The organism is Streptomyces sp. HP-A2021, assembly GCF_022807935.1.
Lineage (GTDB): Bacteria > Actinomycetota > Actinomycetes > Streptomycetales > Streptomycetaceae > Streptomyces > Streptomyces afghaniensis.
In genome coordinates, this window is record NZ_CP094344.1 from 4553119 (window position 1) to 4668461 (window position 115343).

A 115343-nucleotide genomic window follows, 5' to 3' on the forward strand; every position below is an offset into this window, starting at 1 on the left:
GCGTCGTCATAGGGATCGATCCGCACGCGCCCGGCATCGATCTCGGCCCGGATGTCCTTGTCTGAGAGAAGCACGCCCCGAGGATACGCAAGGCGCGCGGAGCGACCACAACCGGACGTCTCCGCGCGCCTGCCTGCGTACTTCTGGCGGTCCGTGCCGCTACCGCTTCTGAGCCGCTACTACCGCTTCTCGTAGCTCACGGGCACCACGCTCCGCAGCCGCGCACATCGCGGACAGCGAAGCAGCCGGCCGGGGCCGAGCCGGTCGGCCTGCTGCATCGGGAACGAAGCGGTGGTGAACACGTGCCCATCCGCACAACGGACGACGGTGCGCTCCATCAAGTCCAAGAGTCCCTTCCCCAAGAGCCGCGTCGGGCTGCTGCTTGCCTGACGACAAAAGCCACGGTACGGGATCAAAAGGAGGGCCCTCCAGGCGGCACTCCGGTCCCGCCCGGACCCTCGCCCACGCCCCCACCGTACGCCCCAACTCCGGCCACCCGCAGCCGCATCCCGCCCCTGAAACGCCCTCAGGCTCCGCGGCATGAACACCGGGAGCCTGACATGAGGTAAAGTGGCGACCGTTCGGACACCGACTCGGTCGGCGTCTTACGCGGGTGTAGTTTAATGGTAGAACATCAGCTTCCCAAGCTGAGAGCGCGAGTTCGATTCTCGTCACCCGCTCCACGAAGAAGGCCCAGGTCAGAGACCTGGGCCGTTTTGCTGTCCGCTGTAATCACCGGCCGCGTGCCAGAACGCTTCTCGGCGGCCTTCCGGGCAGCCTCCTCGCGGGCCTTCCGGACCGTGCCGTCGAGGCCGGCGGCGACCTCTTCCTGCCTCTCCTCGTCGGAGTGCTGATAGATCAGCGCGGCCTTCTCAGACGACTGCCCGGCGCGCACCATCGTGTCCTTCAGGGTGGCACCGGAACGGGTGGAGAGGGTGTGCCCAGTGTGCCGCAGGTCGTAGAACCGGAAGCCCTCCGGCATGCCGACGACCTCCCGAGCTTTCCGCCACTTACGCCCGAAGGTGCTGCGCCGGAAGGGAGCCCCCTTCTCACCGACAAAGAGCAGCCCGTCCGGACCCGGCTCGGCGTACGACTCCAGGTGCCAGCGGAGTTCCCGGCGAAGGAAGGCGGGAAGAATCACAGTCCTGGTTCCCGCTTCGGACTTGGTGTCGCCCTGGACGCGGCGCCCGTTCATCCGCTCCGGCTCGGCGAGGCGGCTGCCTGCCTCGAATGCATCCAGCCCATGAGGGCTGGTGGCTTCGTGCTCTCCAGGCGGTAGGACGACGGCCAGCGGGCCTGCCGGTCACTGTGAAGGTGCCCCGGTGGGCGTGTCTGGTGGAGCTGGGCCGACCAACCGGACCAGCGCATGGAGACCCTTCCGACACCAGAGCTGTTCTTTGACATCCACCTCTGACATCAACGAGCCCGGACGTCCGCAGACCTTGACGGCTGACGGTGTAACCCTCGCCAGCCCTCGTCGTCGGACAGCGCAGCGTCACGCGGGCCGAGATCGAACTCCTACTGCGGTACTCACGTACCAGCGCGCCCTCCCGGGTGTACGGACACTGGTGCAGCAAGCGCCACCACCAACTGGTGCGACACCTAAGCCAAATGAAGCAGACAAGACTTTCCAGATGAAGGTTGAGACTAAACAGCAGCTGTCAGGGTGCTACATCGCCCCGGGAGTATTCCCTGTATTTTTGCAGGTAATCACACGGAGTGTGGAAGTAGTACAAATCCGGTTTCTGTGAGGCTCTATTCAGGGCCACGCCTTCGTCATCTGTGCCTCCATGCCATATCGTTGCGTCAGCGATAGAGGGGACCGCCATCGGTTCGGGCTGATTATGCATCTGAACTTTGAGCACGACTTGAATGCTGTTAAATTTCGGGCGCGGCCGAGGGGTGCCGCCGACCCATCTGCGGACACGGAAGGAACGCCGCAATAGAAAATTCAAGAAGCGCCGCCTCTCGTATTTCCGCTTCACCCAACGCAGATTCTTCGGGTCGGTGCTCCATCGAGCCGCTGCATATGTTGCAAACGTACGGCCGCCGGCAATGATGTAGACATAGTTAGCGCAATTTAGGGGGTCCAGTGTTCGGATAATGAATGCAGAGTCCTCCTCGCTCGACTCCGGGGGGCTGATGATTCGGTCACGCCGCTTATTTTTAAGCCCCTTGTAGTCATGCTCGACATCTTCGTGGTCGTATGCGTGCAAGGGGGGAGCAAGTGCGGCAAGAAGGCAGCGTGAGGTCACATTACCCTTTCCGCCACCAATGAGGACAACGGTGCGACCCCATGCTCTTACTGTGCTTTGCGGGTCTGAATAGAATACATTGACAAGCCCACGGAAATTGCGCTTCAGTAGCGACGTTACTTCAGCCATTGTGAGGGTGTCGCCTGTTGGGATATAAGCGGTACCTTCGGCGGGATCATAATTATGGACGCTTGCGGATATCAGAACCTCTTTATTCTCAGGTGGGAGTTGCCAGAACCAGCGAACAGGCCTCCTGAGCCGAAGACGCTGGAAGGATGCCCCCAGCCAGAAGCCGATAGGCGTCCAGATAGCCGCCGCGATAACGCCAGCTAATACACTTACGGAAAAAGTATCCATTGTTTGCCCATGGTCTTGGATCGAAGCACGAGCGTCTCCATCAACTCTTGCACCATCGGTGGTGGACGGCCACCTGTGCGGTGATGGTGCCGCTGTCTACTGCCGGGATGTTCAATGCTGAGACCGGCGAGCTCCTCAGGCTCGGGCCATGCGGCACTGGCAAGCGAGGAGGTGTCGGAACTGACGCCGGCCGAGTGGCTCTCGCCGTGCCGGGCATGGCCCATTAGCACTCATCAACTACCGCCGCTGCCTGGTGCACCCGTGGTTCTGCGAACATGAACAACCACCGCACGAGGACCCCGGCGTGGTGCGCGTCCGCGCCTACGACCTGCGCTCTAACGCCCAAGAAGCCCTTTTCCGAGTGCAGATGCTCACCGATGATGAGGCCTTGAGCCAGGCGGCAGAAGCTGTACTTGCGGACGTCACAGCGCTGCCCAAGACGGATAGCAGGACCGAGCTCGACCAGCGCAGGGTAAAGACCTGCGACGACATCAGCCGACTGGTCAGAGCGTCCAAACGCCATCTCTGAGACGCCTTCCACGCGTCTGCACGTACGCCCATCAGGCCGTGCGCCGGGCAGGCCGCACCACAAGCGCACCAGATCGAGCGGGGAACAGTGGGGAACCACGGTGGAAACAGCCCGGCCTGACAAGGCCGCGACCTATCCGTTCGCCCAGGTCAGCACCCCAACCGCCCGCAAATGATCGCAGCTTCCGCTTCAAGTACCGCATGGCGAGGAGTTCCTGGATACCCATTCTCGATCCGCAAACTAGGTGCAGCGAAATCAATTCGCGTCAATCGGCAATTGTCACTGCACCACTCCGAGGAATGGATCGATAAACGGCGAAGGGGATAAGCGAGAAGCCTGGATGCTGCGGAAGGTCAATAAATCCCAAGCGGCCCAGGTTTCGCATCTGAGCGTTCATGGTCTCCGCAAACTCCGCTCTGTTTATACTTCCGTCCGCATTGTAGAAATCCATGTCAGGTAGAGAGGTTTCCTCAGTGCCGTAGCTGCCAATGCTGCCGACTACTGTCCACTCCTGCTGCTCCGTCCCGTATCGGGCGAATAGGATATCTGCTTCACTGTCCAAGTACTGGCGCCCTTCTTGGAGTCGCGAGTTTATAAGGACGCCTTTCGTTGGAGTAAGGTTCACGTGAAGGCCAGGCGCAAAGACGCCCTTGGAAATGCGCACGAAAGCTCTCAGCATTCTCCCGTCAGCACCTCCAATGTCAGGGAAGTCGGGGATTGAGTCTTCCAACGCGGCTGGCCCGTCTGCCGGTTTCTGCTTAGGTGTATGCCTCTGCTGGCCCCCCTGCTTCCCTTTGCTTTGACTGGCTTGTTTGACAACCGGTAGATGACCCATGTCGTTCAAGCCAACCATCACAGATCCAAAGGCCGAGAATGCCGAAGTCGCATAGCGAGTATCGAACAGAGAGCCCATGGCTGTAACTCTGACCAGGGACCCTACAGGCAGTCTTCCTTTCAGTTCACCGGAACTCCACTGCTCTGGGTCGCAGACTTCTTCTGATATATCTCGAAGCAGTGACTCTGACTCTAGAGCCTGTTCGAGCATCGGAAACAACGCATCGCCTAGAGACTTATTCGTATACGTCTCACTTCCAGATCCTTGAAAATATTGCCCAGCGACCCGTGGGCCGACAGTGGTCCTTTTTTCTTTGCGCTCGGTCTCCCGTGATTCTTCCGCGACCCCTCCATCGATTTGGGCTAGCATTGCCCTGACTTTATCAGTATCTACGTACAGGAACTCGCGGAGTATCACTTGCACCCCTCCTCTTAGACTGGGCCACATCGTAAGAGACAGGTGAGTCTGCAATGGTGCGTATCGCGAGTATTGGCACCAGGTGCGTGGTGTATGGCACCGAGTGCCAGAACCGCGCCCGCCGCCACGGCTTGCTCTGGGCCATAGCAATGCAGCGTGGCTAAGGTCAGGGGTACGGCGAGGCATACGCGCGCCTGGTCGGGCGACGCACCCGCGGTCGTGGCTGACTGGCGTCGGCTGAGGTTCGTGCCACTACCGTGCCAGATGGCAGGGGTCAGCCACCGTCAACGCGGGTGCCTAGCGGGCTCGACCACGGCCGACAGCTCCACCACTAAAGGTGCAGGTCACCGGCAGTACACCCCCGCCTCTCTCCTACAGTGGTTGTCCAGCGTGATCACCACGTCCACACTCGCTGGAACTCCTCGGCCGGGATGGCCTCCAGCGAATCCTCTTCAGGGTCGAACGCTTGGTCCGTCAGGCCACCGTGCTCGTCCTCCAGGTGCTCCCAGCTGTACCGGTGGAGTCGGCCGGCCGAAGTCAGTTCGGCTTGCTTGATGACGATCAACTCGCCGCAGTCGGGTACGGCTTCGATGTACCACAGACCGCCCTCCTCGTCGGCATGGGGGAAGTGGTACCGCAGGGTGCCGTTCTCATCGAGCGCTTGGAAGTACGCCACGGTCTCTGCTCTGGTGCACTCCAGGCCAACCACGCGACCATCGTGCCAGCGAGCGAGCGCGGGTCGCTCCGTTCTGACATCCACAAGTGACATCAACGGCACCGGATGCCAGTACTCCTCAATGCTCCGGCACGGCTAGCGTGGCCGGGCAGTACCTCAGCAGAACCAGGAAGCGATCGAACTCCAGCCGTCGAGATGCCCCGTCGGATCCTCGCCCGGCTGCAGAAATACCAGCGCCACGATTTGCGTGACCTTCGGTGCCGTCGCTGACGGCTCAACTTGACGTGTGCTCAATGATCAGGTTGTGGCACTGCCGTGCCCGGCCAGCCACCCTGGCTCCCACAACAGAGAGCTCAGCCAAATAGCTCAGTATCTCCGTGAGGTTGCCCGGCCCCGGTTGTGTAGCGAGCAAATTCTCTGTTGCTTCCGGCACACGGTTTCCCGGTTCGACGAGCAGGGCTCGAAAAAGGTCCAAGGTCTCTGCACTAGCCCCGTCCGGCGGGCTGATAGGGGACCCGAGCAGTTGACTCCACCGTTCGGCACACCCTTCGAGCCCTCCCTCCACGGTGTCGAACATGAGCTTCTCGAACCTGCAGGAGAGGTCTTCGGGATCTACTTCCACTGCCCGCTCCAGGTCTACTCGCGCCTGCTCGTAATGACCTGCTTGTCGGTGTGCCCTGCCGCGGATGCTAAGTGCCCAGGCGAGTGTGGGGTCGATTTCGAGCGCGGCGGTGAGGTCGGCGATGGCCTGGTCATACCGACCGGCCTGCTGGTGTGTTTCACCGCGGGTGCCGAGGGCCCAGGCATAGGTGGGCTTGATTTCGAGCGCGGCGGTGAGGTCGGCGATGGCCTGGTCATACCGGCCGGCCTGCCGGTATGTCTCACCGCGGGTGCCGAGGGCCCAGGCATAGGTGGGGTCGATTTCGAGCGCGGCGGTGAGGTCGGCGATGGCCTGGTCATACCGACCGGCCTGCTGGTGTGTTTCACCGCGGGTGCCGAGGGCCCAGGCATAGGTGGGCTTGATTTCGAGCGCGGCGGTGAGGTCGGCGATGGCCTGGTCATACCGACCGGCCTGCCGGTATGTCTCACCGCGGGTGCCGAGGGCCCAGGCATAGGTGGGGTCGATTTCGAGCGCGGCGGTGAGGTCGGCGATGGCCTGGTCATACCGACCGGCCTGCTGGTGTGTTTCACCGCGGATTCCGAGTACCCAGGGGAGCGTGGGGTCGATTTCGAGTGCGGCGGTGAAGTCGGCAATGGCCCGGTCATACTGCCCTGCTTGTCGGTGAGCCTCTCCGCGGATGCCAAGTGCCCAGGTGTCGGTGGGGTCGATTTCGAGTGCGGCGGTGAGGTCGGCGATGGCCTGGTCATACCGATCCCCTTGTAGATGTGCTTTGCCGCGGGAGGCGAGGGCCCAGGCGAGTGTGGGGTCGATTTCAAGTGCGGCGGTGAGGTCGGCGATGGCCTGGTCCTGCCGGTCCCCTGGAAGGTGTGCTTGGCCGCGGGAGGCGAGGGCCCAGGCGAGTGTGGGGTCGATTTCAAGTGCGGCGGTGAAATCGGCGATGGCCTGGTCGGAGTTATCGAGCCAGCGATGGGTCTCCCCGCGACGAGCCCAGGCATGAGCGTTACGGGTGTTGTGCGCGATGGCGCGGTCCAACTCGGTGAGCGCCTCTCCCTCCCGGTCACAGAGGTAGAGACGGCTGCCACGGTAGGTGTGAGCCCAGCTCCTGATCTCAGCGCTCAGCTGGCTGTGGGAGAGCAGGACGCCAAGGCATGTGAGTACAGGTTCGTCACCGCCGAGAGCATCCCGGAGCCGCCTTGACCAGGTGAGCAGGGCTGCGTCGGTGGTGTCCTGTGCGGCTTGTTCTAGTGCCTCGATCCATTGCCGCAGCACAGCGGTGTCCTGGCCCGCAGCATGCACCACCTGTTCGAGGGCGGGCGTCAGCTGTGTACCCGGGTGGGCACACAGACGGTGGTACGTCTCATCAAGGCAGTATCGGCGCCATATAGGGTCTGTCCATTGTTTCGCCTCGGGGAGCCGTTCCTCGAGCGCGGCACGCCAGGCGGCATGCGTGTCAGCGAGCCGTAGATGTGCCGAAGCCCAGCCTTGAGGGGAGTGGGTGCGCTCCTGACGGACCATGCTGGCGCGGACCACTGCATGGTAGTGCTTGAATCCGCCGCGGCCGCTGACGAACGGCTGCCCGCACAGCCAGTCCCACACCCCCTCTGCCCTAGGCCCGGCAGCGGCAGCGACGATGTCCTCGTTCAGTTGCAGCGGCAGCGCACACGCCCGCACCGCCTCGCGTTGCTCAGGATCCGTGATCCACTGTACGAAGCGCTCGACGGCCACGTCCGCGAGGTCCCCGCCCGCGTCCACTGCCTCAACTGTGTGGGGGCGGGCCAGAGCAAGGAGCTCCACAAGCAGAGGCAGCCCCATCGACAGCTGCAGGACCGCTTCCACCACACTCGGATCGGTCACACCGCGCGCGGTGAGCAGCGAGCGCGTCTCGGATTCGGTGAAGACCTCCAACGGCACGTCCGCGACCTGCGCCCGCAGCGGTGCCCACTGCCGCTCCGCGAGTTCATCCCGACCGGCCAGCACCACCATGACGTTCGCTGGCACTGGCCCGAATTCTTCCTCCAGCAAACTCAGCAGCCACACGTCGAGGTACCGGGCTGTTTGTTCCCATGTGTCAAAGAACAGCACCACCCATTTGTGGCGACGGCACAACCGCTCCAGCTCGGCGACGAAAGCCCTGCTCATACCCGCCTCATCGCCTCGGGTTCCCCGCCGGCGGGCACGAGCCTGGGATGCCGACCGGAGCCGGTCCAACCCCCGGGCCGCGGCATCCGGACTCGCCATCGCCGTCACCACACCGGCCCCCGGAATGAGCGACGCCGCTCCCAAAGCGGCCTGCGTCACCACCCGGCTCGACACCGATACCTCGCCCTCCACGGGCATTGGCTCCTCCTGCGACGCCTGACCCCGTTGGAACTGCTCGACTGCCTTGTCGAAGTCCTTACACGGGCCGGCCTGCTCCGCCAACTGCCTGGCCAGCTCGACCAAGGCCTGCTGTACCCCGTGGACGTCGTTCTCGTCCACCAAGGCCGTCACCGCATCCGCACGCCGCGCCGCCTCCTGCCATTGCCGCAGCAGAGTGGACTTCCCCACCCCACCCACACCACGCACATGGACCAGGAATTCCGCCGGGTCCTCCTCAGACTGCGGGTCCTTCGATAGGTTCTCCGCGAACAGCGCCAACTGCGCCCGCCGACCCACGAACCGTGCCTTTGCCCGCTGCCGGATCAGCGCACCCCTCGACAGACCTCGATTACCCGACCCTGGCATCTCCGCACCCCGTCACTTCGCTCACCACGTCCCTGAGACTGGCACGACACCCACCCGAAGCAGTGGCGTCAGCTGCAGGTCATAAGTGTCCGATCCGGTTCCTTCGTTTGTCAGCCAAAGCCACGCCCGCGCCGGCACGGAAGTTGGGGCGCAGGCGGGACGGATGCGCGCTCGTCTGACCCTCCAGAGGTCACACGCACCTGGCCCCGGCGTCCCTGTACACGCCTCGCCTGCCCTGGAGCCGGTCGCCAACGACTTCCCCGGCCGTCACGCAGTGGCCAGCTGCAGTACCTCAGCACCCCGGCGACTGTGTACTGATCCGACGCCTGTTCGCACTGATCCAGAGCACCGCACGAACGGCCTTCTGGTACATGCTCCTTACCGCGAGACGGGAAACGATTGCATGGCGCGGCTCCGGCTCAGTCGGACCTCGCCTATGCAATGTTCTAGGGCAGTAGACCGGCCAGCTTGCAGCCGCCATCGGGGGACTGGTGCTGGTCAGGGCCGAAAGTGCGCCGCCACGTCGTCAAGCATGTCCAGATAGTCGCCCGCTCCGACCACTCCCCCAGACGCCTTCGAGCCGTGCAGTGCTGCCGTCAGGGTGATGCCGCGACACGCGGCTGGCTGCCTAGGTTCTCCATTCCTGAAATGCCAACGGTTGCCGTGAGCAGAGGCGTTGCGGAAGTGCCGGACGAACTCAAGCAGTGGGTTGGTCCTGTCGCGTAGCCCGGCACGCTCGATCGCATCACCGAGGCGTGTAGCACCGTGCATTGCCGCAAAGTTCAGCAGGTCCTCCCCCAGCCCGGCACCAGGAGTCGAACTGGCCATGGCGAAGGTGTCCGTCAGGCGCTCCGCAGAGTGGGGTGTGCCGTCGTTGCGGTACACGACCAGCGGCGAGTTAACCGTCTGCTCGTACAGGTCGCGGTAGATGGCCATAAGCGGCTGCCGGGGGTCAGCAAGCGGCAGTATGGCTAGGTTGAGACCGCAGAACCCAATCTTGAGTTCGTCAGCCACCTGCGCGATGCGTTCCGCCTCCAAGCCCATAGCTCGGCATGCTAGGGCTCACTACCCGAACCACGCCTCCCATTTGTGAAGCACCGAAAGCTAAACTTGGTATGCGGATAACTTGATGTCCAGCCCTTCGGTCTGAGCTTGTTCCGCTCCACGTGGACTTGTCCTCATAGCGAGCCTCACTGGGCCGTGACGACCGACAGCCCGATCGCGGTGTGGTCGCCGACCCACAGCCCCGCCACATTCCGCTCGCCCTCGGTATCACACCAGGCCCAAGCCCGGTCCCCACAGACGCGCTGAGCCGACGTGGCTGACATCAACGACGGCATAGGTGTGTACGCCAGGGCGGCCGCTCATGGTCGTCCCATCCTGGGGGTACCACGGGCTTTCTGGCCGCTGATCGGACTCCTGAAGCGGTGCTCAACCAGCCGTGGACTATCCGTGGACTCGTTCGCCCTGAACTGCCGCGGTGAGGGTCGTGACCTGCCGCGTTGCCCAGGTCCGAAGCGGCCTCCGGAGCCGTTGCTGTGTTGGTGACGCAGAGTTCAACGCAGGGACCGCCGCTCGTCTACGTGACGTGCCGGCACACCTAGGAACACGTCGGGCGTCGCAGGGCCGTAAAGGATGTTGAACGTCTCCAGTCGATAGGACCATGCTCCGTCACAGCGGCCGACGAACCGGTAGTTGATCTGCCATTGCAGCCATTGGCCAGGAGCCAGACGAACGGCGGGCGGGCGCCGATTGCGTCGTGGCATGGCAAACATGCTCACCCCTGGAGGATCCACGCGCAGCAGCCCATCGACCTCGCGGAGGATCATCCCGGGTGCCGACAGATCCTGCACCTGTGTACGAGGCTCGAAGGAATCGGATTCCCGCATGGCGACCTCGTGGAGGCCAGCAGTCATGCCCGGAGGCAGCAAGAAGGCCGTGGGGGCGGCGTTTCTGCGAGCAGCTTCAGAGCCGCCGCGCGACTTCTTCGTCCACGACGTGCACACCCGCTGAACGACAACATCCATGGCCCCCATCATCGGGCGTGACGCCGCACTGCGGCCACAGAGTTACGTGTCGTGCCACAACCGTGCCAGATACTGCGGGGAACCACGGGGAACAGCGGTCACCCACCCAGAGACAGCCTCAGGTCATGACGCCGCTCAGCAGCAGGTCAGCGGGGACTGTCGACCCCGTAGAACCCAAGCTTCCCAAGCTGAGAGCGCGAGTTCGATTCTCGTCACCCGCTCCATGAAGAAGGCCCAGGTCAGAGACCCGGGCCTTTTGCTGTCCGTGGTGGTCAGCGGTCGCGTGCCAGATTCGTGCCCCCGCTCCGAGGACTGGCCGGCGCGGGCCATGAGGTTCTGAGCTTGGCGCCGGTGTCGGCGGCGAGGGTGTTGCCGGTGTGCCGGGCGGGCATAGTGACAGGCCCCCTAAGGGCTGCGGCCGTAGTACTGGCGGAGGAGAAGCTGGACCGTGCGGCGCGCGCGACGTGGATCAACGAGCCGCGCCTCGCAGGATGAAAACCGGCCGACTGAACGAGCATGCCGGTGGCGATGAGGGGTTTGCGGCCGATCCGGTCGGCGAGGTGGCCGGTGGGGCCTGTCCGGTGCCTCCACGAGATCGGGTAGAGGCCCTGTGGAAGGGAACCAGCGTCAGCACCTTGGCCGAGAGATACGGGGCCAGGTCGCGTTCCGCGAAGTAGCGCCGATCCGCGTCTGGCGGGTTGTGCTCAGGCGGGCCGGGTGGGGGCCCGTAGTTCGATCTTGTATCCGCCCTGTGGGGAAGGCTCGGCGGTGAGGGTGCCGTTGAGCAGTTCGGCGCGTTCTCTCAGGCCGATCAGACCGTGCCGGGCGCTGGGCAGGGCGACGGACGGGCGGGTGGGGGCGGTGTTGGTGACGGTGACGCCGAAGTGCTGCGCGTCGCGCCACAGGCGTACCTCGGCGCGGGCGCCGGGTGCGTGCTTGCGTACGTTCGTGAGGGCTTCTTGGACCGTGCGGTAAATGGTGCGTTGGGCGGTGGTGCTGATGCCGGGCGGGAGTTCGCCGGTCAGGGTGGTCTCGATGCCGCTGTTGGCGATCAGCTGCTGGAGGTCGGCGAGGGTGGGCTGGGGGGTGAGTTCGGTGTCCTTGCCGCCGGAGGCGCGCAGCAGGGTGACCATGTGGCGGAGTTCGTCGAGGGTGTTCACGCTCAGGGTGCGGATGGTGCGGGCGGCGTCGCGGGCGTCGGGGTCCTTGGCGGCGACCTGCAGGGCTCCGGCCTGTACGGCGATGAGGCTGACCTGGTGGGAGACGACGTCGTGCATCTCGCGGGCCAGTTGGGCGCGTTCGCGGGCGAGGACGGTCTGGGCGTACAGGGCGCGTTCGTGTTCGCGGGCCACTTCGACCTCGACGAGCTGGCGGGCCACGTCGTGTCTGGCCTGCACGAGCTGGCCGAACAGGATCGGGGCGAAGGCCGTGGCCAGCGTGTAGACGAACTGGATGAGCGTCCAGGTGCGGTCGCCGGGAAACGTGTCGCCGGAAAACGTGTCGGACAGGGGCCAGGCGAGGGTGCTCGCCGCCGCGTTCAGCAGGGCGCAGCCGGCCAGCAGGCGGCGGTTGCGGGTGCGCGTGGCCAGCGTGTACAGGGCGGCGATCGGCGCGACCGCCACGTCCATGAACAGGGTCATGGGCAGGGTCAACAGGAAGACGGTCAGTGGAAAGCGCCTGCGCAGGAGCAGTCCGGCGCAGCCGAGGGCGGCGCAGGCCCATATGAACGGTGTCGCCTCGCCGTAGAGGTTGATCCAGGCGTCGAGGGCGGCCAGCACGACGAGGCCCGCGTCGACGGCCCAGGGCGGCACCCGCCGCCACCGTTCCTGAGCCGTGCTCATCATCCGTTGCCCCGTGCCGTGCCGGCGCCGTCGTCGCTGAGCAGTCCGGCCCGCTCCGCGAGGAGCGCCGCCTGGACGCGGCTGGAGACCCGGAGCTTGGTCAGGATCGAGCTGACGTGGTCCTTGACGGTGCCCGCGCTCAGATGGATGCGGGTGCCGATGTCGGCGTTGGACAGTCCTTCCGCGATCAGGACGAGGACGTCACGTTCGCGGTCGGTGAGCAGGTTCACGCGCGCCACGTCCTCCGCGACCTGGGGCGTGTCCGCCCCAGGATGGCCGCGCAGCAGAGCCCGCGAGGCTTTCGGGGACATCACCACGCCACCGGCGGCCAGGGTGCGTACGAGGTGGGCGAGTTGTTCGGGCTCGGTGTCCTTGAGCAGGAAGCCCGCGGCTCCCGAGCGCAGCGCGGTCAGGATGTACTCGTCGGTGTCGAAGGTGGTCAGCATGGCCACCGTCGGCGGCTCGGGCAGCGTCCGGATCTCCCTCAGGACGGTCAGGCCGTCCACATCCGGCATGCGGATGTCGAGGAGCACGACGTCCGGGTGCTCGCGCCGGATCACGTCGGCGGCCTGCGCTCCTTCCGCGGTCGCCACGACCTGGATGCCGTCGGAGGCGTTCAGGATCAGCTCGAACCCGGACCGCACCAGCGCCTCGTCGTCCACCACCACTACCCGGATCACCGGCGTTCCGCCTCACACTCGTCTGCTCTGTCCACCGCTGCCGTCGACACTACGTCCGGCACGGCGCGCGGCGGTGCGGCTGCTGTGGACACCCGCCACCCGGCAGGCCGGTTCCAGCCGGTCGGGGGGAGCGCTCCAACCCGTCGGCGGGCGGGTGGGTGAGGCTCGGCGGATGGTGTCCGTGGTTGTCGTCCGGTGGGATCGGTCCGTGGGCCCGCCCGAGTCTGCGGGCCGCAGTCGATTTCCGTACCGTCAGAGGACCACCCAGCCATGCCCCGCCTGTACCCGCGTCAGCCTGTCCGTGCTCTGCGCCGCTGTGCGGCGCGGCCCCATGTGCTGTTCGGGGGCGTGTACGGGGCGGTAGTGGCCAGCTCCATGGTGGCCGCCCTGACGGAGCAGGGTGAGACGGCGCCCGCCGACCGGTTCAGCAGCGCCCAGTGGCTCCTGGTCACGGCCGTCGCATCGGCCCTGGCGCACGGTTACGCACATCTGATCGCCCTGCGCGGCGACCGGACCCATCACGGTGTGCGCGCCGGGGTGCGGCTGTTGCTGTCCGAGTGGCCCTTGGTGGTGGCGACGGTGCCGACGCTGGTCCTGCTGCTCGGTGCGGCCTGGGGGTGGTGGCCCTCGGCGGGCGTCGAGTACGTGGTCTTCGCCGTGAACGTGGTGCTGCTGTTCGCCTGGGGCCTGCTCGCGGCCCGGGCCGCCGGTCGCACGTGGGGCTCCGCCTTGCGGATCGGCATGGTGGACGCGTTGCTCGGGCTTGTGGTCGTGGTGGCCAACGCCCTCATCAAGTAGGGCAGTTGGCAGTGGCCGTCCGGGGCCCGCCGAACGGCCGACGCGGCGCTGTTCCGCCGGTCGGCGGGGCAGACCCGGCCGGTCGGCGGGGGTGCTACCGAAGCCTGCCGGATGGTCCGTCTCCTGACGGCACCGAAGGATTTTCCGTATGACACAGATACAGCCGCCCCAGGAGACACCGGCTCCGCAGGAGAGCGCGCCTCCACGGTCCCGAACCTCGCCCGACTCCGCCGGGCAGACCCCCGGCGGTCCCTCGACGGGACGCCTGGTCGGGGTGGACCTGGCCCGCGCGCTGGCGGTGTTCGGCATGTACGTCGTGCACATCGGCCCGCCGCTGTCGGCCACACACGGCGTCGGCAGCTGGGTCCGGTACATCGCGGACGGCCACTCGTCGGTCCTGTTCGCCACCCTCGCCGGGTTCTCGCTGATGCTGATCGCGGGCCGCTTCGAGCCGAAGACCGGCCTGGCGGGCCGGCAGGCGAAGGCCCGGATCGCGATCCGCGCCGTGATCCTCCTGGCGCTGGGCACCGTGATGGCGATGGAGTACGGGGGCGTGATCATCCTCGGCTTCTACGGCGTCTACTTCCTCCTCGCCCTGCCCCTGGTGCGACTGAGCGCGAGGACCCTCGCGATGATCGCGGCGGGGCTCGCGCTCGTCATGCCGCAGCTGGCGTTCGTCCTGACCACGCGGCTGAGCGAATCCGTCCAGCAGAGCATCAACGCCTACGACCCGCTCCGCCACCTCAGCGAGGTGGGAGTGCTCGATCTGCTGCTCACCGGTTTCTACCCGGCGCTCACGTGGATGTCGTTCGTGATCGCCGGCATGGCGCTGGGTCGCATGGACCTGTCGGCGGCCGCCGTCCAGCGGCGCCTGGCGGCGATCGGCGCCGGCCTCGTCGTGGGGGCTTACGGCTTGTCCCTGCTGCTGGCGGGCAAGAACGCGTTGAGGAGCACGGCGGAGGACGGGGCGTCGTCCAGTGGCTCCGGGTCGGCGTCCATGGGCAGTGGGTCGATGAAGCCCCAGCTGTCGTTCTCGGATCTGTTGGCCGCCGGGCCGCACAGCGGCACCACGTTCGACATCATCGGCAGCGTGGGCGTCGCGATCCTCGTGATCGTGGGCGCGACGGTGGTGATGGACCGCCTGCCGCGTCTGCGCCGCCTGGCGAAGCCGGTCATCGCCGTGGGCACCATGTCCCTGACCGCCTACGTCGGCCACTTCGTCGCGCAGTCCGTGCTGTCCACGCCCGCCGGGACAGGGACCCAGCAGTCCTGGGTGCCGCTGCTCATGTACGTCCTCGGGGCGATCGTGTTCGCCACCGTCTGGTCCCGCTTCTTCCGCCGCGGCCCTCTGGAGCACCTGCTCAACACCGCCACCAAGCCCGCCAAGTACGTCCGGTGAGGTCCGGCCGGGGTGGCTCGGCTTCCTGCCCCATCCCGGCCTGAACGGTCTGCCGAAGCCCGCAGGGGGATCGCCCTTGCGGGCTTCGGCTGTTGTTCTTGGCCGACTGATGTCGGGGACATGCGTGGGCAGGGTGCCGGCGCGGCCCGGGGGCGATCGTCAGTACTGGCAGGCGCGCAGGGAGTGTTGATCAGGACGTGGCGTACGTGTGCGTCGGCTCGCGCCTGGCGCACGGGCACCGAGCGAACGATCCCCGCACCACTCGGCGCCGCAGGCAGTCTCCGAGGTGCTGCCGTCGAGGGAGCTGCCGGAGAAGACGGTGTGATCCACGTGGGGAGGCAGCCGGGACAGGCAGGCGAAGAGCGACTCGGTGTCCCCTTCGCCCGAGGGTGTACTCCACCCTGGGGCCGGCGATGTGCTCGACGGGCTCGTCCGGGTCGCGGGGCTGTCGGCGAGCAGAACGTCGAGGAACCGGCCGTGGCGGTACAGCACGGCGTATCCGGCAGATGTCCGACGCCACCATCCCGCCACCCGGTACGGCCGGCGGCACCGGCGAGCCCATGGTCAGGCCCGTCTCAGTCGCGGGGGCGTCCCGCCGAGGTCAGCAGCTGTGTCGCCGCGAGCTGCGCGTACAGCTCGTCCTCGGCCACCAGCTCCTCATGAGTGCCGACCGCGCGGACCGTGCCCGCGTCCATGACGACGATGCGGTCGGCGTCCGTGACGGTCGACAGGCGGTGGGCCACCACCAGCACGGTCGTCTCGCGTGCCGTCTCGGCGATGGCGTCCCTCAGTGCCAGCTCGTTGACGGCGTCGAGCTGCGAGGTCGCCTCGTCCAGGAGCAGCAGCCGGGGCCTGCGCAGCAGCGCGCGGGCGATCGCGACGCGCTGACGCTCGCCGCCGGACAGTTTCGTGCCACGGTGCCCGACCGGGGTGTCCAGGCCGTGCGGGAGACGCTCGACGAGGGCGTCGAGCCTGGTCCGGGCGAGGACCTCGCGTATCTCGTCGTCGGTCGCGCCGGGCGCGGCGAAGACCAGGTTCTCCCGCAGCGTGCCGGCCAGCACCGGCGCGTCCTGCTCGACGTACCCGATGACGGACCGCAGCTCGGACAGCGGCCACTTGGTCACGTCCTTGCCGTCGACCAGGACCCGGCCGCCGGTCGCTTCGTAGAACCGCTCGACGAGCGCGAAGACCGTCGACTTGCCCGCGCCCGAGGGGCCGACGAACGCCGTCATCCCGCCGCCCGGCACCTCGAAGTCCACCCGCTGGTGGATGTCCGGCAGCCGGGGCCCGTACCGGAAGGACACCTCCTCGAAGCGAACCGACGCCGGACGCGGCCGCACCGCCTTGGTCACCGCGGGCTGCACCGACCGGTGCCGGTCCTGCGGCTCCGTCGCCAGGCCGTCCACCTGCGCGATCCGGGCGATCGCGGCCGCGCCCTCCTGGTAGTGGGACGCTGCCTCGACCAGCTGGTACACCGGCTCCATCAGGTAGAAGAGGTACAGCAGGAACGCGATCAGCGTGGACACGGGCATGTCCCCGGACGCCACCCGCGCCCCGCCGACGGCGAGCACCGCGAGGAACGCGAGCTCGACGGCGAGGTTGTCGGCCGAACCCAGCACGGCCTCCCACTTCGCGCTGCGCACGCCGTGGCGCCACGCCCTGCGTGCCGTCGCCTCGACGCGAGCGGTCTCCCGCTCCTCGGCGCCGGACGCCTTCACCGTACGGAACGCACCGAAGACCCGCTCCAGGCCCGTGGACATCTCCCCGACAGCCGCCTGCGCACGCTCGGCGGCCTGCCCGATCTTCGGCATCACCAGCACGGCACCCACACCGACGACCGCGACCACGCCGAGCGTGACGCCCAGCAGGACGGCATCGAGGAACGCCATCACCACGACCGCCGCGACCAGTGTCACCGCCCCCGTCGCCGCGGAGACCACCGCCTGGGTGCTGACCGCCCGCAACAGCGTGGTGTCGGAGGTCACCCGCGACATCAGATCGCCCGGCTGCATCCGGTCCACCTCCGCGAGGCGCAGCCGCAGCAACCGTCCGATGAGGCTGCGGCGGGCGGCGAGCACCACCGACTCCGCCGTCCGTTCCAGCACGTAGGCACCGAACGCCTCGGCCACCATGCTCAGCAGGACCAGAACGGTCATGGCCAGCAGGATGGTGCCGATCGTGCCACCGGACGAGAGCCGGTCGACCAGCGCCTTCGTGGCCAGGGGCTGGAGCAGTCCGCCGGCGGCCCCTGCCAGCGCCAACAGCAGACCGAGTACGACGGCCCACCGGTGCGGGCGGACATACCCGTACAGCGCCTTGAGCGTCTCGCTGGTGCGCAGGGACTCGGCACCCGTCGCCTCCGGGGCGGATGCGGTGTTCACAGAATTCCTTTCCTACGTGGTCGGCCGCGCAGCGCGTCAGCGGTGAGGACACCGGCCGGCGCGGGGGCCTGTCATCGCGGAGTTCAGGGCGTACGACGGCCAGGCAGAAAGGGTTCAGCCTGGCGGGGGCACACCCGACGGACGCCGGATGGTCGAACCCCAGGGACTCCCTGGGCGGATGTGCTCGCCGATCGCCGGCTCAGTGGACCAGTGAGGCCGCCCGCGTGGCGATGATGTGCGCCCCTGCCTCGTAGACGTCAGGACGGACGACGAACAGGACACCGGCGCCCGCCACCAGCGTCAGGCCGAGAAGTTCCAGCAACCGGCTACCGCGAGGTGTGACGTCACGGCCGGGCACATCGGTGTCGGCCGACGCCCCGACCGTGGTCTCGGGCTCCTTGTCACGAACCTGCTGTGTCATGCCTCCAGCCTGGGCGCCCGGCCGCTCTCCGCACATCCGGCGACTGTCGGGTCCACCCCCGCCGAGTGGCTGGAGAAGACCGGCCTGGGGTAGGAGCCGTCGGGGCCGCGAGGCGGACGCGCCGCAAGCAGGCCAGCACCGCAGGGCACCGCAGCACCGCATGGCACGCAGCACCGCAAGACATCACAGCACCGCGAAGCACGCGGCACCGCCAGGCACGTCAACTCCGCTTGGCGGCGACCTGTGACTCCGGCTCGTCGGTCCCCGGGGAGCCGGGGCCGCCGCCGGCCGACGGGGGCGGGCCGGTCAGGGACCGGGCGATGACCACCGAGCCGCCGCCGTGGAGCAGAACGCTGCCGAGCACCGTCAGGGTCATGGCGTACAGGGCGGTGTCGGCGTACCGCCCGTCCGGCAGAGCGTTGAACGCGAGCAGGCCGAACACGATGGAGGTGGTGCCGCGTGGGCCGAGCGCGCCGACCATGAGCCGTTCTCGCCAGGTGAACGTCGAGCCGAGGAAGGCGAGCATGATCGGAAGGATGCGCACGACGGTGAGCGCGGCGACGCAGAGCACGATGGCGGGCCAGTCGACGCCCTCGCCCAGTGCGAGCACCACCGCGTTGCCGAAGAAGAACCACATGCACATCGTCATCATCGAGTTGGTGTCCTCGATGAGCTGGAAGTCCGAGGCGTGGGGAGCCGAGGCGCCCCGTCGGCGGACCGGCGCCTGCCTGACGTAGCGGAAGGCGATCCCGCACACGAACGAGGCCACGAAGCCATTGCCGTCCATCGCCGTGGTCACGGTGTAGGCGAGCAGCGGTGTGACCAGCACGACGATCCGCCGGGACTGCTCCGTCATCCACTCCGCGCGGTCAGCCAGATTGATCAGCCACGCCACCAGCGCCCCCACCACGAAGCCGGCCACGAGGGCCTTCAACGCGAACGGCACGGCCGTGCCGAGGGCCTGCTCGGGCGTTCGGCTGACGGAGTTGGTGCCGACGAGGATCAGGGCGAACAGGAAGAGGGGCGAGACGATGCCGTCGTTGTAGCCGCTCTCCACGTTGAGCACGCTGCGCACCCTTGCCGGGATACGCCGGTCGCGGACCAGCGTCTCGGCCGGAGCGAAGTCGGTCGGGACGACGATGCACGCGATGAGCAGCAGCAACGCCACCGGCAGCCCGGGCAGCAGCAGCGTTCCCAGCAGGACCATCGTGAGCAGGCTCAGCGGCAGGGCCACCAGCAGTGCCCGCGCGGCGGAGCCGGGGTCGTTGCCGAACAGCCGCCCGCCCGGCAGCTCGGTGGCGTCGACGAACAGCAGGACGGCCAGGATGACCTCGGCCACATGCTGGGCGACCTCGGAGTTCAGGGTGACGGCGATGTGGCTGTGGGTGAACACCCCCGTGACCACGCCCGCGAGCACCAGCACCAGAGGAGCCCGCACATGCCGTTGCTCCAGCCGGCCGGCGACCAGCGACCACCCGGCCACCACCGTGGTGATCACAATCAGGACAGGGATCATTTGATTCCGCTTCAGAACTCGGCACAGACCACCGGCCGCCCCACCGGGACCTCCACAAGGGCGTCGACCGGCGTGAGCACAGGCAGAAGGTACATCGGACGAGGGCCGGCAGACAGCACCGGCCCTTGCGCCCGGCTCCGGCATACCGCCGGAGCTTGCACCAGCGCCCGGCCGATGTGAGCGAACCAAGGCGTCGACCCGGTCGGAGCGCGGTCAGAGGCGTCGTGCCCCGCGCAGCCCTTGTGCGTAGTAGCCGTCACCGTCGAGCCGTGAGGTGCCGCCCTTGTCACCCATGGTGGGGCCGCCCGCGTTCTTCCGGCTGGAGATGAAGCGCGGGTGGTCGGCGGTGTCCAGGCCGAGGTAGATACCGATGTGGCCGATCCGTCCGCCGGGCAGTTCCCGTGTCCTGAAGAACACCAGGTCGCCGGGCTGGAGCTGCTGGATGACGGCGGGGCGGCGGTCGGTGAGGGGGATCACGGGTACGCCGAGCCGCCCGCGGGCGATCGCGTCGGGGCTCCGCTGCAGCCCGTTGCCCGCCGCGTTGTCCCTGCTGTTCAGCGGGAATCCAGAGCGGTATCCGTACACCAGCCGGACATAGCCGGAGCTGTCGACGGAGCGCGCGCGGTCCTTCTCGGGGCGGCGGGTGACCGCGTCGGGGAAGGTCCAGGGGATGCCCAGGTAGTCGTAGAAGTCCGAGCCCGTGCGCGGCTTCGGCTTCCCCTGCACAGCACGCCCGGAGTCGCCGGGGGTGCTGGGCGTGTAGCGGGCGGCACCGCTGTATCTGACTCCCGCTGCCGTCGTCCGGGCCGGGGCACCGGCGATGTAGTCGAAGGCGGTGGCGAGGATGTCGGGGTCGCGGCTGCCGAGCCGGGACCTGAGCCAGTTCTTGAACCAGGCGCTCCGCTCCGCGCCACGGGCCCATGGCTTGGGCAGCAGCCGCACCCAGCTCTTGGTGACGACCTTGGCAGCCGTCGTACGCGGCTCCGCGAAGGTCCTGCTGGGTCCTGTCAGTACGGCTGTACGGGCGCCGTCGGTGAACGTGGCGATGACGGTGCCGCGCGGGTCGCGGGCGACCGTGCGGGCGGGGTTGCCGATCCGCTCGAAGCGCAGCGGGCCGCTCCTGGTCCGGATTCCGGCACCCCGTGATGCATGCGATGCACGCGATGCCCTTGTTGCCTGTGATGCCTGTGGTGCCTGCGAGGCCTCCGGAGAGTCGGTGCGGTGCCTGAGCTGCACGGTCAGCGCGTAGCTCGTCGTGAGTAGGACGGCTGTCACCAGAAACAGGGCCGTGTTCCTGGTCAGGGAGAACCTACGGTTTCTTGGCAGGAGGCGTTTCACTGATCAACTCCGGTGTGGGGGAAGAAGAGATGGCGCCGTATGTCGGGGAGGGGGCGGCTCATGTCGTGGGCAGGGCGCCCAGCAGCAGCCCGGACACCAAGATCACGTAGGTGGCGAAAGTGACCGCGCCGGTGGAGAGGACCGTCGCTGTCTTCGGCTGCCTCTCGAGCTGGTAGGCGATGAGACCGGGGACGATGAACCCGAGGGCCTGATGGGCGAACAGCAGGGGGAACTCCTGCTGGAGCAACAGGGAGAGCCCGGCCTGAAGCAGGACACCGATGAGCACGACGGCGGCGAACAGCCGCTTGCCGTAGAGGATGACGAAGCGCTGGAGCAGCTTGGTCAGCAGGTAGGTCAGGCCTGCCACGGCCGCGACCATGGCGGCGCGCCGCAGATCGTCGACGAGGGTGAGGGCGAGCCAGCCGGGGGTGATCATGCCGCCCGGTGAGAGGTTCGTGGTCAGGTAGCACAGGAGGGAGAACACCAGACCGAGGGCGATGCCGATGGCGGCGATCTGGGGTGTGACTACTGCGGGGATCAACGGAACTCTCCATGCGAGGAGTTGTGGTGGGCGACGAGTGAGGTGGGGGCGTCGCTCGGGTCGGAGGGACCTGCGGGGTCGGCGGCGGCGTCGGGGTGGTCGGGCGCGAGTGCCGCGAGCCGTTCCAGGAAGAGTTCGCCCTGGCCGTGGATGTTGCCGATGGCGACGAGCGAGGAGTCCGGACCCAGGTGAGCCAGCAGCTCGGTGGTGAGCTGGTCGGGGTCGCGACGGTCGCCGCCGAGATCGACGACGTTCCCGGCCCAGTGGGTGGGTATGGCGTCGGCGGCCGACTTGGTCGGCTGGCCGATGAGGAACACCGTCTCCGGGTCGAGCTGGGGGATGAGCGCGCCCATCTGCCCGTTGCGCTCCACACGGTCGGGACGGCAGTTGATGACGACGTGCAACGGACGGTGGATCGCGCCCAGTTCGAGCAGCTGGTTGATGTTCATCAGCGTCGACTCGGGGTCGTTGGCGGCGAAGACGTTCGCGAATCGCAGCCGCTTTCCGTCAGGGGTGCGGTACCGCTCGACGGACAGCACACCCGGGTCCGGTGGCGCCTCGTACATTCCCTTCAGCGCGGTCGCGCGGTCGACGCCGAGCAGTTCGGCGACCGCGAGTGCGATGGCGACGTTCTCCTTGAAGGTGAACCAGCTGAAGCCGCGCAGTTCCTCGTCGGTGACGGTTTCCGGGTCGGCGTAGATCAGCTCGCAGTTCCGGGCCTCGGCCTCCTCCTGGAGGATGTGGAAGCGCTCCTTCTCCGCGGTGACACAGACGCCGCCCTCCGGCAGGGACCGGCACAGGGAGCGGGCCACGTCGTCCAGCGTCGGGCCCATCTCGGCGAGATGGTCCTCGCGGACGTTGCAGAGCACGCCGATGGTGGAGCGGATCAGCTTGGACTGGTTGATCTCCTGGAGTGCGGGCATGACGGCCATGCACTCCATGACCAGGACATCGGGCCGGTAGCCGGCGGCCCGCCGGACGATGCCGATCTGCTCCACGACGTTGGCGATGCCGAACTTGCGGTAGACCGGCTCCTCGGTGGCATCGGGGTGGATGAACCTGGCCGCGGTGCCCGTGGTCTTGGCGACGGTCACCAGGCCGCTGCCGCGCAGCGCGCCCGCGCACAGCCGGGTGATGGAGGACTTGCCGCGAATGCCGTTGACCAGCACTCGGGTGGGTATGACGGCGAGATTCGCGTCATGGCGGCGCTGTTCGACGATGCCTGCGACGAGCAGGCCGACGCAGCACGTCGCGAGGACGCAGTACAGGAAGAGCACGGCGGGTCAGCTCCTGGGACCGGGGCCGGAGGGGGAAACGGAGGGAGTGGGCGCACCGTCCGGGGAACCGGGCGCGGGCGGTGCGTCGGTGCGCGGGAGTCGCTGTCTGATCAGTTCGAGGCTGCGGGCGACGGATCCCACCTCGTCGTGGTAGCGCGGGTAGAGCACCGTTCTGCGGTCCCCGGCTACCAACGCCTCGGCGCCCTGCGCGAGTTCACGTAGCGGCCGTACGACGACGAGGTACAGCCAGCCGATGCAGAGGGCGCCCGTGGTCACCCCCAGCAGACCGGCGAGCATGATCCGCCGCTGTGCCTCGTACTCAGGCAGGCCGATCCAGAACACCGGCCTGATCGAGGCGACCTCCCAGCCGAGTGCGCTCGCGACTCCCGGCTTGTTGTTGAACGACGCCACGGCGGCGACCGCCGGATCCCGCCAGCCGAGCAGCAGCTCTGTGGAGCCCTTGGTCGTGCCGACGGCCTTCATCTGGGCCCGCAGCCGGCCGTCGGAGACCCGCCCGAAGGCCACGAACCCCTTGTTGGACGCGATGACCCGGTGCGCGGAGTCCACCAGCCACACCGAGCCGAGACCGGGTCGGTCGAGGATGCCGGTCAGGTACTGGACCTTGAACTCGCCCACGACATAGTGGCGTCCGGATGTCGCCGTCCCACCCTTGACCGGCTGAGCGGCCACGGCGGCGAGCACCGGCTCCGTGCCGGAGGTGTTCGTCTGCCTGACCCCGGGCCTGATGCGGACCTTCGTCGGGGTACGGGGTTCATCACCGGCGCGGGCGAGAATCTTGCCGGCGCCGTCGACGACGTACAGGGACCGATACCGGCCGTGCTGCTCCAGGGATCTGTCGAGGACCTTGCGCGCCTCCTCCGACCGGGAAGCGTCGAGAACGGTGGCGAGATGGGTGAGATCCGCGTACCCGTCGTTGATCCCCCTGCGCACGCGATCCGCCGTCGTCTCGGTGCGTTGCCGCTGGTCGTCCGAGATCAGCCGCGGTACGACCGCGGCCGGGCGCGGCAGGGTGCTGCCGATCGTCAGCAGCATCGACGCGGGCCAGGCCAGCAGAGCGAACGCGCACACCACGAGGACGGTGCGCAGTCCGAGCCGACGTCGGCCGCTGCCCGTCCCGAGCAGAACACGCCTCTTGGCCGGTGGCCGCGCGGCCGTGTCCTGCGACGGCCCGCCCCTGCCGAGGAGTTGAAGGCGCAGTGCCTCCAGCGCGGCACCGACCCGGGCAGGTTCCCCGAAGCGGGGCACGTGGACGGGAGCCGTGAGGTCACCCGAGCCGAGCCTGTGCGCTTCGCGGCGCAACCGCAGCACAGGCCGCTGCACCACCAGGTGGAGGGCGGCGGTGACCCCGGCCGCGAGGGCCAGGAGTACGGCGGCGGCGAGGAGGGCCAGACGAAGGTCACCGGTCCCGGCCCCGTGATGCCCGGTTCGCACCGTCGTGACGACCGTCAGTCCGAGTGCGCTGCTCGGACTCTCTTTCGCGGCGGTTCCTCGGGCGACTGCGGCGTATCCGACGGCGGTACGGGTGTTGCCGTCCGCCGCCCTGACAAGACTGCCGCTCGGACCGTCGAAGCCTCCGGCGGCGGCGGTTTCCGACGGCCCTTTGCTCTGCGCCTCGCGGGCGGCGGTGCCGGCCAGCGCCTTCGCCCCGTCGGTGCCGGATCCCGGCCCGGCCGAGGTGAGAGTGGCCCCGTCACGGTCCACGACGGTGAGCGTGTGCTTCTTGCCGACGGAGATGCCCGGCGGCTTCAGGCTCTGGGAGGCGACGAGCAACTCCTGCCTGCCGCCTTGCGACAGCGTCGCGAAGGCCAGCAGCCGGGTGACGCCCGAGTCGTCCCGCACCAGCCTCGGAGGCGGGTTCGCCGGCAGCCCCCGAAGGTTCACCTTCCCCAGCGGTAGGGCCTCGCCGTGCGAGGCGAGCAGCCGACCTGTGGACACGTCGACGACGGCGGTACCCCGCCACCTTCGGGAGGACCGGTCGAGACGGTTCAGCATCGCGTCCGCCGGTACGGCCTTGGAGCCACCGAAGTCCGCGGCCGCTGCCCGCAGATCGGTGACGCTCTGGTCGACGGCGCCCTGCAGCGCGACCGCCCCGTCCTCGGCGATGTGCTGCTGGGAGCTGAGAACGGCCTCGGGGACGCCCCGTTCGGCATCGCTCCCGACCGCGAACACCGTCAGGCCCGCGACGAGCGCCAGCAGAACCGGCAGGGCCGCCAGTGGCGGCCGTACACCTCCCAACACAGCCATGTCCGCCCGACGCCGAGCGGTGCCCTGCGTGGATATCGGAGATCGAGTGGTGGTCAAGAAGAATCCTTTCCAGGCTCTGCCGATGTCGCGTGGAACAACGGGAAAAAGTTCTCGACCTGCTTGACGATGGAAATACCTGGCCGGTTTATCAGGGAAGTGTGACGGCGCTCACGCACCGGCGATAAAGTGCCGTTTCGCGGAGCAAGAAAGAGTCACACCACCACCCCGACCTGCAAGTTTGCGGGATCGCGAAAGTTGACTCAATGACTGAAACGCTCGATGAGAAACACCTGAAAGAATGGTGAAGCCAGGCTTCACAAGATGCGAACAAATTGCGATGAGCCGCCCGCAAGTGAGACAACAATTGCCCGCGTGGATTATTTTGCATTTCTTCTTCCTTGCCCATCCCGCAGTCGGCTGCTCCACCCCCGCCGATCGGCGGGGGTACGTTCTGCTCAGCCCTGCACGCGGCAGTCGTAAAGGCCGAAGTTGCCCCTGGTGCGCCAGCCGTAGGCCCCGGAGCGGACACGCTCGCAGTGGGACTTCACCCACGTCGTGGCGGGGGTGGTGGGTCGCAGGTGAGTGAGCAGCACGTAGCGGAGTTGGTGGGTGGCGATCAGGTTGCCGAGCTGCGGGGCGCTGGGGAAGGGGGCCTTCCCGGTGAATCCCCCCATGACGAGCACGGGTTGGGCCTGCGCGCGCAGCAGACGTTCCGCGGGGTAGGCGGCCTGGGTCGCGAGCAGGTACTTCTCGCCCTTGCGGTGCGCGATGAGGTAGTCCAGCAGGGCGGTGTCGCGGGCGCTGGGCCGGCCGAGCTCGGCCCGGCGGAGAGCGCGCGGGTGGTGGAGGGCCCGGTGGTGGAACTCGCCGACCGGACCGGCCGTCGGGGACGTGGAGGCGCCCGCGTAGCGCGGGTCGAGGGACGAGACGGCCCAGCCGGCGGGTACGAGCAGAGTGGCCGCGATTCCGGCGGCCACAGAGCCCTGGGCCAGCCGCCGGGAGGCGCGTGACCCGCTGGGCCACAGGCCGATCGTCCCGCACACCGCGAAGATCACGGCGAACACCAGCAGCCGGGAGGCGAACCAGGTCGGCCGGTCGAGTACGAGCGCCCAGGCCACCGTCAGCACGATCGCCGACGGCAGCCACAGCCGTCGCCGGCCGCCCGCCTCGTACGCGGAGCGAAAGAGCGCGAGCCCCCCTCCGGCCAGCGCGGCGATCGCCGGTGCGAGCACGGCCGTGTAGTAGACGTGATTGCCATTGGAGACGCTGAACACCACGGCATGGACGGCGAGCCAGCCGCCCCAGAGGAGGAAACCCGCACGCAGCAGGTCGGTCCGCGGCTCACGGGCGCGCCAGACCAGAGCCATGACGACGGCGAGCACGGCGAGCGGCAGGAACCAGGCGATCTGCGGACCGACGGTGTGGTTGACGAGCATCCCCCAGCCGGTGTTTCCGGTCATACGGCTGGCGGCGGTGGCCGGGACGGCGCCGAGCGCGGTGCCGTCGTCGCTGAAGCGACTCATGCCGTTGTAGCCGAAGACCAGGCTGAAGGGGTTGTTGTTCGACGTACCGTCGACATACGGGCGGTTGTCCGCCGGCGTCACCCACGCGATCAGCGCCCACGAGCAGGAGACGGCCAGCGTGACCGCACCACTGAGCAGCAGGCGCAGAGCCCTCCGCAACGGCGGGCTCCCCGCCGCGAGTTGATAGACCACGGCGAAGACCGGCAGTACGAGCCAGGCCTGCAGCATCTTCGTCTGGAAGGCGAGCCCGACCCAGACGCCACACGTGATCAGCGGGAGCAGCCGCCCGGTCCGCACCGCCTTCAGCAGGGCTCCGGCGGCCGCCACCAGCAGCAGAGTGAGTGCGGTGTCCGGGATGGTGGCCCTGTTCAGTACCACGGTGACCGGAGTGGAAGTGAGCGTCAGCGCGGCGGTCAGCGCGGCGAACGGCCCGGCCCATGCCCGTACGATCCGGTGCAGCAGCCATACGGTGAGCACGCCCTCGATCACATGGGGCAGCGGCCGCCCACGTGTGCGGCCCGAAGATCCATACGGAGACGGCATCGGGCCAGAAGGCGCCGGGCAACTTGTCGAGGGTGATCGAACCACTGGTGTCGAGACCGCCGAAGAAGAAGGCCCGCCAACCGGTGGCCATCGACCGTATCGCCGCGCTGTAGTAGGGGTGGATCGCGGCGTGCCCCATGCCCCAGGCGTACAGCATCGCGGCGACGCCCAGCACCGCGGCCAGCGCCGGGCGTTCCCAACGCGCCGGAGCTTCCGGCCGGTCGGCACGGCAGTGCGCTTCCTGGCGGAGGCCATGAGGGCCGGTGCTCCGGGCGGTGGGGATGGCGGCCACGGCGAAGGTCCTTGGAGTCGGAGTCGAGGCGGAACGGCACGTGAGAGGCGGAAGGCTGCGCGGGAGCCGCGGGGCCACGGCCTCCGGCGCCCGCACGCCGGAGGCCGACTCACGCTCGGACTTCCCGGGGTGCCCACCCGAGGCTCATCGGACGCGACTTGCCAGTTTCGTGGCGTTGTTGAGCAGGTACTCCAGAGGGCCGCGGCGGAAGAAGCGGGACCAGACCGCCGCGAACACGGTGGCCCCGACGACGAAGCAGAGCAGCAGCCCGAAAGAGGCGGACTGCGGCGGGGTGGCTGTTTCGCCGGGCAGGGCGAGGATTGCCAGGATGTGGCCCACGTAGAGGGTCAGGGACATGGTGCCGACGGCGATGACCGGCGTTGCCGGCCGGCGCAGCCACGGCAGTCGGTCCATCGCCACCGTCGCGCACAGGAGCACGGTGATCGCGATCCCAAGGCAGCCGACGAGGTCGAACGTGGAAGCGCTGTGCGGCTCGGCCGCCAGCAGCCCCCATGCGTCGGGCCCCCACAGCCCCCTGCCGACCGGCAGGTCGAAGGATCCCGCTGCCATGCCGGGATCCTTCATGGCCGAGGGGTCCTTCATGGCGCCGAAGTCCTTCATGTCAGGCATCCCGGCCATGATCTTCTCCGCACCGCCGGTCAACCGGAGCGCCAGCCACGAGACGCCGTATCCGAACGCGATCAGCGCGGGCCCGACCACGGCCAGCCGACGCCGCACCGCGCCTGAGGCGAGGTCCAGCCGACCCAACGCCATGCCGGTGACCACGAACGTCATCCAGGTGATCGCCGGGTAGAAGCCGGTGAGCAGGAAGTCGAGCACGCCCACGCCGGAGAGGCGCGCGATCGGGTCGTACGAGTCGATGGTGTTCACGATCGACTCACTGAGCAGCGCTCGAAGGGCGTACGCCACCTGCGGCGTGACAACCGCCAGCGCGACCGCGATGAGCGCGAGCGCCCTGGCCCGCAGCCGCAGCAGGGGCAGGGACAGCAGGAAGTACACCGCGTAGTAGTTGATGATCACGGCGCCGCCGAAGTCGGTCATCGCCAGCGCGGTGCCCACCACCAGCAAGATCACGGCCCGGATCACGATCCTGGCCTTCGCCTGCCGGCCGGCCAGTCCGGTCTTCGGCTCCAGACGACCGGCGATCAGCACCAACGAGAACCCGGCGAGGGTGGCGAACAGCGCCGAGGCCCGGCCGCTCGCCAGCCAGACGAACCATTCGCCAACGCCGCTGCCGGACGTCGGGAAGGGGTTGAAGGGGCCCGTGTGCACGGCGAACATTCCGAACACGGCCAGTGCACGGGCGAGGTCCACCCCGACCAGCCGCGCCGTCGACGAAGGGCGTTCCGTCGCCGTGGCGGACTCGGATGCGGGTAAGGACTGGCGAGGCGCCTCCTTGGCGCTTTCGATGTCGGTCACCGGGACAACCCTTGCCGAGGCGGGGGCGGTCGACCATCCGCCGGGCTTCGGGAGATGTCCCGCCGGTCAGCCGACCGACCCCCTCCGATCGGCGGGGGTCGGTCTCGGCCGCGTGGCAGGCTCGTCGCTGCCGGCACCGAAAGGCGGCATCTGACCTGCTCTCGGCCTGTGCAGTCGATCGTAGAAGCGGAAGCCGTCCGGGAGGCCAACGACCCTGCGAGCCCTGCCACTTCCGCCCGAAGGAGGTGCGCCGGAAGGGAGCGCAGGTTCGGGCCGAGGGCCGCCCACGCCTTGAGCTTGCCCTCGTAGGAGTGCCGATGTGCTCGATGGCGATCGGGGTGGCGACGAAGGCGGCGTCGGGGAATGCGTCGGCGAGGACCTCGGTGCCGAAGTAGAGGTCGGGGTCGCCGTGGCTGACGAAGACGGTGGTCAGCTTCTTGCCGGAGTCGAGGATCTCGGCGGCGAGGCGGTGGCCGTCGGCGCGGGTGAAGCCGGCGTCGACCAGCAGCGCCTCCTGCTCACCGGTGACGAGTGTGGCGGTCTTGTTCTTGCTGCCGGCCGGGAAGTCGAGGTCGAGGACCTTGAAGGAGAGGGTGCTCTGCGGGGCCTCCGGGAGGTGGAGTTCAGCGGATGGGGGCGGTGGTGAGGGCGGCCAGTCGTCGGTCGATCTCGTCGGCGGTGGCGTGGCCTTGGGCCAGGGTGGCGACTCGGTCGCGGTCCGCGGCGCGGGACGTCCACCGGCCCTGGGTACGCCGCACCCAACCCCGCCGCCTCACCCGGCCCCCGATCGCCGCGGGTTCGCAACCTCCGCGACGCGACCGCCGCGAGACCGGCGGCCGCGCCGAAACCCACACGCCCAGGCCCTGGACGGCCTCCCGGCTCGAAGACCAAGCCCCGGGCCAGGCGTCACGACGTCGGCAAGACGGTCAACGCGCCGAGTCGATCAAGGAACACCCGGCTCACCGAGGCAAACGTCAAGCTCAGGCCGCCGTGTGGGTGGCCATGACTTCCACCCCTCTGGTGGGGAGCAATGGGAGGCGGAGAAGGACCCGTCAGCCCTGGGTGCCGTCCTGGTCGACGGGGTACAGGCCGAGCACGCCCTTCGGGTCGGAGGGGTTCACGCCCTTGACGTCGCCGACGTAGAGGTTGACGCGGGCCTTGTAGCGGTCGAGGGCGGTGCGGTTGCTCATGAACTCGCCGAGACCGAGCGGGTTCATGTTCTCGTAGTCGAAGATGCCCTTGCGGCCCGCCGGCGGGGCGACGTCGGTGCGGGCGCTCCAGGTGCCGATGGAGTTCTGTTGGGCATCCTTGGACAGCAACCAGCTCAGGTAGAGCTTGGCGGCGGCCTTGTGCGGGGCGTCCTTGAGCATGGCACCGGTCTGCGGCCAGGCGACCCACGGCGACCTCTTCGGCAGGCTGGTCTCAGCGACGCCCGGGGCGCCTCCGCTCGTGCCGAAGCTCGCCACGTAGTCACCGGAGCCGACCAGGTCGGCGGAGTCCTGGGTGCCGCGGACGAACTTCGGGTTCTGGGCGAGCAGCTTCTTCAGGTAGTCGAAGCCGTACTTGTCGGTGAGCTGTTTGAAGTAGTAGAGGACGGCGTCGTCGTCGTTCGGGTAGGTGAAGACGAGCTTGTTCTTGAACTCGGGCTTGAGGAAGTCCTTGGCCTCGACGGGAGCGTCGTCGCCGAGCTTGGTGGCCGTGACGTTGGAGAAGGCGAAGAAGAACAGGCCGGTGTAGTAGCCGTCCTTGTCCTTGATCTGGTCGAAGACCTTGTCCCAGCCGACCGGCTTGTACTTCTGCAGCACTCCTTCCTTCTTCCAGCGCGGAAAGTCGTCGACGGTCTGGAGGTGGACGACGTCGGCAACCACGTGGTGCTCGGCGATCTGGTTGTCGACGCGGGCGTCGTGGTTCTTGCTGAAGTCGACGACGATGTCGACCTTCATCTTGGGGAACTTCTTGACGAACGCGTCCTTGAGGTAGTCCGCCTGGCCCGGCTTGTCACCGCCGGCGTAGACGACCAGGCGGCCGCCCTCGGCCACGGCCTCCTTGTACAGCTTCTGCAGCTGGTCTTCTTCGCTCGTGTGCTTGGGGGCGGGTTTCGGGGAAGGGGTGGCGGCGGCGATGGTGGCACCGCTTGCGGCCAGGACGCCCAGGGTGGCGGCGACGGCCCACGCCTTGTGGGGGGACTTCACACTCGGCTCCTTCGTGGTGGGGCAAGAAGGGGAAGCTTGATACTTCAAGCATCTGATTTCACCCTAGGACAGGTATTGCAAATCTGCAAGAAATTGCGATGAGTGCCTGAACGGTCATGCAGGGTAGCCAGGGAGGCTGGGAGTCCGGCGGGCTCGCCTCCGCCTCTGCCTCTGGAGGGAGGTCAGCGGCGCCAGGGGAGGTCGGCGGGGAAGGCCGGGCGGTCCGGCCCCGTGAGGCCGGTGAGGATGATCTCGCACGCTTCACCGAAGGCTCGTGCCTGCTCAGGCGTCAGCCGGTCGAAGACGGCAGCCCGAACGGTGGCGACGTGACTGGGGGCCGCCTGCTCAAGGGCGGTCAGCCCCTCCTCCGTCAGCACAGCGAGCTGGGCCCGCCCGTCTCCCGGCGCGTCCTCGCGGCGCACCCAGCCGCGCTCCTCCATGCGGCTGACGGTGTAGGAGAGCCGTGTCCTGGCGATCTTCAGCTGTTCGGCGAGGTCTGTCATGCGCAGCCGTCGCTCGGGGGCCTCCGAGAGAAACACCATCACCGAGTAGTACAGGTGGCTGAGGTCGGCCTTGTGTCGCAGTTGCTGGTCGAGGACGTCCTCCAGTACCAGGCTGAGGTCGCGGTAGGCACGCCAGGCGCGCTGCTCCTCGGGGGAGAGCCAACGGGGTTCCATGGATCGCACTCTAGTGAGAGCTCCTTCGAGGGTCGTCTCTCCGACCCGGTTCCGGGGGCCTGACAGCGCCGGCATCAGGTGGTTATCCGTACTGAATGAGGCGAGGACCGGCGACTTGCGCGCGGCTTTGAGGGGCAGGCGGTGCCTGCTGGGTACTGCTGCCATCACCCGGCAACGGCCCTACGTCGCCCGTCCCGAACGGCGCCGGACACCTACCTCGCATCGCATCTTGGCAGGAGGGGGCCAAGCCCCGTGCGGGAGAGGGCGCTTGGCCCCAGAGGATCTCGTGTCAGAGCGGGAGGTCGTCGGGGAGCCCCCCATCCCCGCTGGGGACGAACGTCAAACTCCCTCCATCCGCAAGCAGTCAGGCCCTGAAGATCCGCACCCCACGAGCGCGGCGTCGAGGCGGAAGCCCTGACGGAATCTCGCCCAATCCGCGGGATGGCCGCTTGGCCGGGCGTGGCAGCCCTCGGGCATGCCACGGTCCGCTGTAGAGAATGGGCATGATTCTCAAGCATCCCTCCGACCGCGGAGGCTCGCGGAGCAAGCCGTTTGAGAGGCTGGCCGAGAATGCCTCGCGGTTCACCAGTTCGGCAACGTTCTTCGGGGTCTGCCTGCTCCTGGTCGCCGTGGCTGTCACGTTGCACGTGATCGGTTTGCCGATCACGTGGCTTCTCTTCGTGGGCGAGGCGATGTCGGCGGTGACCCTGCTCATGGTGGCGCTGCTGAAGAACTCCGAGCTGCGGGCCGAACGCGCCGTCCAGCGCAAGCTCGACGCCATCGCGGCAGCCCTGCTGGAAGGACAGGAGGGCGACGGTCCAGGAGAAGCACACCAGAAGCTACGGTCCGCCCTCGGTAGGGAAGAGAACTCCTGATGCGCTCGGTTCTCACACGCTTGCCCGGCACCGACGCTTGGGTCCCGGTTCCACGAGACTTCCCCCATAGGAATGCCTGTCGTGCCCACCTGAGCTGACAGCGGAGCCGCCTCACAGAACGTCGGCGGCATGCTCCGGCCTGCCCAACGGCGGTACGCCTGGCAGTCGCATGCTGTCGCGGTGTGAGACCTGCCCCGCAGGGAACCCGCATTCAGACAAGGGCCTGAGCTCCCGCTGGCCGACGAAGCAGACGTCGTCCTTGCTCGGCGGCGCTATGCGCCTCCCCCAGGGCGGAAGCGCATCCCTCCGTACGGCCCGGTCTCAGCAGCTCCCGAGGCGGCGCCGAGCCATCTGCCTCCTTCGGAGAGAGTGTCACCATCATGGCCAGAAGTACCACGCTTCACCCGCCGTCCTCGGCGATGCCCGGCAGTGACTTCGCCCGGCTGTCGAGGAAGATCGCCGATGCCGGCCTGATGGGCCGCCGTCCCGGCTACTACGCACTGCGGATCACCGTGGTCGCCGGGCTCTACGTCGGCGGGTGGGCCACCGTCGCGCTCATCGGTGACAGCTGGTGGACCCTGACCGTCGCCGCTTTCCTGGCCGTTGTCTTCGGTCAGGTCGCCCTGCTCGCCCACGACGCGGCCCACCGTCAGGTGTTCCGCCGGCGCCGGGCCAGCGAGGTGTCCGGACGGATCGCCGGTGCCGGTATCGGGATGGGCTACGGGTGGTGGCAGGACAAGCACACCCGCCACCACGCCAACCCCAACCACGAGGACCTCGACCCCGACCTCGACCCCGACCTGCTGGTCTGGTCCCAGGACCAGGCCCGGGCCGCCACCGGGCTCCCCCGCCTGATCGGCCGCTGGCAGGCGTTCCTGTTCTTCCCGCTCCTGACACTGGAGGGCTTCAACCTGCACGTGTCGAGCGTGCGAGCGCTGGCCAATCGCTCGCTCAAGCACCGAGCGCTCGACGGCGTCCTGCTGTTCGCGCACTTCGCGGTGTACCTGACCGTCCTGTTCTGGCTGCTGCCCCTCGGTATGGCGATCGCCTTCCTGGCCGTCCACCAGTGCCTCTTCGGTGTCTACCTCGGCTCCCTCTTCGCGCCCAACCACAAGGGCATGCCGATCCTGAAGGGCGAAGACCGCCCGGACTTCCTGCGCCGCCAGGTGCTCACCTCGCGCAACGTGCGCGGCGGTCGGCTCACCGACATCGCGCTGGGCGGGCTGAACCACCAGATCGAGCATCACCTGTTCCCCAGCATGCCCAGTCCCAATCTGCGCAGGGCACGGACCATCGTCCGGCGCTACTGCGAGGACCTGGGCGTGGACTACGTGGAGACCGGGCTGATCACCTCCTACCGGCTGGCCCTCACCAGTCTCCATCAGGCGGGAGCACCGCTCCGGAGGACCCGGGTTCCCGCGTAGGGACCGAGCAGGAAGAAGAACCCGAGAACGTGGCCTTCAGGCGACGCGGTCGGCGCGGTGGCGGGCTTCCCGGAGTCTGACCTTCGACGGGAGGCGGTCCAAACCGGCCGAGTCCCGCGCGTGCGCGAGGGTTTCCCGGCTCAGTTGCCCCAGAATCCGCTCCGGGTCCGCGTGAGGCTCCAGCAGCAGCCGCACGCGTGCGGCCGGAGCTGTACGTCTGCCGGTCAGCCGTACATGTGCCCGTGAGACCCCGTCCAGGGCCTGCGCCTCTTCCTCGATCACGTCTGCCAGCGTGCGGCCGTCGAGTCGGGCCGCCGCGCCGTCCTCGCTGTCGACGAGAACGTGGCCCAGGCGGTGTCTGCGCTGTGCGAAGAGCCACCACAGCAGCAGAGCCAGCAGCACGGCGAGCACCGCGATCACGGTCGGCCACCACCAGCCCTCTTCCCGCCACCGGGTGCGTCCCTCGGTGCCCAGCACCACATCGTCCGGCCCGCGGAAGGGCCACCAGCCCGGCACGCCGAAACCCCAGTGGCGCTGCAGATCCAGCCCGCCCAGCAGCACCCCGCCGCCCAAGGCGAAGAGCCCGAGGCCGAGTAGCCCCAGCAGCACCCGGTTCACTGGCTTGAGCATCGGGATCACCTCAGCCCTTCTTCGGGCGCCGGACGTGCACGGTCAGCGCGGGTTGCCGGGCGAGACCCATGGACGTCACGGCTTCGCCCAGCTTGGCGTCCAGGTCCGCGCGGACCTCCTCGAGATCGCGGAAGTGTGCCTCTGCCCGGGCTTTGACCTTCCGGCGGCCGACAGCGACCCGTGCCGACTGGACACCGGGCACCTGCACGGCCCGGTCGCGCAGCACCAGGGCGACCGCGCGGCGGTCGAGTCCGGCGTGGACATCCTCTGCCCCGGGGGTACCGGTGGGCTGCCGCATGGGCAGCAGCCTGCGCAGTCCCGGCGTCACCGCCAGCAGGAAAAGCCAGAGGCCGAGGGCCATCGCCACGGCGGCCCCGACGATCATCCAGGTGTCATCCAGTGGCCGTGTGGCCAGCTCCTCGGCGAGCCGACGCCGCCAGCGCATCGCGGACCGGCCTGCCCGCACCGAGACCACGTCGTACAGGAGCAGTCCAATCGCCGCGACGGACAGCAGGGCCACCAAGGCCGCGGGAATCCGCCGCGCAGACCAGAAACGGTGCTCCGACCGGCCTGCCGTGTCGACCGCTGCTGTCGAACCCGTGCCCGGAGCGCCGTCTGCGGACGAAGCTTCCTGTCCGGGATCGGAGGGAACGTCGCTGTCACCGGCAGTCTGCCTCCAGGTGCTCGGGCTCATCTCACCCTCTCCTGGTCCGTGTGCCGCGCATGCACCGAGTGGAGCCTCTCGACCGACACCGCGAGGTCTGACACGTCCATGCCGGCCCATGTCCTGAGCCTTTCGGATACCTCCCGGCGCACTGCGGCGCACTGCGCCCCGATGTCGGACGGATAGCCGAGCTCGACGGTGATGCGCATCCGTACCTCGCCGATCACCGCCTGCCGTCCGGCGGCGGACCCGTCGCCTCCTCCGGCGGTGTTCCGCTCCGGTGCCCGCCGCACGGTTGTGGTCACTTGTGGCGTCCGGCGGCCGGGCGGTACGCGGCCGACCGACTCGGTGAACCGGCTCAGCGCCTCGCCCGCCACGTGGGAAGCGATCTTCGCAACGACCCGGTCGGCGACGGTGATCGCACCGCGCTCCCCGCGCGGGATACCCGGGCGCCGGTCGGCTTCACCGGTCACTGCCGCCAGTCTCCCCGAGCCCGTCGCCGGTCATCGCGGATCCGATCCTGCCGGTCTCGGCGGCGGACGAAGTCGCCCGGTTCGAGATCACCTTCCGCGAACCGCCCGACCACGAGACCGACGACGCCCAGACCGAGCACCAGCAGGAAAGCCCAGAAGCTACCGAAATACGCGGCGAAACCCAGCGCCATTCCGGCCATCAAGCCAACCACGGCCCTGCTCATCACGTGCTCCTTCATTCAAGCGGGCTGCTCCCGGCCCGGCTACTGGATCCGCTGCCGCGCTTCTCCTTCGTCCTCCTCGTCGGGGAGCTTCACGTCGCTGACCATGATGTTGACTTCCACGACGTCCCGACCCGCCATCCGCTCCACCGCGGAGATCACGTTCTCCCGCACCTCACCGGCCACGTCCGTGATCGAGACGCCGTAGTCCACGACGATCTCCAGATCGATGGCCGCCTGCAGCTCGCCGACTTCGACACTGACCCCGCGCGTGGCGGATTTGCCGCTACCGGCGCCGGGCATCCGCTCCCGCATGGATCCCATCGAGCGGGCGAAACCGCTGCCCAGGGCATAGACGCCGCGCACGTCCCGTGCCGCCATTCCGGCGATCTTCTCCACCACCACATCGGCGACGGTCGTCCGGCCGCGAGAACCGGGCGCACCACCGTGCCTTACGCCGGTGTTCTCAGCCATCGGGATATTCCTCCCTAAGAAGCACACCTGGCACTGTTCATTCGATTATATTCGATTTAGCACCTTTTGACCGAGGTGCGAATTTTGACGGGTGGTCCGAGAGTGGCCCGAAGAAGAGGACCGCGGCCGTGGAAGAAGGAGGGTGAGAGGCCGGTGACCGAGGCGTGGACGCAGGCAGTACGGCGCCAGCTCGACCTGGGTCGGCTGCTCCCGCTCGGCGGGCCCGACGACGGGACATGGATCACCGAGCAAGCGGCCGTCCGGGCCCTGAGGCGCGCGGCCGCCGAGGTTCCCGATGTCCGGGTCGAGACCCTGCGTGTCGGGTCGGCACCGCTCGAGCCCGTGTCCGAGCCGGCCGTCCGTCCGCCGGCCAGCGCGCTGCCGCCCGGCCCGCTCAGGATCGAAGCCGCATTCACAGCATCCCTCGGGCAGCCACTGCCTCAGACCGCCGACCAGTTGAGGAGCACACTGCTCACCGTGGCCGCTGAAGCGCTCGGCCTGGCCACCGTGACCGCCGACTTGCGCGTCACAGATCTCCATGAGGGCCCGGAGACAGCCGTAAGGTCGCGAGCCTCAAAGGGGGCCATGGAGCCCGCGCCGGAAGCTGCAGCCGTGCGAAGTTCACCTCCGGTGGCCGGTACAGGATCCATGCGGGGGCCCGTCGGTGAGCTGGCGGACGTCGCGGCGGCCGTTCGGGGCGTCGCCCGCCTCACCGCCGCGCTGGGAAGCCGCCCGATCAAGGTGGTGCACCAGGACGATCCCCCCAGCCGCCACATCCAGGTCCAGCTCGCTGTCGCCCCCGGACACCATCCACTGGAAGTCGCCCGCGCCGTCCGGGCCGCCCTGGCGGAAGCAGCCACCTCTGACACCCCCGGCCCGGTCACCGCCGCCGTCCTCATCACAGAAACCGCGCCCTAGCCAGGCAGGTGTCAACGGCAGCTCGATGCAACGATTCCGGATGAAACCGTGCAATCGGGGTGTCGGTTCAGGTCTTCCCCGCCCAGGTCACGCGTCGGCCGTCAGTCGGGCCGTTGGGTGCGGTTCTCGTGTGCGAGGCCGTCCGTGCGAGCAGTCGTGCGTGACCCGAGGGGGAGGACCAGGGCCCGCAGCGGCGCGGGGGCCGGTGGCCGGAGGACCGTGGGATCCGTCGGCCGGCGGATCGCGCCGATGTCCTGCCATCCCCACGACAGGAAGGCGTCGCGGGCCGGCGCGTCGGCCTGGTCGACCAGCGTCGCCCCGAGCGAGGCGTGGTGGTCGGCGAGCAGCCGTTCCTGGAGCCTGCGGGCGAGGCCCTGGTCGTCCGTATGGGGATGCACCACGATCTCGGTGATGGCGAAGACGTGTCCGGAGGCGGTGAGCTGTTCGACGCTCTGCGGAAGGGTCCCGTCGAACCCTCTCCACCAGGTCCCCTCGCGTGGTACGGGGAATCCGTAGGCACACCCGGCGAAGGCCGTGTCCTCCCCGATCAGCAGGGCGAAGCCGGCCCGCCGGATGTCGCCGGTGAGTCGCCGCAGGAACGCCTCCCGGCCTCGGTATCCCTGGCCCGCCTGTGCGCGGGAGGACTCCACGTACAGATCGGCCAGGTCCTCCCGCAGGGTCTCGGCCTGCCAGCGGTTCAGCCGGCGCAGACGTACGGCGTGGGCGGGAGTCGGTGTGCTTCCCTCACCCTGTGGCGGCTCCCGGCGGAGCGGGGCCGTCACGGTGAACCGCCCGCAGGGGCGGGAAACCGACGTGATGGTGGGCGAGCGCTGTGCACCTCGTGGAGCAGGAAACCGGAGCCGGTGATCTCGATGATGCGGGCCATGATCGGTGGCGGATGGTGCAGTCGGAGGATCGTTCCGGCTTCGGTGGCGAGCCCCGATGCCGCGAGGAAGGCGTTGAGTCCGCTGGCGTCGCAGAAGGTGACCTCCGTGAGATCGACGTCGGTGGTGCGGATGCCGTCGTGCAGGCATTCGGCCAGCGCGACACGCACGAGCGGGGCGGTGGCCAGGTCGATCTCTCCTGCGAGGGTGATCAGCGTGCAGGTGGTGGTGTGGTCGTGCCGGTGGACGTTCAGCCGTGGAAGGGGCATGGCTCCTCGGTTCGGAGTGCCCGTCGGAGAGCCCCGTGGCCGGACCGGGTCCGGTCCTCGCGGCGGGCCGCCGATGCGGGGTGTGCGAGATGGGCGGTGAACGGCCGCCCCTCAAGGATGAGTTGCGAAGCGCCGGGGTGGATCGGTCGTCCGGGGATACGCCACGAATCGGACGGAAGGCCCGCGCCCGACGGGGATCGTGTCTTGGAGGGATGGTGGCTCTGTGCCGCCCCGATCCCACGCTGCCTCGACCCGGGGCACAGGACGCGGGAGGACCCCGGCCTGTCGTGTGCGTACTACGGTCGGGCCCCGGGCTGCGGGCTGTGGTGAGGGTTCGCTGCGGGCTGCGGTGACGGTTCGGTCAGGCCGGCCCGTTCGGCGACGGGCCCGGGAGAGCCCCCCTCGTCCGCCGCGCCCGCGATCATCGCGACGGCGGCCGGTGCCGCTCTCTCCCGCCGGCCGCGGGCCTTGCGCGGAGCCGGTCCCGCGACAGGCATCCCGGAGTGGCCGTAGTGGATGGCGGCCATGCGGTCGCCGTGCTGCGAGTTCAGCAGACGGATGAGGAGCACCCCGAGGGCGATCATTCCCAGCATCACGGCCACGGTCACGAACGTCTCCACGGTCCTCACCTTCCCATCGGCTGCTGCGGCATCGCGGCGGTCATGGCCGGGCTCCGTGGACGTGCGGCCCCGTCCTGGGACTCAATCCCTCCTTCGGAGTCCCAGACCGCCTCCACAGCCCGGTCGGCGTCGTGCAGTGTCCGCAGGCGCGTCGCCTCCTCCACCAGCCGGCTCGCGGTCGACATGCAGCGTGGGTCACTCGCGGCGGCCATGAGCCAGGCGGCCGAGTCGGGAGCCGTCTGCGGTGGGACGACCAAGAGGTTCCAGCGGCCCACGTGGTAGGAGAGCAACAGCAGTTCATGCGGGTCCTGCTCGTCCCGGACACAGCCCACGTTCACCACGTGCCCGGCGACGGGCACCTTGCGCGCGATGACCGGCCACTGGGTGGGATTCACCGTGACCCGGGTGATCCGCCCCCACAGCGGATCCAGTACGGCGCTGAGGGACGGGAGTTCCGCCCCGAGATCGCGGGAGCGGGGCCACCAGGCGCCGTCCAGCAGAGCCGGGGCGGAGCCGGCGGGAGCCAGCGACAGACGCAGAAAGGCCGGGGAGAACCGGTCATCGGCCTCGGTCGTCGGCGGGCGGGAAATGGTCGCAGTCATGACGCGAACCCTGCCCCGGGCCGACATGAGCCGGCCCGGAATATTCGATCGCCGAAAACGACACGAGCCTGAAAGCCAGTGCGCGGAACATCCTCGGTAGTTCCAGGGTACTCCTCGAACAGGCCCAACGGACCGTACCGACAACGGAGGAACGGTCCCATGCGCCCCTCCCCGGAACCGTCGTCCCTCAGGCAACGATTCCGGGCTCGGGCAGTGAGCACCCCTCGGCGGGATCGCGGCTGACTTCGATCTGACGCGCCGTCGGCAGGGCCCGGTCGGTCATCGGCGTTCGCCTGACCACCCCGCCGACAGCTTCACAAGGGCGACTCTCCGGGTACGCATGAGCGAAGGCACACGCGGCCGGTTCCCGGCACGTGGTCGGTGCGCGAGCGGAGCGGCGGTCCCCGCGCCCCGGACAGGCAAGCCCGGATGTCGTGCCCTTGGCGTGCCCGGTTTCTTGTCTGGTCCAATTCCGCTTCGGCACCCAGTCCGTCCCGCCGCTTCGCGGAATCCAGGCCGTACGGCCAGACCCCTCGCGGTCCACTTCACAGGAGCGCGAGCCTCGCCGCCCAGCATGTCGTCACTGTGTGTGACATAGGAGGAACATAGAGGCGGCGCGAATACTTGGCGGGCTGGCATTCACCGCTTCGATGGGATGACATGAACCCGAAAAGACGCAACGTCACGTTACTGGCCGCGACGTTCCTCGCCGCCTCCGCAGTGACTGGCATCGCACCGTCCGCCCAGGCCGCCCCTCAGGCCGCTGCCCAGGCCTGCGCGTACAAGGCGACCCACCTGCCGGTGCCGGAGGGCATCAAGGCCGGGGCCGTGACGGCGACGGCCGGGGCCGGGGTGTACGCGGGGGAGGTCGAGTTCCCGGAGGAGGACTCGCTGCAGCATGCCGTCCTCTGGTCGGGCGGTAAGGTCACGGACCTGGGGCCCGCGGCCGGGGCCGACTTCGACCTCATGGTCAGCGACGTGAACACCAAGGGCACCGTCGTGGGGCAGGGCGCCAAGATCACCGGTGCGACGGAGGGCTTCCCGACCTGGTCCTGGTTCCCGGTCGTCTCCCGCAACGGCAAGCTGGAGAAGCTCCCGGTGCTCCCCAACACCCACGACGTGCACACGAGCGCGATCACGGAGAACGGGGACATCTACGGCCACGGCTACGGCGCCGACCCGAACTACACCGAGGTCTACAAGTGGCCGGCCGACCAGCCCGGCACCGTGGTCAAGCTGCCCGGCCTCCCCCGCGGCAGCCAGGTCGAGGGCGTCGACAGCGACGGCACGGTAGCGATCACGGTCGTCGACAACCGAAAGGGCACCTGGCTGCCGTACCTGTGGAAGGACGGCGTCGCCAAGCAGCTGCCGATCCCGGCCGGCTCGGCGCACGCCCAGGTCACGGGGATCTCGAACGGCTATGTCATCGGCAAGGCCTTGACCTCCGACTTCGACCCGTCCGCCGTCCTGTGGAACAAGGACGGCAAGGCGACGGCCCTGCCGAAGGGTCAGAGCGCCTCCGCCATCAACAGCCAGGGCCTGATCCTCGGCACCGACACGAGGCTGGTCGCCAGCCTGTGGCAGCTGACCACCGGCGTGGGTGCCGCCCCGAGCGACGGCGCGCTCCACGCGCTCGCCGACGACGGGACGCTGGCAGGCGCGAAGGCCCGCACAGGCAGCACCTTCCCGCGGTTCCCGGCCGTGTGGCGCTGCGGCTGATCTGTTCCACCACCAGAAGGGCGTCTCGCCGGTCGGCGGGGCGCCCTTCCTGTTCCTTGGACGCCGCCATTGCATGTGCTCACTCCACCAGGCAGTTGACACCTCGCTCTAGCACCTGCAAGTATTTGTTTGCAGATGGAGGAGGAGCATGGAGCTTTCCGAAGTGACGGGTGACCGGCTGGTACAGATCCTGGCCACGCTCGCCAACCCGCACCGGATGCGCATCCTGGCCGCCCTGGCGGGCGGCGAGGACTACGTGAGCCGGCTGGCGCGCGAAATGGGGATCAGCCGTGCGCTGCTCCAGGTCCACCTGCGCAAGCTGGAAGCGGCAGGGCTGGTCACCTCGAGACTCGTGCTCTCCGAGGACGGCAAGGCCATGAAGTACTACGACATCGAGCCGTTCTCGCTGCACCTCACGCCCGAGGCCCTCGCAGCGGCCGCGCTCTCACTCACCGCTGACCAAAGTCAAGGAGACCGTAAATGAGCTCTGTGCAGCTGGCCGCTTACGACGACGGCATGATCTGGTCCTTCGGGTCCATGGGATTCATCCTCGTGTGCGCGGTTCTCGTGATCTGGCCGACGATCGCGGTGTGGCGTGCCAAGACCGTGATGTCCAGGGAGAGCGACTACAAGAGCATCGCGGAGAAGGCCGTGATGGCCCAGCAGGACATGGAGCGGGAACTGGTCGAGGTGCGCCTCCAGCTCAACGACATGAGCGACCGGGTCAAGACCGTCGAGCGGGTCCTCAAGGACGTCGAGTGACTCGACGCCGCCCGGTTATACGTCTCTAGGGGCTCATCCTCAGAGCCCCTCACCCGCACCCCCCGGCTGGAAGGACAAACTCCGTGTTCAGGAACGCCGTAATGACCGAGACGCCGACGGCCGCCCTGGCGGTGGCCCCCGAACCGGTGGCCGAGCCCGCTCCGCGCCAGGACGGAGTCCGTCCGCCGGGTGCCGGCGGTGACCTGGTGCTGGCGAACAGCGGCATCGTGGTCCGGCTGGTTCCGAACCCGGCGTTCAACGGCCGCCCCGCACTCGCCCTGCTGTCCGATGACGAACCGGTGGCGCTGACCCCGGCCCTGGCCGGTTCCGGCCGAGTGCTGGCCGGGGCGCTGCACGGCCGGCGCGGTGAGCGGCCGTGGTCACTGACCTGGGGCCGGTTGCCCGCCGGTGAGTTCAGCGTCTGCGCGGAGTTCGTCGGCGAGACGCAAGGGGGCGCCCCGCGCACGATTCTGGCCACGCGGCTGGGCCCCGACTTCTGGCTCGCCGAGACCGCGGGGGACTATCGCGGGGTCACCGTCACGACCGCACAGAACCGGCTGTACAGCGCCCTGTGGCCGGCACCTGCAACGCCTCACATGCTCTGAAACTGTCCTGAGATCACTTTGGCATCGTCCTGTCATTGCAGGAGGTTGACAGTCTGACGAGCTGACAGTTCCGCGCCAAAGCGGCAGGATTCTGACCGACGGGGGAATCCTGATGGTTCGCGAGCGAGCCTGATCATTTCTGAACGAGCGCTGAACGAACCTGACCTGTATCGGGATCGTCCCCTCGACATGACCTGTTTGTACCTCGCCTCCGGCGAGGTGGTGGGGGGAGTCCTGGATGTCCAAAGGCGTGACGACACCATCGTTCGCCGTCATCTCCGGCGCGCAGGTGCGGGACGCACTGCACGGCCAGGAGAAGAGGATCGCCGAACTGGTCGAGGAGACCTACCGGCTGCACGGAGCCGGACAGACCGTCAATCCTCCGTCCTACTTCCTGCGCTTTCAGGACCGCCCCACGGCCCGGATCATCGCTCTTCCGGCCTCCCTCGGCGGCCGGCAGCGGCTGGACGGCCTGAAGTGGATCTCCAGCTTTCCCGAGAACGTCGCGGGCGGGCTTCCCCGGGCCTCCGCGGTGCTCGTCCTCAACGACCACGACACCGGCTACCCCTTCGCCTGTCTGGAAAGCTCCATCGTCAGCGCCACCCGCACCGCCGCCTCCGCGGCCCTGGCGGCAGACGTCCTCACCCGTGACCGCCGGCGCCCCACTCGGGTCGGCTTCATCGGCACCGGACTGATCGCGCGGTACATCCACACCTACCTCACGGGCACCGGCTGGTCCTTCGAGGAGACCGGGCTGTACGACCTGTCCGCGGAGTCCGCCGAGGGCTTCCGCTCCTACCTCGAAAACACCGGCGACGACAGCCCGGTCACTGTGCACGACAGCGCCGAGGACCTGATCCGCTCCTGCGACCTGGTGGTCTGCGCCACCGTCGCGGCGGCACCGCACATCACGGACCCGTCGTGGTTCGCCCACAACCCGCTGGTGCTGAACGTGTCGCTGCGCGACCTGTCGCCCGAGATCATCCTCTCCGCCACGAACGTCGTCGACGACGTCGAACACTGTCTGAAGGCGGACACCTCACCGCACCTGGCCGAACAGCGCGTCGGACACCGGGACTTCCTGCACGCCACCCTCCCCGAGGTGCTGGAAGGCAAGGCCGACCTGCCCGCCGGCCGGCCCCTGGTGTTCTCCCCGTTCGGTCTCGGTGTCCTCGACCTCGCGGTCGGCGGCTTCGTCTACGAGGAGATCCAGCGACGTGGCGAACTGGCCGTCGTCGACGACTTCTTCCACGAACTGGACCGATACGGGCGCGGCTGAGCCGGCCCACCCGATCGACTCTTCCCGCCGGTGACGCACGGCCACAAGCCGTGACCCCGGTCGCGCCGCGGGTGCCCCCACCGCCTGCCGCGCCGGCCCGAGAGCGTGCGGAACGACAGCCTTTCCCACAAGCACGGTTCCCGCTCACTCGCCAGTACGCACCACAGCCACAGCATGCGGGCGTCCTCAGTGGGGACGCACCCCTCTTGCGCATGCACTGAGAGGGAGAACATGAGATTCCTGGTTCTGGGCTCGGTCGAAGCGTGGACGACGCCCCACCACAAGATCGCCCTCAGCGGGTCCAAGCTGAGAACCGCCTTCGCCGCGTTGGTCCTCGCGCGAGGCAGAGTAGTACCGGACTCCAGGCTCTCCGCCCTTCTGTGGGGCGAGGAGCCCCCCACGACGTCGGCCGCCCAGATCCAGACCTACATGTCGCGGCTGCGCCAACTGCTCGGCGACCACGCCGAGGTGGTCCGGCAGCGGCCCGGTTACCTCCTGCGACTGCCGGACGGCCCCGGGCAGGAGGGCACGTGGGACACCGACGTGGCCGAGTTCGAGCACTTCGCCGCGCTCGGCCGTGACGCGCTGGCCGCGGGCGAGGCGGACCGTGCAGCGGACCTGCTGCGCCGGGCGCTGGCGGTCTGGCGCGGGCCCGTGCTCGGCGGCGTGACCGAGTTCCTGGCCGAGGCCGAGCGCGGCCGGCTGGAGGAGATGCGGCTGACCGTCCTGGAGCGACGCATCGACGCCGACTTCGCCCTCGGGCGCCACGCCGAACTCGTCTCCGAACTGATCGGCCTGTCCGCCGCCCACCCGCTCCGCGAGCAGCTGTGCGGCCAGCTCATGACCGCCCTGTACCGGTGCGGCAGGCAGGCCGACGCGCTCACCGTGTACCAGGACTGCCGCCGGACCCTGGCCGACGAACTGGGCATCGACCCCACCCCGTCGCTCCAGGGGCTGTACCAGTCCATCCTGGTCGCCGCACCCGTACTGGCCACTCCGGGCGAGGCGGCCCCCCGGGCCGAGGAACACAGACAGGCGCCCGCCGAACTGCCGCCCGCGCTCTGGGACTTCACCGGCCGTGAGCAGGAGGCCATCCGGCTGCGGACCCAGCTGGCCACCCGGCCCCGCGCCGGGACACCGGCCGTAGGCGTGGTCACCGGCATGCCCGGCGTGGGCAAGACCTCGCTCGTGCTGCATGTCGCGCACCAACTCGTCGACGACTACGTCGACGGCCAGCTCTGGGTGGACCTGCGCGGTAGCTCGTCGTCCCCGCTGGACCCCGCCGACGCGCTCGCAGACCTGCTGAGGGCACTGGGCGTCGACAGCCGGGACATCCCGGCCGGCCTGCCCGAGCGCACCCGGCTCTACCGCAGCACGCTGGCCGACCGGCGCTGTCTGATCATGCTGGACGACGCCGCGGGTGCCTGGCAGGTCCGGCCCCTGGTGCCCGCCGCGCCCGGCTGCGGTGTGCTGGTCACCGGCCGGTCCCGGCTGAGCGCCCTGGAAGGCGTACGTCCCCTCGTCCTCGGTACCTTCACCCGGGCCGAGGCGACCGCTCTGTTGTGCAGGACGGTCGGCGAGGAGCGGCTCGCCGCCGATCCGGAGTCCGCCGAGGAACTCGCGGAGGCGTGCGGGGGGCTGCCGTTGGCAGTGCGGATAGCCGGATCGCGACTGGCCGCCAGGCCGCACTGGACGCCGCGCAGCCTGGCCGACCGGCTCACCGATCCGCGGCGCACCCTGGACGAGCTGTGCCTCGCGGATCTGCGGGTGCGCGACACCCTGGAAGCCGGCTACCGCCGGCTGGCCGAGCCCGCCCAGCGCGCGCTGCGCATGCTGGCACGGCACGACGTCCCCTCGTTCAGCGCCCGCACGGCGTCGCTGCTGCTCGAACTGCCGCTGGACGCGGCGCAGGACGTGCTGGACCTCCTCGTCGACGACCACCTGCTGGAGCCCGTCGAGGGCGAGAACCGCGGCTACCGCATGCACCGGCTGGTCCGGGCGTTCGGTCTGGAGCGGGCGACATGGGGAGAGCCGGGCCGGGAACAGCACACGGCGCTCGACCGGGCCGGCCGGCCGCATCGGCGACTGGTCAGCAAGCGCGGCGAAGTGGCCTGAACCCGCTGTCCCTTCTCCCGCCGGGGAGAAGGGACAGCGGGTGGTCTCGTAGCTCAGGCCTCAGGGCCTCAGGAGGTGACGGAGACCGAGCCGCCGCCGGACCTGGCGATCACCTTGTGCGACGAGGCGGGGTCTGTCTTGACGGTCACCTTCTCCTCCCCGCCCTCGGCGTCCGCGTCGACGGCGTACGACCCGGCGGGCAGCCGTACGGTGAGGTCACCGCCGTCGGTGCTCACATCGGCGCTGTCCGGCGCGGACGTGAACACGGCGTCGGCGTCACCGCCACCGCTGGCGATCTTGACGGTGGTGGAGGCCAGTTGCTCCGCGGTCGCACTGCCGCCCTCGGTCTCGACGGTGAGCTTTCCGGCCAGGCCCTTGACTTCGGCGTCACCGCCCTCGGAGTTGAGGCTGACGGTCAGCTTCCGCGGCACCTCGATCCGGTACGAGACCTCACAGGGCGAGGAGTCCCCCGAACAGCCGCGGGTTTCGAGGGAGAGCGTGGAGCCGCTCACCGCGTGCCGCGTCTCCGGCTTGGAGCCCGAGTAGAGGAACTTCTCGGTGACCTGTACGGTCGTGCGGTCGCTCGCAACCAGTTCGATGAGGCCGCCGTTGCTCTTCACGCTCAGCGCCGAGACGGCTTCCTTCACCGTGTACGAGCTGCTCTCGGACGTCTCGTCGCCCGACGTGCAGCCGGCTACGAGCGCCATGAGCGTCAGTGCTGCTGCGGCGGAAGCCTTGGTCTTCACGGAGTGTTTCCTTTGCCTTGAGTGACACGGCGCACGGAGGCCCCAAGGCCCCAGTCGACAAGTCTGCTCAACCCGTGTAAGTGCTGTCAGGCGACTGCGTTGGCAGGAGCCTGCGGTGGCAGGTTGTTGCCGCCGCGGGCACACCGGGCACCCCCCTCCGGCCGGTTCCGGTGTGCCATGGTGATGCGGTGCCCCGGCCGACCGCCCGGGCCGCCGCGTTCGCCGTCCGGACGCGAGAGAACCCACACCCCCGGCCTCGGCCGCCATGGTGTGCGCGGACCGATGGGGGGCCTGGGACATGGACGTTCGTGGTGGTCAGGCACCCGTGCGGGCCGGTGGGAAGTCGTTGCCATGGATGCGCGATAGGTGCGCCATAGAGGAGCCCTCCAGGCTGATCGCCGTCAGCCGGCGGCCCGCGGCATCTGCCCACGGGCCCCGGAACAAAACGATCACGCAGCGGAGGGCAGCCACTATGGGCCGTCCCGTGCTCAACGGAATTCTGGCGGCCATTGGGGAAACACCCTTGGTGGAGCTGGGAAAGATCTTCCCTGGGCTTGGTTCCAGGGTCTTCGCCAAGATGGAGAGGTTCAACCCGGGAGGAAGTGTCAAGGACCGGTCCGCCCTCGGGATGCTGCTGCGCAGAATCCAGGACGGCGAACTCGTCCCGGGGCGCTCGGTCGTCGTCGAGTCGAGCTCCGGCAACCTGGCCGTCGGGATCGCGCAGATCTGCCGCTACTACGGAATCGACTTCATCTGTGTCGTCGATGCCAAGACCACACAGCAGAACCTGGCGCTGCTGCGCGCCTACGGCGCCAGGCCCGAAGTGGTCCTGACACCGGACCCCGAGTCGGGCGAGTACCTGGCTGCGCGGCTGGCGCGGGTGCGCGAACTGGTGGCCACCGTGCCGGGCGCCTACTGGCCCAACCAGTACTCCAACCTGCACAACCCGCAGGCACATCGCAACACGATGAGGGAGATCGTCGAATCGCTGGACGGGAAGGTGGACTACCTGTTCGCCGCCGTCAGCACCTTCGGCACCCTGCGCGGATGCTCCGAGTACCTGCGCGAACAGGGGATGGACACCACCGTCGTGGCGGTCGACGCGGTGGGCAGCAGGATCTTCGGAAAGCAGGGAGCACCCCGGCTCATCCCCGGGCACGGGGCCTCCGTACCGCCGGCACTCCTGGACCCTGACGCCGCCGACCACGTGGTGCACGTGTCCGACATCGACTGTGTCGTGGCCTGCCGTCGGCTGGTGCTCTCCGAGGCGGTCCTCGCCGGAGGCTCCTCCGGCGCGACCGTGGCGGCGCTGGAGAAGTTCGCCGACCGCATCACTCCCGACTCCAACTGCGTTCTGATCTTCCCGGACGGGGGCGACAGATACCTGGACACCATCTACTCGGACCGGTGGGTCAGTTCGTCCTTCGGAGAGATCTCCCATCTGTGGAAGCAGCAGAAGGACAGCGACGGCTGATCCCTGCCGCCCGCCCCGTCCCGGTCAGCCGGCTCCCGCACAGCGCCCCGGCGGGCCCTCAGGCGTGTCGCGCATGTCCGCGCGGTACTTGAAGGAATCGAACGAGAAGGGAGAGCCGCTCGTGCCCTCCAACGGTCCGCCGGCTACCCCCACAACCCCATCTCAGCCGGGAAGAGGCCAGCCGGAACCCCTGGTCGAGAGAGTGGCCGCGTGGTCGGCACGCCGCCGCAAGACCGCACTGTTCGGCTGGCTGCTCTTCGTCGTGCTCACCTTCGTGGTGGGCGCGGCCGTGGGCGGCAAAGGTCCGCAGAACCACGACCCGGGAGAGTCGGGCCGGGCCCAGGTCATGGTCGAGGAGGCGGGCGACGACACCCGGCCGCCCAGTGAGAACATCCTGGTCCAGGCTCGCGACGGCTCCCCGGGCTTCCGCAGCGACACCGCACTTCAGCAGGCGGTCCAGGACGTCGGCACGGCGCTGCGCGGCCTGACCGGCAAGGTGTCGGACGTGGTGGTCCCGACACCCGCCGAACCCGGCGGCCTGGTCTCCGCCGACGGCCGCTCCGTGCTCGTCACGTTCTCGCTCGCCGGACCCGGTCACGGCTGGGACAACGCGGCGGGCGTCGTGGAAGAGACCCAGCGGCGCATCGCGCAGGTCGCCGAGGACCACAAGGGACTGAAGATCGTCCAGGCCGGTGACGCCAGTGTCGACTTCGCCGTCGAGCAGGCCACCAGCGAGGACTTCGGCACCGCCGAACTGACCTCCATCCCCCTCACGTTGGCCATCCTCCTCGTGGTGTTCGGCGCGCTGATCGCGGCGGGCATCCCGCTGCTGCTCGCCGTGACGGCCGTCCTCGCCTCCATGGGGCTGCTGACCCTCGCGGCCAACTGGCTCCCGGTGAACGACACGGCCTCCTCCGTGGTGCTCCTCGTCGGCATGGCCGTGGGCGTCGACTACACCCTGTTCTATCTGCGTCGGGAGCGGGAGGAACGGCTGGCCGGACGCGACACGGAACAGGCCCTGCGGGTCACCGCGGCCACCTCCGGGCGGGCCGTCGTGATCTCCGGGCTCACCGTCGCCGTCTCCATGGCGGGCCTCTTCCTCACCGGCATCGACACCTTCACCGGCATGGCCGTCGGCACCATCGCCGTGGTTCTGCTCGCCGTCGTGGGCTCGCTGACCGCGCTGCCCGCCGTGCTGTCCATGCTCGGTCCCAAGGTGGACGGCCTGCGCCTGCCCTGGATCGGCCGACGCCGCGCCGAGCCCCGCGAATCCCGGGTCTGGACGGCCGTCGTGACTCAGGTCGTGCGTCGGCCGCTGCTCTGGGGCGGTGCGGCGGTCGCCGCGCTCGTACTGGCCGCGCTGCCGGCCGCCGGGATGCGGCTGGCCGATCCCGGGCTCCAGGAGCGGTTCCCGGACAGCGTGCCGGAGATCTCCCACCTGGTCGCCATCCAGGAGGCGTTCCCCGGCAAGCCGGCCCCTGCCCAGGTCGTGGTCACCGGCGACGCCGTGGGCACCGGCGCCTTCGACAAGGCGGTCACCGCCCTGCGCGAGCAGGTCGCCAAGAGCGGCGGAGCGCTCGCCGAACCGGTGCGGACCGCGGAGATCGGCGACGGCGGGACCGTCGTCGTCACCGTCCCGCTGGCGGGTACCGGGAACGACGCCAAGTCGCTGAAGGCGCTGGAGCTGCTGCGTGAGGAGGCACTGCCGCGCAGCCTCGGCGAGGTGGACGGACTGCGCTACGCGGTCACCGGCCAGACGGCCGGCCCGGCCGACATGGCGGCCGCCCTGGACAGCCGTACGCCGGTCGTCTTCGCCTTCGTGCTGATCTTCGCGTTCCTGCTGCTCGTCTCTGCGTTCCGGTCACTGGCGATCCCGCTGGTGTCCATCGCGCTGAACGTCCTGTCCATCGGCGCCGCGTACGGAGTCGTCACGCTGATCTTCCAGGACGGCCACCTCAGCGGCCTGCTGGGCTTCGAGTCGTACGGCGGGATCATCAGCTGGCTCCCGCTCTTCATGTTCGTGATCCTCTTCGGTCTGTCGATGGACTACCACGTCTTCATCCTCAGCCGGATCAGGGAACTGCGCATGGACGGCGCCGACACGAGTACCGCGGTGACACGGGGCATCGGCGGCAGCGCCGGCGTCGTCACCAGCGCCGCCGTGGTCATGATCGCCGTGTTCTCGATCTTCGCCACGCTGTCCATGCTCGACTACAAGATGCTCGGCATCGGCATGGCGGTGGCCATCCTGGTGGACGCCACGCTGGTGCGCGGAGTACTGCTGCCGGCGGCACTGGCCCTGCTCGGGGACCGCAGCTGGAGGCTGCCACGAGCGCTCGCCTGGATTCCAGCCGTAGCCGCCGAGAAGACCCCGCAGCCGCCCGCCGGCCCCGAGGAGGTGGCGCCGGACAGCGGTACGGAGGACCGGACGAAGGACGTCGAACGGGTCTGAGCCCCGGCTCTCGGAAACCACACGGCCCGGCCGCCCCCACCCACGGGGCGGCCGGGCCGTGCTCTGTCGCCACCATGGCCAGATAGCTCCGGTAGAGCCGGAGTATGGGAGCGCTCGACAGGATGAACAGCACGATGCCCGCAGCCTGACGGACGTGAATCCCGGGCCGCGGAGCCCGCTGCGGCCGACTGGCCGGCAGCACCACTCATCATCCGACGAGGAGAACTGTCATGGCCGACGAGCGTGCCGACGACCGCATCTACCACGTGGTCCTCAACGACGAAGAGCAGTACTCGATCTGGCCGGCGGACCGTGACATCCCGGCCGGCTGGCGAGCGGCGGGTACCACGGGGAGCCGCGAGGAGTGCCTCGCCCGGATCGGCGAGGTCTGGACGGACATGCGCCCGCTGAGCCTGCGCCGGCGCATGGAGCAGGCGAGCGCCTGACCCTCACCCTCACCGCCGTCGGCCTGCCGCTGGCGAGTCGGGCGCCACCGCGCCGCACCCCATCCACCGCTGACCACCCAGGAGTACCCATGAAGTCCGAGTCGGCACGGAACGGCTCGCTCGACGAGGCCATCACCGTCCATGAACTCGTCGCGAACCAGGCGGCTCGGACGCCGGACGCGATCGCCGTCACCGACGGGTCACAGAGCCTCACCTACGCGGAACTGGCCGAGCGGTCGGGCCGGCTGGCCCACCTCTTGCGCGACCACGGAGTTGTCGCGGACTCCAGGGTCGGCATCTGCCTGGGCCGCGGTCTGGACCTGGTGACCGCGGTACTGGGCGTGTGGAAGGCGGGTGCGGCGTACGCGCCGCTGGACCCGGCCCAGCCGAGCGCCCGGCTGGAATGGCTGCTTCAGGATCTGGGAGCCGGTCTCGTCCTGACCGACGGGGCGATGGCGCCCACCGTCGAGCGCGCGGGCGTACGCGCACTGGACCTCTCATCCGTCGACGCCCGCCGGGAGCTCGCCCGGCGCCCGGTCGACGGCCCGGCCGTCGAGGTGGACCCGGCTCAGGCGGCGTACGCCATTTACACCTCCGGATCCACCGGCCGGCCCAAGGGTGTGGTCATCACTCACGAAGGCATCGCCAACCGGGTCCGCTGGGCGGTCGACACGCATGCGCTCGGCTCCCGGGACCGGGTTCTGCAGAAGACGGCCGTCACCTTCGACGCCTCCTGCTGGGAGATCTTCGCCCCGCTCGTCAGCGGCGGCACGCTGGTGCTCGCCCCGGCCGGAGCCGAACGCGACCCCGCCGTCCTGCTGCGGGCGGTGGCCGAGCACGACGTGACCGTCCTCCAGGTCGTCCCCTCGGTCCTCCAGGCGCTCGCCGAGGAGTCCGGCTGGGAGCAGTGCACCGCGCTGCGGCTGCTGTTCTCGGCCGGTGAACCCCTGCACGCCGAACTGGCCCAGCGTGTCCTGGCCCGGCGGTCCGGCCTGACCATCTGGAACACCTACGGCCCCACCGAGTGCGCCATCGATGTCACCGCGCACCGCTTCGACCCGGCCGTCAAGACCGGACCGGTGCCCATCGGCCGGCCCATTCCCGGCATGCGCGTGCTGGTGCTCGACGCGGCCGGCGCCCCCGCCGCGGTCGGCGCACCCGGCGAACTGCACGTCGGCGGTGTCGGTGTGGCTCGCGGCTATCTCGGCCGGCCGGACCTCACCGCGGACCGCTTCGTGCCCGACCCGTACGGCAGGACCGGCGGCGCCCGGCTCTACCGCACCGGCGACAAGGTCCGCTGGAACCGGAACGGCTACCTGGAGTACCTCGGCCGGTTCGACGACCAGACCAAGGTGAACGGCGTCCGCCTCGAACCCGCCGAGATCGAGGCCGCGCTGGTCGCCCACCCCGGTCTCAAAAGCGCCGTCGTCGTCCCTGTCAAGACCGACGACGGAGCCACCCGGCTTGCCGCCCATGTGCTGACGCACACCCCCGACGTCCTCGGTGAACTCCGGGACTTCCTGCGCGACCGGCTGCCCGAGAGTCACATCCCCGCCGCCTTCATGGACGCGGGCGAGTTCCCGCTCACCGCACACGGCAAGGTCGACCGCTCCGCGCTCGCCGCACGAGGCCTGGACGTCGGTGCGGCCCGCACGGCGCCCCGCACCGACGCCGAGAAACTCGTCGCAAAGATGTGGGAGCAGCTGCTGAAGAGCGAGGACATCGGCGTCCACGACGACTTCTTCCAGCTCGGCGGCTCCTCACTCCAGCTCACCCGGCTCGCCAACCAACTGCGCGCCGCGGCCAAGCGGGACATCCCGCTGCGCGGCCTGCTGACGGCCACCACCGTCGAGGCCCAGGCCCTGTTGATCGCCCCCGAGCCCGCCGAAACGGCAGCCTCCATCGCACAGCCGAAGGACCCCGACGGCATCCCGCCCGTCCCGCGCGGCAACACCCTGCCGGTCTCCTCGGGACAGCGCCGGCTGTGGGCCCTGGACCGGATGAACCCGGGCAGCGCCGAGTGGGTGGCCGGTGTCTTCCTGCCGGTCGTACCCGAAGCGGACACCGAGGCGGTACGCACCGCGCTGGACGCCCTGGTCGCCCGCCACGAGTCGCTGCGCACCCGGTACGTCACCGTGGACGGCGAACCCCGTCAGCACATCGACAGTCCCGCCCCCGTGGCGCTGCGCGAGACGGACACCACCCGGGAGGAGCTCGCCGACCTGCTCGGCACCGCGCTCGGGCACGGCTTCGACCTGGAACGCGGACCACTGGTGCGGGCCACGCTGGTGCGCACCCTCGACGACGGGCAGCGGGTCCTGGTGCTGGCCGTGCACCACATCTGCAGCGACGGCTGGTCGACGCAGGTCCTCCAGCGGGACTTCCAGGAGCTGCTCACCGCCGCCGTCACCGGCCGCGACCCGCTCCTGCCGCCTCTCGGTGTGCAGTACGCCGACTACGCCGACTGGCAGCGCGCCCGGCTGACCGACGAGGTGATCGAGCGCGAACTCACCCACTGGCGCGCCGCTCTGGACGGCTCCACCCCGGTGGCTCTCCCCACCGACCGGCCTCGGCCCGCCGCCCGTGACGGCCGTGGCTCGGTGGCGGCCTTCACCGTTGCGGCCCCCGTCGTGACGGCGCTCACCGACCTCGGACGCAGCCGGGGCGCCACGCCGTTCATGACGCTGCTGACCGCCTACGCCACGCTGGTGGCCCGCCACACCGCGCAATGGGACCTGCCGGTCGGCACGCCCGTCGCCGGGCGCGACCGGCCCGAACTCGAGGACGTCGTCGGCTTCTTCCTCAACAACGTGGTGCTGCGCTGCGGGCTGGACGCGGACCTCACCTTCGTCGAGGCCCTGGACCGCGTCCGGGACGCCTGCCGGGACGCCTTCGCCCACCAGGATCTGCCGTTCGACCTCCTGGTGGAGGCCCTGGCCCCCGAGCGGGACCTGTCCAGGACGCCGCTGTACCAGGTCGCCTTCGACCTGCATGACCAGGAGTTCACCGGCCGCGCCACGACCCTGGAGGACACCGGCACCGTCGTGGACTCCTGGCGCCTGGCCCACACCGACCTCACCCTGCTGATGCGCCGGACCGCCGACGGCGGCATGGAGGGCGCCTTCGAGTACGCCACCGCGCTTTTCGAGCCCGCCACGATGGAGCGCCTGGCCGACCGGTTCCAGAACCTGCTGCGGGCGGCCGCGGATGCCCCGGCCACCAGGCTGGCCGACCTGCCCGTCGTGCCCGCGCGCGAGGCCGAACTGCTGACGCTGTGGTCGGTGGGTGGGGGGCCGGTGGTGGAGCGGCCGGTGGTGGAGGTGTTCGAGGAGCAGGCTGCCCGGGTGCCGGATGCGGTGGCGGTGGCCTGTGGTGAGGTGTCGCTGACGTATGCGGAGCTGGACGGCCGGGCGAATCGTCTGGCGCATCATCTGCGGGCTTCGGGCGTGGGTGCGGAGTCGCTGGTCGGGGTGCTGCTGGAGCGGGACGTCGACCTGATGGTGGGGCTTTTGGCGGTGTGGAAGGCCGGAGCCGGCTACGTGCCGCTGGATCCGGTGCTGCCCGGTGCACGGGTCTCGGGCATGCTGGCGGACGCCGGGGCCCGGGCACTGATCACGCGGGGCGGGCCGGTGGACGGCTTCGAGGGCACGGTCGTCGACGTGGACGTGGACGCGGCAGTGATCGCGGCACGGTCGTCGTCGCGGCCCCAGGGCCGTGTCGATGCCGATGGTGTGGCCTATGTGGTGTTCACGTCCGGCTCGACCGGCCGCCCCAAGGGTGTGCTGGTCTCCCACCGCGGCCTGGGCAATCACGTGGGCTGGGCCGTGCGTGAGCTGGCCTCGTGCGGCGAGGGCGGCGGCGCCGTGTTCTCCTCCGTCGCCTTCGACCTGGTCGTCCCCAACCTGTGGGCACCGCTGTGCGCGGGCCAGCGCGTAGCACTGCTGCCGTCCACATCGGACCTGGACGAACTGGGCGCATGGCTCGTGCAGCAAGGGCCGTTCAGCTTCCTCAAGCTCACCCCCGGCCACCTGGAGGTCCTCTCGCACCAGGTCACACCCGAACAGGCCGCCGGGCTTGCGGGCGTGATCGTGGTGGCCGGTGAAGCCCTGGCCGGTTCGCTGGGCGCGCGCTGGGCGGGCTGGCTCGGAGAGGGCCGCCTGATCAACGAGTACGGGCCGACCGAAGCCTCCGTCGGCACCACCATCCACCCCGTCCCGGCCGACGCCGAGGGCGTGGTGCCCATCGGCCACCCCCTGCCCGGCATGCGCGTACACGTCCTGGACGAATCGATGCAGCCCGTACCGGTCGGCGCCCTGGGCGAACTGTACGTCGGCGGTGCCGGTGTGGCCCGCGGCTACGTGGGCCGCCCGGAACTGACCGCGCAGCGCTTCGTCCCCGACCCCTTCACAGGAGCGGGTGCACGCCTGTACCGGACCGGGGACGTGGTGCGGTGGAACACCGCCGGCGCGGTGGAATTCCTCGGACGCGCCGACGACCAGGTCAAGATCCGCGGCTACCGGGTCGAACCCGCCGAGGTCGCCGCAGTGCTGGCGGGGTGTCCGCTGGTGAGTGAAGCCGTCGTGACCGCCCCCACCGACGACGGCGAAACCCGCCTGATCGGCTACGTCGTACCGGCGGACGGCCCAGGAACCGCACCCGGAGACGAACTGGCCACATACCTGGCCGAATCGCTGCCGGAATACATGGTGCCCTCCGTGTTCGTCGAACTCGACACCATGCCGCTGAACGCCAACGGCAAAGTCGACCGCAAGGCACTGCCCACCCCCACCCACGACACCGGACACGCCGGGCGGGTCGCGCCGCGCAACGGCGTGGAGGAGCGGATCGCCGAGCTGTGGGAGGACGTCCTCGGCACATCCGGGTTCGGCGTTCACGACAGCTTCTTCAAGGTCGGCGGCAACTCCATCCTCGCCATCCGCCTGATCGCCGCACTGCGCGGCGAGTACGAGATCGACCTCCCGGTCCGTGCCCTCTTCGAAGGGCCGACCATCGCCGCGCTCGCCGACTCGGTCGAGACCTGCATCAGAACCGAAATCGACATGATGTCCGACCGAGACGTGGCGGACTCGATGCTGCCGAAGGAGCAGAACCGATGAGCAACGGGGGCCACGAATCCAAGGCCGTTCCTTCCGCCGCGGGAACCGACCGTGAGGAACTGCTGCGCCGACGACTGGCCGGCCGTCGGACGGGCGGCCGCCGCTCGGTGATCCCGAAGGCCGACCGCAGCGCGCCCCTTCCGCTGGCCGCCGGGCAGCAGCAGATGTGGTTCCTCAGCCGCCTCGACCCGGACAGCACCGAGTACCTGATTCCCCTCGTGGTGCGCCTGCGCGGCGCGCTGGACGTCTCCGCGCTGGAGCGTGCCCTGGGCGAGATCAGCGCACGGCACGAGGTCCTGCGCACCCGTTACGCGATGACGCCGGACGGACAGCCGGTCCAGGTCGTCGACGCGCCCGCCGAGTCGACCGCCGTCCTGACGGTCGAGCAGGTACCCGGCGGAACTCCCGCCGAGCGTGAGCGTCGGCTGACGGCACTGGTCGCGGCGCAGACCGCGGCCCCGTTCGACCTGGAGACCGACTGGCCGTTGCGGGCCCGGGTGTTCCGCCTCACCGAGAACGACCACGTCCTGTGCCTGGTCTTCCACCACATCGCCTGCGACGCCTGGTCCACCCGCATCCTGCTGACCGAGATCAGCGCCCTGTACGGCGCTTTCACCGCCGGGCGTCCGTCCCCGCTGGAGCCGCTGCCGGTGCAGTACGCGGACTATGCGGCCTGGCAGCGCGGGCAGCTGTCCGGCGATGGCCTCCAGCGGCAGCTCGCGCACTGGCGCACGGCACTTGACGGCGCGGCCCCGACCGAACTGCCCACGGACCGGCCCCGCCCGGCAACGCGGAGCTACGCGGGTGCCGAGGTGCTCTTCGACTTCCCCGCCGAGCTGCCTCAGGCGGTGCGCGAACTCGCCGCCGCGCAGGAGACGACTCCGTTCACGGTGATGATGGCCGCCTTCCAGGCGGTCATCGCCCGCAGCACCGGTCAGAGCGACATCTCCGTCGGCACGGTCGTCTCCGGCCGCGCGCGGCCGGAGCTCCAGTCGCTGATCGGCTACGGCATCAACAGCCTGGTTCTGCGCGGGCACTGGGACGAGGGCACCGACCCCGCCTTCACCGACCTGCTCGACCGCACGCGCCGCACGGTCCTGGACGCCTTCGACCACCAGGACGTGCCGTTCGCCCAGCTCGTGGACGAACTCCAGCCGGAGCGCGACCTGTCGCGTACGCCGCTGTACCAGATCGCGTTCACGATGCACGAGTCTCGGCTGGACGCCGTCGACCTGCCGGGTCTGCGCGTCGAGCCGTACTCCGGCGGCGCACCCGTGGCCAAGTGCGACCTGACCCTGCAGGTCGAGGAGTCGGCCGATGGCTCGTTCCACGGGCGCGTCGAGTACGCGAGCGCCCTGTTCGACCGGGAGACCGCACAGCGCACGGCACGCCACTTCCTGCAGCTCCTCCAGAGCGCCGTCGCCGCTCCGTCCACTCCGATATCCCGGCTGAGCATGCTCGACCCGGCCGAACACGCCATCGTCAGCGGAAGCCTCGACGGACATCGTCCGTCGGCTGCGGTGGAGCGGTGTGTGCATGAGATCTTCGCGGAGCGTGCGGTGCTGTCGCCGGATGCGGTAGCGGTGATCGCCGGCGATGTGGAGCTGACCTACGCCCAGTTGGATGCGCGTGCCAACCAGCTGGCGCATCACCTGCGAGAGCTGGGTGTGGGCCCGGAATCGCTGGTGGGTGTGTGCCTGGAGCGCGGCCCCGATCTGATGCCGACCCTGCTGGGCGTGCTGAAGGCCGGTGCCGGATACCTGCCGCTGGACCCGGCCAACCCCGCGGACCGCTTCGGGTTCGTGCTCGCGGACGCCGGCGCCCAGGTGGTGGTCACCTCCGGCGAGCTGGTCACGGTCCTGGACGAGGTCTTCGACGGTGAACTGGTCGTGCTCGACCGGGACGCGCAGACGATCGCCACCCGCCCGCAGACCGCTCCCGAGACACCGGTCACGCCGGACAACATCGTCTACGTCATCTACACCTCCGGCTCCACCGGCCGCCCCAAGGGCGTCACGCTGGCGCACACCCAGGTCGTGCGGCTGCTGGAGACGGCGCAGGAGCACTACGGCTTCGACGAACACGACGTGTGGACGATGTTCCACTCCTACGCCTTCGACGTGTCGGTATTCGAGATGTGGGGTGCGCTGTTCCACGGCGGGACCCTCGTCGTGGTGCCCCGCGAGGTGACGCGTTCACCGGAGGACTTCCTGGACCTCCTGGTGGAACGCAAGGTCACCGTCCTGTCCCAGACCCCGACGGCGTTCCGCTCGCTGGTGGCGGCCGCAGGCCAGAACGACCCCCGCATCGGGCAGCTGTCCCTGCGCGCGGTCATCTTCGCGGGCGAGAAACTCGAGGTCGGTGAGCTGCGTCCGTGGACGGACCGCCTCGGCCTTGACGCCCCGCACCTGGTGAACATGTACGGCATCACCGAAACCACCGTCCACACCACCTACTACCGCATCACCGACGAGGACTTCGACCCGGCTGCCGCCAACCGCGTCGGCTACCCCCTCAGCGACCTGCGGGTCTACCTCCTGGACCGCTTCGGCGAGCTCGTCCCGGTCGGTGTCCCCGGCGAGATCTACGTCGGCGGCCCCGGCGTCGCCCGCGGCTACCTCAACCGACCCGAGCTCACCGCCGAACGGTTCGTTCCCGACCCCTTCGGACCCGCCGGCTCACGCCTGTACCGCAGCGGCGACCTCGCCCGCCGACGTACCGACGGAAGCCTGGAATTCCTGGGACGTGCCGACGACCAGGTCAAGGTACGCGGCTACCGCATCGAACCCGGCGAGATCAGCGCCCGCCTGTCGGAGCATCCGGCCGTGCGCGAAGCGGTCGTGATCGTCCGCGACGAACGCCTCGTCGCCTACCTCGTCGTCGACAGCGAGCTGCCCTCCACGACCGAACTGCGGCAGTTCGTGGCGGGTGCATTGCCGGAATACATGGTCCCGGCGGCCTTCGTCGAACTGGAGCGGATCCCGCTCACCGTGAACGGCAAGCTCGACCGCCGTGCCCTGCCCGAGCCGGGCGGGAGTGCGTTCGCGGAGTCGGCTTTCGTGGCCCCTCGTACGCCGACCGAGGAGCGAGTGGCGGAGGTCTGGCAAGAGGTACTCGGCGTCGAGCGCGTCGGTGTCGAGGACGGATTCTTCGAACTGGGCGGTGACTCCATCCGTGCCGTCGCCCTGGTCGGCGCGCTGCGAGCGGCCGGGTTCGACGTGGCCGTACGGGACGTCTTCGAACACCGCACGGTCGCCGGCCTGACCGAGTTGATCACGGGACGTCCCGCGGTCACGGACGCCGACCGGCGGGTCCAGCCGTTCGCCCTGATCGGCGATGAGGACCGGGCCAAGCTCCCCGAAGGCGTCGTCGACGCCTACCCCCTGTCCCAGGTCCAGCTCGGCATGGTCGTCGAAATGCTCGTCGACGACAGCCGGAACAACTACCACAACGTCAGCACGTTCCGCGTGCTGGACGACAAGCCCTTCTCCCTCGACGCTCTGCAGGCCGCCGGCCGGCTGGTCGTCGAGCGGCATGAGGCGCTGCGCACCTCCATCGAGCTCAACGCCTACTCGGTACCCCTGCAGCTGGTCCACGCCACCGCCGAACTCCCGCTCGGCCAACAGGACCTGCGTGGCCTGGACGCGGAGACGGTGGAGCGGGAACTCCGCGACTTCACCGTGCGCGAGCGCGCCACGCTGTTCGATCTCGGTACGCCGTCCCTCATGCGCTTCTTCGCGCATGTCACCGACGGCGACTGCTGGTGGATCTCGGTCACCGAGTGCCACCCTGTCCTGGAGGGCTGGAGCCATCACTCCCTCCTGATGGAGCTCCTGGCTCTCTACCGGCAGCTGCGGGACGGCCTGGAGCCGGAGCCGTACGAGGCCCCTGCCGTGCGCTTCGCCGACTTCGTGGCCGGCGAGCTGGAGTCCCTGGCCTCCACCGAGGACCGCGCCTACTGGCGGGGCGTCGTCGACCGGCACGCCCCCTTCTCTCTCCCCACGGGCTGGGGCGAGCAGCAGGACGGGCCGCGCGAGCTGTACCAGGCCTGGACGCAGTGGGAGGACCTGGAGCGCGACCTGCGCAAGCTGGCGACGGACTCGAAGGTCTCGCTGAAGAGCGTGATGCTGGCGGCGCACCTGAAGGTGATGAGCCAGCTCACCGGTGAGGAGGCCTTCCACACGGGCGTCGTCTGCGACGCACGGCCCGAGGTGCTCGGCGCCGACCGGGTGCTCGGCATGTACCTCAACACGCTGCCGTTCGCGGTGGACCGCAGCGCACGCACCTGGCGGGAGCTGGTCCAGCAGGTCTTCGCCCGCGAGGTCGAGCTCTGGCCGCACCGACGGTTCCCCATGCCGGAGATTCAGCGCGACGCGGCCGGCGGCCGACGGCTGCTGGACGTCATGTTCAACTACCAGGACTTCCGGCAGATGGACGCCACCGTCGTGGACGACCGGGCGGGACTGGACGACAGCCCGACCGAGTTCCCGCTGACGGTCTCGTCCCGTGCCGGGCACGTCATCATCACCGCGGACCCGCGCATGCTCAGCCGCGTCAACGGCGAGCGGCTGGTCGGCATGTACCGCGCCGTCCTGGAGTCCATGGCCGCCGACCCGGACGGCGACGCGCAGGCCGTGTACCTGCCCGTCGGCGAGCGGGACCTGCTGCTCTCCGACGCGGGTCCGGTGGTGGCGTCGGCGCCGGTGGAACGGTGTGTGCACGAGATCTTCGAGGAGCGTGCCGCGGCCTCTCCGGATGCGGTGGCGGTGGTCTTCGGTGAGTCGTCGCTGACGTATGCCGAGGTCGAGATCCGTGCGAACCGACTCGCCCATCACTTGCGGTCATTGGGGGTGGTCGAGGGTTCGCTGGTGGGTGTGTGTCTGGAGCGTGGCCTGGATCTGGTGCCGTCACTGCTGGGTGTACTGAAGGCGGGCGCGGGCTATCTGCCGCTGGACCCGGCCTCCCCCGCGGACCGGCTGGGCTATGTGCTGGCGGACGCGGGCGCCCGGGTCGTGGTCACCTCCGGCGGGCTGGTGCCCATGCTGGAGGGTGTGCACGGCGGCGAACTGGTCGTCCTGGACCGGGACGCGGAGGTGATCGCATCCCGCCCGAAGACCGCGCCGGTGGTGTCGGTGGTGCCGGACAGCGTCGTGTACGTGATCTACACCTCGGGTTCGACGGGACGGCCGAAGGGCGTGGTGCTGGGGCACGCCAACGTGGTGCGGCTGTTCGAGACGGCGCAGGCGCAGTTCGGGTTCGGCCCCTCCGATGTGTGGACGTTGTTCCACTCGTACGCGTTCGACTTCTCGGTGTGGGAGATCTTCGGGGCGCTGCTGCACGGTGGCCGGCTGGTGGTGGTGCCGGAGATGACGGCACGCGAGCCGAGCCGCTTCCACGAACTGCTCGTCCGTGAGGGCGTGACGGTACTGAACCAGACACCGTCCGCTTTCACACAGCTCATCGAGGAGGACCGCACCCGCAACAACAGCGGCCAACTCGCTCTGCGCACCGTCATCTTCGGCGGCGAGGCCCTCGACTACCGTCCGCTCCAGACCTGGGTGGCGCGTCATGGTCTGGAGTCGCCGCGGCTGGTGAACATGTACGGCATCACCGAGACGACGGTGCATGTCACGTACTACCCGGTCGGCGAGGAAGACGTCGCCGCCGGTGGCTCGGCGAGCCCGATCGGCCGTCCGCTGAACGACCTGAGCCTCCACCTCCTGGACGCGCGCGGCGAGCTCGTGCCCGTCGGTGTCCCCGGCGAGATCTACGTCGGCGGCCCCGGCGTCGCCCGCGGCTACCTCAACCGGCCCGAGCTCACGGCCGAACGGTTCGTTCCCGACCCCTTCGGACCCGCCGGCTCACGCCTCTATCGCAGCGGCGACCTCGCCCGCCGGCGTACCGACGGAAGCCTGGAGTTCCTGGGACGTGCCGACGACCAGGTCAAGGTACGCGGCTACCGCATCGAACCCGGCGAGATCAGCGCCCGCCTGTCGGAGCATCCGGCCGTGCGCGAAGCCGTGGTCATCGTCCGCGACGAACGCCTCGTCGCCTACCTCGTCATCGACGACGAGCTGCCCTCCACGGCCGAGCTGCGGGCGTTCGTGGCGGGTGCATTGCCGGAGTACATGGTCCCGGCGGCCTTCGTCGAACTGGAGCGGATCCCGCTCACCGTCAACGGCAAACTCGACCGCCGTGCCCTGCCCGAGCCCGATGCCTCCGTCGAGACCGGTCACACCTTCGTCGCTCCCCGCACTCCCACGGAGGAGCGGGTGGCGCAGGTCTGGCAAGAGGTACTCGGCGTCGAACGCGTCGGTGCCGAAGACGGATTCTTCGAACTGGGCGGAGACTCCATCCGTGCCGTCGCCCTGGTCGGCGCGCTGCGAGCGGCCGGGTTCGACGTGGCCGTGCGGGACGTCTTCGAGCACCGCACGGTCGCCGGCCTCGGCGAACTGATCACCGGCCTGCCCGCTCCGCAACCGGAGCAGTTGTCCGTCGAGCCCTTCTCCCTCATCGGCGAGGAGGACCGGACGCAGCTCCCGCAGGACGTCGTGGACGCCTACCCGCTGTCCCAGGTCCAGCTCGGCATGATCGCCGAGCAGTTCGCCGACGACCGCCGGAACAACTACCACAACGTCAGCCTCTTCAGAGTCCGCGACGGTCGCCCCTTCGACGCCGAGGCACTGCGCGAGGCTGTCGACATCCTCGTGCAGCGGCACGAGGTGCTGCGCACCTCCGTGCACCTCGACGGGTTCGCGGTGCCACTGCAGATCGTCCGCCGGGCCGCGCAGGCCCCGGTGTCCGTGCACGACCTGCGCACGGCGGAGGACGCCGACGCGCGCGAGCGTGCGCTGCAGAGCTTCGTCGCCACGGAGCGCCGGCGGGTGTTCGACCTGACGGCGGCCCCGCTGCTGCGCGTCTCCGCGCACCTGGAGAGCGACGAGGCCTGGTGGCTCGGGCTCACGGAGTCCCATGTCCTCCTTGAGGGCTGGAGCGTGAACTCGCTCTACAGCGAACTGCTGGAGGTCTACGGCCTGCTGCGCGACGGCGCGCGTCCGGAACCCCACCAGGCGCCCCCCGTACGGTTCGCCGACGCCATCGCCGCGGAACTGCGGGCGCTGGAGTCGAAGGAGGACCGCGCGTACTGGCGTGACGTGGTCGCCGAGCACGCCAAGTTCGTCCTCCCGGCGGGCTGGCACGGCGACCTGTCCGCCCCGGCCGAACCCGTGGGTACGGCATTCCGCCTGAACGACCTCGAACCGGGTCTGCGCGCGCTGGCTTCGGCGGCCCAGGCCTCGATGAAGAGCGTGCTGCTGGCGGCGCACCTGAAGGTGATGAGCCAGCTCACCGACGAGGACGCGTTCCACACCGGCGTCGTCCACCACACCCGTCCGGAGGCCCCGGGTGCCGACCGGGTGCTCGGCATGCACCTCAACACCCTGCCGTTCCCGGCCGACCGGTCCGCCCGCACCTGGCGCGAGCTGGTCCAGCAGGTCTTCGCACGCGAGATGGCCAACTGGTCCCACCGCCACTTCCCGATGCCGGCGATCCAGCGGGAGGCCGGCGGCGGCAGCCGACTCGTCGACGTCTTCTTCAACTACCTCGACTTCCACCAGGTCGACGGTGAACTGGTGGACGAGGCAGCGGAGATGGGCGAGAACCCGAATGAGTTCTCCCTCGCAGTGACGGCGATCAGCGGCGTGCTCGGCGTGCGCGGCGACTCCCACGTCATCAGCCACGCCAACGTCGAGCGCCTGGTCGAGATGTACCGGGCCGTCCTGGAGTCGATGGCCGCGGATTCCGAGGGCGACGCGCGTGCCGTGTACCTGCCCGCCGGTGAGCGGGAGACGGTGCTCGGCGCGGTTCCGTCGGTTCCGTCGGCTGCGGTGGAGCGGTGTGTGCATGAGATCTTCGCGGAGCGTGCGGTGCTGTCGCCGGATGCGGTAGCGGTGATCGCCGGCGATGTGGAGCTGACCTACGCCCAGTTGGATGCGCGTGCCAACCAGCTGGCGCATCACCTGCGGGACCTGGGTGTGGGCCCGGAATCGCTGGTGGGTGTGTGCCTGGAGCGCGGCCCCGATCTGATGCCGACCCTGCTGGGCGTGCTGAAGGCCGGTGCCGGATACCTGCCGCTGGACCCGGCCAACCCCGCGGACCGCTTCGGGTTCGTGCTCGCGGACGCCGGCGCCCAGGTGGTGGTCACCTCCGGCGAGCTGGTCACGGTCCTGGACGAGGTCTTCGACGGTGAACTGGTCGTGCTGGACCGGGACGCGCAGACGATCGCCACCCGCCCGCAGACCGCTCCCGAGACACCGGTCGCACCGGACAACATCGTCTACGTCATCTACACCTCCGGCTCCACCGGCCGCCCCAAGGGCGTCACGCTGACGCACACCCAGGTCGTGCGGCTGCTGGAGACGGCCCAGGAGCACTACGGCTTCGACGAGGGTGACGTGTGGACGATGTTCCACTCCTACGCCTTCGACGTGTCGGTATTCGAGATGTGGGGTGCGCTGTTCCACGGCGGGACCCTCGTCGTGGTGCCCCGCGAGGTGACGCGTTCACCGGAGGACTTCCTGGACCTCCTGGTGGAACGCAAGGTCACCGTCCTGTCCCAGACCCCGACGGCGTTCCGCTCGCTGGTGGCGGCCGCAGGCCAGAACGACCCCCGCATCGGGCAGCTGTCCCTGCGCGCGGTCATCTTCGCGGGCGAGAAACTCGAGGTCGGTGAGCTGCGTCCGTGGACGGACCGCCTCGGCCTTGACGCCCCGCACCTGGTGAACATGTACGGCATCACCGAAACCACCGTCCACACCACCTACTACCGCATCACCGACGAGGACTTCGACCCGGCTGCCGCCAACCGCGTCGGCTACCCCCTCAGCGACCTGCGGGTCTACCTCCTGGACCGCTTCGGCGAGCTCGTCCCGGTCGGTGTCCCCGGCGAAATCTACGTCGGCGGCCCCGGCGTCGCCCGCGGCTACCTCAACCGACCCGAGCTCACCGCCGAACGGTTCGTTCCCGACCCCTTCGGACCCGCCGGCTCACGCCTCTACCGCAGCGGCGACCTCGCCCGCCGACGTACCGACGGAAGCCTGGAATTCCTGGGACGCGCCGACGACCAGGTCAAGGTACGCGGCTACCGCATCGAACCCGGCGAGATCAGCACCCGCCTGTCCGAGCATCCGGCCGTGCGCGAAGCGGTCGTCATCGTCCGCGACGAACGCCTCGTCGCCTACCTCGTCATCGACAGCGAGCTGCCCTCCACGACCGAACTGCGGCAGTTCGTGGCGGGTGCATTGCCGGAATACATGGTCCCGGCGGCCTTCGTCGAACTGGAGCGGATCCCGCTCACCGTCAACGGCAAACTCGACCGCCGTGCCCTGCCCGAGCCCGATGCCTCCGTCGAGACCGGTCACACTTTCGTCGCTCCCCGCACACCCACGGAGGAGCGGGTGGCGGAGGTCTGGCAAGAGGTACTCGGCGTCGAGCGCGTCGGTGTCGAAGACGGATTCTTCGAACTGGGCGGAGACTCCATCCGTGCCGTCGCCCTGGTCGGCGCGCTGCGAGCGGCCGGGTTCGACGTGGCCGTACGGGACGTCTTCGAACACCGCACGGTCGCCGGCCTGACCGAGTTGATCACGGGACGTCCCGCGGTCACGGACGCCGACCGGCGGGTCGAGCCGTTCGCCCTGATCGGCGATGAGGACCGGGCCAAGCTCCCCGAAGGCGTCGTCGACGCCTACCCCCTGTCCCAGGTCCAGCTCGGCATGGTCGTCGAAATGCTCGTCGACGACAGCCGGAACAACTACCACAACGTCAGCGGCTTCCGGATCCGGGACGACCAGCCCTTCGACGCCGACGCGCTGCGGAAGGCCCTGCACCTGGTCGCCGGGCGGCACGACATCCTGCGTACGGCGTTCGACATGCACACCTACACCGTGCCGATGCAAGTCGTGTACGCCGGGGCCGACGTTCCGCTGGCCGTGCACGACATACGACAGCTGGACGAGGACGCGCGCCGAAAGGTGCTGCGGGACTTCGTGGTGACCGAGCGGGACACGGTGTTCGACCTGACCGCAGCGCCCCTGCTGCGGGCCGCCGTACACGTGGAGGACGACGCCGGCTGGCGGCTGTCCTTCACCCAGACCCACGCCATCACCGAGGGATGGAGCCAGCACTCGCTGCTGACCGAGGTGGTCTCCTGCTACCGGCGGCTGCGGGACGGCCTGGAGCCGGAGCCGTACGAGGCCCCTGCCGTGCGCTTCGCCGACTTCGTGGCCGGCGAGCTGGAGTCCCTGGACTCCACCGAGGACCGCGCCTACTGGCGGGGCATCTGCGAGGAGTACACGCCGCTGTCGCTTCCGGGCACCCTGTCCCCGGCCGACGAACCGGACACGGACTACACGGTCGTCGTGCCGCTGCGGGACCTGGAGGGGCAGCTGCGCGCGTTCGCCACCCGGTCCAGGGTGTCGCTGAAGAGCGTGCTGCTCGCCGCACACCTGAAGGTGATGAGCCAGCTCACCGACGAGGACGCCTTCCACACCGGACTGGTCTGCGACGCACGCCCCGAGGCGCTGGGCGCCGACCGGGTGCCGGGCATGTACCTCAACACCCTCCCGTTCGCCGTGGACCGCGGCGCACGCACCTGGCGCGAGCTGGTCCAGCAGGTCTTCGCCCGCGAGGTCGAGCTCTGGCCGCACCGACGCCACCCGTTGCCCGAGATCCAGCGGCAGGCCCGGGGCGGGCGGCTCCTGGACGTGATGTTCAACTACCTGAACTTCACGGGCGCCGTTGACACCGACGTCGTCGACGTCGACGCAGGTCTGGGCGCCGGCTCGATGGAGTTCTCGCTCGCCGTGACCACGGCGGCCGAGGGCCTGGTTCTGAAGACCGGCACCCAGCACTTCAGCCGGGCCGACGGCGAGCGGCTCGCCGCGATGTACCGGGCGGTGCTGGAGTCGATGGCCGCGGACGACGAGGCCGACGCCGTCGTTCCGAGGCTGCCCGCCGGGGAGCTGGAGCGCATCGTCGGTACCTGGAACGACACGGGTGCCGAGCAGGTCGACGCCTGCCTGCACGAGCTGTTCGAGCAGCAGGTCGAGGCGACGCCCGAGGCCGTGGCCGTGGTCTTCGAGGAGGTGGAGCTCACCTACGCCGAGCTCAACGCCCGGGCCAACCGGCTCGCCCACCACCTGCGGGGCACGGGTGTGCTTCCGGGCACCCTCGTCGGCGTCTGCGTGGAGCGGTCGGTCGAGCTGCTCGTCACCGTGCTCGCGGTGTTCAAGTCGGGCGGTGTGTACGTGCCGTTGGACCCGGACTACCCCGCCGAGCGGATCTCCCACATGGTCCGCGACGCCAAGGTCGCCGTCCTGGTCACCCGGGACGAACTGCTTCCGCTGGTCGAGGGCAGCGGCGCCACCGAGGTGCTGCTGGACGACGAGGACCGCTGGAGCGGTCGCAGCGAACGGAACCCGGAGCCCGTCACCGGCCCGGACGACGCCGCCTACCTCATCTACACATCGGGCTCGACCGGCCGGCCCAAGGGCGTGCTCTGCGACCACCGCGGCCTGGTCAACCGGCTCGACTGGACGCAGCACACCTACCTGCGGCTGACCGCCGCCGATGTGGTGCTGCAGAAGATCCCGATCGGCTTCGACCCGTCGCTCGCGGAGATCTTCGGCCCGCTCATGGCCGGCGCCCGGATCGCGGTGGCCCGGCCCGGCGGTCACCGTGACCCCGGCTATCTGCGGGCGGCGATCGCCCGGTACGGCGTCACGAACCTGCACTTCGTGCCGTCGATGCTGGCCGCAGTCCTCGCCGTGGACGACCTGTCCGAGCTGCGGTCCCTGCGGATCGTGGTGTCCGGTGGCGAGGACCTCCCCGTCGCCCTCGCGAAGGAGTTCACCACCCGTCTGACGTGGGCGGAGCTGCACAACCAGTACGGTCCGTGCGAGGCCGCGGTCGATGTCACGGCCTGGCACTGCGCGCCCGACAGGCTGGACGGGCTGCACCGTGTGCCGCTCGGCTCACCGATGCAGAACGTCACGGTCCACGTCCTGGACGCCCGTATGCACCCGGTCCCGGTCGGCGCCCCCGGCGAGCTGTACATCGGCGGTGTCAACCTGGCCTTCGGCTATCTGAACCGGCCCGACCTGACCGCGCGTTCCTTCGTGCCGGACCCGTTCGGCCCGGCGGGCGCCCGGCTCTACCGGACCGGCGACCGGGCGCGGTGGCGGGCCGACGGCACGGTCGAGTTCCTCGGCCGCACCGACGACCAGGTCAAGATCCGCGGCGCACGCGTGGAACCCGGCGAGACCGAGGCGGCGCTGAGCGCTCTGCCCGAGGTGTCGAGCGCCGTCGTCGTGGTCCGCGAGGACAGCGCGGGCCTGCCGCGGCTGGTCGCCTATGTCGTCCCGGCCCCGGGACGGTCGGCCGACCCGGCCGAGCTGCGCGCCCGGCTCTCCCATGAGCTGCCCGAGGCGCTGCTGCCGTCGGCCTACGTACGGCTGGACGCCATGCCGCTGGGCGCGAACGGCAAGGCCGACCGGCGTGCCCTTCCGGCTCCCGGCGCGGACGCTTTCGCGGCCGGCGAGTACGTGGCGCCGCGCTCCTGGCTGGAGGCCCGCGTGGCGGCCGTCTGGAGGGAGGTACTCGACCTCGAACGGGTGGGTGTCGAGGACGGCTTCTTCGAGCTGGGCGGCGACTCCATCCGGGCCGTCGCCCTGGCGGGCGCACTGCGCGGTGCCGGCTTCGAGGTCGGCGTACAGGAGGTCTTCGAGCACCGCACGGTCGCGCAGCTGGCCGTGATGCTGGCGGGCCGTGACCCGGCCGGCGGACCGGTCGCGGACGAGAACGCCGTACAGCCGTTCGCGCTGCTGCCGGAGACGGACCGGGCGCGGCTGCCCGAGGACGCGGTCGACGCCTACCCGCTGACGCAGGCGCAGCTGGGCATGGCAGCCGAGCTGCTCTCCGGGGACGGCCGGAACAACTATCACAACGTGACGATGGTCCGGGTCCGGGACGACGGCCCGTTCTCCGCCGAGGCGCTGCGCTCCGCCGTGGCGCTGCTGGTGGAGAGGCACGAGGTGCTGCGGACGTCGGTGCACCTGTCGGGCCACTCGGTGCCGCTGCAGATCGTCCACCGCACGGCCGAGGTGCCGGTGGGCTGGGCGGACCTGCGCGGGACGACGGACCGCAAGGCCGGCGAGCAGCGGCTCGTCGACCACGCGGCCCACGAACGCGCCACGCTGTTCGACCTGTCCCAGCCGCCGTTGCTGCGTGTCTTCGCCCACCTGGAGAGCGACGACGCGTGGTGGCTGACGCTCACCCAGTCGCACGTCATCCTGGAGGGCTGGAGCCACCACTCCCTGCAGACGGAGCTGCTGGATTGCTACCGGCTGCTCCGGGACGGCCGCGAACCGGAGCCCTACCAGGCGCCCGCCGTGCGTTTCGCGGACTGCGTCGCCGGTGAACTGGAGTCCCTGGCTTCGGCCGAGGACCGCGCGTACTGGGAGCGGGTGGCCCTCGACCACCGGCCGTTCGCGCTGCCGGACGACTGGGCCGACACCTCGGGCCGCCCACAGGAGGTGTACAGCGTCCGCGTCCCGGTCGACGACCTCGCCGACCGGCTGAGGACCCTGGCCGCCGAGGCACAGGTACCGGTGAAGAGCGTGCTGCTGGCGGCACACCTGAAGGTGATGAGCCAGCTCACCGAGGACGACACCTTCCACACGGGCGTGGTCTTCCACACCCGTCCGGAGGCCCCGGGTGCCGACCGGGTGCTCGGCATGCACCTCAACACCCTGCCGTTCCCGGCCGGCCGGTCCGCCCGGACCTGGCGGGAGACGGTGCGCGAGGTGCTCGCCACGGAACTGGCCGGCTGGCGGCACCGGCGTTACCCGATGCCGGAGATACAGCGCCAGTGGGGCGGCGGCCGCCGCCTGGTCGACGCCTACTTCAACTACGTCGACTTCCACCAGGTGGATACGGACGTCGTCGACACCGGCACCGGCATCAGCGACGCCCCCAACGAGTTCGAGCTGTCCGTGCACAGCCACGGCACCCACCACCTGACCCTGGCCACCCACACGCACGCCGTCAGCCGTGCCAACGGCGACCGGCTGGCGGGGATGTACCGGGCGGTTCTGGAGTCGATGGCGGCGGATGCCGACGGTGACGCGCGCGCGGTGTACCTGCCCGCCGGTGAGCGGGAGGCGCTGCTCGGCGCGGTGTCGTCCGTGCAGAGCGCCTCGGTGGAGCAGTGTGTCCACGAGATCTTCGCGGAGCGTGCCGCGGCGGCGCCGGACGCGGTCGCCGTGATCGCGGGCGGGGTGTCCCTGACATACGCGGAGCTCGACGCGCGTGCCAACCAGCTGGCGCATCACCTGCGTTCGCTGGGCGTGGGCCCGGAGTCGCTGGTGGGTGTGTGCCTGGAGCGCGGCCCCGATCTGATGCCGACCCTGCTGGGCGTGCTGAAGGCGGGTGCCGGATACCTGCCGCTGGACCCGGCGAACCCGGCGGAACGGCTCGGGTTCGTGGTCGCGGACGCGGGTGCGCGGGTCGTGGTGACCACCGGGGGCCTCGGGCCGGTGCTGGAGGACGTGTACGACGGTGAGCTGGTCGTGCTGGACCGGGATGCGGAGACGATCGCCTCCCGCCCGCAGACCGCTCCCGAGACGCCGGTGGCACCGGACAACATCGTCTACGTCATCTACACGTCCGGTTCGACGGGCCGGCCGAAGGGTGTGACGCTGGCGCACACCCAGGTCGTGCGGCTGCTGGAGACGGCACAGGAGCACTACGGCTTCGACGAACACGACGTGTGGGCGCTGTTCCACTCGTACGCCTTCGACGTGTCGGTGTTCGAGATGTGGGGTGCGCTGCTGCACGGCGGGACCCTCGTCGTGGTGCCGCGCGAGGTGACGCGTTCGCCGGAGGAGTTCCTGGAGCTGCTCGTCGAGCGCGAGGTCACGGTGCTGGCCCAGACCCCGACCGCCTTCCGCTCGCTGATCGCCACGGCGACCGCACCGGGCGAGAAGCGGCTCAAGCAGCTGTCGCTGCGCGCGGTGGTCCTGGCCGGCGAGAAGCTGGAGGTGGCCGACGTACGCCCGTGGACCGAACGGCTCGGCCTCGGCCGTACCGCGCTGGTGAACATGTACGGGCCTACGGAGACGACGGTCTACTGCACCTACCACCGGCTCACCCCGCGCGATGTCGTGCCGGGTGCGGTGTCGCCGATCGGACGTCCGCTCAGCGACACGACGATGCACCTGCTGGACCGGTTCGGTGAGCTGGTCCCGATGGGCGCACCGGGTGAGATCCACGTAGGCGGCCCGGGCGTGGCCCGTGGCTACCTCGGCCGGCCGGAACTGACCGCGGAACGCTTCGTGCCGGACCCGTTCGGCCCGCCCGGTGCCCGCTTGTACCGCACCGGTGACCTCGCGCGCCGCCGGCAGGACGGCAGTCTTGAGTTCATCGGACGGACCGACGACCAGGTCAAGCTGCACGGGTACCGGATCGAGCCGGGCGAGATCAGCGCCCGGCTGGCCGCCCACCCGGCGATCCGCGAAGCGGTGGTGATCGTCGGTGACGAGCGGCTGGTCGCCTACGTCGTCCCGGACGGCGAGCTGCCCGCCACCGTCGAGCTGCGGGCGTTCGTCGCCCTGGAACTGCCCGAGTACATGGTCCCGGCGGCCTTTGTGACCGTCGAGCGCATCCCGCTCACGGTCAACGGCAAGCTCGACCGCCGTGCCCTGCCCGCCCCCGACGCCTCCGCGATCAGCACCGGGCGCGGCCATGTCGCCCCGCGTACCCCGCTGGAGGAACGGGTTGCCGCGATCTGGCGGGCGACCCTGGGCGTGGAGCGGGTCGGTGTCGAGGACGGCTTCTACGAGCTGGGCGGCGACTCCATTCGCGCCGTGATGCTGGTAGGTGCCCTGCGGGAGGCCGGATACGACGTCACCGTCCGCGAGACCCTGGAGGCGCAGACGCTCGGCGCGCTGTGCGAGCGGCTCTCGGGCCGACCGGCCGACGGCGGCCCCCTCACCTCGGCGGCGGTCAAGCCGTTCGCGCTGGTCGGAGACGCCGACCGGGCACTGCTGCCCGAGGGCCTGACCGACGCCTACCCGATGATGCAGAACCAGATCGGCATGCTGGTGGAGATGCTGGGCGCCGGTGATCGGCTCAACTACCACCTCGTGACGTCCCTGCGGGTCCGGGACGGACGGCCGGTGGTGGAGGAGGCCATGCGGTCCGCGGTGGCGGAACTGCTGCGCAGACACGACGTGTTGCGCACCTCACTGGAGCTGGACCGCTACTCGGTGCCCATGCAGCTGGTGCACGCCGATGTGCCCACGCCCGTGCGGTTCTTCGACCTGAGTGACTGCGGCGAGGACGAACAGGAGCACGCGCTGCGGGAGTTCGTCGCCGAGGAGAACTCGACGGCGTTCGACCACACGGCCGGGCCCCTCGTGCGTATCGCGATCCATCAGTGCGCCGACGGAAGCTGGCAGTTCACCATCGCGCAGTCCCATGTGATCCTCGAAGGCTGGAGCTTCAGCGGACTGCTGACCGAACTGCTGGAGATCTACCGCGCCCACGCCGACGGCCGGGATCCGGAGCGGCTGCCCGCACCGGCCATTCGGTTCGCCGACACCGTCGCCGCGGAACTCTCCGCACTGGCGTCGGACCGGCACCGCGACCACTGGCGTGACGTCGTCGTCGGCCGGGAGAAGTTCACCATGCCCGAGGGCTGGGGCGACGCCGGCGACGCCGATCCGGAGAAGTACAAGCTGGAGGTGACCTTCGACGACCTGACGGACGGGCTCCAGCGTCTCGCGGCGGCGGCGAAGGTGTCACTGAAGAGCGTGCTGCACACCGCGCACCTGAAGGTGATGAGCCAGCTCACCCGTGAGGAGGAGTTCTTCACCGGCCTGGTCGCGCACGTCCGGCCCGAGGCGGTGGGCGCCGAGCGGGTGTACGGGATGTACCTCAACATCCTCCCGTTCGCGGTCGATCGCACGGCCGGGACGTGGCAGGAGATGGTGCAGGACGTCTTCCGGCAGGAACTCGGCATGTGGGAGCACCGCAACTTCCCGATGCCCGCCGTCCAGCAGGAGTTCGGCAATGGCAGCAGGCTCGTCGACGTGTACTTCAGCTACCAGGACTTCAGCGGTAGCGACACCAGCATGATCGACGCCTCCGCCAGCACCGGGAACAGCACCAACGAGTTCGGCTTCTCGGTGTCGACGGCCCCCGGCCGGATCAACCTGCGGGCCGATTCGCGCACCCTCAGCCGTGCGCACGCGGCGCGGCTGGCCGGCATGTACCGCGCCGTCCTCGAGGCGATGGCCGCCGACCCGAACGGCGACGCCCGACTCGTCCTCCTGCCGGAGGAGGAGGCGAAGACGCTCGCCGACTGGTCGGTGGGTGGGGGGCCGGTGGTGGAGCGGCCGGTGGTGGAGGTGTTCGAGGAGCAGGTTGCCCGGGTGCCGGATGCGGTGGCGGTGGTCTGTGGTGAGGTGTCGCTGACGTATGCGGAGCTGGACGGCCGGGCGAATCGTCTGGCGCATCATCTGCGGGCTTCGGGCGTGGGTGCGGAGTCGCTGGTCGGGGTGCTGCTGGAGCGGGACGTCGACCTGATGGTGGGGCTTTTGGCGGTGTGGAAGGCCGGGGCCGGTTACGTGCCGCTGGATCCGGTGCTGCCGGGCGCGCGGGTGTCGGGGATGCTGACGGATGCCGGGGCCCGCGTGCTGATCACGCGGGGCGGACCGGTGGCCGGCTTCGAGGGCACGGTCATCGACGTGGACGCGGACGCGGCAGTGATCGCGGCACGGTCGTCGTCACGGCCCCAGGGCCGTGTCGATGCCGATGGTGTGGCCTATGTGGTGTTCACGTCCGGCTCGACCGGCCGCCCCAAGGGTGTGCTGGTCTCCCACCGCGGCCTGGGCAACCACGTGGGCTGGGCGGTGCGTGAGCTGGCCTCGTGCGGTGAGGGCGGCGGCGCCGTGTTCTCCTCCGTCGCCTTCGACCTGGTGGTGCCCAACGTGTGGGCGCCGCTGTGCGCCGGGCAGCGGGTAGCGCTGTTCCCGTCCACATCGGACCTGGACGAGCTGGGCGGATGGCTGCTCAAGCAGGGACCGTTCAGCTTCCTCAAGCTCACCCCGGGACACCTGGAGGTCCTCTCGCACCAGGTCACACCCGAACAGGCCGCCAGGCTCGCGGGCGTGGTCGTGGTGGCCGGTGAAGCCCTGGCCGGTTCGCTGGGCGCGCGCTGGGCGGGCTGGCTCGGAGAGGGCCGCCTGATCAACGAGTACGGGCCGACCGAAGCCTCCGTCGGCACCACCATCCACCCCGTCCCGGCCGACGCCGAGGGCGTGGTGCCCATCGGCCACCCCCTGCCCGGCATGCGCGTACACGTCCTGGACGAATCGATGCAGCCCGTACCGGTCGGCGCCCTGGGCGAACTGTACGTCGGCGGTGCCGGTGTGGCCCGCGGCTACGTGGGCCGCCCGGAACTGACCGCGCAGCGCTTCGTCCCCGACCCCTTCGCAGGAGCGGGTGCACGCCTGTACCGGACCGGGGACGTGGTGCGGTGGAACACCGCCGGCGCGGTGGAATTCCTCGGACGCGCCGACGACCAGGTCAAAATCCGCGGCTACCGAGTCGAACCCGCCGAAGTCGCCGCAGTACTGGCGGGGTGTCCGCTGGTCAGTGAAGCCGTCGTGACCGCCCCCACCGACGACGGCGAAACCCGCCTGATCGGCTACGTCGTACCGGCGGACGGCCCAGGCACCGCACCCGGAGACGAACTGGCCGCATACCTGGCCGAACTGCTGCCGGAATACATGGTGCCCTCCGTGTTCGTCGAACTCGACACGGTGCCGTTGAACGCCAACGGCAAGGTCGACCGCAAGGCACTGCCCACCCCCACCCACCACACCGATCAGGCGCAGCACGTGGCACCCGGCACGCCCACCGAGCGCAAGCTCGCGGAGATATGGAGCGAGGTCCTCGGCAAGGAACGGATCAGCACGACGGACAGCTTCTTCGAGCTGGGCGGACACTCGATCCTGGTCATCCAGGTCATCGCGGCCGCCCGCCGGGAAGGACTCCCGCTGTCGCTGTTCATGCACTACCAGGCTCAGGACCTGGCGGAGCTCGCCGCACTGGTCGACGCGGCCGCCGTGCTCGAGACGGAGGCTGCCGATACCGGGCAGCAGGCGGAGCTTTCTGCGCCGTCGGCCGGAACGGCGTTGTCCGCCGCGCTGCCCGCCGCGCTGGACCGGCACAAGGTTCCCGGAGCCCTCGTCGCCGTGGTCGAGGGCGGTGAACTCGTCGCCGTCGAGGGCTTCGGCTCCCTGACCGCGGGCGGGGGCGAGCCGGTCACCCAGGAGACCGTCTTCCACGTCGGCTCGCTGAGCAAGCACATCACCGCGCTCGGCGTGCTCAAGCTCGTGGACGAGGGGCGGCTGGATCTGGACGCGGACGTCAACGAGTACCTGGTCGGCTGGCGGGTGCCGCAGGACGCCGACGCGGTGCCGGTGACCGCCCGGCACCTGCTGGGGCACCTGTCCGGGCTCACCCCGACCCCGGGCAAGGGCTTCCGGCGCGACGCCGGCCCCGTGCCGTCGCTGCTCGACCTGCTGCACGGCAGGGCCCCGGCGACGACGCCTCCGGTCGGGCGTGAGGGTGTTCCCGGCAGGGAGTTCCGCAAGGCGAACGTCCACTACTCGGTGCTCCAGCAGCTCATGACCGACGTCACCGGCCGCCCGTTCGACGAGCTGATGCGGGACCTCGTCCTCGAACCGCTGGGCATGCGGGCCACCAGCTTCGACCAGGCGTTCCCCGAGCGGTCCGGCCGCCCGGTGGCCCTGGGGCACGACGAGGAGGGCCGCCCCGTCGACGGCGGCTGGCTGATCCGGCCGGACCAGGCGGCGGCCGGTCTGTGGACGACCGCCGCCGACCTGGCGAAGGTCGCGCTGGAGATCCGCCGCTCCGCGCTGGGCCGCCCGCTCAGCCTGCTGTCGAGGGGGACGGCGCAGCTCATGCTCGCGCCCAGCAGCGACAGCTTCTACGGCCTGGGCACGGTCGTGGACGCCACGAACGACGAGGTGCAGTTCGGCCACGCCGGCTCGCCGGTCGGCTACCAGGCGGTGTCCCTCTGCCATCTGCGCAGCGGTGACGGCTTCGTCGCCCTCACCAACGGCGCAGCCGGCAAGGACGTCGTGGCCGACATCGCCGAAGCGCTGGGCCATGGTGCCCGGCGGTCCTCCCTGGGCCTGCACGGCCAGGGCTGATCCACCAGCGGGCCCGCCAGGCAGGGCCGACCCGCAGGCGTCGGCGGACCGATCCCCGGTCCGCCGACGCCCTCCAGCAGACGGAACGCGTGCCCCGAGACCTCCGTCGCCGTCCGACCACTCGTACGCCCCATGCCGAGGAGCGCCGCATGACCGCACGACACCTGATATCCCTCGACGACCTCACCGACGCCGACCTGCGCCACCTCGTGGAGCGGGGAGCCGCCTTCTCGGGCGGCACGGCCACCCCGGGCCCCGTGCTCGACGGCACGATCGCCGGCATCTACTTCCGGCGCACCTCGACCCGCACCCGTACCGCCTTCTCGGCGGGGGCGCTGCGGCTCGGGGCGCGGATCATCACGTACAACGGCGGCGACCTGCAGACCAACACCGGGGAGACCAGCGAGGACACCGGGCAGGTCTTCTCCCGGATGCTCGACGTCCTGGTCGCCCGGACGGCCGACGACCCGGCGGAGATGCGGGGCTGGGCGGCCCAGCCCCGCATGTCCGTGATCAACGCCATGAGCGCCGACGAGCACCCCACCCAGGGTCTGACCGACCTGAGCACACTCATGTGCCGCTTCGGCCGCGTCGAGGGGCTGCGGCTGCTGTACGTGGGGGAGGGCAACAACACCGCTGCCGCCCTGGCGCTGGGCCTGACCCGCTTCCCCGGCACCGAACTCGAGCTGCGCACCCCGACCGGCTACGGGCTGCCCGAGGACATTCTGGCCCGGGCGCGCGCCCACGCGGAGCGCTCCGGTGCCACCGTGACCGAGCGGCACACGATGGACGACCTGCCCAAGGACCTCGACGTCATCTACACCACCCGCTGGCAGACGACCGGGACCAGCAAGCCCGACCCCGACTGGCGCTCACTGTTCGCCCCCTTCCAGGTCACCCGGGACCTGTGGACGCACAACGCCGACGCCGTGTTCATGCACGACCTGCCCGCCCACCGGGGTGAGGAGGTCACCGCCGAGGTGCTCGACGGCCCGGCGAGCATCGCCTTCGACCAGGCCGAGAACAAGATGCACAGCGCCATGGCGGTCCTCGAATGGTGCCGCCTCGGCACCGTCGGTACGCCCGGCACGTCCGAATGAGCCTGACGGAGGAGCACCGCGAAGACGGTGGCGCCCAGCCCGGCACGGCGCCACCACCCCCACTGCGGAAGAACAGGGATTTCCTGCTGCTGTGGACCGGCGCCGGGCTCTCGCTGTTCGGCACCCGGGCGAGCACCGTCGCCTACCCCCTGCTGATGGTCTGGTACGGCGGCTCCCCGACCGGCGCCGGACTCGTCGGGTTCGCCGCGCTGCTGCCCCAGCTGCTCCTGCAACTCCCGGCCGGGGCCCTGGTGGACCGCCTGGACCGGCGCCGGCTGATGATCCTGTGCGACCTCGCCGGGCTGACCGCCATGGGCAGTGTCGCGGCCGCGCTGATCGGCGGGCACCTGTGGCTGCCGCACCTGATGGCCGCCGCGTTCGTGGAGGGCTCGGCGGCGATCTTCTACCGGCTCGCCGAGCGGGCCGCGGTGCGCAATCTCGTCCACCCGGACCACCTGACCGTCGCGCTGACCCGCAACGAGGCACGCGGACAGGGCGCCGGGCTGCTCGGGCAGCTCGGCGGCAGCTCCCTGTACGCGGTGGCCCGATGGCTGCCGTTCCTGCTCACGGCGGTGTCCCATCTGACCGCGCTGGTCACGCTGCTGCTGATCCGGAAGAAGTTCCAGTCGGAGCGCCCGCAGGCGCCCCGCGATCTGCGCCAGGAGGTCGGCGAGGGGCTCGCCTGGGTGTGGCGGCAGCGGTTCATGCGGGCCGCCGTGGGGCTGATCGCGGGCAGCAACATCCTCTTCCAGGTGCTGTCCCTGGCTCTCGTGCTGATCGTCAAGGAGAACGGCGGCTCCCCGGCCACCATCGGCCTCATCGGGACCGTGTCGGGTGTGGGCGGCATCCTCGGAGCCCTCACCGGCTCGTGGTTCCTGAAGCGGCTGTCGCCCGGCGCCATCGTCACCGGCACGCTGGCGGTGTGGGCGCTGCTGATGACGCCCGTCGCCCTGGTCGACCAACCGGTGCTCATCGGCTCGCTGTTCGCGGGGATGTCCTTCGCCGGTGCCCTGCTGAACGTGGCGGCCGGCGTGTACCAGGTGCAGATCACCCCGGACGAGATGCAGGGCCGGGTGACCAGCGTCTTCGCTCTCATCGGCTCCGGCATGAACTCCGCCGGGGCGCTCGTCGGCGGCCTGCTGCTCGCGGCCTTCGGCACCACGCCCACCGTCACGGCGGTCGCCGCCGCGATGGCAGCCATGGCGCTGGTCGCCGTACTGAGCCCGGTCATCAGGACCGCGGGGCGTACACCGGAGAAATGACCGAAGAAATATAGGCCTCCCCCGCACAGTGGGGAGGCGGACGGGCAGCTCGCGCACGAGCGCCCGTACCCACGCGACCGGGGCCGAACGCGGACACACGCACGCCTCCGGCACCCAACACCCTTTCAGGAAGGCATGCCACCACGATGTCCGCCCATCGCACAGCACCAGCGGGACAGCCGCTGCCGCTCCTGGTCGAGGCCGAGTCCGCGGACCGGGACGTCATCCGCCTGATCAAGTCGGACCGAGAACGGCTGCGGGCGTCACTGAGGACCCACGGTGCGCTGCTGCTGCGCGGCTTCGACATCGGCGGGATCGACGGGTTCGACCAGGTGGTCAGGGAACTGTCCGGTGACCCGCTCACCTACTCCGAGCGGTCCTCCCCGCGCAGCACCATCAAGGGGAACGTCTACACCTCCACCGACTATCCGCCGGAGGAGGAGATCTTCGTCCACAACGAGAACTCCTACCAGGCGAGTTGGCCCCGGACGCTCTACTTCTACTGCGACCAGCCGCCCGAGACGCAGGGCGCCACCCCGCTGACCGACATCCGCAAGGTGTACGCCTCCATCGACCCGGCGGTCCGCGAGGAGTTCGCCCGGCGTGGCTGGATGGTCGTGCGCAACTTCCACGACCACTTCGGCGTGGCCTGGCGGGAGCTGTTCAACACCGACGAGCGGGCCGAGGTGGAGGCCTACTGCCGCTCCAAGGACATCGAGTTCGAGTGGCTCGGCGACGACGCGCTGCGAACCCGGGCGCGCCGCAAAGCGATCCACACCCACCCCGAGACGGGGGAGACGGTGTGGTTCAACCACATCGTGTTCTTCCACCACACCACGCTGCCCGCCGAGGTCCGTGAGGGGCTGCTCGGCCTGTTCGGCGAGGAGGACCTGCCGACCAACACCTACTACGGTGACGGCGGCCGCATTCCCGATGAGGTCACGGACCATCTGCGGGCCTGCTACCGGGCGCAGACGGTGCGTTTCGACTACCAGCAGGACGACGTGCTCGTCGTGGACAACATGCTGGCCGCGCACGGCCGGGAACCGTTCACCGGAGCCCGCCGTATCGCAGTCGCCATGGCGGAGCCGTACGCGCCGAACGCGCGGTCCGAGCGCGGCGGGGAGTGACCACGCCATGACCGTGCACCACTCCACACCCGGGAGCGCATGGCTGCGCCGCTATGTGCCGCGCGCCGACGCCCGGCTGCGGCTGGTCTGCTTTCCGCACGCCGGCGGCAGCGCGAGCGCCTTCAGGGACTGGCCGGAGCTGCTGCCGCCCGACATCGAGCTGATCGCCGTCCAGTACCCCGGCCGGCAGGACCGGTACGGCGAGCCGCTGATCGGGGACTTCCCGGTCCTGGTGTCCGAGGCCGCGCGGGCCGTCCTGCACTGTTTCGACCGGCCCGTGGCGTTCTTCGGCCACAGCCTCGGCGCCACCGTGGCCTACGAGGTCGCCCGCGCCCTGCGGGCCTCCGGGGCACCGGCGCTGACCCGGCTGTTCGTGTCCGCGCGCAAGGCGCCCTCGGTTCCCCGCCCGGACACCGTCCGGTTCGGCACCGAGGAGCAGATCATGGCGTACATCCGGAACCTGGGCGGATCCGGCGCGGCCCTGCTGGAGCAGGGCGACGACCTGCTCGAGCTGATGCTGCCCATGCTGCGCAACGACTTCGGGCTCGTCGCCTCGTACCGCTACGTCCCCGGATCCCCGCTCGACTGCCCCGTGACCGCCGTCATCGGCGACCAGGACGGTTCCGTGAACGAGGACGAGGCCCGGCAGTGGTCCCGGCACACCGTGCGGCCGTTCGACCTGCACACCCTGCCCGGCGGTCACTTCTACACCGAGACGGCCACCGACCGGCTCGTGACCCTGGTGGCCGACACACTCAGCGACGTGGCGAAGAGGAGCTGACCACCCCATGAGCACCCACCCGTTCGAGGACCCGGACGCCGCGTACCACGTCCTGGTCAACGAGGAGGGACAGCACTCGCTGTGGCCCGCCTTCGCCGAGGTCCCGGCCGGCTGGACCGTCGTCCTGCGCCAGGCGGGGCGCGAGGCGTGCGTCGACTACGTCAACACCCACTGGACGGACATGCGGCCCGGAAGCCTGGGCCGGCGGGTGGCGTGACGCCGCCGTAGACACGCCCTGCCCGTACCGCTTTCGGCCGACGCCCTCGCGTCGTCACGCCGTCGCCCGATCTTCTTCGATACCCGGACCCTGGTGGTGGAAAGCCATGCCCATACCCGAAACAGCACAAACCGTGAGTCTCCCTCTGTCGGCAGCGCAAGCGGGTGTCTGGGCAGGCCATGAACTCGACCCGACCGGTGCGAAGTACAACATCTCCGAGTACATCACCTTCCACGGCGACGTCGACCACCGTCTGCTGGAGGCCGCCTGGCACCAGCTCCTCCAGGACGCGGAGACGCTCCGGGTGCGCGCCATCGTCAAGGAAGGCGAGGAGCTGCGCCAGCTGGTCGTCCCGGAGCTGAGCCCCGGGCTGCCGCTGATCGATCTCACCGGGGAGGACGACCCCGAGGCCGCCGCCCAGGAGTGGATGCACCGCGACCGGCACCGGCCCGTCGACCTCGCCGAGGGCGGCCTGACCACCTTTGCCCTGCTGAAGGTGGCAGAGGAGCGCTTCCACTTCTACGAGCGCATCCACCACATCCTGATCGACGCCTCCGGCGGCCCGTTGATCAGCGGCCGGATGGCGGAGGTGTACTCCGCCCTGGCACGTGGCGAGGAGTTCGGCCCGAGCGGGTTCGCCCCGCTGTCCCAGCTGCTGGAGGAGGACGCCGACTACCGTCGCTCGCCGGCCCGCACGGCGGACCGTGAGTACTGGTCCGCGCTTCTCGCCGACACCCCGGAACCGCCCCGGCTGGTGGACACCCAGGAACTCACGCCCCCGGTGGGGCAGGTCCTGTTCCTGCGGCGCAACGTCCGGCTGCCCGCCGCCGACTTCGAGCAACTGCGGGTCGTGGCCCGGCGGCTGCGCTCGATGTGGCCCATCCTCACCATCACCGCCACGGCCGCCTATCTGGCGCGGACGACCGGCAGACAGGACGTCGTCCTCGGTCTTCCGGTCACCGCCCGGACCACACCGGCCGACCGCCGCACTCCCGTCCTGCGTTCCAACGTGGTGCCCCTGCGGGTGCGGGTGGCCCCGGACGACTCCCTCGCGCAGCTCGTCGCCCAGGTCACCCGGGCCACCCGCGCCGCACTGAAGCACCAGCGCTACCGCTACGAGGACATACGGCGCGACCTCAAGCTCCTCGGTGACGGCCAGTCCCTGGTCGGCCCCGTCGTCAACATGATGGACTTCGACTACGACCTGGACTTCGCGGGGCTGCGCACCACTGCCCACAACCTGTCCAACGGCCCGGTGGACGAGCTGTCCATCGCGGCCTACCACCGCGCCGACGGCGAAGGGCTGACACTCGCCTTCGACGCGAACCCGGCCTTCTACGACACCGACCGGCTCGCCGCCCACCAGGACCGTTTCCTGCGGTTCCTGAGGGGTCTGATCGCCGAGCCGGAGCGCCCGACGGGCGAGGTGGAGGTGCTGTCCCCCGAGGAGCGGCGGCTGCTGCTGACGGAGTGGAACGCGACCGCCCGGGCCGTGCCCGCCGGGGCGCTCGGCGAGCTGTTCGCCGCGCAGGCCGCGGCCACCCCCGACCGGGTCGCCGTGGCGGCCGACGGGGTGGAGCTGACCTATGCCGCGCTGGACGCGAGGGCGAACCGGCTGGCGCGACGGCTGATGACGCTGGGCGTGACGGTGGAATCCCCGGTGGCGCTGCTGCTGGAGCGCTCCGTCGACGCCGTGGTGGCGACGCTGGCCGTGGTGCGGGCCGGCGGCACGTATGTGCCGCTGCACTCGGGCCTCCCGCCCGAGCGACTGGCGTGGGTGATACGTGACGTCGGCGCCACGGTGCTGCTCACGGATCGCGAGGTGCCGGAACTGTCGACGCGCGTGGTGACCCTCGACCGGATGGCATGGTCGAGCGAGCAGGCCGAGGACGACCAGGAGAACCCCGGGGCTCCCGACATCACCGTGCACCCCGACCGGCTGGCGTACGTGATGTACACGTCGGGTTCGACGGGGGTGCCCAAGGGCGTCGGGGTGCGCCACCGCGATGTCTCGGACTTCGCCTTCGACCGGCGCTGGGTCGGCGGCGACCACGACCGCATCCTCATGCACGCCCCCCAGTCCTTCGACGCCTCCACGTATGAGCTCTGGGTGCCCCTTCTGAACGGCGGCCGGGTCGTGGTGGCACCGCCGGGCCAGGTGGACGGCGCGGTGGTGGAGCGGATGGTCACCGAACACGGCGTGACCGCCGCCTTCCTGACGACGGCCCTGTTCAATCTGATCGCCGACGAGCACCCCAAGGCCTTCGCCGGGATGCACACCGTCTGGACCGGCGGCGACGCCGGCTCCGCGGCGGCCATGCGCCGCGTCCTCGAAGCCTGCCCCGGAATCACCGTCGGCAACGGCTACGGCCCCACGGAGACCACGACGTTCGCCGTGACCGCCCTCGCGCGGACGGCCGACGACATCGGCACGGTTCCCCCCATCGGTACGCCGCTGGACAACATGCGGTGCTACGTCCTGGACTCCGGCCTGCGGCCGGCACCGGTCGGTGTGGTGGGCGAACTCTTCGTCGCGGGCACCGGCCTGGCCCGCGGCTACCACAACCGCCCGGGCCTGACGGCGGAGCGGTTCGTGGCCTGTCCGTTCGGTGCTCCCGGAGAGCGCATGTACCGCACCGGCGACCTCGTCCGCTGGCGTGCGGACGGGCAGCTGGAGTACGTGGGGCGCGCCGACTTCCAGGTGAAGGTGCGCGGCTTCCGCATCGAACTGGGCGAGGTGGAGGCGGCATTGGCCACGCATCCGTCGGTCGCCCAGGTCGTCGTGGTCGCGCGGGAGGACCGCCCCGGGGACCGCCGTCTGGTCGCCTACGTCGTACCGGAGGGCGAGCCCGCCGACCCGGCCGACCTGCGCACCCATGTCGCCCGGGAACTGCCGGAATACATGGTGCCGGCGGCGTTCGTGGTGCTGGAGCGGCTGCCGCTGACGGTGAACGGAAAGGTGGACCGGGGGGTTCTGCCCGCGCCGGAGTTCGTTTCGGGTGCGGGACGTGCGCCAGCCTCCGGTGTGGAGGAGGTGTTGTGTTCCCTGTTCGCTGAGGTGTTGGGCCTGGAGCGGGTGGGGGTGGGCGATTCCTTCTTCGACTGTGGTGGCGACAGCATCATGGCGATTCAGCTGGTGTCGCGTGCGCGTCGTGCGGGATGGGTGTTGTCCGCACGGGATGTGTTCCAGCATCCGTCGGTGGAGGCTTTGGCGCGGATCGCGGCGCCGATGGGTGCCGGTGGTGTGGTGGCGGAGTCGGTGGGTGCCGGGGTGGGCGTGGTGCCGTTGACTCCGGTGATGGGGTGGTTGCGGGACCTGTCGGGGCCGGTGGAGGGCTTCCACCAGCATGTGGTGGTGTCGTTGCCGGATTCGGTGAGTCGTGGCGCGCTGGTGGGCGCGTTGCAGGCCGTGGTGGACCGGCATGACATGTTGCGTTCGCGTCTGGTGCGTGAGGACGGCCGGTGGTCGTTGGAGGTTGCGGCGCCGGGTGGGGTGGACGCGGGCGACTTGTTGGAGCAGGTCACCGTCCCCGACCTCGACGAAGCGACCGTGACACAGCACGTACGCCACGCCGGCGGCCTGCTCGCCCCTGACGCCGGGAGCATGCTGCGCGCGGTCTGGCTGGAGCCGGGTCGGCTGCTGCTGGTGGCGCATCACCTGGTGGTGGACGGGGTGTCGTGGCGGATCCTGCTGGAGGACCTGAAGGCGGCCTGGGAGGGCCGCGAGCTGGAGCCCGTGCCGCTGTCGTTCCGCAGTTGGGCGCGACGCCTGCACGAGCACGCCGAACAGGGCACCTACGCCGGACGCCTGGACTTCTGGCGAGAACTGGTCGGACGGCCGAACCCCCCGCTCGGCTCCAGGACTCTGACCCCCGCCGAGGACACCGCCGCCACACAGCGCGAGATCACTCTGCCGCTTCCGGTGGAGCTGACGGAGGCGCTGCTGACGCGGGTTCCGGCGCTGTTCCGTGGCGGGGTGAACGATGTGCTGCTGGCAGGTCTGGCGCCGGCGGTGCAGGAGTGGCAGCGGCGGCGTGGCCGGGAGTCGGACGCGGGGGTGCTGCTCGATCTTGAGGGTCATGGCCGTGTCGAGGAGCCGGGGGTCGATCTGTCGCGGACGGTGGGCTGGTTCACGTCGATCCATCCGGTGCGTCTGGACGCGGGCGGGGAGTCCTGGGACGAGGTGTGTGCCGGTGGTGCGGCTGCCGGGCGGGTGCTGAAGCGGGTCAAGGAGCAGATGCGGGCCGTCCCCGACGACGGCATCGGCTACGGCGTCCTGCGCTACCTCGACCCGGCGGCGGGCGCGGAACTGGCCGCCGGCGCACGGGCCGAGCTGGCGTTCAACTACCTGGGCCGGTTCGCCGGCGATGCCGGCGCCTGGGAGATGAGTTCTCGTCCGGGCATGGTGGGCGCTGGTGCCGATGCGGGGCTGCCGTTGGCGCACGCGCTGGAGCTCAACGCGGTGACGTACGACCTGGCCGGGGGGCCGCGGTTGCATGCGAGCTGGTCGTGGGCGGACGGGGTGCTGTCCGAGGCGGAGGTGCGGGAGCTGGCACAGCTGTGGTTCGAGGCCCTGGAGGGTCTGGCCCGGCACGCCGACGCACCAGGCGCGGGCGGTCTGACCCCCTCCGACCTGGACCTCGTCCAGCTCAGCCAGGACGAGATCGAAGCGATCGAGGGCTTCGAGAACGACGACGACTACGACCTCGACTGGGAGTTCTCAAAGTGACCAGGTCGCGCATCGAAGACATCCTTCCACTGCAGCCGCTGCAGGAGGGGCTTCTGTTCCATTCGCTGGTGGCGGATGGGTCGGTGGATGTGTACACCTCGCAGCTTCGCTTCGACATCGCCGGTGAGGTGGACGGGGCGGCGTTGCGGCGTGCGGGTGAGCGGCTGCTGGCCCGGCATGCGAATCTGCGGGCGGGGTTCCGGCACGAGGGTGTGAGCCGGCCGGTGCAGGTGGTGTACCGGCGGGTGCGGCTGCCGTGGGCCGAGGTGGACCTCTCAGGCGTGGCGGATGCGGAGGCGCGGGCGGCGGAGCTGGCGTCCGAGGACCGCTTGCGTCCCTTCGATCTGGGTCGTCCTCCGCTGTTGCGGCTGTCGCTGCTGAAGCTGGGCGAGCGCCGCTACCGCATCCTGCTGACGGGCCACCACATTCTGTGGGACGGCTGGTCGGTTCCGGTGCTGGTGGAGGAGTTGTTCCGGCTGTATGCGGCCAGGAGTGACGACGCGGCGCTGCCGCCGGTGACGCCGTACCGGCAGTATCTGGCATGGCTGGCACGCCAGGACCGGCCGGCGGCGGAACAAGCCTGGACCTCGGCCCTGGAAGGACTGCCCGAACCGACCCTCGTCGCCCCCGACACCACCCACGACAAGACGGCCCTCCAGGAGTACGTCTCCACTGACCTCCCCCGTGACCTGCTCGACCGGGTCACCGCACTGGCCCGCCGGCACGGGATGACGCTCAATACCGTCATCCAGGGTGTGTGGGGTCTGCTGCTGGCGCGGCAGACGGGCCGGGAGGACGTGGTCTTCGGTGCCACCGTCTCGGGCCGGCCACCGGAGCTGGAGGGGGTCGAGCGGATGCTCGGCCTGTTCATCAACACCCTCCCGGTACGCGTACGGCTGCGCCCGGAGGAGCCGGTGATCGGGCTGCTCACCCGGCTGCAGGAGGAGCAGGCACAGCTGATCCCGCACCACCACTACGGCCTGTCCGACATCCAGCGCCACACCGGCTTCGGCACCCTCTTCGACACCAGCATGGTCGTCGAGAACTATCCCCTGGATCCGTCCGTCTTCACCACCGTCCTCGGCGACCTCGAACTCGTGGGCATCGGCTTCGACGACGCCACCCACTACCCCCTGTCCCTCGCCGCCATACCCCTCCCCGGAGCCGGTCTCACCCTCAAGGTGAGCTACCGTCCGGACGTCTACGACCACGACGAGGCCCAGCGGATCAGCGGCCGCCTGGTCCATCTGCTCGAGACCCTCGTGGAAGACCCGGAGAAGCGGACGGACGCAGTGAACGTACTGCCCGCCTACGAACGTGAGTTCCTCCTGGCCGCCGCGGGTCCGGTGGTGGCGTCGGCGCCGGTGGAACGGTGTGTGCACGAGATCTTCGAGGAGCGTGCCGCGGCCTCTCCGGATGCGGTGGCGGTGGTCTTCGGTGAGTCGTCGCTGACGTATGCCGAGGTCGAGATCCGTGCGAACCGACTCGCCCATCACTTGCGGTCGTTGGGGGTGGTCGAGGGTTCGCTGGTGGGTGTGTGCCTGGAACGTGGCCTGGATCTGGTGCCGTCACTGCTGGGTGTACTGAAGGCGGGCGCGGGCTATCTGCCGCTGGACCCGGCCTCCCCCGCGGACCGGCTGGGCTATGTGCTGGCGGACGCGGGCGCCCGGGTCGTGGTCACCTCCGGCGGGCTGGTGCCCGTGCTGGGCGAGGTCTTCGACGGTGAACTCGTGGTGCTGGACCGGGACGCGGAGGTGATCGCATCCCGCCCGAAGACCGCGCCGGTGGTGTCGGTGGTGCCGGACAGCGTCGTGTACGTGATCTACACCTCGGGTTCGACCGGACGGCCGAAGGGCGTGGTGCTGGGGCACGCCAACGTGGTGCGGCTGTTCGAGACGGCGCAGGCGCAGTTCGGGTTCGGCCCCTCCGATGCGTGGACGCTGTTCCACTCGTACGCGTTCGACTTCTCGGTGTGGGAGATCTTCGGGGCGCTGCTGCACGGTGGCCGGCTGGTGGTGGTGCCGGAGATGACGGCACGCGAGCCGAGCCGCTTCCACGAACTGCTCGTCCGTGAGGGCGTGACGGTACTGAACCAGACACCGTCCGCTTTCACACAGCTCATCGAGGAGGACCGCACCCGCAACAACAGCGGCCAACTCGCTCTGCGCACCGTCATCTTCGGCGGTGAGGCCCTGGACTGTGGGGCTCTTCAGGGCTGGGTGGCGCGTCATGGCCTGGAGTCGCCGCGGCTGGTGAACATGTACGGCATCACCGAGACGACGGTGCATGTCACGTACTACCCGGTCGGCGAGGAAGACGTCGCCGCCGGTGGCTCGGCGAGCCCGATCGGCCGTCCGCTGAACGACCTGAGCCTCCACCTCCTGGACGCGCGCGGCGAGCTCGTGCCCGTCGGTGTCCCCGGCGAGATCTACGTCGGCGGCCCCGGCGTCGCCCGCGGCTACCTCAACCGGCCCGAGCTCACGGCCGAACGGTTCGTTCCCGACCCCTTCGGACCCGCCGGCTCACGCCTCTATCGCAGCGGCGACCTCGCCCGCCGACGTACCGACGGAAGCCTGGAGTTCCTGGGACGTGCCGACGACCAGGTCAAGGTACGCGGCTACCGCATCGAACCCGGCGAGATCAGCGCCCGCCTGACCACCCACCCCGCGATCCGCGACGCAGTGGTCATCGTCCGTGACGAACGCCTGATCGCCTACCTCGTCGTCGACGGCGAGCTGCCGTCCACGGCCGACCTGCGGGCGTTCCTGGGGGAATCCCTGCCGGAGTACATGGTGCCGGCGGCCTTCGTGGTGTTGGAGCGGCTGCCGTTGACGGTGAACGGGAAGGTGGACCGGCGGGCGTTGCCGGCGCCGGAGTTCAGCTCCGGTGCCGGTCGTGAGCCACGCCCGGGTGCGGAGCAGGTGTTGTGCTCCTTGTTCGCCGAGGTGCTGGGCCTGGACCAGGTCGGGGTCGAGGACTCCTTCTTCGATTGTGGTGGCGACAGCATCATGGCGATTCAGCTGGTGTCGCGTGCGCGACGGGCGGGTTGGGTGCTGTCGGCGCGGGATGTGTTCCAGCACCCGACGGTCGAACGGCTGGCCCAGGCCGCGGCACCGGTGGGCACCGACAGTGCGGTGACGGAGCCTGCCGGTGCCGGGCTCGGTACGGTGCCCCTGACTCCGGTCATGGGCTGGCTGCGCGGGCTGGGCGGGCCCGTGGAGGGGTTCCACCAGCATGTGGTGGTGTCCCTCCCGGATGCGGTGAACCGTGCCGGTCTGGTACGGGCGTTGCAGGCAGTGATCGAGCGGCACGACATGCTGCGTTCACGTCTGGTGCGTGAGGGCGACGCGTGGTCGCTGGAGGTGGCTGCGCCGGGTGCGGTGGACGCCGACGGACTGCTGGAGCACGCCGCGGTCTGCGACCTCGACGAAGCGGCCGTACTGACCGCCATCGACGAACGTGCCGAGGCCGAGCGCCGACGGCTCGATCCCGACGCCGGTGTCGTCTTCCGCGCGGTGTGGTTCGAGCCGGGTCGGCTGTTGCTGGTGGCGCATCACCTGGTGGTGGACGGGGTGTCGTGGCGGATCCTGCTGGAGGACCTGAAGGCGGCCTGGGAGGGCCGTGAGCTGGAGCCCGTGCCGTCGTCGTTCCGGAGCTGGGCACGACGGCTGCACGAGCAGGCCGGCCAGGGAACGTACGCCGCCCAGTTGGACCTCTGGCGTCACATCGCCGGCGAGCCTGCGCGGCCGCTTGGTTCGCGGGCTCTGGACGCGGCGAAGGACACCGTGGTCACCCGCCGGGTGCTGGACCTGTCTCTCCCGGTGGAGTTGACGGAGGCGCTGCTGACGCGGGTTCCGGCGTTGTTCCGTGGCGGGGTGAACGATGTGCTGCTGGCAGGTCTGGCGCCGGCGGTGCAGGAGTGGCAGCGGCGGCGTGGCCGGGAGTCGGACGCGGGGGTGCTGCTCGATCTTGAGGGGCATGGCCGTGTCGAGGAGCCGGGGGTCGATCTGTCGCGGACGGTGGGCTGGTTCACGTCGATCCATCCGGTGCGTCTGGACGCGGGCGGGGTCTCCTGGGACGAGGTGTGTGCCGGGGACGCGGCTGCCGGGCGGGTGCTGAAGCGGGTCAAGGAGCAGATGCGGGCCGTCCCCGACGACGGCATCGGCTACGGCGTCCTGCGCCACCTCGACCCGGCCGCCGGGGCCGAACTCGCGACGTGCGGGCAGGCCGAGGCGGGCTTCAACTATCTCGGCCGGTTCACCAACGGCAGTAACGGCGCCTGGGAGTTGAGTGCCCGCGCCGGCATGATCGGTGGTGGTGCCGATGCGGGGCTGCCGTTGGCGCACGCGCTGGAGCTCAACGCGGTGACGTACGACCTGGCCGAGGGGCCGTGTCTGCACGCGAGCTGGGCGTGGGCCGACGGGGTGCTGTCCGAGGCGGAGGTGCGGGAGCTGGCACAGCTGTGGTTCGAGGCCCTGGAGGGTCTGGCCCGGCACGCCGACGCACCAGGCGCGGGCGGTCTGACCCCCTCCGACCTGGACCTCGTCCAGCTCGGCCAGGACGAGATCGAAGTGCTGGAGGACGGCGCGGCTGAGGTCGAGGACATTCTTCCGCTGCAGCCGCTGCAGGAGGGGCTTCTGTTCCATTCGCTGGTGGCGGATGGGTCGGTGGATGTGTACACCTCGCAGGTGCGGTTCGATCTGGCCGGTGAGGTAGATGCTGGGGCGTTGCGGCGTGCGGGTGAGCGGCTGCTGGCCCGGCATGCGAATCTGCGGGCGGGGTTCCGGCACGAGGGTGTGAGCCGGCCGGTGCAGGTGGTGTACCGGCGGGTGCGGCTGCCGTGGGCCGAAGTGGACCTCTCAGGCGTGGCGGATGCGGAGGCGCGGGCGGCGGAGCTGGCGTCCGAGGACCGCTTGCGTCCCTTCGATCTGGGTCGTCCTCCGCTGTTGCGGCTGTCGCTGCTGAAGCTGGGCGAGCGCCGCTACCGCATCCTGCTGACGGGCCACCACATTCTGTGGGACGGCTGGTCGGTTCCGGTGCTGGTGGAGGAGTTGTTCCGGCTGTATGCGGCCAGGAGTGACGACGCGGCGCTGCCGCCGGTGACGCCGTACCGGCAGTATCTGGCATGGCTGGCACGCCAGGACCGGCCGGCGGCGGAACAAGCCTGGACCTCGGCCCTGGAAGGACTGCCCGAACCGACCCTCGTCGCCCCCGACACCACCCACGACCACAGCCCCGTGCAGGACATGGTCCGTACGGAGATGCCCAAGGAACTCGCCGAGGCGCTGGCCGCGACCGGGCGCCGGTACGGGGTGACGCTGAACACGGTGATCCAGGGTGTGTGGGGTCTGCTGCTGGCGCGGCAGACGGGCCGGGAGGACGTGGTCTTCGGTGCCACCGTCTCGGGCCGGCCGCCGGAGCTGGAGGGGGTCGAGCGGATGCTCGGCCTGTTCATCAACACCCTCCCGGTACGCGTACGGCTGCGCCCGGAGGAGCCGGTGATCGGGCTGCTCACCCGGCTGCAGGAGGAGCAGGCACAGCTGATCCCGCACCACCACTACGGCCTGTCCGACATCCAGCGCCACACCGGCTTCGGCACCCTCTTCGACACCACCACGGTGCTGACGAACTACCCCCTGGACCCGTCGGTCCTCGACACGGTCCTCGGCGACCTCGATGTGCTCGACATCGACAATGAGGACGCCACCCACTACCCGCTCCGCATGGCCGTCGTGCCGGACGGCGACAGCCTCGGTCTGCGACTGGGATACCTGCCGGACCTCTACACGCGCGACGAGGCCCAGCGGCTGCTCGACCGGGTTTTGCACCTGCTGGAGACCCTGGCGGAGGACCCGGAGCGCCCCGTGAGTGGCATCGACATCCTCACGGAGGAGGAGCGTCACCAACTCCTGGTGGAGTGGGGGGGATACTGACCTTTCCGGTGGCAGGCTCCTGCCACCGGCAGAAGCGGACATGAAATGTGCTGGCGACCCGTGGAATTGCGCTGAAAGAATCAAAACACGGGCCACACCATGAAGTTCGCGAGCCGAAGGCGCAAGAACCGGTGCGGTCGAAAGAAGGTAGAAAAGCCAACAAGAAAGGTGTGCCGTGAAGGGCTTGGGACGACTGAAGCTCGCACTGCTGGTGCCCATCGTCGCCGTTCTGACCGCGACGGCGGCTGTCGGCGCGTCCCCGGTGACCGGTGACCACGTCGGGCAGGTGTCCGCGTCCGGCCAGGAGGATGCTTCGGTCCGTCTGGACAACACCTGGGGACCGTGAACCACGGCCGGAGATCAACCGCGCACCCAGCCCCGCGCCACGGCCAGCACGCCGGCCTGGAAACGGCTGCTCGCGTTCAGGCGGTTCATCAGGCCGGCTGTCATACGACGCACGGTACGCACGGAAACCGCCAGCTTGCGGGCGATCATCTCGTCGGTCAGCCCCCGGGCGAGGAGCTCCAGTACGGCACGGTCCTGGGCGGTGAGCCCGTGTGAGTCGCGGGTGCGGTCCTCGCCGAGTGGGGAGGAGTGGTCCCAGGTCCTTTCGAAGAGGGCTTGCAGCGCACTGACCACGCCCACATCCTCGAGAGCGAGCACGGCAGCATCCGCGACCTGCGGATTCACGGGAACGATCGCCAGTGAGCGGTCGTAGATGAGCAGTCGCGTGGGCAGGTGCGGCACCGTCCGCACCTGCCCGCCCTGCTGGGTCAGCCACTGTGCGTATGCCGTGGTGGCTCCGTCGTTGCGGACGCTGTCGAGGTAGACGTAGCGCACGCTCACCCCCCGCTTCAGAACAGCGGAGTCGAGCGGCTTGGCCGCATCCAGACTCTCCGCCGGCTGGCCACCCCCGGTGGCAAAGACGGCGACCTCGGATGTGCAGGTCTCGGCCATGGTCCGGATGAAGGACTGGATCACCTCCCTGCCCTCCAGCCGCCGGGCCCCCCTGTGTTGATCGGCCGTATCGGCCTCAGCGTGCTCGGCGAGCAGCTGGAAGACCACCTGACGGCTGGCGGCAATCTCCTTCTGGCGCCGGATCAGCTCCTCTTCCTGCCGGTCCAGGAAGGAGATGAGGCTGCGCCTGATCCGGGTGATTCTGGCTTTCGCGTCCTCGCTCCCGGGACTCAGCGAGGACAGGTGGATCAATTTATTGAAGGCCGCGGCCACTCTTTCCGGAGACCAACCGAGAACTTCAGAAAGGTCGACCACGCTGAGATCCGGTTTCTCCAGCAGCACCTGGTAAACAGATTCTTCATCGCGATTTATTTCCAAGTTTTCCGACATACTGTTCCCCGTTTTTCTCGTCACCGCCGCGTGTCGACTGGCTGTTCTGCCCCGGCATCGTGATGACAGAATGAGAGTCACCTGTCGGCCTTCGGCTCAGTCGCCGCGCGCGGTGGGTCGTCCTGGGGCTCGGGTGGCAGTACCCAGCCACGAGTCGCCGCCAGCACGCCCGCCTGGAAGCGGCTGCGGGCACCGAGGCGGCTCATGAGCCCCGAGGTGAGGCGCCGGCCAGTGCGCACGGACACACCCAGCCTGCGCGCGATCACCTCGTCGGTGTCGCCAGCGCACAACAGTTCGAGCAGGGTGCGTTCCTGGTCGGTGAACTCGTCCGCGCCGTTGTCCGCCGTCGAGCCCAGGGGCGTGGCCTGCTCCCACACGTGGTCGAAGAGGGTGAGCAGAGCCCTGACTGCGCCCGTGCCCTGGATCGCCACGGCTTCGGCGTTCGGTTGCGCCGGGTCGATCGGCACGATGGCCGAGTAGCGGTCGAATATGATCATTTGGGGCGGCAGACGCCGTGCCGTACGCACCTGCCCGCCCCGGGCGGTCAGCCGGTCGGCGTACTGGACGGTCGCCGTGTCTGTGAGCACGCTGTCGGAATAGACGCGGCGGAGGTCGACTCCGCGGTCCAGCATCGCCGAGTCGAGTCGCTCGGCGGCCTCGAGACGCTCCGCGGAGGGGGAGCTGCCGACCTCCAGCGCCGCGATCTCCACCTGGCAGGCCGCCGCGAACTGGTCGATCCTCTCCTGCACCGCCTCCGGACCCGGCAGTCGCACGACATCGGGGCGGTCTTCCGGGGCGTTGTACGCGGCTATCACCTGGGTGACCGCGGTGCTGCTGGCGGCGACGCGCCTGCGGTGGTCGAGCAGAGTCGCCTCCTCGTCGAGGAGCAACGCTGCCAGGGCCAGTTCGGGCCGGACGAGTACCGGTCTGCCGGTGCTGTCCGGGGGTAGCTGGACGAGTGAGCGCCGGGCCAGGCGGTTGATGGCGGCCGAGACTCTGCCGGTGGGCCAGCCGAGGTGGGTCGCGAGTTCGGTCACGCTCATGTGGGAGTTCGTCAGCATGGCCCGGTACGCGGACTCCTCGTCCGGGTGCAAGCCGAGACTGCTGGTCAACACCGGCGGCTCCAAAGTACCCCTGCGTTCTGGGCCGGGTCGCCCACCGGAGGGAATGAGGAGCGGGTGTACTTCGTCCAGCACATTCCCTCACGTGTGAGCTGTATGTCGGGTTATCGGTCGTAGATCTCCTACGGATTGTAAAACAGTTGGTTCGATCTTGTGTCGTTGAGTTTCACAACTTCAGAATTCAGTAAATTTCCTGATCAATGTCCTTTCGGCGTCAGCCCGCTGCGGGAACATGCCAGGTCAGGTCGGCATTCACGGCGGCGGCCCCGGTCACACTCGTGTGCATCGCGGGCGGCCGGGGCCGGAGAAGGGAACGGGGCCAGGACCGGTGACGAACCGGCCCTGGCCCCGCTGCGGGCCGGAATCGGAAAGCGCTCAGTCCGACATGGCGACGAGAACCCGCCGCGGGCCGGTGAACGGGCGGCGGCCATGGCCGACCAGCAGGTTGTCGATGACCAGCAGATCGCCCTCGTGCCAGTCGACGTCGACCGCGTTCTCCAGACCCCGGTCACGCACCTGGAGCACGTACGCGTCCGGGATCGGACTGCCGTCCGCGAAGGTCACGTACTGCGGCAGCTCGCTCGCCGGCATGATCTGGGCCAGGGCCTTGGCCGTCTCGTCGCCGAGCGAGGCCGGGTGCCACTGGTCGGACTGGTTGAACCAGACCTCGGTCCCGGTGTCCGGGTGGCGGACCGTGGAGTGGCGCACCTGGCTGACCATCAGGCTGTTGCCCGGCCCCCAGCTCCAGTCGGCATCGGCCTCCTTGAGGAAGGCGTCGACCTCGTCCCGGTCCTCCGTCTCGAAGGTGTCCTGCCAGCTCTTGCCGAGCCCTCTGCCGCCGTGCAGGTTCTGTGTGTAGCGCACGCCGCTCCGGAAGGCCTCGCGCACCTCGTCGTCCAGGGACTCCAGCCACAATGCCGCGTCGACGACCGGGGTGGCGCCGCCGGTCGCGGGTGCGACCGCACAGTAGAAGGTGAGGCGGGTGGGCCACGCGTGGGCGTACGACATCTCGTTGTGCATCGAGATGGTGTACTCCTGCGGATACTCCGTGGAGGTGTACACGTTCGAGCCCACCTTGGTGCGGGGCGAGTTGCCGTGCACATAGGCCAGGCGGCGCGGCAGCAGGCGATCGAGCACCGGGTCGAGGCCGTCGGCGGGCACCTTGAACCCGCGGAAGACCACGGCCTTCTCCCGGACGAGCAGCGCGTCCAAGTCGATGGCGTCCAGGTGGGCGACGAGCGCCTCGGGCGTGGCGTCGGTGCCGATGTCGCCCGGACCGACCTCCGCAGGAGCCCAGCCGTTGCGATCGCTCATGAAGCGTTTCCTTTCCTGTGGGGCGGTGCGGGTCAGCGAGCGGCCGGCGGGGCGAGCCGGGACAGGAAGGCGTTGTACCAGAACACCGAGTTGCCCTCGCTGTGGACGGCGTACAGCGAGCCGTCGGGGGCCGTGGTCAGCTGGTCGACCTGGGCGCCCTGGGTGAGGGAGCTGTCCGTCACCCACGCGCTGCCGCTCCAGCGGACCAGCTTCGGGGACCCGGCGAGACCGGCGTAGAGCTGCCCCCCGTGGTATGCGAAGGTCGGCCAGGAGGCGGGAGTGTCATGACGGGTCCAGGTCTTGCCGTTCCAGTGGCTCACCTTGTTCCCGGCGGCGACCCATGTGTCGTTCGGTCCGTTGCTGATCACCTCGCGCAGGATGTACATCGTGCCTGGCGTCTCGGGCACGGGCACCTCGCTCCACGTGGTGCCGTCGTAATGCATGGCGAGCGGCTGGTAACCACCGGTGCCACCGCCCTTGTTGCGGTAGCCGACGGCCCAGATGTCGGTGGGGGAGTTGACGTCGACGGCGTCGAACTGGCCGTCGATCCCGGTGAGCTTGGTCGTCTTCCAGCTGCTGCCGTTCCATCGGGTCACCATCGGGTGCCAGCCGCCGTCGGTGGCACGGTAGTTGCCGACCGCCCACACGTCGTTGCGGCTGACCGCCTGGGCGTCGAGGACCTCGGCGTTCTTCGGCTCCGGGTTGAGGTTCGACGTCCACTTGGTGCCGTCGTAGTGGTTGAACCGGTAGCTGCCGGTCGTCGCGTACCTGCTTCCGAAGACCCACAGGTCGTTCACGCCGGTGCCGGCGAGGACGCCGACCTCGGCGTCCGAGGGCGTGGTCACCTGCTTCCAGGCGGTGCCTGTCTTCTGCCACAGCTTGGGCGAGGACGTGCACTCGTCGAAGCAGAAGGGCACGCTCTTGGCGTAGGCGTTCTGGCTGTCGAACGGCAGGACGGAGATGCTCGCGTAGGTGGTGGGCACCGTCAGCGACTCCCAGGAGGTCGCGGCGCTCGCGGGCGACGCGACGAGCCCGACACCGACGGTCGCGGCCGCGGCCGCGGCGAGGACCGCGGCGGTGTGCCGTCCGCGGGAGGTGCTCTTGGTCATGTGTGCTCCCATGTCGTGGTTGGTCGGGGTGCGTACGGCCGTGACGTGGTCGCCTTACGGCAGGAAGCCCTCGACCAGCACACCGAGCCCTCTGGCCCGGGCGGAGGCGAGGACGTCGTCGGCGAGGGCCATGTCCAGCACGCCCAGCCCGAACGGCGCGTAGACGACCGTGCGGTCCGGCTCGGGCGCGAATCCGTCCTCGGAGCCCTCCTCCAGGAGGAGCCGGCCGATCGTGGGGTCGATGAAGTCCCGGTGCCCCGCGGCCTGCACGGCCAGGTCGAGTGAAGTACGCTCGCGCACCGCGTGATCGACGTCGTCGACGATGTTGTGCGCGTCGAGCAGCGACTCGGGCAGCAGGTCGCGCAGTGAGATGTGCAGGACGACCGTGCCCGGCACGGCTGCCTTCAGGTCCAGGTGCGGTTCGATCGCCGAGGTGGCGATGGAGACCAGTCCGTGTGCCGCCAACGCCCGCTCCGCGCTGTCGAGCGTGACGATCTCGGCACCCGGGAGCACCGCGGCGGCCCGAGCGGCGAACTCGACGGCCCGCTGCGGGGAACTGTCGTACAGGGACAGCGTCTTCAGCCCGGGCACAGCTGACCGCACATGGCGCAGGATCTCCAGGTTGATGACCCCACAGCCGATCAGCGCCAGGCCGTCCGGGCGGCGGTCGCGGGTGAGCAGCTCCGCGGCGAGCGCGGCGCTGGCGGCGGTGCGCGTGGCGGAGATCAGCGAGCCCTCGATCAGGGCCTCGGGTCGGCCGGTCTCCAGCGAGTTGAGGATGATCGACGCGCTGGCCCGCTCGATGCCCCGCTCGATGTTGGCCGGGAAGGAAGCGATCCACTTCATGCCCGCGACCGGCGTCTGCCCGCCCCGGTAGGCGGGCAGGCCGATGATGCGGTTGCGCGGCTGGCCGGGGAAGCGGAGGAACACGGAGTGCGGTACCGCGGTGTCGCCCTGCGCGTGCACGCGGTAGGCGTCGCCCACGGTCCGGATGTTGTCGAGTTCACGGCCGTCGAGGATCTGCGCGACCTCGGAGTGCCGCAGGATGAGCATGACGGGTTTCAGTCCTTCCACAGGTGCGCGCGGCGGCCCGGGAACACAACCGGGCGCCGGCACGTCGGAACGGATCGTGTCGAGGCCGAGTGCGCGATCACCGCCGCGCGGCCCTGGAGGTGGCGACAACCGGGCCGGGTTCTCCACGAGCACCGGCACATGGATCACTGGGTACGACGGCCCCCCAGCACATCGATCCTGCGGGGGGCTCCTATCAAGGACCTATACGGCCGGTATGCGGTCGTCCCCGCGCGCGGGCAGGTCCGGGTCGGGGCCGCCCGAGGCCGGGTGGGCGGCGGCCCGGACGGCGGGCACCGCGGCCGCCGCCAGGGCGGTCACCGCCATCAGCACGGCGACCGCGAGGACGGTGTGGCGGCTGCCCCAGCCGTCCAGCATGAACCCGCCCGCGAGCGCCCCGAGCGCGCTGGCGCCGTACGCGACCATGCCCGCCGCCCCAGCCGTACGGCCCAGAATCTCGTCGGGGGTGATCCTCAGCTGGTAGACGGCGGCCACCACGTTGAACAGCCCGCTGACATAGCTCATCGCTCCGCACGCCAACCCCATCAGCAGCGGCTGACGTACGACCGCCACCAGCGGCACGAGCACCGCCCACACTCCGAGCCCGCCGATCAGCACGGTCCGCAGGTACAGGCGTGGGATCCACCACTGGGCGCTCAGCGCGCCCAGCATTCCGCCGATCCCGCCGGCCGCCAGCACGACGCCGACCGCCACCGGGGACCGGCCCTCCTCCTCGACCAGCGCGAACGGAACGGCCAGCATGACCACTTGGAACAGCACGTTCGTGGCGGCCACCAGCGACACCGCCGCCCGCAGGAACCGCTGTCCGAGAAGCCACTTCACCCCCTCGCGCATCTCCCGGACCAGCGACCGATTGGCGTCGCGCTTCCTGCGGTCCTGGAAATCCCGGCGGATCAGCAGCAGGGTGAGCAGCGACAACAGCTGACCGAGGGCGGCGAAGGCGAACGGCAGCCAGCGGGTCAGGGCGAACAGGGCGGTCCCCAGTGGCCCACCGATCAGCCCGGCGGCCCTGAAACGCGTTTCGTTGCGGGAGAGGGCGGCCCCCAGTTGGTGCGGGGCGACCACATGGCGCACCGCACCCTGCTCGGCCAGCTGGTGGACCAGGCCGAGGCTCGTCTCCAACAGGGCCACCGCCATCAGATGCGGCAACCAGAACCACCCGGCGGCAGCCGTCACGGCCACGCTCAGCAGGGCCACCGCCCTGCCCACCTCACAGGCCACCATCAGCCGCTTCCGGTCCCACCGGTCCACCAGCGCACCGGCCGGCAACTGGACCACCAGGTTCGGCAGCAGCGCGGCGAACGCCACCAGACCGGCGGCCTGCCCTGACCCCGTGTGCCAGAGCGCCAGCAGCGCGTACCCCGCCGCGCCGGCCCGCGACCCGAGCACGGACAGTCCGCTGCCGCTCCACAGCAACCAGAAGTCCCGGTTTCGGCTCAACGGCGGCGTCCGGTCCACCGCGTCCCCTTCGGCGACGGTACTCATCGCGCACCGCCGATCCGGCGCAGCACATCACCGAGAATCCCGCCGATGGCAGCCACCGGAGCGGCGTCCATCATGCCGGCGTGGCTGGACTCGATGCCGTACTCCTCGATCGGACCCGCCGAGTACGGCTCCCAGGCGGTGAAATCCGGGCTGCCCGGGGGCCGCTCCAGCAGCGCCGTGAAGTACACCAGTGGCACATCCAGCGGCTCGGGCACGTAATCCCGCAGGATCAGGCTGGTGTTCACCGAGGTGTCCCACATGGCGCCGATCTGCTCCCGGGACAGCCCCTTCATCACGCTGAGTTCCTTTCGCAGGGTGCGTCCGAGCTCGGAGTCGTCCCGCTCGAGCCACTCGAAGGCCGCCGCGTCCACGTCGAAGTCGGCGACCACCTTGTGGAGCCGCTCGCGCTCCATCGCGGGCGTGGGCTTGTCCATCAGGTCGCTGGGGCAGGAGTCGAGCAGCGCGACGAGCGTGACCGGCTCGCCGAGCCGACGCAGCCGCACCGCGACCGCGTGCGCCACGTTGCCGCCCACCGACCAGCCCAGCAGCTGGTACGGCCCGTGCGGCTGAACCCGGAGGATCTGCTCGACGTAGTCGTCGGCCATCTCCTCGATCGTCCGCGCCCAGCGCTTCCCGTCGCCGGCGATGCCCCGGGCCTGGAGCCCGTACACCGGGAACTCCTCGCCGAGGTACGGCACCAGCCGGCCGTAGCACCAGCTCAGACCGCCCACCGGGTGCATGCAGAACAGTGGCGTGCCGGTGCCCTGCGGCCGGAGCGGCAGCAGGACGTCGAGCGAGTTGTCGGGCCCGCCGTCCTGCTCCACGAGCGCGGCGAGCGAGGCCACGGTCGGCGCCTGGAACAGGCTGCGAAGGTGCAGCTCCACCCCGAGCACCGCCTGCACCCGGCTCACCAGTCGGGCCGCCAGCAGTGAATGCCCGCCCAGGGTGAAGAAGTTGTCGTCCACCCCGACCCGGTCCAGCCCGAGAACATCGCAGAACAGCTCCACCAGCGTCTTCTCGACCGGTGTGGCGGCGTCCCGGACCTCGCCCTGGCCCTGCTCCGGCGTGGGCAGCGCCTTGCGGTCCAGCTTCCCGTTCGGACTGAGCGGCAGCGCGTCCAACACCACGAACGCCCCCGGCACCAGCTGCGCGGGCAGCCGCTTTTCCAATGCCCGCCGCAAGGTGTCCGCTGTCGGCTCGGCCCCGGGCTCGGGCACGACATATCCGGTCAGCAGCTGCCGCCCCGGCACGTCCTCCCGCACCACGACACCGGCCTGCGCAACTCCGTCCACAGCCGCCAGCACCGCCTGGATCTCCCCCAGTTCGACGCGGATGCCCCTCAGTTTGACCTGGTCGTCGATGCGCCCGTGGAACTCCAGCGTGCCGTCGGCCCGCCACCGCGCGATGTCGCCGGTCCGGTACATCCGGGCACCCGGACGCGATCCGTACGGGTCCGCCACGAACCGCTCCGCGGTCAGCCCCGGACGGTTCACGTACCCGTCCGCCAGATCGTCACCGGCGAGATACAGCTCACCCGTGGATCCCACAGGCACCGGCCGCAGCCACCGGTCGAGCACATAGCAGCGGGCGCCCTTGATCGGCCGCCCGATCGGCAACCGGGCACCGTCCCGCGCCTCCTCCTCCGTCACCGGATGGAAGGTCGCCGTCATCGTCGACTCGGTGGGCCCGTATTGGTTCACCAGCTGCCAGTCCGCCCCGACCGCCGCGGCCCGCCGTACATGCGCGGCCGTCAGCTCCTCGCCGCTGACCAGCCCCATCCGCAGCCACGGCGAGGGTACGTCGTCCTCGTCGGCCGCGTCCCGCGCCGCGTCCGCAAGCGCGTCCAGCATGGTCGGCACCAGCGCCGGCAGCACGGTCACCCGGTGCCGCCGCAGCAGCCCCAACAGCGCCGCCGGATTCTTCGCTTCCTCCGGCTCCGCCACGACGAGCCGCGCGCCGGCCGTCAATGGCCCGAAGATGTCCCGAACGGACGGGTCGAAGGACACCGAGGCGAGGTTCAGCACCGTGTCGTCGGCCCCGAGGCCGGTCAGTCCGTGCAGGTACGCGAGGTAATTCACCGCCGCGTCATGGCGGATGACCACGCCCTTGGGACGCCCGGTCGAGCCGGAGGTGTAGATGACGTACGCGGGCATCCGGGCGGCCGCGCCCGCGTCCGCCGGGGCGAGCGGGTCGGTCGTGGCCCACTCGCCCGGCTCCCGCACCTGCTCAAGGTCGTCCAGGAGAGCGACCGACTCGACATCCTCCAGCATGAACGCGATCCGTTCCGCCGGATACGTGGGATCGACCGGCAGATAGGCGGCCCCCGACTTCAGGACGCCGAGCAGCGCGACGATCAGTTCCATGGAACGCGGCAGCGATACGGCTACGACCCTGCCGGGCCCCGCCCCGTCCGCGACGAGCCGATGGGCGAGTCGGTTGGCCCGTGCATTGAGCTCGGCGTAGGTGAGCTGTTCGTCGCCGTGAACCAGAGCGATCCGGTCGGGGGTGGCGGTGGCCTGCACCTCGAAGAGGTGGTGCAGGGTGTCGGGGCTCGTCGCGGAGGCAGTGCCGTTCGGAGGGCGGTTCCACTCCTCCAGGAGTCGATGGTGTTCCTCGGGGGTGAGGAGTTCGTACCGCGAGAGCGGTTCGTCGGGGCGTTCGACGACGGCTTGGAGGAAGCGTACGAGCCGCTGGCCGAGCACGTCGACGGTCTCCTGGTCGAACAGGTCGGCCGCGTACTCGATCGCACCGTGCAGCCCGCCGTCCGGCGCATCGCGCACGGTGAAGGACAGATCGAACTTGGCCTGCCCGCGCTGCACTTCGAGCTCGCTCACCGTGATGTCGTCCCCGAGGTCCAGGATGCCTTCGCTGTTGTTCTGGAAGTTCAGGGCGACCTGGAAGAGGGGGTGGCGGGCGAGGGAGCGTTCGGGGTTGAGGACCTCGACGAGGCGCTCGAAGGGGGTGTCCTGGTGGGTGTAGGCGTGGAGGTCCGTCTCCCGGGTGCGGTGGAGGAGGGTGCGGAAGGTGGGATTGCCGCTGGTGTCGGTGCGCAGGACGAGGGTGTTGACGAAGAACCCGACGAGGTCGTTGAGTGCCTCGTCGGTACGTCCGGCGATGGGCGCGCCGATGGGGATGTCCTCGCCCGCGCCGAGCCGGGTGAGCAGTCCGGCGAGGGCGGCCTGCACGAGCATGAACAGGCTCGCGCCGGACTCCCGGGCGAGCGCCTGAAGCCTTCCGAGCAGTTCGGCGTCGATGTTCCAGTACGCGAATCCGCCCCGATGGCCGGCCACGGCGGGCCTCGGCCGGTCAGTGATCAGGCTGAGCTCGGCGGGCAGCCCGTCGAGCTCGGTACGCCAGTGGGCGAGCTGGCGGGCGGCCCGGCTGGCGGGGTCGTGTTCGTCCCCGAGCAACTCCTGCTGCCACAGCATGTAGTCGGCGTACTGAACGGGCAGCGGCTGCCAGTCCGGTGCCGAGCCGTGGACGCGGCTGCGGTAGGCGGTGGACAGGTCGTGGGCGAAGGGCGCGAAGGACCAGCCGTCGGCCGCGATGTGGTGCACGACCAGAAGCAGCACGTGCTCGGCCCCTACGGCGAACAGCACTGCGCGTACCGGGAGTTCGGCAGCCAGGTCGAAGGGCCGCGCGACGGCGGACGCCAGCAGGTTCGTCAACTGCTCCTCGGATGCCACCACCCGGTCGAGTTCGGGCTTGGCCTCGGCACAGGACAGCACCTTCTGTACGGGTTCACCGTCGTGCTCCTCGAAGACGGTACGAAGACTTTCGTGCCGGTGCACGACATCGGTGAGGGCCTGCCGCAGTGCATCGGCATCGAGGTCGCCGTTGAGGCGGACGGCGAGGGGCATGTGGTAGGTGGGGCTGCCGCCCTCCATCTTGTCGAGGAACCACAGACGCTGTTGGGCATGCGACAGCGGAGTGCGCTCGGGCCGAGGGAGGCGGGCCATGAGGGGCGGACGACGGTCGCCGCTGTCCTGCATGTGTTCGGCCAGCAGGGCCACCGTGGGGGCTTCGAAGATCGTGCGCAGGGGCAGTTCGGCGCCCAGAGCGGTACGGATGCGACTGGCCAGGCGCGTGGCAAGCAGGGAGTGCCCGCCCAGGGCGAAGAAGTTGTCGTCGATACCGATGGCGGTGTCGATCCCGAGAACCTGGCCGAAGAGCGTGCACAGAAGTTCTTCACGCGGGTCACGTGGCGGGCGGGTCGTGGTGGGAGTGAGGTCCGGGGCGGGGAGGGCCTTGCGGTCGAGTTTGCCGTTCGGGGTGAGGGGAAGTGCCTCCAGCTCGACATAGGCGGAGGGGACCATGTGGTCGGGCAGGTGCTCTCGCAGGGTGGCGAGGTCCGGCGTGCTGCCGGCTTCGGCGACGTAGTAGGCGATGAGGCGGTCGTCGCGGATCAGGACGGCGGCTTGGGTGATACCGGGCAGGTCGGCGAGATGGGTCTGGATCTCACCGAGCTCAACCCGCTGACCACGGATCTTGACCTGGTCATCGACACGACCCAGATACCGCAGCTGCCCGTCGGCAGTCCAAGTGGCGATATCGCCGGTGCGATACATACGCGCACCCGAAACACCGTGCGGGTCGGGCAGGAAAGCCTCGGCCGTCAGGTCGGGACGCTGAACATAACCGCGAGCCAGCTGCACACCGGCGAGATAGAGATCACCGGGAGTACCCGTGGGGACAGGCCGAAGACCCTCATCCAGCACGTAGACGCGGGTGTTCCACACAGGCCGGCCGATAGTGACCGTCGCATCGCCCGGAAGACACGGCGTATAAGTGACATCGATGGAAGCCTCGGTAGGGCCGTAGAGGTTGTGCAGCTCGGCGTGGGGCAAAGCCTGGAAGAAGGCATCACGGGTCGCGGGAGGCAGAGCCTCACCGGAACACATCACCCGGCGCAGACAACCGCACGCACCACCCTCAGCCTCACCGAGGAACACCTGCAGCATCGACGGCACAAAGTGAGCCGTAGTCACCCGCTGCCCCTCGATCAACCGAGCCAGATACAGCGGGTCCTTGTGCCCCTCAGGCTCCGCGATCACCATCACGGCCCCCTGCAGCAGAGGCCAGAACAACTCCCACACGGAAACGTCGAACCCGATCGGCGTCTTATGCAGGACACGATCGTGGACGCCCAGCCCATACTCACCCTGCATCCACGCCAACCGGTTCACCACACCAGCGTGAGGAACCACCACGCCCTTCGGACGCCCCGTAGAACCCGACGTGTAGATCACATACGCGGCACAAGCCGGATCGACCGCGATACGCGGATCACGGTCCGGCTGCTGGTCGAGCAGGTCCGCAAGGGTCATCTCGTCGATGACATAAGCCGCACGGGCGTTGTCCAGCATGTACCGACGCCGCTCAGCGGGATAACCGAGATCAACGGGCAGATACGCAGCCCCCGCCTTCAGCACACCAAGCAGCGCAGCAACCATCTCGACAGACCGAGGCAACGCTACGGCCACCACCGACTCCGGCCCCACACCCCGCCCCAGCAGCCCATGAGCAACCCGGTTGGCCCTGGCATTCAACTCGCCATAACTGACCCGCTCCTCACCGAAGACCAAGGCACAAGCATCCGGCGTCGCAGCAACCTGCTCCTCGAAGCGCTCATGCAAAGTGCCGCGACCACCGACCTCGACAGCCGTGTCGTTCCACTCCCCCAGCAGCCGACGCCGCTCGGTCTCGCCCAGGACCTCCACCCGGTGGAGCAGGGTGCCGGGGGCTGATTCGAGTGCTACGACCATGTGCTCGGCTGTCACGCTCACGAGTTCGCACATCGCCTGTGGATCGATCGAGGCCGCGGTCTGGGCGGTGATCGTGAACGCCCCGCCGGTGTCGTCCACCGAGACGGTGACGGGGTAGTTGGTGCGCTCATGAGCGTGCACCAGCTCGATGCCTTCCAGCACCGTACCCGTGCCGGAAGCCTCGTCGAAGTCCTGGCTGTGCCGGTAGTTCAGCAGTGAGGTGAACAGAGGTGTGCGAGCCGGCACACCACTGAGCTGTTGGGCCAGGGAAAGCGGGGCGTGTTCGTGGACGACGAGGTCGGCCAACTGGTCCCGCATGCCGGAGACGGCTTCGGCCACGGTGGCCGAACCACCGCGCACCCGTACCGGCAAGGTGTTGATGAACAGGCCGGGTATGCGGTCTGCTCCGGCTCCGGCGTGCATACGGCCGAACAGGACGGTGCCGAAGACGACGTCGTCCCGTCCGGACGTCGCAGCCGTCACACGGCTCCATATGACGTGGAACAGCGTGGCCGGGCTGGTGCCGTGGCGCCGAGCCTGTTCCCGCAGGCGGCCGGAGAGTGCGGAGTCCAGCGGCAGCGACGCCTGGGCGACGCCTGAGCCGTCGCCATGGACCTCGAGGACGCCGTACGGAGCGGACGGCTCGGTCACGTCACCCAAGAGGCAGGCGAAGTAGGCCTCGTGTTCCTCCTGCGGCACGCCCAGATGCGCCTGGGCGACCACTTCGCGGAACGGCAGCGGTGGCGGAAGCTCGTTCTCCCTGCCGTCGAGTATCGCGCGCACTTCCTCCAGTACGACGGAGAGTGCGGTGTGGTCCTGGATCATGTGGTGGAACTGAAGAACGGCATGCAGGTGCTGCCCTTCGTCCGGTTCGGTGACGTGCAGGCGCACCAGAGGCGCCGTACGCAGGTCCATCACGGGGGGACAGGCCGCCAACAACCGCTCCACCACGGTTCCGCCAGGCTCCGGCCGGAGGGTGATGACGGGGATCTCGGCATGACGCAGCACGACCTGGACGGGCTCTGCGATTCCTTCCCAGAGGACGGCGGTGCGCAGGATGTCGTGCCGGTCGACCACTTTCTGCAACGCCGAACGGAAACGGTCGAACCGTTTCCGGGAGTCGAAGCGAAGCACCACCGGCAATACGTAGACGTCGTCGCCACCGCCGGCGGTCATGAGGTGGTGGAACAGAATGCCTTCCTGCAGAGGCGCCAGCGGGTACACGTCCGCGATGTTGGACACGCCGCCCGGAATCTGGGTGAGGACCGACTCCACCTCCTCCGCGCTCAGGTCGACCAAGGGCAGCATGTCGGGAGTGATCGCCACCGCGTTCGTCGGGATGAGGTTGGGGGGCACCGCCACCGTGGCGCGCCCGGCCGCCGCCGCCAGACTGGCCACGGTCGGGGCGGAGAACAGGGTCCGTACGTCGATCGACACGCCGCGTTCACGGAGACGCTCCACCAGGGTGACGCCCAGCAGGGAGTGTCCGCCGAGGGCGAAGAAGTTGTCGTCGATGCCGATGGGGGTGTCGATGCCGAGGACCTGGCCGAAGACGGTGCACAGGAGCTCTTCGCGGGGGTTGCGTGGCGGGCGGGTGGTGATGGGAGTGAGGTCCGGGGCGGGGAGGGCCTTGCGGTCGAGTTTGCCGTTCGGGGTGAGGGGAAGTGCCTCCAGCTCGACATAGGCGGAGGGGACCATGTGGTCGGGCAGGTGCTCTCGCAGGGTGGCGAGGTCCGGCGTGCTGCCGGGTTCGGCGACGTAGTAGGCGATGAGACGGTCGTCGCGGATCAGGACGGCGGCTTGGGTGATACCGGGCAGGTCGGCGAGATGGGTCTGGATCTCACCGAGCTCAACCCGCTGACCACGGATCTTGACCTGGTCATCGGCACGACCCAGATACCGCAGCTGACCATCGGCAGTCCAAGTGGCGATATCGCCGGTGCGATACATACGCGCACCCGAAACACCGTGCGGGTCGGGCAGGAAAGCCTCGGCCGTCAGGTCGGGACGCTGAACATAACCGCGAGCCAGCTGCACACCGGCGAGATAGAGATCACCGGGAGTACCCGTGGGGACAGGCCGAAGACCCTCATCCAGCACGTAGACGCGGGTGTTCCACACAGGCCGGCCGATAGTGACCGTCGCATCGCCCGGAAGACACGGCGTATAAGTGACATCGATGGAAGCCTCAGTGGGGCCATATAGGTTGTGCAGCTCGGCGTGGGGCAAAGCCTGGAAGAAGGCATCGCGGGTCGCGGGAGGCAGAGCCTCACCGGAACACATCACCCGGCGCAGACAACCGCACGCACCACCCTCAGCCTCACCGAGGAACACCTGCAGCATCGACGGCACAAAGTGAGCCGTAGTCACCCGCTGCCGCTCGATCAACCGAGCCAGATACAGCGGGTCCTTGTGCCCCTCAGGCTCCGCGATCACCATCACGGCCCCCTGCAGCAGAGGCCAGAACAACTCCCACACGGAAACGTCGAACCCGATCGGCGTCTTATGCAGGACACGATCGTGGACGCCCAGCCCATACTCACCCTGCATCCACGCCAACCGGTTCACCACACCAGCGTGAGGAACCACCACGCCCTTCGGACGCCCCGTAGAACCCGACGTGTAGATCACATACGCGGCACAAGCCGGATCGACGAAGACGAACGGATTGTCCTCCCGCCCATCCCGGAACTCAGGAAGAGTGCTCTCGTCGATGACATAAGCCGCACGGGCGTTGTCCAGCATGTACCGACGCCGCTCAGCGGGATAACCGAGATCAACAGGCAGATACGCAGCCCCCGCCTTCAGCACACCAAGCAGCGCAGCAACCATCTCGACAGACCGAGGCAACGCTACGGCCACCACCGACTCCGGCCCCACACCCCGCCCCAGCAACCCATGAGCAACCCGGTTGGCCCTGGCATTCAACTCGCCATAACTGACCCGCTCCTCACCGAAAACCAAGGCACAAGCATCCGGCGTCGCAGCAACCTGCTCCTCAAAACGCCCATGCAAAGTGCCGCGACCACCGACCTCGACAGCCGTGTCGTTCCACTCCCCCAGCAGCCGACGCCGCTCATCGCGAGTGAGGAGTCCGTAGTCGGCCAGCGGACGGTCAGGGTCGGCGGCGACAGCCTCGCAGAGCCTGACGAATCGCTCGGCCATGCCCTGCACGGTTGCGTGATCGAACAGGTCGGTCGCGAAGTCGACGCTGCCACGCAGCGCGCCGTCGGCAGCGGTGACCACGTTGAACATGAGGTCGAACTTGGCCGCGTCCACCGCTACTGCCTCGGCGCTCACCTCAATGCCGGGCAGTTCGAAGGGGGAGGCCGCCAGGTCGTCCTCGAGGTTCAGCATGACCTGGAACAGAGGGTGCCGACCAGCCGAGCGCACGGGGTTGAGCTCTTCGACGATTCGCTCGAAGGGGATGTCCTGGTGGCTGTAGGCGTGAAGCCCCACTTCCCGGGTGCGGTGGAGGAGGGTGCGGAAGGTGGGATTGCCGCTGGTGTCGGTGCGCAGGACGAGGGTGTTGACGAAGAACCCGATCTGGTGGTGAAGGGCTTCGTCGGTGCGTCCGGCGATGGGTGCGCCGATGGGGATGTCGTGGCCTGCCCCGAGCCGGGTGAGGAGGCCGGCGAGCGTGGCATGGACGAGCAGGAAGAGGCTGGCCCCGGACTCCCGTGCTAGCGCCTCCAGCTTTTGGCGTACGGCAGCGGGGAGCTCCCACGCCACGCTGCCGCCCCGGTGACTGGGGTGGCGTGGACGCGGGCTGTCGTAGGGCAGCGCGAGTTCATCGGACAGATCGGCGAGTTCGGTTCGCCAATAAGCGAGTTGGCGGGCAGCCCGGCTGGCGGGATCGTGTTCGTCGCCGAGAAGCTCGTGTTGCCAAAGGGTGTAGTCGGCATATTGGACCGGAAGGGGCGCCCACTCCGGTGCCTCGCCCTGAGTCCGGGCCCGGTAGGCGGCGGACAGGTCTTGGGCCAGCGGCGTCAAGGACCAGCCGTCGGCCGCGATGTGGTGCACGACGAGGAGCAGCACGTGCTCAGCCGGACTGACGGTGAACAGCGTTGCCCGTAGGGGCATATCGGCCTTCAGGCTGAATGGCTGTGCCGCGGCGGATGTCAGCAGATCTGTGAGCTGCTCCTCGGAGGCCGACACCCGTTCAAGCGTGGGTATTGCCTCGGTGCAGGGCAGCACTTTCTGTATGGGTTCGTCGTCGTGTTCTTCGAAGACGGTGCGGAGGGTTTCGTGCCGGTGGATGACGTCGGTGAGGGCTTGTTGGAGTGCGTGGGTGTCGAGGTCGCCGTTGAGGCGGACGGCGAGGGGCATGTGGTAGGTGGGGCTGCCGCCCTCCATCTTGTCGAGGAACCACAGGCGGCGCTGGGCGTGGGAGAGGGGGATGCGGTCGGGCCGCGGGTTCTGGGCGGTGAGGGGCGACCGGTGCTCGGTGTCACCGTCAATGTGTTGGGCCAGCAGGGCCACCGTGGGGGCTTCGAAGATCGTGCGCAGGGGCAGTTCGGCGCCCAGAGCGGTACGGATACGGCTGGCCAGGCGCGTGGCAAGCAGGGAGTGCCCGCCCAGGGCGAAGAAGTTGTCGTCGATACCGATGGCGGTGTCGATCCCGAGAACCTGGCCGAAGACGGTGCACAGGAGCTCTTCGCGGGGGTTGCGTGGCGGGCGGGTGGTGATGGGAGTGACGTCCGGGGCGGGGAGGGCCTTGCGGTCGAGTTTGCCGTTCGGGGTGAGGGGAAGTGCCTCCAGCTCGACATAGGCGGAGGGGACCATGTGGTCGGGCAGGTGCTCTCGCAGGGTGGCGAGGTCCGGCGTGCTGCCGGCTTCGGCAACGTAGTAGGCGATGAGGCGGTCGTCGCGGATCAGGACCGCAGCTTGGGTGATACCGGGCAGCTCGGCGAGATGGGTCTGGATCTCACCGAGCTCAACCCGCTGACCACGGATCTTGACCTGGTCATCGACACGACCCAGATACCGCAGCTGCCCGTCGGCAGTCCAAGTGGCGATATCGCCGGTGCGATACATACGCGCACCCGAAACACCGTGCGGGTCGGGCAGGAAAGCCTCGGCCGTCAGGTCGGGACGCTGAACATAACCGCGAGCCAGCTGCACACCGGCGAGATAGAGATCACCGGGAGTACCCGTGGGGACAGGCCGAAGACCCTCATCCAGCACGTAGACGCGGGTGTTCCACACAGGCCGGCCGATAGTGACCATCGCATCGCCCGGAAGACACGGCGTATAAGTGACATCGATGGAAGCCTCAGTGGGGCCGTAGAGGTTGTGCAGCTCGGCGTGGGGCAAAGCCTGGAAGAAGGCATCGCGGGTCGCGGGAGGCAGAGCCTCACCGGAACACATCACCCGGCGCAGACAACCGCACGCACCACCCTCAGCCTCACCGAGGAACACCTGCAGCATCGACGGCACAAAGTGAGCCGTAGTCACCCGCTGCCGCTCGATCAACCGAGCCAGATACAGCGGGTCCTTGTGCCCCTCAGGCTCCGCGATCACCATCACGGCCCCCTGCAGCAGAGGCCAGAACAACTCCCACACGGAAACGTCAAACCCGATCGGCGTCTTATGCAGGACACGATCGTGGACGCCCAGCCCATACTCACCCTGCATCCACGCCAACCGGTTCACCACACCAGCGTGAGGAACCACCACGCCCTTCGGACGCCCCGTAGAACCCGACGTGTAGATCACATACGCGGCACAAGCCGGATCGACCGCGATACGCGGATCACGGTCCCGCTGCTGGTCGAGCAGGTCCGCAAGGGTCATCTCGTCGATGACATAAGCCGCACGGGCGTTGTCCAGCATGTACCGACGCCGCTCAGCGGGATAACCGAGATCAACAGGCAGATACGCAGCCCCCGCCTTCAGCACACCAAGCAGCGCAGCAACCATCTCGACAGACCGAGGCAACGCTACGGCCACCACCGACTCCGGCCCCACACCCCGCCCCAGCAACCCATGAGCAACCCGGTTAGCCCTGGCATTCAACTCGCCATAACTGACCCGCTCCTCACCGAAGACCAAGGCACAAGCATCCGGCGTCGCAGCAACCTGCTCCTCGAAGCGCTCATGCAAAGTGCCGGGGCCACCGACCTCGACAGCCGTGTCGTTCCACTCCCCCAGCAGCCGATGCCGCTCACCCGGCAGCAGGAGCGGCAGGTCGGCGATGTCTGAGTCCGGACTGTCGGCGAAGGCGGCGAGGAACTCGACGAAGCGGCTCTGATGGGAGGCGAGTTCGGCCTCGCTGTACCGGCTGGGGTTCGCGGTGAGCTGGAGCTGGAGGCCGCCTTCGCCAGGCACCGGGTAGACCGCGAATTCCATGTCCTCGATGGGGCCCGCGGTGAGTCGGTGTGCCGTGCCGGGGCTTTCGGCGAAGGAGACGTTCAGGTCGAAGCCCAGGACGTTCACGACGGGGCCGAACTGCCGCCCGGCGCGCATGGAGCCGGCGCCTCCGGAAGGGGAGGCCTCCCGGAGATCGCGCAGTATCTCCTCGTACCGATACTGCTGGTGACGCAGTGTCCCGCGGGTCGCGTCCAGCGCCCGGCGGATGAGGGAGCGGACGGTCGTGCCCCGGCTCGCCTCGACGCGTACCGGAAGGATGTTGGCCGTCATGCCCGGAGTCTGCTTCTCCACGGCGGTGGCGCGGTTGGCGACGGGCAGGCTGAACAGGATGTCGTCCTGTCCGGTCATCCGCTGCAGATAGGCGACGACGGCGGCGATGAGGCCGGTCGACCAGTTGGTACGGGCGAGGCGGGCCGTCGCGGTGAGGCGGTCCAGGGTCTCCTGCGGGATACGACCGGCACAGCGCAGCGGGTTGTACCCGGCTGCCTGTAACGCGTGTGCGCCGAGGCTCAGGGTGGAGGCTTCAGGCAGGTCCACGAGCCGTTCGGCCCAGTGAGCGCGGTCGGCGGCGTACCGTTCGGAGGCCCGGTACGCGACCTCGGCGGAGTGCAGCTCGGAGAGACTGGGCAGCGCACCTTCGGCAGGGTCCCGTCTTTCGCGCAGGGCCGTGTAGATCTCCGCGGTCCGGCGCAGCACGAGGACGCCGCTGTGTCCGTCGACCGTGAGGTGATGGGCGCGCTGGTAGAAGAAGTGGCGCTCCGGCGAGAGCGCTATCAGCGCGTAGGTGAAGAGCGGGTCTCGGGTGACATCCGTGGCGCGGGCGAGGTCGGCGCGCATCCAGGCCTGGGCCGCCTCCTCGTCCGCGGCTTCGATCACGGGCAGCGTCCAGTTGTCGTCCAGGTCCTCGATCTGCTGTGTCGGCCCGCTCTCGTCGTCGTCCGCAACGAACCGGACCCGGAGCGCCTCGGTCTCGGCCACGGCCATGCGGGCGGCCGTACGGAAGTCCCGGAGATCCAGTGGGCCTCGGATGTCGGTGTAGAGACTGACGTAGTACTGCTGCCCGGCAGCGCCCAGCTGCAGGTCGAACCAGATTCCGGACTGTCCGGCGAGGAGCGGGAGCCGACGTGCTGTGTCAGACGGAGTCGTTACGGGCGCGAGGTCGGGGCTGGACATCGGTCACTCCATCCAGGAACGGGGTTTGGGAGAGGCGGACACATGTCGGTTCAGGGCTGGCGGCGGGCGCGCTGAGCCGGAAGCGGGAGAGGGGTGGAACGTGGGTGCGGCTGAGCTGAGCGGCCTCGCCTGTCCTGCGGGCGGAGTCGACGTGGAGCCGCCGAGGGGGCCGGAGCTCGAGACACGGCCTTCGTGGTACGCCCGGCGCGCAGGCACCGGGGGCGGGTGTCGTGCGCGGCTGCTCGAGACGCCCCGGGACCTTCGTGCGTCGGGGAGCAGGCCAGTTCCGGCGTGGTCCTGTGGCTCTGCGGCGCGGGCCGTGTCAGTAAGGGGCCGCCCGCCCGGTGCGCCATGCGGTGGCGGCAACCGGCATCGCGGGGTGGCGGAGCATGGACCTCCAATGGCGAGCGGTCATGGACGACGGACACCCACCAAGATTCAGGACCGACCTATATCCCACCTCTAACGAGATCCCTAGCTTTGCAAGCGTGGACCGGTGGACCAGGAGGGGCGCGAGACGGGCGGGCCGGTTCGGCCGTCTGTGTGTTCAACCGCAACGGCGTACGGCCCAGCAGCGCCGACATCCACGAGGTCGTCGACACGTCTTCCCTGCATCGCCGAAGCTCTGGTCTTCGGCGCGGAGGGGCCGGACGGCGGCCACTGGATGCCCCTCGTCGTGCCAGATCGTGCGGGCAACCACGGGGAATGACGTGGACCAGGCCGCTGGCTAAGCAGGCCCTGCTGCCGCTCCTCATCTGAGTGCTGATAGACCAGCGCACCTTTCTCCGAGGACTGCCCGGCACGGACCATGGCGTCCTTCAGGGTGGCGCCCGAGCGCGTCGACAGAGTGTGTCCGGCGTGAGCTCGGCCGACACCCAGGCTGTGGCGGGGTGTCGCCACCCTCCGGGCCGTCGAGGCCGATTACGGCGTGGAAGTGGAACGGCGCCGCGCTTCTGGTACTCGGCGACCTCGGCACATGAAATGTGTGCGTGGTCACGGAAGGCCCGTTGGGGAGCCCGGCCCGCTTGGCAACCTCCCGGCGTAGGTAGATCGAGAAGTGCCGCCAGAGAGCGCCGGCGTGCGCATTCCACAGCACGGCCGCACCCGATTTGGCCGTTTCGGATTCCTTCCTTTCACTTGGACGAATCCGCCGTTTGATCACCCTTCGTGGTTGATGATGGGAGTATGAGGGGACGGCAGCGGGTTCTGTGCTGGTCAGTGGCGGCGGTGGGAGCTGGCGCCAGCATTGTGTTGAGCGGATTGGTAGTGGTCGGGGATCTGAGCACCGCGGACCGGCTTGCGAGCGTGGTGGGCGCGGTGGCGGGCGTGGTGGCGCTGACCGTGTCGGTGTACACGATGTCCCGACAACCTGCGCCTGACTCTGGGCCGGTCCGTGCGCGGGACGGTTCGAACGCGGCGGCGGGAAGCATGCGTAACGTCTCGGCCCGGGACACCACCTCGGCCCCGGCCACGCCGGACAGCGGCGGGGGAGTCTCGGCGAGTGGCGGGTCCAACGCCGCTGGCGGGGACATCGACGGCAGCACCGCGTACAAAGGTTCCTGATGGGACGCCACGGCGACAACAGGTCCAAGAACCCAGGTGTTCCTGCGGTCGAGGCAAGCAGCGGTGCGAATGCGGCCGGCCATGACATTGTGAATTCGGTTGCCCTGCACATCGACAGCGCTGTGATCATTTTTCCGGAGGCGTACCCACACCTCACGGACCTACCGAAGCAGGCCCAGCGGGCCGACGACAGGGCGGCCACCCAGGTGCTGTATGGGCAGGAGCTGACCCACCTCGAAGCTGAGGCGAAGCAGCTGAGGGTAAGGCTGCTTCTGGCACGCGACGAGCTGACCGCTTGTCGGCCGGTGACACAGGCGCTGACAGCGGCCCGAGAGGAGGCTGCTGGGTTCGCCACGCGGCTGACCGCTGTGGAGGCCGAGCTGTCAGAGGCTCGGACGCGGGCGGAGGCTGCTGAAGCAGACCGAGATCGGCTGGCAGACCAGGCCGCTGGTCAGCGACATCAACTGAAGCATGCCGTCGCCTATAGCCGCGAACAGCAGAGCGCCCTAGCCGTCCAGCGGGAACGCGTCAAAACCCTGCAGGTTGAGCTCCAAGTCTTTCAGCACCAAGTGCAACCCCTGCTGCATCAGCCATCAGACGCCGATCCCCAGCAGGGAAACCCCGCCGAGATCGTGCTCGCGTCCCTTACAGCCCCGGGTGAGGTAGCGGGAGCGCATGCCCCAGCTGACGCACTCGCTGTCGTTCAGGCCAGCGTTCCTGTACCGGATTGGCAGCCTGCCCCCGTCAGGCGATGGCGGCCTGAGCGTGAACTTGCGTACCCGGAGCCCTGGAATATGGACGAACCACTCTCCGCGCCACAGCGAGAGCGCCTTGACATGCTACGTAAGTCCTGGAGGGAATTCACTAAGGACCTCAAGACCACCCGGAGCCGCCTGGGGGTGCCGTTTCACGTGCGGGCTGCCCGGCGCACCATCAATTGGCTGCACCGCTCCACCGGCGACTCACGATGGCTACTCCTCGGTGAATCCATCGAGGCATTGCAGCACTTCGATATCGGGTACGGACCTACTGGGGAGGCAACCCCTGACGCTGCCGTCCCCAAGCCGCCCGAGTACGAACTAACCATGGCCACCGTGATCGCCTACCGCTGCTCCGTGGACCAGTTGCGCACCGACCTACGCAAGCTGACCGGCCTGCACTTTGATCGGCATAGGTAGCACCACTGGCCGTTTGGTTGGTCGAGTTACAGAGCAG

Annotated in this window: 64 protein-coding genes, 1 tRNA gene and 4 pseudogenes (1 of these 69 running past the window's edge); 27 read left to right on the plus strand and 42 right to left on the minus strand. The window is 69.4% G+C overall.

The features are described from left to right. Window positions 1–74: the 5' end (the start) of a dCTP deaminase gene (gene dcd, locus MQE23_RS20640; protein WP_010032156.1), read on the minus strand. The gene continues 502 nt to the left of window position 1, outside the view; the window shows 74 of its 576 coding nt (coding positions 1–74); it begins with the start codon at window positions 72–74; the stop codon falls past the left edge of the window. Between the two features lie 535 nt (window positions 75–609). Here dcd and MQE23_RS20645 point away from each other — a divergent pair. Further along, window positions 610–683 (plus strand) — tRNA-Gly (locus MQE23_RS20645). On the opposite strand, the pseudogene MQE23_RS20650 reads toward MQE23_RS20645, so the two are convergent. After that, window positions 635–1216: pseudogene (locus MQE23_RS20650) on the minus strand (hypothetical protein); the annotation flags it as partial. The gene MQE23_RS20645 and the pseudogene MQE23_RS20650 overlap by 49 nt on opposite strands. A 445-nt stretch (window positions 1217–1661) precedes the next feature. Next, the gene (locus MQE23_RS20655; protein ID WP_243379804.1) at window positions 1662–2612 is read right to left on the minus strand and encodes a hypothetical protein; all 951 of its coding nucleotides are present in this window, start codon (window positions 2610–2612) and stop codon (window positions 1662–1664) included. A gap of 304 nt (window positions 2613–2916) precedes the next feature. Here MQE23_RS20655 and MQE23_RS20660 point away from each other — a divergent pair, with 304 nt between their 5' ends. Then, window positions 2917–3141, plus strand: coding sequence for a hypothetical protein (locus MQE23_RS20660; protein ID WP_243379806.1), 225 nt, complete (start codon window positions 2917–2919; stop codon window positions 3139–3141). Between the two features lie 265 nt (window positions 3142–3406). Here the strand turns inward: MQE23_RS20660 and MQE23_RS20665 are convergent, their stop codons facing one another. From MQE23_RS20665 to MQE23_RS20695, 7 genes are all read right to left on the minus strand, one after another. Then, entirely contained in the window at window positions 3407–4393 is a 987-nt protein-coding gene (locus tag MQE23_RS20665; RefSeq protein ID WP_243379807.1) for a hypothetical protein, read from the minus strand. 394 nt (window positions 4394–4787) lie between these two features. Next, complete coding sequence (locus MQE23_RS20670; protein ID WP_243379808.1) at window positions 4788–5102, minus strand: hypothetical protein; 315 nt, start codon at window positions 5100–5102, stop codon at window positions 4788–4790. 241 nt (window positions 5103–5343) lie between these two features. Continuing rightward, window positions 5344–8328, minus strand: coding sequence for a tetratricopeptide repeat protein (locus MQE23_RS20675; RefSeq protein ID WP_243379810.1), 2985 nt, complete (start codon window positions 8326–8328; stop codon window positions 5344–5346). Between the two features lie 585 nt (window positions 8329–8913). Then, window positions 8914–9459 carry a hypothetical protein gene (locus tag MQE23_RS20680; protein WP_243379811.1) on the minus strand — a complete coding sequence of 182 codons (546 nt, stop codon included), beginning with the start codon at window positions 9457–9459 and terminating at the stop codon, window positions 8914–8916. Between the two features lie 512 nt (window positions 9460–9971). Next, window positions 9972–10442, minus strand: a complete 471-nt coding sequence (locus MQE23_RS20685) for a hypothetical protein (protein ID WP_243379813.1) — start codon at window positions 10440–10442, stop codon at window positions 9972–9974. Between the two features lie 704 nt (window positions 10443–11146). Continuing rightward, complete coding sequence (locus MQE23_RS20690; RefSeq protein WP_243382697.1) at window positions 11147–12283, minus strand: histidine kinase; 1137 nt, start codon at window positions 12281–12283, stop codon at window positions 11147–11149. Beyond that, the gene (locus MQE23_RS20695) at window positions 12283–12951 is read right to left on the minus strand and encodes a response regulator transcription factor (protein ID WP_020273619.1); all 669 of its coding nucleotides are present in this window, start codon (window positions 12949–12951) and stop codon (window positions 12283–12285) included. The genes MQE23_RS20690 and MQE23_RS20695 overlap by 1 nt, the downstream gene beginning before the upstream one ends. Window positions 12952–13233: 282 nt before the next feature. Here MQE23_RS20695 and MQE23_RS20700 point away from each other — a divergent pair, with 282 nt between their 5' ends. Beyond that, complete coding sequence (locus MQE23_RS20700) at window positions 13234–13761, plus strand: hypothetical protein (RefSeq protein ID WP_243379814.1); 528 nt, start codon at window positions 13234–13236, stop codon at window positions 13759–13761. A gap of 148 nt (window positions 13762–13909) precedes the next feature. Next, window positions 13910–15160 (plus strand): DUF418 domain-containing protein, encoded by a 1251-nt coding sequence (locus MQE23_RS20705; RefSeq protein ID WP_243379816.1) that lies wholly within the window; start codon window positions 13910–13912, stop codon window positions 15158–15160. A 575-nt stretch (window positions 15161–15735) separates the two neighbouring features. On the opposite strand, the gene MQE23_RS20710 is transcribed toward MQE23_RS20705, so the two are convergent. From MQE23_RS20710 to MQE23_RS20765, 13 genes and pseudogenes are all read right to left on the minus strand, one after another. Further along, window positions 15736–17541, minus strand: coding sequence for an ABC transporter ATP-binding protein (locus tag MQE23_RS20710; protein ID WP_243379817.1), 1806 nt, complete (start codon window positions 17539–17541; stop codon window positions 15736–15738). 199 nt (window positions 17542–17740) lie between these two features. Beyond that, window positions 17741–17962 carry a hypothetical protein gene (locus MQE23_RS20715; protein ID WP_243379818.1) on the minus strand — a complete coding sequence of 74 codons (222 nt, stop codon included), beginning with the start codon at window positions 17960–17962 and terminating at the stop codon, window positions 17741–17743. Between the two features lie 220 nt (window positions 17963–18182). Further along, the gene (locus MQE23_RS20720; protein WP_243379820.1) at window positions 18183–19478 is read right to left on the minus strand and encodes a cation:proton antiporter; all 1296 of its coding nucleotides are present in this window, start codon (window positions 19476–19478) and stop codon (window positions 18183–18185) included. A gap of 213 nt (window positions 19479–19691) precedes the next feature. Further along, window positions 19692–20753 (minus strand): NlpC/P60 family protein, encoded by a 1062-nt coding sequence (locus MQE23_RS20725; protein WP_243379821.1) that lies wholly within the window; start codon window positions 20751–20753, stop codon window positions 19692–19694. A 121-nt stretch (window positions 20754–20874) separates the two neighbouring features. Continuing rightward, window positions 20875–21357: a poly-gamma-glutamate biosynthesis protein PgsC/CapC gene (locus MQE23_RS20730; RefSeq protein WP_243379823.1), complete on the minus strand. Its 483-nt coding sequence runs from the start codon at window positions 21355–21357 to the stop codon at window positions 20875–20877. Next, window positions 21354–22634 (minus strand): poly-gamma-glutamate synthase PgsB, encoded by a 1281-nt coding sequence (gene pgsB, locus MQE23_RS20735; protein WP_243379824.1) that lies wholly within the window; start codon window positions 22632–22634, stop codon window positions 21354–21356. The genes MQE23_RS20730 and pgsB overlap by 4 nt, the downstream gene beginning before the upstream one ends. Before the next feature lie 6 nt (window positions 22635–22640). Next, window positions 22641–24899 carry a HAMP domain-containing protein gene (locus tag MQE23_RS20740; protein WP_243379826.1) on the minus strand — a complete coding sequence of 753 codons (2259 nt, stop codon included), beginning with the start codon at window positions 24897–24899 and terminating at the stop codon, window positions 22641–22643. A 455-nt stretch (window positions 24900–25354) separates the two neighbouring features. Then, window positions 25355–26911, minus strand: coding sequence for a glycosyltransferase family 39 protein (locus MQE23_RS20745; protein WP_243379828.1), 1557 nt, complete (start codon window positions 26909–26911; stop codon window positions 25355–25357). A 490-nt stretch (window positions 26912–27401) separates the two neighbouring features. Then, window positions 27402–28697 carry a DUF418 domain-containing protein gene (locus MQE23_RS20750; RefSeq protein ID WP_243379829.1) on the minus strand — a complete coding sequence of 432 codons (1296 nt, stop codon included), beginning with the start codon at window positions 28695–28697 and terminating at the stop codon, window positions 27402–27404. A gap of 266 nt (window positions 28698–28963) precedes the next feature. Next, window positions 28964–29295, minus strand: a pseudogene (locus tag MQE23_RS43690) (MBL fold metallo-hydrolase); the annotation flags it as partial. A gap of 25 nt (window positions 29296–29320) precedes the next feature. Then, window positions 29321–29455, minus strand: coding sequence for a hypothetical protein (locus tag MQE23_RS43530; RefSeq protein ID WP_279345153.1), 135 nt, complete (start codon window positions 29453–29455; stop codon window positions 29321–29323). 294 nt (window positions 29456–29749) lie between these two features. Continuing rightward, the gene (locus MQE23_RS20760; RefSeq protein ID WP_243379831.1) at window positions 29750–30889 is read right to left on the minus strand and encodes an extracellular solute-binding protein; all 1140 of its coding nucleotides are present in this window, start codon (window positions 30887–30889) and stop codon (window positions 29750–29752) included. Between the two features lie 182 nt (window positions 30890–31071). Then, entirely contained in the window at window positions 31072–31566 is a 495-nt protein-coding gene (locus tag MQE23_RS20765; protein WP_243379833.1) for a MarR family transcriptional regulator, read from the minus strand. A 503-nt stretch (window positions 31567–32069) separates the two neighbouring features. On the opposite strand from MQE23_RS20765, the gene MQE23_RS20770 reads away from it, so the two are divergent. Both MQE23_RS20770 and MQE23_RS20775 read left to right on the plus strand, forming a co-directional pair. Then, complete coding sequence (locus MQE23_RS20770) at window positions 32070–32441, plus strand: low affinity iron permease family protein (RefSeq protein WP_243379835.1); 372 nt, start codon at window positions 32070–32072, stop codon at window positions 32439–32441. A 380-nt stretch (window positions 32442–32821) separates the two neighbouring features. After that, on the plus strand, window positions 32822–33865 hold the full coding sequence (locus MQE23_RS20775; protein WP_243379836.1) for an acyl-CoA desaturase: 1044 nt from the start codon (window positions 32822–32824) through the stop codon (window positions 33863–33865). Window positions 33866–33901: 36 nt separating this feature from the next. Here MQE23_RS20775 and amaP read toward each other — a convergent pair whose 3' ends face one another. The 5 genes from amaP to MQE23_RS20800 are packed head-to-tail and all read right to left on the minus strand — an operon-like array spanning window position 33902 to window position 36327. Beyond that, on the minus strand, window positions 33902–34495 hold the full coding sequence (gene amaP / locus MQE23_RS20780) for an alkaline shock response membrane anchor protein AmaP (protein ID WP_243379838.1): 594 nt from the start codon (window positions 34493–34495) through the stop codon (window positions 33902–33904). 10 nt (window positions 34496–34505) lie between these two features. Beyond that, a complete protein-coding gene (locus MQE23_RS20785) occupies window positions 34506–35189 on the minus strand; it encodes a DUF6286 domain-containing protein (RefSeq protein ID WP_243379839.1) in 684 nt (227 codons plus the stop codon). Further along, the gene (locus MQE23_RS20790) at window positions 35186–35632 is read right to left on the minus strand and encodes an Asp23/Gls24 family envelope stress response protein (protein ID WP_243379841.1); all 447 of its coding nucleotides are present in this window, start codon (window positions 35630–35632) and stop codon (window positions 35186–35188) included. Before MQE23_RS20790 ends, MQE23_RS20785 begins: the two co-directional genes overlap by 4 nt. Next, complete coding sequence (locus MQE23_RS20795) at window positions 35629–35856, minus strand: hypothetical protein (protein ID WP_243379842.1); 228 nt, start codon at window positions 35854–35856, stop codon at window positions 35629–35631. Before MQE23_RS20795 ends, MQE23_RS20790 begins: the two co-directional genes overlap by 4 nt. A 39-nt stretch (window positions 35857–35895) precedes the next feature. Next, the gene (locus MQE23_RS20800; RefSeq protein ID WP_243379843.1) at window positions 35896–36327 is read right to left on the minus strand and encodes an Asp23/Gls24 family envelope stress response protein; all 432 of its coding nucleotides are present in this window, start codon (window positions 36325–36327) and stop codon (window positions 35896–35898) included. Between the two features lie 648 nt (window positions 36328–36975). Here MQE23_RS20800 and MQE23_RS43695 point away from each other — a divergent pair. After that, window positions 36976–37245: a hypothetical protein gene (locus tag MQE23_RS43695; RefSeq protein ID WP_347710140.1), complete on the plus strand. Its 270-nt coding sequence runs from the start codon at window positions 36976–36978 to the stop codon at window positions 37243–37245. A gap of 101 nt (window positions 37246–37346) precedes the next feature. On the opposite strand, the gene MQE23_RS20810 is transcribed toward MQE23_RS43695, so the two are convergent. The 4 genes from MQE23_RS20810 to MQE23_RS20825 all read right to left on the minus strand — a co-directional run bounded on the left by MQE23_RS20810 (window position 37347) and on the right by MQE23_RS20825 (window position 39620). Next, a complete protein-coding gene (locus MQE23_RS20810) occupies window positions 37347–38027 on the minus strand; it encodes a hypothetical protein (RefSeq protein WP_243379846.1) in 681 nt (226 codons plus the stop codon). Beyond that, window positions 38024–38398 carry an STAS domain-containing protein gene (locus MQE23_RS20815; RefSeq protein ID WP_243379848.1) on the minus strand — a complete coding sequence of 125 codons (375 nt, stop codon included), beginning with the start codon at window positions 38396–38398 and terminating at the stop codon, window positions 38024–38026. Before MQE23_RS20815 ends, MQE23_RS20810 begins: the two co-directional genes overlap by 4 nt. 296 nt (window positions 38399–38694) lie before the next feature. Then, window positions 38695–39018, minus strand: a complete 324-nt coding sequence (locus MQE23_RS20820; RefSeq protein ID WP_243379849.1) for a hypothetical protein — start codon at window positions 39016–39018, stop codon at window positions 38695–38697. Between the two features lie 5 nt (window positions 39019–39023). Beyond that, complete coding sequence (locus MQE23_RS20825; RefSeq protein ID WP_243379851.1) at window positions 39024–39620, minus strand: DUF5994 family protein; 597 nt, start codon at window positions 39618–39620, stop codon at window positions 39024–39026. Between the two features lie 660 nt (window positions 39621–40280). On the opposite strand from MQE23_RS20825, the gene MQE23_RS20830 reads away from it, so the two are divergent. From MQE23_RS20830 to MQE23_RS20855, 6 genes are all read left to right on the plus strand, one after another. Further along, the gene (locus tag MQE23_RS20830) at window positions 40281–41339 is read left to right on the plus strand and encodes a hypothetical protein (protein ID WP_020277686.1); all 1059 of its coding nucleotides are present in this window, start codon (window positions 40281–40283) and stop codon (window positions 41337–41339) included. A 148-nt stretch (window positions 41340–41487) separates the two neighbouring features. Then, a complete protein-coding gene (locus tag MQE23_RS20835; RefSeq protein ID WP_020277685.1) occupies window positions 41488–41823 on the plus strand; it encodes a metalloregulator ArsR/SmtB family transcription factor in 336 nt (111 codons plus the stop codon). Further along, complete coding sequence (locus MQE23_RS20840; RefSeq protein WP_051185769.1) at window positions 41820–42101, plus strand: hypothetical protein; 282 nt, start codon at window positions 41820–41822, stop codon at window positions 42099–42101. The genes MQE23_RS20835 and MQE23_RS20840 overlap by 4 nt, the downstream gene beginning before the upstream one ends. A 101-nt stretch (window positions 42102–42202) precedes the next feature. Continuing rightward, entirely contained in the window at window positions 42203–42706 is a 504-nt protein-coding gene (locus MQE23_RS20845) for a hypothetical protein (RefSeq protein ID WP_020277683.1), read from the plus strand. A gap of 238 nt (window positions 42707–42944) precedes the next feature. Continuing rightward, a complete protein-coding gene (gene sbnB, locus MQE23_RS20850) occupies window positions 42945–43985 on the plus strand; it encodes a 2,3-diaminopropionate biosynthesis protein SbnB (protein ID WP_037674485.1) in 1041 nt (346 codons plus the stop codon). A gap of 231 nt (window positions 43986–44216) precedes the next feature. Further along, complete coding sequence (locus MQE23_RS20855; protein WP_243379852.1) at window positions 44217–46100, plus strand: AfsR/SARP family transcriptional regulator; 1884 nt, start codon at window positions 44217–44219, stop codon at window positions 46098–46100. A 68-nt stretch (window positions 46101–46168) separates the two neighbouring features. Here the strand turns inward: MQE23_RS20855 and MQE23_RS20860 are convergent, their stop codons facing one another. Beyond that, window positions 46169–46846: a DUF4097 family beta strand repeat-containing protein gene (locus MQE23_RS20860; protein ID WP_020277679.1), complete on the minus strand. Its 678-nt coding sequence runs from the start codon at window positions 46844–46846 to the stop codon at window positions 46169–46171. Window positions 46847–47318: 472 nt separating this feature from the next. Between MQE23_RS20860 and sbnA the strand changes: the two genes are divergently transcribed. From sbnA to MQE23_RS20925, 13 genes are all read left to right on the plus strand, one after another. Further along, window positions 47319–48320, plus strand: coding sequence for a 2,3-diaminopropionate biosynthesis protein SbnA (gene sbnA / locus MQE23_RS20865; protein WP_037674473.1), 1002 nt, complete (start codon window positions 47319–47321; stop codon window positions 48318–48320). Between the two features lie 202 nt (window positions 48321–48522). Next, window positions 48523–50772, plus strand: coding sequence for an MMPL family transporter (locus tag MQE23_RS20870; RefSeq protein ID WP_243379854.1), 2250 nt, complete (start codon window positions 48523–48525; stop codon window positions 50770–50772). Window positions 50773–51002: 230 nt separating this feature from the next. Further along, entirely contained in the window at window positions 51003–51218 is a 216-nt protein-coding gene (locus tag MQE23_RS20875) for an MbtH family NRPS accessory protein (RefSeq protein ID WP_020277676.1), read from the plus strand. 89 nt (window positions 51219–51307) lie between these two features. Further along, the gene (locus MQE23_RS20880; RefSeq protein WP_243379855.1) at window positions 51308–56335 is read left to right on the plus strand and encodes a non-ribosomal peptide synthetase; all 5028 of its coding nucleotides are present in this window, start codon (window positions 51308–51310) and stop codon (window positions 56333–56335) included. Continuing rightward, window positions 56332–76635, plus strand: a complete 20304-nt coding sequence (locus MQE23_RS20885) for a non-ribosomal peptide synthetase (protein WP_243379857.1) — start codon at window positions 56332–56334, stop codon at window positions 76633–76635. The genes MQE23_RS20880 and MQE23_RS20885 overlap by 4 nt, the downstream gene beginning before the upstream one ends. A 149-nt stretch (window positions 76636–76784) precedes the next feature. Beyond that, window positions 76785–77735, plus strand: a complete 951-nt coding sequence (locus tag MQE23_RS20890; protein ID WP_243379858.1) for an ornithine carbamoyltransferase — start codon at window positions 76785–76787, stop codon at window positions 77733–77735. Further along, the gene (locus MQE23_RS20895; RefSeq protein WP_243379859.1) at window positions 77732–78997 is read left to right on the plus strand and encodes an MFS transporter; all 1266 of its coding nucleotides are present in this window, start codon (window positions 77732–77734) and stop codon (window positions 78995–78997) included. Before MQE23_RS20890 ends, MQE23_RS20895 begins: the two co-directional genes overlap by 4 nt. A 146-nt stretch (window positions 78998–79143) precedes the next feature. Beyond that, complete coding sequence (locus tag MQE23_RS20900; protein ID WP_243379860.1) at window positions 79144–80127, plus strand: TauD/TfdA family dioxygenase; 984 nt, start codon at window positions 79144–79146, stop codon at window positions 80125–80127. A gap of 7 nt (window positions 80128–80134) precedes the next feature. Next, window positions 80135–80908 carry an alpha/beta fold hydrolase gene (locus MQE23_RS20905; protein ID WP_037672357.1) on the plus strand — a complete coding sequence of 258 codons (774 nt, stop codon included), beginning with the start codon at window positions 80135–80137 and terminating at the stop codon, window positions 80906–80908. Between the two features lie 7 nt (window positions 80909–80915). After that, complete coding sequence (locus MQE23_RS20910) at window positions 80916–81125, plus strand: MbtH family protein (protein WP_020275977.1); 210 nt, start codon at window positions 80916–80918, stop codon at window positions 81123–81125. A gap of 133 nt (window positions 81126–81258) precedes the next feature. Next, complete coding sequence (locus MQE23_RS20915; protein WP_243379861.1) at window positions 81259–85854, plus strand: non-ribosomal peptide synthetase; 4596 nt, start codon at window positions 81259–81261, stop codon at window positions 85852–85854. Beyond that, on the plus strand, window positions 85851–91787 hold the full coding sequence (locus MQE23_RS20920) for a non-ribosomal peptide synthetase (RefSeq protein WP_279345154.1): 5937 nt from the start codon (window positions 85851–85853) through the stop codon (window positions 91785–91787). Before MQE23_RS20915 ends, MQE23_RS20920 begins: the two co-directional genes overlap by 4 nt. Window positions 91788–91971: 184 nt before the next feature. Further along, window positions 91972–92133, plus strand: coding sequence for a hypothetical protein (locus MQE23_RS20925; RefSeq protein ID WP_154693901.1), 162 nt, complete (start codon window positions 91972–91974; stop codon window positions 92131–92133). A 14-nt stretch (window positions 92134–92147) separates the two neighbouring features. Here the strand turns inward: MQE23_RS20925 and MQE23_RS20930 are convergent, their stop codons facing one another. From MQE23_RS20930 to MQE23_RS20970, 9 genes and pseudogenes are all read right to left on the minus strand, one after another. Beyond that, window positions 92148–93134, minus strand: a complete 987-nt coding sequence (locus MQE23_RS20930; RefSeq protein WP_037672358.1) for a helix-turn-helix transcriptional regulator — start codon at window positions 93132–93134, stop codon at window positions 92148–92150. A 77-nt stretch (window positions 93135–93211) separates the two neighbouring features. Beyond that, window positions 93212–94246 (minus strand): LuxR family transcriptional regulator, encoded by a 1035-nt coding sequence (locus MQE23_RS20935; protein WP_243379863.1) that lies wholly within the window; start codon window positions 94244–94246, stop codon window positions 93212–93214. A gap of 384 nt (window positions 94247–94630) precedes the next feature. After that, the gene (locus MQE23_RS20940) at window positions 94631–95569 is read right to left on the minus strand and encodes a TauD/TfdA family dioxygenase (protein WP_020275983.1); all 939 of its coding nucleotides are present in this window, start codon (window positions 95567–95569) and stop codon (window positions 94631–94633) included. A 32-nt stretch (window positions 95570–95601) separates the two neighbouring features. Continuing rightward, the gene (locus MQE23_RS20945; protein ID WP_020275984.1) at window positions 95602–96678 is read right to left on the minus strand and encodes a hypothetical protein; all 1077 of its coding nucleotides are present in this window, start codon (window positions 96676–96678) and stop codon (window positions 95602–95604) included. 54 nt (window positions 96679–96732) lie between these two features. After that, entirely contained in the window at window positions 96733–97731 is a 999-nt protein-coding gene (gene sbnB, locus MQE23_RS20950; RefSeq protein ID WP_037672360.1) for a 2,3-diaminopropionate biosynthesis protein SbnB, read from the minus strand. A gap of 222 nt (window positions 97732–97953) precedes the next feature. After that, complete coding sequence (locus tag MQE23_RS20955) at window positions 97954–99255, minus strand: MFS transporter (RefSeq protein ID WP_020275986.1); 1302 nt, start codon at window positions 99253–99255, stop codon at window positions 97954–97956. Further along, window positions 99252–112565, minus strand: a complete 13314-nt coding sequence (locus MQE23_RS20960; protein ID WP_243379864.1) for a non-ribosomal peptide synthetase — start codon at window positions 112563–112565, stop codon at window positions 99252–99254. Before MQE23_RS20960 ends, MQE23_RS20955 begins: the two co-directional genes overlap by 4 nt. A gap of 738 nt (window positions 112566–113303) precedes the next feature. After that, window positions 113304–113426: pseudogene (locus MQE23_RS20965) on the minus strand (site-specific integrase); the annotation flags it as partial. Then, window positions 113426–113667 (minus strand): annotated as a pseudogene (locus tag MQE23_RS20970) (replication initiator); the annotation flags it as partial. The pseudogenes MQE23_RS20965 and MQE23_RS20970, both read right to left, overlap by 1 nt. Before the next feature lie 460 nt (window positions 113668–114127). On the opposite strand from MQE23_RS20970, the gene MQE23_RS20975 reads away from it, so the two are divergent. Continuing rightward, window positions 114128–115306, plus strand: a complete 1179-nt coding sequence (locus MQE23_RS20975) for a hypothetical protein (protein ID WP_243379865.1) — start codon at window positions 114128–114130, stop codon at window positions 115304–115306. The last annotated feature ends 37 nt before the right edge of the window (window positions 115307–115343 follow it).

Bases quoted from the DNA above. Each gene is read 5' to 3' on its own strand.
- MQE23_RS43695 (WP_347710140.1), top strand. From the start codon at position 36,976: ATGCGGGGGCCCGTCGGTGAGCTGGCGGACGTCGCGGCGGCCGTTCGG.
- MQE23_RS20830 (WP_020277686.1), top strand. From the start codon at position 40,281: ATGAACCCGAAAAGACGCAACGTCACGTTACTGGCCGCGACGTTCCTC.
- MQE23_RS20875 (WP_020277676.1), top strand. From the start codon at position 51,003: ATGGCCGACGAGCGTGCCGACGACCGCATCTACCACGTGGTCCTCAAC.
- sbnB (WP_037672360.1), bottom strand. From the start codon at position 97,731: ATGCTCATCCTGCGGCACTCCGAGGTCGCGCAGATCCTCGACGGCCGT.
- MQE23_RS20895 (WP_243379859.1), top strand. From the start codon at position 77,732: ATGAGCCTGACGGAGGAGCACCGCGAAGACGGTGGCGCCCAGCCCGGC.
- MQE23_RS20785 (WP_243379839.1), bottom strand. From the start codon at position 35,189: ATGAGCCCGAGCACCTGGAGGCAGACTGCCGGTGACAGCGACGTTCCC.
- amaP (WP_243379838.1), bottom strand. From the start codon at position 34,495: ATGCTCAAGCCAGTGAACCGGGTGCTGCTGGGGCTACTCGGCCTCGGG.
- MQE23_RS20905 (WP_037672357.1), top strand. From the start codon at position 80,135: ATGACCGTGCACCACTCCACACCCGGGAGCGCATGGCTGCGCCGCTAT.
- MQE23_RS20700 (WP_243379814.1), top strand. From the start codon at position 13,234: ATGCCCCGCCTGTACCCGCGTCAGCCTGTCCGTGCTCTGCGCCGCTGT.
- MQE23_RS20930 (WP_037672358.1), bottom strand. From the start codon at position 93,134: ATGTCGGAAAACTTGGAAATAAATCGCGATGAAGAATCTGTTTACCAG.
- MQE23_RS20795 (WP_243379842.1), bottom strand. From the start codon at position 35,856: ATGAGCAGGGCCGTGGTTGGCTTGATGGCCGGAATGGCGCTGGGTTTC.
- MQE23_RS20740 (WP_243379826.1), bottom strand. From the start codon at position 24,899: ATGGCTGTGTTGGGAGGTGTACGGCCGCCACTGGCGGCCCTGCCGGTT.
- MQE23_RS20845 (WP_020277683.1), top strand. From the start codon at position 42,203: ATGACCGAGACGCCGACGGCCGCCCTGGCGGTGGCCCCCGAACCGGTG.
- MQE23_RS20940 (WP_020275983.1), bottom strand. From the start codon at position 95,569: ATGAGCGATCGCAACGGCTGGGCTCCTGCGGAGGTCGGTCCGGGCGAC.
- MQE23_RS20835 (WP_020277685.1), top strand. From the start codon at position 41,488: ATGGAGCTTTCCGAAGTGACGGGTGACCGGCTGGTACAGATCCTGGCC.
- sbnB (WP_037674485.1), top strand. From the start codon at position 42,945: ATGTCCAAAGGCGTGACGACACCATCGTTCGCCGTCATCTCCGGCGCG.
- MQE23_RS20885 (WP_243379857.1), top strand. From the start codon at position 56,332: ATGAGCAACGGGGGCCACGAATCCAAGGCCGTTCCTTCCGCCGCGGGA.
- MQE23_RS20900 (WP_243379860.1), top strand. From the start codon at position 79,144: ATGTCCGCCCATCGCACAGCACCAGCGGGACAGCCGCTGCCGCTCCTG.
- MQE23_RS20800 (WP_243379843.1), bottom strand. From the start codon at position 36,327: ATGGCTGAGAACACCGGCGTAAGGCACGGTGGTGCGCCCGGTTCTCGC.
- MQE23_RS20690 (WP_243382697.1), bottom strand. From the start codon at position 12,283: ATGAGCACGGCTCAGGAACGGTGGCGGCGGGTGCCGCCCTGGGCCGTC.
- MQE23_RS20960 (WP_243379864.1), bottom strand. From the start codon at position 112,565: ATGTCCAGCCCCGACCTCGCGCCCGTAACGACTCCGTCTGACACAGCA.
- MQE23_RS20840 (WP_051185769.1), top strand. From the start codon at position 41,820: ATGAGCTCTGTGCAGCTGGCCGCTTACGACGACGGCATGATCTGGTCC.
- MQE23_RS20880 (WP_243379855.1), top strand. From the start codon at position 51,308: ATGAAGTCCGAGTCGGCACGGAACGGCTCGCTCGACGAGGCCATCACC.
- MQE23_RS20655 (WP_243379804.1), bottom strand. From the start codon at position 2,612: ATGGATACTTTTTCCGTAAGTGTATTAGCTGGCGTTATCGCGGCGGCT.
- MQE23_RS20855 (WP_243379852.1), top strand. From the start codon at position 44,217: ATGAGATTCCTGGTTCTGGGCTCGGTCGAAGCGTGGACGACGCCCCAC.
- MQE23_RS20910 (WP_020275977.1), top strand. From the start codon at position 80,916: ATGAGCACCCACCCGTTCGAGGACCCGGACGCCGCGTACCACGTCCTG.
- MQE23_RS20815 (WP_243379848.1), bottom strand. From the start codon at position 38,398: ATGCCCCTTCCACGGCTGAACGTCCACCGGCACGACCACACCACCACC.
- MQE23_RS20775 (WP_243379836.1), top strand. From the start codon at position 32,822: ATGGCCAGAAGTACCACGCTTCACCCGCCGTCCTCGGCGATGCCCGGC.
- MQE23_RS20975 (WP_243379865.1), top strand. From the start codon at position 114,128: ATGGGACGCCACGGCGACAACAGGTCCAAGAACCCAGGTGTTCCTGCG.
- MQE23_RS20765 (WP_243379833.1), bottom strand. From the start codon at position 31,566: ATGGAACCCCGTTGGCTCTCCCCCGAGGAGCAGCGCGCCTGGCGTGCC.
- MQE23_RS20955 (WP_020275986.1), bottom strand. From the start codon at position 99,255: ATGAGTACCGTCGCCGAAGGGGACGCGGTGGACCGGACGCCGCCGTTG.
- MQE23_RS20770 (WP_243379835.1), top strand. From the start codon at position 32,070: ATGATTCTCAAGCATCCCTCCGACCGCGGAGGCTCGCGGAGCAAGCCG.
- MQE23_RS20720 (WP_243379820.1), bottom strand. From the start codon at position 19,478: ATGATCCCTGTCCTGATTGTGATCACCACGGTGGTGGCCGGGTGGTCG.
- MQE23_RS20680 (WP_243379811.1), bottom strand. From the start codon at position 9,459: ATGGGCTTGGAGGCGGAACGCATCGCGCAGGTGGCTGACGAACTCAAG.
- MQE23_RS20705 (WP_243379816.1), top strand. From the start codon at position 13,910: ATGACACAGATACAGCCGCCCCAGGAGACACCGGCTCCGCAGGAGAGC.
- sbnA (WP_037674473.1), top strand. From the start codon at position 47,319: ATGGGCCGTCCCGTGCTCAACGGAATTCTGGCGGCCATTGGGGAAACA.
- MQE23_RS20890 (WP_243379858.1), top strand. From the start codon at position 76,785: ATGACCGCACGACACCTGATATCCCTCGACGACCTCACCGACGCCGAC.
- MQE23_RS20945 (WP_020275984.1), bottom strand. From the start codon at position 96,678: ATGACCAAGAGCACCTCCCGCGGACGGCACACCGCCGCGGTCCTCGCC.
- MQE23_RS20825 (WP_243379851.1), bottom strand. From the start codon at position 39,620: ATGACTGCGACCATTTCCCGCCCGCCGACGACCGAGGCCGATGACCGG.
- MQE23_RS20715 (WP_243379818.1), bottom strand. From the start codon at position 17,962: ATGACACAGCAGGTTCGTGACAAGGAGCCCGAGACCACGGTCGGGGCG.
- MQE23_RS20685 (WP_243379813.1), bottom strand. From the start codon at position 10,442: ATGGATGTTGTCGTTCAGCGGGTGTGCACGTCGTGGACGAAGAAGTCG.